We start from the raw sequence: 103,090 nt of genomic DNA on the forward strand, positions 1-103,090 counted from the left end.
CTTTTTGCCTGCGCGGTCCTGATCCATCATCCAGAAAATCACATCATCCACAGCGCCGTCGGGATAGGCATCCCCCATAGCGGCGCAGGCGGCCTTGGCGATTTTGACGCCCAGTTCGATCGATACCTCATCGGCCAGTTGCAGGGGGCCCAGCGGCATTCCCAGCATTTTGGCTGCATTTTCAATCAGGGCAGGGTTTACACCTTCGGCCACCATCCTGATCCCTTCGTTGATATAGGGGATGATGCAGCGGTTGGCGTAGAAGAACCGCGCATCGTTGACCACGATCGGGGTTTTGCGGATCTGGCGCACATAATCCAGCGCCTTGGCAACCGCGCGGTCACCCGTTTCGCGGCCTTTGATGATCTCGACCAACATCATTTTTTCAACGGGGGAGAAGAAGTGGATACCTATGTATTGATCGGGGCGTTGAGATGCCTTTGCCAGATCAGAGATTGGCAAGGTAGAGGTGTTGGTGGCAAAGATGCATTCGTCTGCGACCACGGCTTCGACCTTTGCGGTGACTTCTGCCTTCACCTTCGGGTCCTCGAACACGGCTTCGATGATCAGGTCACAGTCTTTGAGGGCGTTGTAATCGGTGGTGGCCGTGATACGGGACAGCAGCTCTGTCTTGGTTTCTTCGGTCGCTTTTTTGCGTTTGATGCCCTTGTCCATATAGGTCTCTGAATAGGCCTTGCCACGGTCGGCAGCCTCTTGGCTGGCATCAATCAGCACGACCTCCATCCCAGCCTTGGCGGACACCAGCGCAATGCCCGCGCCCATCATGCCTGCACCCATGACGCCGACCTTTTGCACCTTTTGGTCCGATACGTCAGGGCGATTGGCGCCTTTTTCCAGCGCCTCCTTGTTGATAAACAGACTGCGGATCATGGCGGATGACGACGGGTTCATCAGGATGTTGGTGAACCAGCGGGCCTCTATCTTCAGCGCGGTGTCAAAGGGCACCATCGCGCCCTCATAGACAGCAGACAGCAACGCCTTGGCGGCGGGATAGACGCCCTTGGTCTTGCCATTGACCATGGCAGAGGCGCCGACAAATGTCATGAAACCCATTGGGTGATAAGGGGCGCCGCCGGGTATTTTATAGCCCTTCTCGTCCCAGGGTTTGACGATCTTGGGGCTCGACAGGATCCAATCCTTGGCGGCAGACAAGAGCTCTTCCGCGGGGACAACATCATCGATCAAGCCAGCCATTTTCGCCTTTTTCGGGTCGCTGAGTTTTCCTTCCAGCAAAAACGGCGCGGCGGCCATGGCACCCAGTTTACGGGTCAGGCGGGTGGTGCCGCCTGCACCGGGAAACAGGCCCACCATGATCTCTGGCAGACCGATCTTGGCCTTGGGATTGTCGGCCGCAATGATCCGGTGGCAGGCCAGCGGCAGTTCAAATCCAATGCCCAGTGCCGTGCCGGGCAGGGCCGCGACAATGGGTTTGCCGCCCTTGTTCTTGTCATCCATACCGCCGCGTTCGACCTTTCGCAGCAGCCCATGTGCTTGCATGATCCAGTCAAAGATCGCTTGCGCTGGCTTCTCCCCTGCATTGGAACGCAGATCGCCCAGAATTTTCAGGTCCATGCCACCGGCGAAAGTATCCTTGGCGCTGGTGATGATCACGCCCTTGATCGCATCGTCCCCCAAAGCGGTATCGATCATTTCGCCCAATAGGTGGTAGGCCTCATTGCTCATCACATTCATGGATTTGCCGACCGTGTCCCATGTGATCGTGGCAACGCCGTCGGCATCTACTGCATAGTGAAAATCGGTCATTCGATCTCTCCCAGATGGGGGGTGCCGTCCTTGTGAGTAAAGTGCGCGCCATCAGCATCTATGCGCACCTTCATATCCAGATCGGAATAGTGGGCGTATTCAACCTTTGTATGCGTACCGATCACCAGAAAAGCGGCCGGGGCATTGGACTTGTTCACCATGTGATGGCCGTTAGCATCGCCTGCGGGCCATGTGGCGCAATCGCCGGGGCGCATCAGATGTTCGCCATCATCATCGATCAGGGTGATCTCTCCCTCTGTCACAATGGCAAATTCGTCCTGATTTTCGTGCCAGTGGCGCAGAGAAGACAGGGCGCCAGGTTCCAGCCGCACGAGATTTGCGCCAAACTGGGTCAGGCCCGACAGCCGCCCAACCGCCTGCTGTGAACGGCCTTGCATCATATCGGCCAGCTTGCCGGGATAGCCTGATCCGGTTGTAACGGAAATTTGGGATAAATCGACCTTTGGCATGGTTACACCCTTTCCAATATCGTTGCCGCGCCCATCCCGGCGGCGACACAAAGGGTGGCAAGGCCGATTTCCTTATCTGCGCGCTCCATCTCGTCCAGCAATGTGCCGAGGATGATTGACCCTGTTGCGCCCAAGGGGTGACCCAGCGCAATCGCGCCACCATTGACGTTCAGCTTGGCATGATCGACGTCAAAGGCCTGCATGAACCGTAGTACGACGGCGGAAAACGCCTCGTTCACCTCAAACAGATCAATATCGCTGATCGCCATGCCAGAGTTTTTCAGGATCTTTTCGGTTACCGGAACCGGACCGGTCAGGTTGATGGTGGGATCATCGCCAACCTTGGCCATGGCACGGATGCGGGCGCGGGGCTTCAGGCCGTTGCGTTCGCCAAATTCCTTCGTTCCGATCAGGACAGCGGCCGCGCCATCGACGATGCCGGAAGAATTGCCCGCGTGATGAACGTGATTGATCCGTTCCAGATGTGGGTAGCGCAATTGAGCGACGGCATCAAAACCGGGCATGACCTCGCCTTGATCCTTGAAGGCCGGTTTCAGCGCGCCCAGCGCCTGCATATCCGTACCCGGGCGCAGGTATTCGTCACGGTCCAAAATGGTCAAACCGTTGATATCGGTCACCGGGACGATGGAGTTGTCAAAACGCCCCGCCCGCTGTGCCTCTGCCGCGCGGCGCTGTGATTCTACGGCGAATTCATCCACATCATCGCGGGAAAATCCGTATTCCGTGGCGATGATATCTGCGGAAATCCCTTGCGGGACGAAATACTGACCCATGGCAATTGTCGGATCGACGGCCATGGCGGCCCCGTCTGATCCCATCGGCACGCGGCTCATCATCTCGACCCCGCCCGCAACATAGGCGTCGCCCTGCCCGGCCTGCACTTGCGCGGTGGCCAGATTGACGGCCTCCAACCCCGACGCGCAGAACCGATTGATCGACACACCCGGCACGTGTTGGCCATAGTCAGAGGCCAGCACGGCGGCGCGGGCCAGACAACCGCCCTGTTCCATCACTTGTGTGACATTACCCCAGATCACATCCTCGACCTGGGTTGTGTCCAGATCATTGCGATCCTTCAGCGCATTCAGCACATGGGCCGACAGGCGCAAGGCGGTGACCTCATGCAGGCTGCCATCCTTGCGGCCCTTGCCGCGCGGGGAGCGAATCGCGTCGTAAATAAAAGCGTCCTGAGTCACGTTTGTTCCTTCCGTCGCCGGGGGCAGCCGCACAAACGGCGCCGGGATGACTGTGGTCTCTATCTTAAATCTATGCACCCAGTTTGCGTTTAACGAGAGGCGATTTCCACCATCGGGTCATAACGTTACGTCGAAATCCATGTGATTGATCATGAGGACATGCAACCGAGAGCTTCATCTGGAATAAAATATTTTGTTGGACAATAATTTTTTTACTGCTTAGGGTCGCGCCCAGGGGGCCACTTGACACAGTCAATTACTGCATCTGCCGGACAGCCGCGCATCGGGGCGTTGATCCGAAACCGCCGCAAGCAATTGTCGATGACGTTGCAGGAGTTGGGTCGTACCTCTGGCGTGTCGGTAGGATATCTTAGCCAGTTGGAGCGCGACAATGCCACGCCAACCCTGGGAACATTGGCGCAAATCGCTGATGGGCTGTCCGTGAGTGTTGACTACTTTATCTCTAAGCCACACGCCGCCAGCGCAATCACCATTGCCGGGGAGCGGCCTGAATTTTCGGTTGGCGGATCATCGATCGTCTACGAACAGCTGAACACGGAATTTCCGGGGCGCGAGATGTCGTCGTTCATCCTAAACGTCCCAGACGGATATAAGTCTGAAAGCATGAGCCATGCCGGGGAAGAGATGATCTATATTCTGGAGGGCTGCATCGTGCAGCATCTGGATGGTCAGGAATTTCGGATGACGGCGGGTGACAGCCTGCACTATCGCGGCAACCGAACCCATGGCTGGTACAATGACAGCGGTGCCCCAGCCAAGATTTTGTGGGTCGGGACGCTGGAGCTGTTTCGCGGAAAATTACCAAAGGCAGAACGCTCTATCAAAAGCGTCATGCAGGAAGAGGAAACATAATCCTCTGCCAATGAATCGAGCAAACCAAATCTAAGCCCAAGAATTTTGGGTACATCAAAGGGAGAAAACGATGAAAATCTCAAAACTGCTAACCACCGGGGTCGCCTCGCTGGCACTGATGGCAGGAGCGGCGTCGGCCAAGACGCTCGTTTACTGTTCAGAAGGATCACCGGAGGGCTTTGACACAGCGCTATATACGTCCGGGACCACTTTTGATGCGTCCTCCAAGACGCTTTACAGCCGTCTGGTCGAGTTTGAACTGGGCACCACCAATGTTGTTCCGGGTTTGGCCGAAAGCTGGGAAGCATCCGACGACGGGTTGGAATATACATTCAAGCTGCGCCCGGGTGTGAAGTTTCATTCCAACGATAGCTTCAGCCCAAGCCGTGAATTCAACGCTGATGACGTGCTGTTCAGCTTTGAACGTCAGCGCCTGGAAGACCACCCTTACAACGGTGTGTCCGGCGGTACCTGGGAATATTTCCAGGGCATGGGCATGGGTGACTTGATCGCCTCGATCGAAAAAGTCGATGACATGACGGTGAAGTTCACGCTGAACCAGCCAGAGGCCCCGTTTGTGGCCAATATGGCAATGGACTTTGCGTCGATCCTGTCGGCTGAATATGGTGATGCAATGATGGCGGCTGGTACGCCTGAACAGCTAAACCAAGATCCGATCGGAACTGGGCCATTCTCCTTTGTTGCTTACCAAAAAGATGCCGTGATTCGTTATGCTGGCAACCCGGATTTCTATCTTGGCGCCCCGGCAATCGAGAATCTGGTCTTTGCGATCACACCTGACAATTCTGTCCGTTATCAAAAGATGCAGGCGGGCGAATGCCATGTGATGCCTTATCCGAACCCGGCTGATATCGACGCGATCCGCGCCGATGGAAACATCACCATGCTGGAGCAGGAAGGCCTGAATGTGGGCTATCTGGCCTATAACACCACAGTGGCACCGTTTGATAATCCAAACGTTCGCCGTGCGTTGAACATGGCCATTGATAAACAGGCCATCATCGACGTGGTTTTCCAGGGTGCTGGCCAAATCGCCAAAAACCCGATCCCGCCAACCATGTGGTCCTATGACAATGACACGGTAGATGACAGCTATGATCCAGAGGCCGCCAAGGCCGCGTTGGAAGCAGAAGGTGTTTCCGGGTTGGAGATGAAGATCTGGGCGATGCCAGTGCAGCGGCCCTATAACCCGAACGCCCGCCGCATGGCCGAACTGATGCAGGAAGACTTTGCAAAGGTCGGCGTCAACGTTGAAATCGTGTCTTATGAATGGGGTGAATACCTGTCCCGTTCGCGCGAGCTCAACCGTGATGGTGCGGTCCTGCTGGGTTGGACCGGTGACAATGGTGACCCGGACAACTTCCTGGCCGTTCTGTTGGGTTGTCAGGGTGTCGAAGCCTCCAACCGTGCACAATGGTGCCACCAGCCGTTTGAAGATGCGATTCAGGCAGCCAAAGTCACCACCGATGTGGCAGAGCGTACGCGTCTCTATAAAGAAGCGCAGGGCATCTTTAAGGATCAGGCGCCTTGGGCCACGATTGCACACTCCGTCGTCTTTATGCCGATGCTGAACAGCGTCAGTGGTTACGTGATCGATCCGCTGGGCGGTCACCACTTCTATGGTGTTGATATCGCTGAATAAGTGATCATTGTCCGGGGCCATAACTTTGGCCCCGGACATTTACTGGAGCTTTCCTTAAATGTCTGATCGTTACGCAGATATCCGGCAGGTTGCCCGCGATCTGAATGTCGATGCCGTGGCTCTGGTGCCAGGGCCAAACTTCACACGTGTCATAGGGCAGGCCTTTATGAGCCACGAACGCCCCTTTGTCGTGGTCATCCCGGCCGAGGGCGATCCCGCCGCGATCGTGCCCAATCTTGAACTGGGATCATGGGAACAGGTCGGGTTCGAGGGCCGGGTCTTTGACTGGCGCGATCAGGATGGCTATCAGGCGGCCTTTGACAGTCTGATGCAACATTTGCATCTGCGCACCCTGGCGGTTGAGGGGCAGGTGATGCGGGTTTTTGTGCATCATGCGCTGCGCCAAGCCATGCCGCAGATCGACATTGTGGATGCAGAGAAGGCCATTTCCGGCTTGCGCATCTGCAAAACCGAAGACGAGATTGCCGCGCTGCAGGCGGCCATTGATATTTCCGAACGCGCGCTCGCCACTGTGCTGAGAACCGTTCGTGTGGGACAGACCGAAAAAGAGATCGAATCGCGCCTAATTCAAGCATTGTTTGCCGAAGGGGCAGACGAGATGTCTTTCCCGCCCATCGTGACGGCCGGGGCTGAATCGGCGCGACCGCACGGCCATGCACGGGCTGACTATCATGTTCAGGCGGGCGATGCGCTGCTCTTTGACTTTGGCGCCCGCAAGGATGGCCTCGCCGCTGATATCACACGGACGGTTTTCGTGGGCCATGCCTCGGATGAGGCGCAGATAGTTTACGATACTGTTCTGGCCGCCAATGAGGTCGGTCACATGATCGCAAAGCCGGGGGTGACAGCCCATCAGATCGATGATGCCGTGATTTCAGTGTTGGAGGCGTCGCCCTTCGCAACCAGGATCCGCACCAAAACCGGGCATGGATTGGGGCGCGAGGTTCACGAGGCCCCCTATATCATGCGCGGTAATCATGAGGTCATGAAACCTGGTATGGTTTTTACCAATGAGCCGGGGCTGTATGAATTAGGCAATTTCGGGGTTAGGATCGAAGATGATGTTCTGATCACCGAGGATGGCTGCCGGTCGTTGACCACATTCCCGAAAGAGCTGACAATTGTGGGGACTGATTGATGCTGAAATACCTTTTATCGCGTCTGGGTACCTTCCTGCCCACCTTCATCGGGGTGACGCTAATCTCTTTTGCTTTCATCCGGGTGCTGCCGGGCGACCCGATCATCGTGATGGCTGGCGAACGCGGAATGACAGATGAACGCTATGCCGAACTGATTGAACAATACGGGTTCAACAAGCCGATCCTGCAGCAATACTGGGAATATCTGATCGGTGTCATGCAGGGTGATCTCGGCGAAAGTTTCGTGACCAAACGGCCTGTTTGGGATGAGTTTTTCTCGCTCTTCCCCGCCACGCTGGAACTGTCGATCTGCGCAATGATCTTTGCCGTGGCGCTGGGCCTGCCGGCAGGTGTCATTGCCGCCGTGAACCGAGGCAAGTTTTTCGACCGGGCGCTGATGACATCGGCGCTGGTGGGTTATTCGATGCCGATCTTTTGGTGGGCGTTGCTGTTGATCATCGTCTTTAGTGGCAATCTGGGCTGGACGCCGGTTTCTGGACGTCTGAGTTTGATGTTCTATTTCGACACGCCGACCGGGTTTATGCTGATCGACAGTTTGCTATCGGGTCAAAAAGGGGCGTTCAGCTCTGCCGTGCAACATCTGATCCTGCCGACAATTGTTTTGGGAACCATCCCATTGGCAGTGATTGCGCGCCAAACCCGATCCGCGATGCTGGAAGTGCTGAGCGAGGATTATATTCGCACCGCCAAGGCAAAGGGGTTGGCACCCCTGCGCGTCAATGGCCTGCATGCCCTGCGCAACGCACTGATCCCGGTGATCACAGTGATTGGTCTGTCGGTCGGGACGCTTCTGGCAGGGGCCATTCTGACCGAAACGATTTTCAGCTGGCCCGGCATCGGCAAATGGATGGTCGATAGCATCTTCCGCCGTGATTACCCGGTGGTACAGGGTGGTCTGCTGCTGATCGCCGTTATGGTGATGATCGTGAACCTGACCGTGGATGTGCTCTATGGTTTTATCAACCCAAAAATCAGGAAGCGCTGAGATGGCTGAGACAACAACACACACCGCCACAACAGCCAGCCCGGCACGCCCTGGACGCCTGAAAGAGTTTTGGTTCTATTTTCGCGAAAATCGTGGGGCGGTGATCGGGCTGTGGTTTTTCATGGTCTTTCTGATCGTTGCGGCTTTTGCCCCGCTTCTGGCCCCGTATGACCCAACCGAACAGTTCCGAGAGTTCACTCTGGTCCCGCCGGTCTGGCAGGAGGGCGGCAACAGCGCCTATCTGCTGGGCACGGATCCCCTGGGTCGCGATATGCTGTCGCGCCTGCTGCACGGGGCGCGCTATTCCTTCTTTGTCGGTATTGTGGTGGTGTCGGTTGCCGCATCGGGTGGCATTTTGGTCGGACTTTTGGCCGGGTTTGCGCCGCGCTGGGTTGATACAATCATCATGCGGGTGATGGATATCATTCTGGCCTTCCCATCACTTCTACTCGCACTGGTTCTGGTGGCTATTCTGGGACCGTCGCTGACCAATGCGATGATTGCCATCGCCATCGTTCTGCAACCCCATTATGTGCGCCTGACCCGCGCCTCTGTCCTGGGGGAGCGGAACAAGGATTACGTGACCTCTGCCCGCGTTGCAGGTGCCGGGCGCTGGCGGCTGATGTTCATCACCGTACTGCCAAACTGTCTAGCCCCGATCATCGTGCAGGCGGCGCTGTCCTTTTCGACCGCTATTCTGGATGCTGCGGCACTGGGCTTTCTGGGCATGGGGGCACAGCCGCCCACACCGGAATGGGGCACCATGTTGGCCGAGGCGCGTGAATTTATCCTGCGCGCCTGGTGGGTCGTCACCTTTCCCGGCATTGCCATTCTGGTCACGGTTCTGGCCATCAACCTGATGGGTGACGGGTTGCGTGACGCACTCGACCCGAAACTGAAGCGGAGTTAACAACATGGCGCTTCTGGATATTCGAAATCTAACCGTCGAATTTACCACCTCTTCCGGCCAGTTTCGCGCCGTGGACGGTGTGGATATCAGCGTCGATGGCGGTGACATCCTTGCCATCGTCGGCGAAAGCGGCTCTGGCAAATCCGTGTCGATGCTGGCGATGATGGGGCTCTTGCCCTGGACCGCCAATATCACCGCCGATGTGATGGAGTTTGACGGCCACGACCTGCGCAAAGTGTCGGCCAAGATGCGTCGCAGCCTGATCGGCAAGGACATGGCGATGATCTTTCAGGAACCCATGTCATCGCTGAATCCCTGTTTTACCGTGGGCTTCCAGATCAAGGAGGCGCTTCGCAAACATCTGGGGCTGGACCGCAAAGCCTGCCAGGCGCGCGCGGTTGAGCTGTTGGATCAGGTTGGCATCCCATCGCCTGAGGAACGGCTGAAAGTCTTTCCCCACCAACTGTCGGGCGGGATGAACCAGCGGGTGATGATTGCCATGGCGATTGCCTGCAAGCCGCGACTGCTGATCGCGGATGAGCCGACAACCGCACTGGATGTGACCATTCAGGCGCAGATTCTGGACCTGTTGACCGGGCTGCAGCGCGAAACTGGCATGGGGCTGATCCTGATCACCCATGACATGGGTGTGGTGGCGGAAACCGCCCAGCGCGTCAGCGTGCAATATGCGGGCCAAAAGGTCGAGGAACAGTCGGTCAAGGACCTGTTTGCCACGCCGCATCACCCGTACACGGCGGCGTTGTTGGCGGCCTTGCCGGAACGCGCGACAGAAAAGCACCTGCCCACCATTCCCGGCGTGGTGCCGGGGCAGTTTGACCGGCCCGCAGGATGCCTGTTTTCACCGCGCTGTGCCATCGCGACGGACCTATGCCGAAACACGCCCGCACCGGTACAACCCACAGCGATGGGCCGCGCCCGGTGTCATTTTCCCATAGAATCCAAAGCGGAGGCTAACGCATGAACCAGCCAGTCGTCACCGCACGCGCCCTATCGCGCCATTACGAAGTTGGCGGCGGATTGTTTTCCGAGTCCAACACCGTGCGCGCCCTGTCAGAGGCGAGTTTTGAACTTTATCCCGGCAAAACACTGGCCGTTGTTGGGGAATCCGGTTGTGGAAAATCCACACTCGCCCGATTGATCACTTTGATTGAGCCGCCGACTGGTGGCGAATTGGAAATCGGTGGGACATCGGCGATCCCGGACAATTGGGCCAGCCTGCGTTCCTCTGTCCAGATTGTGTTCCAAGATCCTTACGGGTCGCTGAACCCGCGTCAACGAATCGGCACGATCCTAGAGGAACCACTGGTCATCAACCGTCCGGATATGCCTACTGCTGAACGCACGAGGAAAGCGCGCGAGATGTTGGCCTTGGTCGGTCTGCGCGAAGAGCATTTCGACCGCTACCCGCATATGTTTTCCGGCGGGCAGCGCCAGCGGATCGCGGTCGCCCGCGCCCTGATGCTGGAACCAAAGGTGTTGGTGTTGGATGAGCCGGTATCGGCGCTGGACCTGTCGATCCAAAGCCAGATCCTAAACCTGTTGGTGGATCTACAGGATAAGCTCGATTTGGCCTATTTGTTCATCAGCCATGACCTGTCGGTGGTCAAACACATGGCCGATGATGTGATCGTCATGTATCTGGGCCGCCCGGTGGAGTTTGGCGCGAAAGAAGACATCTTTACCAACCCGCGCCACCCCTACACACGGGCGCTGTTGTCCGCGACGCCCGTGGCCGACCCGACTGCGGCTAAAAAACGGATCAAGCTGGAGGGCGAGTTGCCCTCGCCGCTGCATGTGCCCGCAGGATGCGCTTTTGCACCCCGCTGTTGGAAGGCGCAGGACCGGTGCCGGGCCGAACGACCCGAATTGAAAGGGCGCCCCAATCCGGCGGCCTGTTTCTTTGCCGATGACGGTGTGCCTGATCCAGTGGGCAGCTGATCCGAAAATACCCCTGAAATCACCAACGGGCGCATTTGATCTGCGCCCGTTTTTGTACTTTATGACTGGCTCTTAGCTCTGCTTCATTGGATCAAAAGACGCGCCGGGCTTCATCCTCTGCTGAATGAAACTCTGGCTCAACTTCCACATCATCCGGGCGCGGGGGTTCTGTGACCGTGTCGGCGCTTGTCTCCGGGATAGTCTCTTCGACCTCTACGACCAGCTCTGGCTCTGGCTTATCCTCGACAATTTCCTTTGGGCGACCCACCAAAAGCGGCAGCATTTCAACACCGCCGGGCAGGGATGCCTCGCTTTGTGGCGGCTCTTTCCAACTGAGCGTGTCGAAGCTGTCGCAATGGGTGCAGGCTGGGTGCCAATCGCGATGGATGGACTGGCAATTATCACAAACCCATTGCGGACCACGCGGCGCTGTCAGGGCGCGGGTCAGCCAGCCGCGCACAACGGCATCATCGGCCCCCTGCCCCCGCTCGATCGCCGCCATCAACGTCAATGTGCGCGTTGTGGGGTTGGTTTCGGCCAAACTTCCCAATGCCTTGCGCGCGCCCGGAAAATCCTCTGCTGCGATCAACAATTCCGCTTGCAGCATATATGTTTCCGAATGATTGGGGTGTGCCTTGAACAGCGGTGCAAAGCGTTTCATCCGCGCCTGCGGTGTTTCATCCGGGACAAGGGCGGCAAAGGCCGCGGCCAGATCCGGGTGCGGCGCGGCATTCCAGGCCTTGCGGATCACCCCAGTGGCATAGCGGGTCTTGCCATCCTTGGCATAAACCTCTGACGCCATCACGACCGCAGGGATCAGATCGGGGGACAGGCGGTTGGCCTCGATCGCGGCATCATGGGCCATGCCATCCTCGCCCTCCAGCAGGTGATCGCGCGCCTCGGACAAGGCCAGAACCGCGTCGCGACGTTTATGCACGTCGCGCGGCATGTGCCCGTGTTTCAGTTTTGCCTGCAAGGTTTTGCGGGCACCGGACCAATCTTCCTGGCCCGCCTGCAATTGCAACAGCGTGTCCTGCATTTCGCCATGGGCGGGTTTCATGATGAACGCTTTTTCGGCCAGCTTCAGGGCGGTTTCGGTGTCCCCATCGTCCAGTTTTTGTTTCACCAGACCGCGAATGCCGACAAAGCGGGTCTTGTCATCCGACAAAAGTGCCTTGTAGGTGGCTTCTGCCTTTTTCCGGTCGCCGGCCAGTTCCGCCGCCTGCGCCGTTATCAAATTGGTCAATTCAGGCCGACGAAGATAGCGTTCAGCCCGCCCGGCCTTGACCATCGCCAGGCGCCCCTCACCCGAGGCTAGGGCCAACATTCCCTCAGCCAATGCCTTATACCCTTTGCGTTCGCGATTGCGGTCAAAGTAGCGCGACACGGCGGTTTCATCCCCGTTGAAAAACCGCAGGATTGCCACCAGCAAACCGGTAACTTTCAGCAACAGCCACACCGCCAGCAACAGCACCACAGCCGCGATCACGGATTGTAGCGGGCCAAGGGTAAATTCCAGACCGGCAACCGTCAGCGTCAGACCTGTATCGGTTTCCATCACTATGCCAGCACCAAACGCCAATGCCGCGACAAGGGTGATGAAGATCAGAATTTTAATCAGGGACCAAAGCATTCAATACGTCCTTAGTTGCTGTTCAGCGCGTCAGTCAGGTCAGTAATCCCGGCAAGGGCGGCAAGCCGGTTTTCGGCAAGTGCGATCCAATCCTGCATGGCCGGGGCGGCAGAGGACGGAAGGTTTTCCAGTTCTGCCAGGCTGGCGGGCAGATCGCCGCGGTCCAGCGCATCCTCGGCCCGGGACAGGATCGCATCTGCATCATCGCCCTCGCGCGGGCTGAGAGAGCGCATGCCCAATTGCTGCTGCAAAAACCCTGAAACGCGCGATAACTCCCCGCTTGCGATCCGGGCTTCTGTTTCCGCAGCGATGGCGTCGCGGGCAGCAGGGGCAAACCCCTGCCGAAGCTCCGCCTCTGTCGCGACGCCGGTTGAGGCCAGATCAGACAGGGTGTCAGGTGGGGTCATATCACTGTTGTCGGTAAATTCTCGCAGCGCCTCGACAAAGCCCTCGCCGCTGTCAATCGCAGTAGCGATCCGGGTGGTCGCTGCGCGCAGCAAGGCCTGTCTGGCTGAATCAAGCTGGGTCGCGCCGGAACTGGCAAGCTCAGACATCTGCGCCCGAAGCTGCGCCACCTCTGCCTGCAAGGCTGTTGTCAGCTCGGACGGCGCGCCGCCCTCATCCACACTGCGTTGTTCCAGATCTGTCAGCCGGGTGGAAAGATCCGCAACCTGCAACCGAAACTCAGCAATCTGATCTTCCAACCCATCGGCGGCAGGGGTCGGGGCGGGTTCGATCGCCCCAAGTTCTGCACGTAGGCCGTCGATGTCCCGATCCTGCTGTTCCAATTGTTCCTGCAGTGCCGCAATCTCTGCCGATCCACCAATGCCGGGCAGTACCTGCGCGGCGGCGTAACCTATGATCGCGGCAATCACCCCGCCCAAGATAAGTGGCAGCGCAGATGCGCGGTGCGTGTCCGAAGGGGCGCTGGCAGAAGTATCTTCAGCCGTTATTGGGGCGGCACTGTCTTCGGCCTCGCCTACAGGGTCAGGTTCGGGTGTGGGTTCGATGATATCGCCGTCCGCAACTGTTTCTGCGGACTCTGTAGATGCATCGTCGTCACTGGCCTCAGAGGCTTCAGGGTCTGTTTTGTCCTTAGCCGCGTCTGGTTTTGGATCAATCACTTCCTGTTCGGGTTTCTGGTCTTCTGGCGAAACCGTCTGTTCTTCTTCGGCAATCACATCCGCGGTCTGGGATTTGCCTTTTACAGATTTGGTTGATTTGGTCGTTTTGGCCACGTGCCCCACCCTTGTTAAAGCAGCCTCTCTATAATGTGCGCCCCTTTGGGATTTGACCAGCCCGGATCGACCTTTGGATTCGATCAGGCGACCATCCATCGCGAAATTTCTGCAATCATTCCATCTGCATCAGGTGTTTTGGCGGTGGAAATGCTTTTGGCCTGATCAGAACAGGTTGCCGCCACGCCCGGGCTGATCGCCACCACATGCACCGATTCTGTCAACTCGCCGACCTGACCAAGCACCAATTGGGCGCTTCTGGTCGAAAACAGTGGCAGGATCACCTGGTCTCTGCCGCGCAGCAGATTGACGGCCCCTTGTGTCAGGGCCTGTTCGTGCTGTTCATAAACAACGTGGCCCTCTGCCGCCATTCCCACCTTGCACAAATCACCGACAAGATCACCGGTTTGGTGCGCCCCACGTAGATGCAAAAGCGTCCCCTGGGGACGGGCTTGCCTGATCATGGCAAAAAGCTGTGCCGCGGTTCCGCCCGCTGCCCGCGCGACAAATCCTGCCTGCGCCGCTGCGGCGGCTGTCCGGGCACCCACGCAATAGGCCGGCACAGCACGCGCCCTATCCGCAACCGCCAAAACCCCGTTTTCAGAGGTAAAGATCACACCCGATGCCTGATCCAGATCAGGGGCCGGCAAGGTTTCGATCCGCAGCACCGGGGACAAGGTGATATCAAACTTAGCCTCCAAAGCCCCCCGACACTGTGCGGCAAAGCGTTGCGCCTGCGCCTTTGGTCGTGTGATCAGCACTGTTGGAGCGGTGGTCATGGTGCCTCGGGATTGTAAGCAGACGTTCACAGTGTTACCTGCGGGAAAGGATCACGGCAACCGGCGAGACGATGACCGACACCTTGACCGTTTTGGGACTGGAAAGCAGCTGTGATGACACCGCTGCCGCCGTCGTGCGCCATAGATCGGGATCAGCGCCTGAAATTCTGGCCAATATTGTGATGGGCCAAACAGATCTGCATGCCGATTTCGGTGGGGTTGTCCCCGAAATTGCCGCCCGCGCCCATGCAGAACGGTTGGATTTATGCGTAGAGCAGGCTCTAACACAGGCGAAAATGGCGTTGCCAGACGTCGATGCCATTGCCGTTACTGCCGGGCCAGGATTGATCGGTGGTGTCATGTCCGGTGTGATGTGCGCCAAAGGATTGGCCATAGGATCGGGCTTGCCCCTTGTTGGGGTCAATCATCTGGCCGGGCACGCCCTGACCCCGCGACTGACAGATCAGATCAGCTTTCCCTATTTGATGCTGCTGGTGTCTGGCGGGCATTGTCAGTTTCTGATCGTGCGCGGCCCGGATGATTTCCGCCGCCTGGGGGGTACAATCGATGATGCCCCGGGCGAAGCCTTTGACAAAACCGCGAAACTGTTGGGATTGGGGCAACCCGGTGGGCCGATTGTCGAAGCCCGTGCGAAGGCGGGGGATGAGACTCGGTTCCGCTTTCCCCGGCCGCTTTTGGATCGACCGGGGTGCGATATGTCCTTTTCCGGCTTGAAAACCGCGCTCTTGCGGGCCCGCGATGCGCTGATTGCGGAACAAGACGGGTTGCGCGAACGGGATCGCGATGACCTAAGTGTTGGATTTCAAGTGGCCGTGCGCGATGTTTTGGTGGAAAAATCCCGCCGCGCCATCACCGAATATTTGTCTGAAAAGCCCTCAAACCCCTGCCTGGCAGTGGCAGGGGGTGTGGCTGCAAATCAGGCGATTCGGGCTGGATTAGAGTCTATATGTGCTGAACAAGGTGTCGCGTTTCTGGCGCCCCCGTTGGCGCTGTGCACAGATAATGCCGCAATGATCGCCTGGGTGGGCATAGAGCGGTATCGGATCGGGCAAGTGGATGACATGGCCCTGTCCGCACGACCACGTTGGCCGCTTGACACAACCGCCCCGGCCCTGCTGGGATCAGGTAAGAAAGGGGCCAAGGCATGAGCGTATCAGTGATCGGAGCAGGGGCATTTGGAACCGCGCTGGCCATATCCATAGCGCGGGATGGGCAGCCTGTGACCCTATGGGCGCGGGATGCAGAAGCAGCACGATCTATGGCAGAGACGCGTGAAAATCAAGCACGGCTGCCCGGGATCACTTTGCCAGATTCTCTACGACCGACGAGCTCACTGATCGAGGCGGCAGAGGTCGATACCTTACTGATGGCCGTACCGATGCAAAGCCTTTCGGCCCTTTTGGGCCAGAATAGAGCCGTTTTTTCGGGAAAACGGCTGGTTGCCTGTTGCAAGGGGATCGATCTGAACACCCTGACCGGGCCCAGCGCCGTGATTGCCGCGATCGTCCCGAACGCCACCGCCGCGATCCTAACCGGCCCGAGCTTTGCCGCGGATATCGCCCGCGGCCTGCCCACGGCCCTGACTTTGGCTTGCGAGGATGAGGCGATCTGCGGGGAATTGCAGCACGATCTGTCGACCAGCAATCTGCGGCTGTATCGCACCACGGACGTGGCCGGGGCCGAGCTGGGCGGGGCGTTGAAAAACGTGGTCGCCATTGCCTGCGGGATCGCCATAGGCGCGGGCCTCGGCGAAAGTGCGCGCGCCGCGATCATGACCCGGGGCTATGCAGAGATGACCCGGCTGGCGGGTGAGCTGGGCGCCCTTCCGGAAACGTTGTCGGGTCTGTCAGGCTTTGGCGATCTGGCGCTGACCTGCACATCAGACCAATCCCGAAACTATCGCTTTGGTCTGGCGCTGGGAGCGGGGAGCGCGTTCGACGCGAAGATCACGGTCGAGGGTGCCGCAACCGCAAAAGCAGTCTCTAACCTTGCTAAAAACCGCAATATAGACATGCCCATCTCCACCGTCATCAGCGCGGTGGTCGGCCAACATATCACCGTGGCAGAGGCGATATCGTCACTGCTGTCGCGCCCCCTACGAAAGGAATAATCATGCGCTTTGCCCTCATCACCAAAGATAAGGCAGGTCATCTGCAAACCCGGTTGGATAACAGAGAGGCACATTTATCCTATATCCGCGAAACCGGCGTCGTCGAACAGGCCGGGCCATTTCTGGATGAGGCCGGACAGATGTGCGGATCAATGATCATTATGGATGTGGCGGATCGCGCGGCGGCACAGAATTGGGCCGATAATGATCCCTATGCCAAGGCCGGGCTCTTTGATAGCGTCACCCTGATTGAATGGAAAAAGGTGATCTGACATGGCCTATTGGCTGTTTAAATCCGAACCCAACACCTGGAGCTGGGATGATCAGGTGGCCAAAGGCGACGCTGGTGAAGAGTGGGACGGGGTGCGCAATTATCAGGCGCGCAACAACATGCGCGCCATGCAGATCGGTGACCTGGGCTTTTTCTATCATTCGCTGAAGGAAAAGGCGGTTGTCGGTGTGGTCGAGGTCTGTGCCCTGGCCCATCCCGACAGCACCACGGATGACCCGCGTTGGGAATGCGTGGATATCAAGGCGGTGAAGCCAGTGAACACACCAGTGACCCTGCAAATGTGCAAAGAAGACCCGCGCCTGACCGACATGGTTCTGGTCAACAACACCCGTCTGTCGGTTCAGCCCGTCAGTGATACCGAATGGGTGATTGTGTGTGAAATGGCCGGGATCGAACCTTGAACTGTTCAGGGGTAATGGTCCTCTTTCCCGAAATGTTTAACCAATAGATAATAAATCACGGCGCGGTGTTTTTGCGGGACCGTGCCGCCATATATTTCAAACATCGCGTCGATCGCGGCATCCAGAACCGGCGTGTCGGGCATTCCGAGTTTGCGGATCAGAAAGTTGTTTTTGATCTGGGCGCGATCGGCCAAATTTTCCGCGGAAACGAAGGCTGTATTGTCGTGATAGATCAGCGGTCCACAGCCTATGGCAACCTTCTCCAAAAGCAGCCTGTTCGGAGTGAGCCCGCATTTATCACGAAGGTCCGTTGCATATTGCTCGATCAGATTTTCGCGCCTGCCCATCGTGTAGTGATCATCCTTTACAAAAAACCCTAGCAACCTTGCACCATATGTTTCGTGCTGTTGAGAAGTTACTTTCTTTAGCCGCAATATTTTTGCGCCTAGCACGGAAGTACTCCTGAGTATTTTGTAATTGATCCATCACGCGCGCCATATATGTCACCTAAAATTTCATCTGTGAATTTCCCGATCTGATTTCTAATTACGATTTGCCGCAGTTGACCCGCCGAAATTTCTGGCGGTGGTACTATCGCCAGAACTTCAAATGATTCGTGATACTCCCTGCAGCCCGGCTCAACTCCCGCCTCCGGAATGAGGCTTATCTTGGCTGACAAGAGATAATTTGGCCTTGTGGCGCCCCGATAGGGATTAAAGTCGCCTTTTAGGTCAACAATTTGGTCAAACGTAATTTCGAGATGCAAAGCAGGTTTTGTTCTGCATTGTCTGCGATCGTTTGCCTGTTGAACACAGGTCCCGTGCTTTTCGGCCGCGCCTGATAACGACTCCAAAAACCGCTAATTAATCGCTCGCCGCGCTTCTGGACTGTACATAGCCGCCATCAAGCGCGTGCTCATGCGCTTATTATCCTCATTCTGCGCAACTATGGCCTGCCACCCCTCTTCGCTTGGGGTTCGAACGCTTCCAGCGACAGAGCCTACCGCTGCGCCTCCAATTGCTAAAACTGGGATAAGTAAAACTTCCAATGGATTTCCTGAACTACCCCCATCCAAGATGAAGTTCATCCCCTCAGCGGCACCACGATTTGCATTGCCGTCAACGGATGGTTTTATGTTTGGTGGGGTTTCAATCGTCACAAGTGGTTTGTGCAAGATCGAGACTTCAATGCTTTGCGCTTCTGCCAACAGTCTGGATTGCTCTGTTAACGGATGAGAACAGGCAGCAAGCGAAGCCACAAAAAGTATGCACAGGAAATATGCTTTAGAATTTTTTAAATAACTTAGTGCCCAATGAGTTGGCATGGCTTGCTTTCCACTGCCCCATATCGAGTTCTCACAAGCTATCATGAATTCTATAATCGATCAATTTACAGCCAAATTGAGGCGGCGCTCAAATCGAACACCCTGCATATTGCTGGGTTTTTGCGACTGATGGTAGTTGGATCAATACCGGTAATGTTCCGGCTTAAATGGGCCCTCAGGAGTCACACCAATATAGGCGGCCTGGTCCTTGTCCAGTTTGGTCAGCTTGGCGCCAATCCGTCCCAAATGCAGGCGGGCGACTTTTTCGTCTAGATGCTTGGGCAGGATATAGACCTTGTTTTCGTACTCATCGCCCTTGGTCCACAGTTCGATCTGCGCCAGAACCTGATTGGTAAACGAGGCCGACATCACGAACGAAGGATGCCCGGTCGCATTGCCAAGGTTCAAAAGCCGGCCCTCTGACAGCAGGATCAGACGATTGCCGTTTGGCATCTCGATCATGTCGACCTGATCCTTGATGTTTGTCCATTTGTGGTTTTTCAGGTTCGCGACCTGAATTTCATTGTCGAAATGGCCGATATTACCGACGATGGCCATATCCTTCATCTCGCGCAAATGCTCGATGCGAATCACGTCTTTGTTGCCCGTGGTGGTGATGAAGATATCGGCGCTGTCGATCTCGTCTTCCAGCAATGTCACCTCGAACCCGTCCATTGCCGCCTGCAGGGCGCAGATCGGATCAACCTCGGTGACTTTCACACGGGCGCCAGCACCGCGCAGGGATGCAGCAGAGCCTTTGCCCACGTCACCATAGCCACAGACAACAGCGACCTTGCCCGCCATCATCGTATCGGTGGCGCGGCGGATGCCGTCAACCAGCGATTCCCGGCAGCCGTATTTATTATCGAATTTCGACTTCGTGACAGAGTCATTCACGTTGATCGCCGGGAAGGGCAGTTGGCCTTCCTTAACCAATTGATACAGGCGATTCACACCCGTGGTGGTTTCCTCTGTCACGCCCTGAATCTGGTCGCGCATTTTAGTAAACCAGCCGGGTGACGCGGCCATGCGCTTGGCGATCTGCGCCTTAATGGCGGCTTCCTCTTCCGAGGTTGGAACAGAAATAATATCTTCCCCGGCCTCTGCACGAGCACCCAGCAGGATATAAAGCGTCGCATCCCCACCATCATCCAGGATCATGTTGGGGCCATCGGCGAACAGGAAGGATTTGTCCAGATAGTCCCAGTGTTCCTCCAACGATTGGCCCTTAATGGCAAAAACCGGGATACCGCTTGCGGCAATGGCCGCCGCCGCATGATCCTGAGTGGAAAAGATGTTGCAAGAGGCCCAGCGCACATCGGCGCCCAGCGCCACAAGGGTTTCGATCAAAACCGCGGTCTGGATGGTCATGTGCAGGGAGCCGACAATCCGCGCGCCCTTCAACGGTTTGCTGTCACCGTATTCTTCGCGCAAAGCCATCAGGCCTGGCATCTCGGTTTCGGCAATGTCCAGCTCTTTCCGGCCGAACTCCGCCAGCGCAATATCCTTGACGATGTAATCCTGTGCCATGGGGGTGGCTCCTTGCGAAACGTGGGTCGCAGGGCAGATAGCATCAGGGCGCGATCAGGGCAATGTCGTATCACGGGGGTCAGCCTGCCACCCCTTCGGGTTCCATCACCGCCGCCTGCCAGTGCTGGCCAGAGGCCACGATACAGCTGACGCCATCGGCGTTGGTTACGATAACTGTAAAACTGCCCGTTTCTTCTGATCGCCAGATTTCCAGCAATTGCTGGGCATTTTGCAGCCCTCCGCCGATCATTGTTTCGCTGTATTTTTTGTTCAGCGTGTCAATCAGATCCCCGCGCGCCATACAGGGCGCGACAGGTTGTGCCTGTGCTGGCGGGGCAAGCGCGGCAGCGCCGAATATCAGCGCAGCGGTCATGGTCCGTTTGAACATCAGTCTTTCCTTTCCGTTGCCGGGACCTGATGTTCCTGCCGGGGAACATGGGCCCCATTTCTGAATATTATATGGAAATACGGGCTAATTTTTACCAATGACGCGGCAACACATTGCCGTTAATGTGCCGACAGTGTTTGTAACGTTGGATATTTTTCAGATGTTTTTCAAATGCTTGAGAGAAATAGTGCCGTAAAGAGGGTCATCTGATGCCGTCAAAAGCCCCGCGCGCCTGGCAAAGAATGCTATCAGGCCGCAGATTGGACCTGCTGGATCCAACGCCGATGGATATCGAGATCGAAGATATCGCTCATGGGCTGGCCTTTGTGGCGCGCTGGAACGGGCAAACCCATGGCGATTACCCCTATTCAGTGGCTGAACATTCATTGCTGGTGGATGAAATTTTTGCCCGCATTGCCCCCGGCGTGGCGCCAAAGTGGCATTTGGCCGCCTTGCTGCATGACGCGCCGGAATATGTAATCGGGGATATGATTTCCCCGGTTAAGGCTGCCGTTGGCCCAGGATATGGCGCCTTGGATGATCGCCTGACGGCGGCTATTCATCTGCGCTTTGGCCTGCCGGCCACAACACCTGCCACCATCAAAAAACAAATCAAACGGGCCGATTCTGTCTCTGCTTGGCTGGAGGCCACCCAAATCGCCGGATTTTCCGTGACCGAGGCCAATAAACTGTTCGGTCGCCCGCGGCCCGAACTGGTCAAAGGGCTGTTCATTCATCTGCGCCCGCCTGTTGAGGTGCGCGATGCCTATAGCGCGCGCGTTCAGGCGTTGCTGGAACAGATGATCTAGTAATCGGCGAAATCGTTGGCGCTTAGCGCGGCGTTGAACAGGCGTAGGAAGTTGCGCGGTGTGACCTCGCCATCATTGATCTCAGCCAAAACCGGAATGCCCGTCCGTTCATGCCCAACTGCCTGTATCTGGCCCGTATGGGCGTGGTATTGAAAACATCGGCCCTGATAGCAATTCCAACCATCCTGTAGGGCAATCAGAACCTCATCACCAACCTGACGGGTTGGATTATCCGCAGGCTGGGTACAGGCCGCCACGGCCAGCAAGGCGATCGGCGCAAGCGCCCTCATCTTGGGCTGCGTTTGGCAAGGATGCGCTGCAGCGTCCGGCGGTGCATGTTCAGACGTCGCGCGGTTTCCGAGACGTTTCGATCACAAAGCTCATAAACGCGCTGAATATGTTCCCACCGCACGCGGTCTGCCGACATCGGGTTTTCCGGCGGTGGTGGCAGCTCATCCGGCATGGCCAAGAGCGCAGCTGTCACGTCATTGGCATCCGCTGGTTTGGACAGATAATCCGTTGCCCCTGATTTCACCGCAGCAACGGCCGTGGCAATGGCGCCGTAACCAGTCAGCACGATAATCCGGGCATCGGGGCGGCGTTCGCGCAGGGTTTCAACAACATCCAGCCCATTGCCATCTTCCAGTCGCAGGTCGATGACGGCGTATGCCGGTGGGCGCGCCGTTGCGATGGCCTTGCCCGCCGCGACGGACTCTGCTGTTTCCGGGGAAAAGCCGCGTTTTTCCATTGCTCTGGCCAATCGACGCACAAACGCCTCATCGTCATCAACCAATAGCAAGGAATTGTCGTCGCCGATTTCCAGAAGCTCCCGCTCCGCCATGCCGTTCCCCTTTGCGTCACCTGTTCTGCTTATGTTTAGACAGTCACCACCGGGGGGTCAAACAACGCGTCATTCTATTGCGTCGACGAAGCAGGCCGTGCTTTCGGCCATAACCTCTGGTGTGACATCGCGCCCGAAATACTCAACGACGCCCAATTCGGGGAAGGCCAGATAGGTCAGCACCGAATGATCCATCAAATAGTATTCGGGGTCTCCGTCCTGTTTTTTATAGTAAACATAATAGGCGCGCGCGGCGGTCTTGATCTGGTCCGCCGATCCGGTCAACCCGATCATGCGTTCGTGTAGGTTAAAGACGTAATCTGCCATCACCTGTGGTGTGTCACGCGTGGGATCGATCGAGATCATCGCCGGCGTCACCTGATGGCCCGCCTCTGCCAACAGATCCACGGCAATCGCGTTGCGGGCCGTGTCGGCGGGGCAGACATCCGGGCAGAATGTATATCCGAAATAAATCAGGGTCGGGCCGGTAATGATATCGGCGTCGGTCACGTCCTGACCCTTATGATCAATCAGGGTAAATGGCCCGCCAATCGTATCCGTACCACCAGCCACCTGGCCGCGGCGGCATTGGGCCAGTGCATCCTCGACCCCGCCAGTGGTCATGTACCACAGACCCGCCAAAAGGCCGGTCATCGCAACAGATGCTGTAATCGCGTAGGCTTTGAGCATCAGAATAATCCTTATCAGATAGCTGTGCCGCTGTTTGCATTCCTAGGCAAGATTAGCAATGGTGCAACCTGACGCATTCACAATCCTGCGAGCAACATGACCAACCCCACCCCTGCCCTGTTTAGCAGCGACGCCCGCAGCGAATGGCTGCGATTGCGCACGCTCAGCCTTCTGCGCTGGGTTGCTATTGCCGGTCAGGCGCTGGCAGTAACGATTGCCCATCTGCAATTCGATCTACGGTTAGAGCTAGGATATGTATTCATGGTGATCGGCGCGTCGGTGATTGCCAATCTGGTTGCGCTGTTTGTTTATCCCGAAAACAAGCGGGTCACCGAGGCACAGGCCTTGGCGATGCTGCTGTTTGACATCGCGCAGCTGGTGGCGCTTTTGTATCTCACCGGGGGCTTACACAACCCCTTTGCCTTTCTGATCGTGGTGCCGGTGACAATCTCGGCCACGGCGCTGCATTTGCGATCCACATTTGTGCTGGGGGCGGTGGCGATTTTCTGCGCAACCGCCTTGACCACCTACCACCTGCCCCTACGCACGGAACAGGGGTTTGTCCTGCGCATGCCCGACATCTTTGTCTTTGGGTATTGGGTGGCCATTCTGATCGGCACATTGTTCATGGGGGTGTATGCCCGCCGCGTGACATCTGAAATCCACTCTATGTCCGAAGGATTGCTGGCCACGCAGATGGCCCTGTCACGAGAGCAGAAGCTGACGGATCTGGGGGGTGTGGTTGCCGCAGCCGCGCATGAACTGGGTACGCCGCTGGCGACGATCAAGCTTGTCAGTTCCGAACTGGTGGACGAATTGACCGATCGGCCAGAGCTAAGCGAAGACGCGCAGTTGATCCGGGATCAGGCCGACAGATGCCGGGAAATCTTGCGCTCTATGGGTCGCGCAGGCAAAGACGACACCCATCTGCGAAGCGCGCTGTTATCTGCTGTTGTTACAGAGGCCGCAGAGCCGCATCTGGACCGGGGCAAAGAGGTCATCTTTGACTATCGGGCATCTGCCGGAGGCGGCCCGGAACCCACATTGCAGCGCCAACCGGAATTGATTCATGGGCTTCGCAATCTCGTGCAGAACGCCGTTGATTTCGCCGAAAGCCGCGTATGGGTAGAGGCGCGCTGGTCCGATCAGCGTATTCGCATCAAAATCAGCGACGACGGTCCCGGCTTTGCCCCCCAGCTTTTGGGTCGGATTGGCGATCCGTTTGTGCGGCGTCGGCGCCCCCCCGCCGCCAAGCAGCGCCCGGAATATGAAGGCATGGGTCTGGGTCTGTTTATCGCCAAAACGCTTTTGGAGCGCACCCGCGCCGAGCTGAGCTTTGCCAATGGGGCCGATCCGTTTTTGGTCGAACAGGAAAAGCCAGAAAAATGCGGCGCAATTGTCGAGCTGATCTGGCCGCGCGGGGACCGTGGGCCAGAGGAGACAACCGCGCGCAAGGCTTTGGCCAAGAACCCGCCGATTACCGGCTGATCGTGCTTGCGGCTGCCACTGCCTGGGCTAAAGTTCGACCATGACTGACCCCGCCCGCACCTTGACCCTGTCCAGCCCGGAAGAAACGGCCGCTTTGGCGCGACGGATTTCTGCTTTGTTGCACCCCGGTGACTGCTTGCTGCTGGAAGGATCCGTTGGGGCCGGGAAATCCCATTTTGCCCGGGCAGTGATTCAGGATTTATTGGACGTGCCCGAAGATGTGCCATCGCCCACATTCACGCTGGTCCAGACCTATGACACCGTGTCCGGCGAGGTTTGGCATTGCGATCTGTATCGCCTGACGACCCCGGACGAGGTGTTTGAGCTGGGTTTGGAAGAGGCGCTGAGCGACGCGATTTGTCTGATCGAATGGCCCGACAGATTAGGCGGGTATATCCCAAAACAGGCTCTAACACTGGCATTTAGCATGGCTTCACAACCTCAGGTGCGACACCTTCAGGTTTACGGCGATCACGAACGATGGCGCCAAGTGCTGGAGGCCATTCGTGATTGAGCGCGGGGACAATATCGCTACCTTCCTAAAGGGGGCGGGTTGGCATGGCGCTGTGATCACGCCCATGGCAGGGGATGCGTCATCCCGCCTGTACAGTCGTCTGAAGTTCGCGGATCAGCGCGCCATCTTGATGGATCATCCACCGGATCAGGGATCGATTGTGCCCTTTCTGTCGATCGCCAAACATTTGCGGGACTGCGGTCTGAGCGCGCCAGAGGTCTTTGCGGCACACAAGGCTTTGGGATTGATCCTGATGGAGGACCTGGGCGACGCCGTTTATGGTCGCTGGCTGCATAAGCACCCGGCCGATGAGCGCGTTCTTTATGAGGCTGCCGTTGACGTCCTGTTTCACCTACACCAACGCCAGGCACCCGATGGCCTGCAACTATATGGGCCTCATATGATGGCCCAATACATTGCGCCTGCGTTTGAACTCTACGTAGGTGGTGACAGCAATGCTGAGCAATTTCATGCTATTTCGGCTGAGTTAGAGACCATTTTGCAAGAAATTGCTCCTGAAACTGACTGCGTCATTCTAAGAGACTTTCATGCCGAGAACCTGATCTGGCTGCCAGATCGCGAAGGGGTCGCCCGGGTTGGTTTGCTGGATTTTCAGGACGCTTTGCTGGGCCATCATAGCTATGATCTGGCCTCGTTGATCCAGGATGCGCGCCGAGATGTATCTGCCCAATGTGCGACGGCGATGATTGCCCGTTATGCGGATCTATCCGGCCGATCGGTCGGCGATTTAACAGCGGCCGTCGCGGCTCAGGGCGCACAGCGCAATCTGCGCATATTGGGGATCTTTGCACGCCTGTCGCGCGTGGGCGGCAAACATCACTATATTGATATGATCCCCCGGGTTTGGGCGTTGTTGATGGAAAATTTGCACCATCCTTCCTTACAGGGCCTACGCTTGGCCGTTTTGTCAGTGCTGCCAGAACCCAGTACCAAACATTTACAGGGGCTCAGAACGCAATGACGGCTGAACTCCCGACCTCCTTAATGCTGTTTGCCGCTGGGCTGGGGACTCGTATGGGTCAACTGACCAAGGACAGGCCCAAACCGTTGATCCCTGTGGGCGGCAGGCCCTTGATCGATCATGCGCTGGGGTGGGTTGAGGATGCTGGTGTCAAGACGATTGTGGTCAACACCCACTACAAGGCGGAAATGATTCACGCCCACCTTTCAGGCCAAAATATTGCATTTTCCCATGAATTAGAGACTGTTTTAGAGACCGGGGGCGGGTTGCGGCAGGCTTTGCCGCTGCTCGGGTCAGGCCCTGTTTTTACCTTCAACCCAGATGCTGTTTGGAGGGGACCAAATCCACTGTCCTTGCTTCGAACGGCGTGGCGGCCAGATCAAATGGATGCGTTGTTGATGTTGGTCCCGCCACAGCGGGCGACGGCACATGGCGGGCGTGGTGACTTTATACGTGACGACAATGGCACGCTAAAACGCGGGCCCGGGCAAGTCTATACCGGTGCACAGATTATCCGAACCGATCGGCTGAGCGGGTTTACGGAAAAGGCGTTCTCTTTAAACCTGCTGTGGGATGACCTGATGGACCGAGGTCGCGTCTACGGGATGAGCTATCCTGGGCAGTGGTGTGATGTGGGCACGCCCGAGGGAATAGGGACCGCAGAGGCAATGTTGCGTGGAAGTGATAATGTTTGATCCGTGCCCGCATCCGCGCCTGTTTGCCATGCCGCCCGGTACCGATTTTGCGCGCGCCCTTGTTCAGGGGATGAAAGATCGGATGCACGATCAGCCCGCAGAGGCAATGGCGCGGGTGGAACTGTACGTCAACACGCGGCGGATGCAGAGGCGTATTCAATTGCTGTTTGCTGAGGCAGGGTGCGGGTTTTTACCGCGGATCCGCCTGGTCGTAGATATGTTGCCAGCCGCGTGGGAAGAGGCGCACAAACCTGTTTCCAGCCTTCAACGCAAGTTGGAGCTGGCCCAGTTGGTGCGCGGCTTGATCCGGGCGCAGCCTGATCTGGCCCCGGAAAGCGCAGTATTTGATCTGGCAGACAGCTTACTCTCGCTGATGGAAGAGATGCAGGGCGAGGGTGTGTCGCCCGATATATTTCAACAGCTTGATGTAACCGATCAATCCGGCCACTGGGCGCGGACGCTGCAGTTTCTGAATTTGATAGCGCCCTATTTTGAAGAGGTATCGCAAGATGCAGAGGCCCAGCGGCGCGCGCTTGTGCGGAACCAGATCGACAAATGGCGGGCAAGCCCCCCTGATCATCCGATCATTGTTGCCGGCACAACTGGATCTCGGGGAACAACGCGATTGCTGATGCGGGCGGTTGCCAATCTTCCACAAGGGGCGCTGATCCTGCCAGGGTTTGACTTTCACCAGCCCGCTGATGTCTGGGACAAGATGCGGAAAACGGCATCATTTGAAGATCATCCTCAATACCGCTTTGCGCAATTGTTGCAGGAATTGGATGCGCCGCGTGATTGTGTGCAGGAATGGGCCCGCGGTCTTGCCCCGAGCCCGGGACGAAACACGTTGATTTCGCTGTCGCTCCGCCCCGCGCCGGTAACGGATCGCTGGATGACAGAAGGTGCAAAACTGCACGATATTGCCCCATCAACGGAACGAGTGACCCTGATAGAGGCCCCAACAACCCGGGAGGAGGCGGCCGTCATCGCGCTTCGCCTGCGCAAAGCGGCCGAGGACGGTCAAGCTGCGGCGCTGATTTCGCCAGATCGTCAACTGACGCGACAAGTTACCGCCGCATTGGACCGGTGGGATATTGCACCCGACGACAGTGCCGGGCGGCCCCTGTCTTTGTCTGCGCCTGGGCGGTTTTTACGCCATATTGCGGCGCTTATCGGCCAGCGTCTGACCGGCGAGGATCTGATGGTCCTGTTAAAGCACCCGTTGACCAACACAGGGTCCAGCGCCCGCGGAGACCACCTGCTCTGGACCCGGGAGTTAGAGCTACACTTGCGCCGAGGGGCGATAGCCTTCCCCAGCGCGGAGGACATTAAGCTTTGGGCGCTGGGCGATCCGGGGCGTGTTGACTGGGCGCTGTGGCTATCTGGCTTACTTGATGATCTTGAACTGGGGGGTGAGCGGCCCCTGTCGGACCACCTTAAAAAACATATTGAGCTCGCAGAGCGGCTTTCAGCTGGTCCCGGGGGCGCCGCTCCGGGTGAGCTGTGGCAGCAGGCCGCGGGCCGCGAGGCGCGAGCGGTGATGGATGAGCTTTGCGATGCCGCGGGTTCAAGCGGGCAAGTCCACATCGCCGATTACGTGCGGCTTTTGACCCGCCAACTTCAGGCGCGGGAGGTTCGCGTGCCGGACCAGCCCCACCCCAGCATTATGATTTGGGGCACGCTGGAGGCCCGCGTTCAGGGTGCCGATCTGGTGATCCTTGGTGGATTGAACGATGGGGCTTGGCCAGGGCAGCCCGCCCCGGACCCGTGGCTAAATCGGCAAATGCGCAAAGATGCGGGACTATTGCTGCCCGAACGTCGGATCGGCCTGTCCGCCCATGACTATCAGCAGGCTGTTGGCGCGAATGAGGTGTGGATCACCCGGGCCGTGCGCGATGCAGAGTCTGAAACCGTGCCGTCGCGCTGGTTGAACCGGCTGACAAACCTGCTTGACGGCCTGCCTGACCAAGGTGGCCCTGACGCCCTGAATGATATGCGGGCAAGGGGGCAGGATTGGTTGGATTTGGTGCGATGTGTTGAAAAACCCGTGGCAGAGGTTTCGCCCGCGTCGCGGCCCGCGCCACAACCCCCTGTATCACAGCGGCCAAGACGGCTTTCCGTGACACAGATAAAAACGCTGATCCGAGATCCCTTTGCCATTTATGCACGCAATGTTTTGAACTTACGCAAACTTGATCCCATAAACCCCAGCCCCGATGCGTCGCTTCGGGGAACGATCTTGCACAAGGTGCTGGAGCGATTTGTCCGCGAGGGGGTAGAGTCACGGGAAGGGCTGCTCCGAATCGCGAGGGAGGAGTTTGCGGCCCGCGCACCTTGGCAAACTGCACAGCAGATTTGGCTGGCAAAGTTTGAAAAAACCCTCGACTGGTTTTTAGCGGGTGAAATGGAGCGCCGCTCATCTGCAACGCCGCTTGAACCGGAGCAGCTGGGTACCGTGGATCTGACGGGGGTGGATTTTACGCTGTCGGCCAAGGCTGACCGATTTGATCGCGAAGCCGGTGGCGGCATTAGGATATATGATTACAAGACCGGAACACCGCCCAGCCCGGATGAACAAAAGCATTTCGAGAAGCAGCTTTTGTTAGAGGCCGCAATGGCCGAACGGGGTGGATTTTCCAGGGTTGGGCCATCTACCGTAACGCAGGCCAGCTACATCGGCCTTGGGACAAAGCCCAAGCTTGTGGCCGCACCGCTGGATGATCCGGGATTGGGTCGGGTCTGGTCCGAGTTTCAGGCATTGATCAGTGCCTATTTCGGCCCAAAACAGGGGTACTTGGCCCGACGCGCCGTCGCAAAGCAACGGTTTGAGGGGGATTATGACCACCTGGCGCGCTTTGGTGAGTGGGATGATGCTGACGAGCCGGTGGCAGAGGATATGCCATGATCAAACGCGACGCGGCGACAGAAGCACAGGTCAGGGCGGCAGATCCGGCAGGCTCTGTCTGGCTGTCAGCTAACGCCGGATCGGGCAAAACCCGCGTTCTGACAGATAGGGTGGCGCGACTTTTGCTAAACAAGGTCCCGCCGCAAAACATCCTGTGCCTGACCTACACAAAGGCCGCAGCGTCCGAAATGCAAAATCGCCTGTTTGGCCGGTTGGGCGAATGGGCCATGCTGGAAGAGGTGAAGCTGCGCGAGGCCCTGACACATTTGGGTGAAGGCGCGCGCATCTCTTCCGATAAAGTTGCAGAAGCGCGCAGATTGTTCGCCAGCGCCATTGAAACGCCTGGCGGGCTGAAGATTCAGACCATCCACTCTTTCTGTTCGGCACTTCTGCGTCGGTTCCCGCTGGAGGCCGGGGTCAGTCCGCAATTTGTAGAGATGGACGAACGCGCCGCAAAGGTTTTGCGCGAAGAGGTTGTTGAGGAAATCGCCGAAGGGCCGGAGGCCGAGCTTCTGGGCGAGCTGGCGCACCATATGTCCGGCGATGATCTGGCGGATTTGGCCGGAGAAGTCGTCAAACATCAGGCGTTGTTTTCAAACCCGCCGGATCGCGATCATCTGTTAAAAAGTTTACGGTTGGCGCCCGGGGTTAGTTTATCAGATTTACTGAAAAAGATTTCCATTTGCATTCAATGCACCGACTTTCAACGTCTGGTTTCGGCGCTGTCGCAGGGCTCAAGCACCGACCAGACAGCGGCAACCCGCCTGCAAAGCATTGATCCATCGGCCTTGCGCGCAGTTGATCTGGAGGTGTTAGAGCAAGTGTTCCTGTTCGGCGCAGGTTCCAAGAAAAATCCGCCCTTTAGTGCCAAGATCGGATCCTTCCCAACAAAAAGCACCCGCGCAGGTCTTGCCGACATACTGCCCAGGATAGAAAACCTGATGCAGGCCGTGGAACAGGCGCGTCCGGATCGGATTGCGCTCCTCTCTGCGGAGCGGGCGCTGGTTCTTCATCGGTTCGCGCATCAGTTTCTGAAACATTATCGGGACCGGAAAGCCCGACATGGGTGGTTGGATTTCGACGACCTGATTTTGAAGGCACGCGCGCTGTTAAGCGATCCAGCTGTGGCCCAGTGGGTCCTGTACCGGCTGGACGGCGGGATCGATCATCTTCTGGTGGATGAGGCACAAGACACAAGCCCGGTGCAATGGGATGTGATCGAACGGCTGACACAGGAATTTACCGCCGGGCAGGGCGCCCGGGATGACGTTCAGCGCACGGTCTTTGTCGTGGGCGACAAAAAGCAATCGATCTATTCGTTTCAGGGGGCAGATCCGGAGGGGTTTGACAGAATGTCGGCCCATTTTGAAAGCAGTCTACGTCAGGTTGATCAGCCCTTCGCCGCGATGGGTCTTGAGTATTCGTTTCGTTCCGCGGCACCGATTTTAAGGCTGGTTGATACAGTTTTTAACCGACCGGACGAAACTGGGTTGGGCGGCAATGTCCACCATCTGGCCTTCAAATCCCAGATGCCCGGTCGGGTGGATCTGTGGCCTGCCACTCCGCGCACAGAACACCCTGACCCCGGGAAATGGTATGACCCCGTCGACCGGGTGGCGGAAAACAAGGAAACGGTCATATTGGCAAATATGATCGCGGATCAGATTGCCGGGATGGTTGGGCGGGCCGATTTGCCGGATCAAGCCGATGGTTCTGGCAGATACCAAATGCGCAAGGTGCGGGCCGGGGATATCCTGATCCTGGTTCAACGTCGGTCAGAGCTGTTTCACGAACTTATCCGCGCCTGTAAATCCCGCAATCTGCCAATTGCCGGGGCGGATCGGTTGAAAATCGGGGCGGAACTGGCCGTGCGCGATATTTCGGCGCTGCTATCGTTTCTCGCAACACCAGAGGATGATCTGTCTCTGGCGGCAGTCTTGCGATCGCCACTTTTCGGCTGGACACAGCAGGCCCTCCATGCGTTGGCCCAACCCAGGCCAAAGGGGCAGTTTTTATGGGCCGCCCTGCGCGATCAGGCAGAGCATCATCCAGATACTTTAAATATCCTGAATGATTTGCGCCGAAATGCAGACTTTCTGCGCCCCTATGACCTGATTGAACGCGCCCTGACCCGGCACAGCGGACGCCAGAAATTACTCGCCCGGCTGGGGACAGAGGCCGAAGATGGCATTGACGCTTTGCTGGCGCAGGCGCTGGCCTATGAGCGGGCTGATATTCCCAGCCTGACCGGGTTTCTGGGCTGGCTCTCTGCGGGGGATGTGGAAATCAAGCGGCAGCTAGACAGTGCATCAGATCGAATTCGCGTGATGACCGTGCATGGCGCAAAGGGGTTGGAGGCCCCGATCGTTATCCTGCCCGACACGATTCGTGCAAAAACAGCGCTTCGCGATGAGGTGCTGCCCGGTGATGGCATTGCATATTGGAAAACGCCCGCAGCGCAACAGCCAGAGCCCGTCGCTGACATAAGCGGACGCTTGACCGCCCAGCGCGACGCCGAACAAGATCGTTTGCTTTATGTAGCAATGACCCGCGCGGAAAAATGGCTGATTGTCGCGGGCGCGGGCGATCCGGATAAGAATGACCGCAACTGGTACAATCAGATCAGCGCAGGAATGGAATCCGCCGGAGCAGAGCCTGTTGAATTTCCTGCCGGGTGCGGGCTGCGGTTATCGGGTGGTGCTTGGGAAGGGTCGGGCGAAACAGTATCTGAACCGCCGAAAGGACCCGAACAGGCCATCCCAGATTGGGCAGCGCGTGCTGCACCGGCGGCTGTGGATGGCCCGGGATTGTTGTCTCCCTCTGATCTTGGCGGGGCAAAGGCCTTGCCCGGCGCGGATGGGCTTGATGAGGACGCCGGCCTGCGGCGCGGTAGTATGATCCACCTGCTGTTGGAACATTTGCCGGATGTTATGCGCGCTGAATGGTCCAACGCAGCCGATCGTTTGTTATCCGGCCAGTTCCCGGATGCAACGAATGACGAGCGCCAGTCCTGTCTAGAGGAGGCACAACAAGTACTGCTTGATCCGGGCTGTGCAGAGATTTTTGATGATGCAGCGCTGGCAGAGGTTGAGCTGACCGCCAGTATTCCGGCGCTGGGCGGGCGGCGTATTCTTGGCACCGTGGATCGATTGCTGGTTGGGCCTGACCGCGTATTGGCGGTGGATTTCAAAACCAACGCGGTGGTGCCGGACAGGGCAGAGGACGCTCCTGATGGAATCTCGCGGCAAATGGCGGCGTATTATGCAGCGCTGGTGCAGATTTACCCTGATCAGGTGGTTGAGATCGCCATTTTGTGGACAAAAACTGCGCATGTCATGCCAATTCCCCACAAGATCGTGACTACAGCCCTTGATCATGTGGTCGTCCCTTGACGTCAGGCCAAGGCGTCCCTAGGTTCCTAACCCGAACCTATCCCGCAGGAGTATTTCATATGGCAACCGTCGCTGTCACCGATGCCACTTTTGACGCCGAAGTGCGCAATTCCGACATCCCCGTCGTCGTCGATTTCTGGGCCGAATGGTGTGGCCCATGCAAACAGATCGGCCCCGCCCTGGAAGAGCTGGCCGTCCAATATGACGGGCAGATCAAGATCGCCAAGGTGAATGTGGATGAAAACCCGAACTCCCCCGCCCAAATGGGGGTGCGTGGTATCCCGGCGCTCTTTATGTTCAAGGGCGGTGAGGTCATATCCAACAAGGTCGGCGCCGCACCAAAGGCTGCGCTGGAAAGCTGGATCAAGGAATCGATCTAAGATTCTGAACGGTTAGGGGCGCAGGGCGCCCCTTTTCATTTCCGGGGCGGGCATGGCCAAAACACGTGTTCTTGTTGAATTTGGCATGGGCAGTTCGCTCAGGCGCGGCGATTACACCGGCGCGGCCGAACGCGCCATTCGCGATGCGCTGTGGCACAATTCCATCAATATGGCAGAGCTGTTTGGTTTCCCAAAAGAGGCCATGCTGATTGACGTCGAGGTCGGCGTTCAGGATCCTGAACAAATTGACACTGATCGGCTGTCTGCAATCTTCCCTTATGGACAAGTGACGATTCATCCGAAATTCGGCGGGCTGGATGTACCCAAGGCCGATGGCGGCAAGACAGTCATTGCCAATGTGGCGCTTGCGGTGTCGTTTGATATGGAGCCCGCGAATGTCTGATCAGCGCATCATTTTGGAAATGGGTATGGGAAATGACCTTTACGGTCAGGACTATACCAAGGCCGCCTGCCGTGCGGTTGAGGACGCGCTGCGTCATTCGTCAATCACGCTTTTCGGCACATTGGGTATCGATCATATGGAAATGCGGGTTCAGGTCACCGTGGCTGTGGCAGAACCTGTTCAGGTCGATCTGGATGTGGTGCGGGCCAGGCTGCCCCGTGGTCGGGCAGTGGTAACTGCGGTCAGGGGTGGATTGGATGTCCAGGGCGACGGTCAAACTCATGTGGTCGCGCAGGCCGCGGTAGAGGCGTTTTTGCCCGCAATGTCAGATCAGTATCGCCTGTCGGCAGGGTGAATAGGTGCGCGCGCCCTTATCTTTTAGCAGAGCCTGATTTCACAACACGGCCAGCAACGCCGCGACGCGCCCTGTGCAGCAAACATGCGATGAAGACGATTGCGATCGCTCCGAAAGGGGTCTCGATGATCTGCGTGCTATTGGCCATAACTCCCCTCCCACCGGTTTGACTGCCAATTGTTTGATTGACGATGCTCTAAACAAATAGGGGGCTTCGAACAAATGCCGGTTCGGCAATCCCGGATTGCATTTGGTGCATATCTATCAAATCGGTTTGCACCTGTTGCCACAGCTCTCCCACCGGCCCATATAGGGGCAACAAGATACGGAGGCACATATGGCACAGGATCAGTTTCCCGGATGGCACGGCACCACCATTATCGGTGTGCGCAAGGGCGGGCAGGTCGTGGTCGCGGGTGACGGGCAGGTCAGTCTGGGCCAGACGGTGATAAAGGGCACGGCCCGCAAGGTGCGCCGCCTATCCCCCGGCGGCTATGACGTGGTTGCCGGGTTTGCGGGATCCACTGCCGATGCCTTTACCTTGTTGGAGCGGCTGGAGGCAAAGCTAGAGGCCACACCCGGGCAACTACAGCGCGCAAGCGTCGAGCTCGCCAAAGACTGGCGCACCGACAAATACCTGCAAAAGCTAGAGGCCATGCTGATCGTCACCGATGGGCGGGAGTTATATGTCATCACCGGGGCCGGCGATGTGTTGGAGCCCGAACACGGCATCGCCGCGATTGGGTCTGGGGGAAACTATGCGCTGGCAGCGGCGCGCGGATTGCTGGAAACCGATCTGCCCGCTGAAGACATCGCGCGCAAAGCCATGGCCATCGCCGCCGACATCTGTGTATATACGAACGGCAATCTGACGGTGGAAACCATCACCGGCGGATAAATTCGGATCCGAAACCTGAGGGAGGGCGCCGGACCCGAAGCTGGCTTAGTTCAGGGGTGCGCGCCCAAGGGGCACATCAGCAACATCGCACCAAAGCCAGATCTCGTTGTAGTTTGAAACGTCGATGTTTGCCGGGATTTCATATCTTTGGCCGCCATTGCGCGACTTCAACTCTCCCAATTTGGTAGAGGGGTCATACCCGTCTTTGCCCAGCGCTACGCGTGGATCAGGTGATTCATCGTGGGTGAAATCATCTCCGAACTCAACAAAATACGTGCCGTTTTCTTCGACAATTCGGGCCGTGCCTTCGGTGACGTGGGTTGATAGCCCTTCGAAGCTGCCCGATCTTTGTGCCCAGGCAGGCAGGGCCGACAGGCCAAGGGTCAAAGCGGCGCCGACAAGGGGCACTGATGTCATGAATGAGCGTCGGGTAATCATTGGGTGTCCTTTCGTTGCGATGGGTAATGAATATGCACCCGGTCGCGTTGAAAAAAGGGGACCAACGGTTGTGTGATGGGCTGTGAGATTTTGTTTGCCGCCTTGCGTTTCCAGATTTGGTGATTAGGTTCGCCGGATCAGACTATGAAAGCTGTTCATGTCACAATTTAGTACAGAAGATATTCGATCGGCCGTGGCCGCCGGAATTTTGGATGAGGCCCACGCTGCCGCGTTCAGTACGCATGTTCAACAGCGTCAAGGCATCCGCACCGCACTCCCTGCGGAGGATGAGCCCTTTGAATTTTTCAGCGGGTTCTCAGAACTGTTTGTCACTGTTGGGTTGATCCTGCTGGTGGCTGGCATGCTGTCCTTTACCAATGTGGTTGGAGGGGGTGTTTTGATGCCACTTGTCGGCGTCGCTCTTTGCTGGCTGATGTCAATTTACATGGTGCGACGGCGGCGCATGACCCTGCCGGGTGTGTTTTTGTGCGCCAGTCTGGGTGTGTTTATCGCCACCGCGCTGCTCGTTTTTGATTCTGACATGCATCCCGCCATCGTTTCTGTCGCCGGAATGGGTGCACTGGCGCTCTATTTTCGTCAGTTTCACCTGCCCTTTGCCATGTTTGCGTTGGGCATATTCGGATTTCTTGGAATCCTCAGCCTGTTGGCAGAAATTGATCGGTTCGGCGATTTTGGCGTGCTGTTTTGGCGCGCTGAGGCCTTTGACCTACAGTCCGGTTCCGCTCTGGCCTGGGCGTCGTTGATCACGGGGTTTTTTGCATTTCTCGGCGGTATGTATTTTGACATGCGCGATCCGATGCGCGTCAGCCGCTATTCGGTGACCGGGTTTTGGCTGCACTTGCTGGCCGCACCGGCTTTGGTCAACACAATCGCCTTTTCCCTGCTCAGCATAGAGGGAAATATGGGCTACATCTATTCTGGCCTGTCGCTGGTTGTTGTGGCCCTGATTGCCCTGATCATTGACCGTCGTTCTTTTCTGACCGCCGGGATTGGCTATCTGGCTGTGATTTTGTTATGGACCCTGCAAAACAATGTCGAAAGCGACAGTGACCTAAACATCGTGATCACCCTGCTTGTTCTTGGCGCATTCATCACCGCGCTTGGTGTCTGGTGGATCAACATTCGCGCAGTACTTATGCGCCGCCTACCCAATTTTCCGGGCAAAAACCGCCTGCCGCCGTGGCATGTGCCCGAACAAACTTCACAGATGGAGCCGGAATGACCGACCTGACCCCACGCGAGATTGTATCCGAACTGGATCGCTTTATCATCGGACAGAAGGACGCCAAGCGTGCGGTGGCTGTGGCCCTGCGCAATCGCTGGCGACGCAAGCAATTGCCCGATGATTTGCGTGATGAAGTTTATCCGAAAAACATCCTGATGATCGGGCCCACCGGGGTGGGCAAAACCGAAATTAGCCGTCGTCTGGCCAAACTGGCCAAAGCGCCCTTTATCAAGGTTGAGGCCACCAAATTCACTGAGGTCGGCTATGTAGGTCGGGACGTCGAACAAATGATCCGCGATCTGGCTGATGCAGCCATCACCATGATCCGCGAACAAATGCGCGAGGATGTGAAAGCGTCTGCGCATCAGGCGGCAGAGGAACGGGTGATAGAGGCCATCGCCGGTACAGATGCCCGTGAACAAACGCGCGAAATGTTTCGCCGCAAGCTGAAAGCAGGGGACCTCGACGATACAATGATCGAGCTGGAGCTCACTGATACCTCCAGCCCAATGCCGATGATGGATATTCCCGGCCAACCCGGCGGCCAGATGGGTATGATGAATCTGGGCGATCTCTTTGGCAAGGCCTTTGGCGGGCGCACCGTCAAGCGCAAACTGACCGTGGCTGAAAGCTATGAAATCTTGATCGGTGAAGAGGCCGACAAGCTCTTGGATGAAGAGGCGGTCAACCGCGCAGCGTTAGAGGCGACAGAACAAAACGGCATCGTTTTCATTGATGAGATCGACAAAGTCACCGCCCGGTCAGATACCCGCGGCGCCGATGTCAGTCGCGAAGGTGTACAGCGTGACCTGCTGCCCCTGATCGAGGGCACCGTCGTCTCCACCAAATACGGGCCCGTTAAAACCGATCACATCCTCTTTATCGCGTCGGGCGCGTTTCATGTGGCAAAGCCGTCTGACCTGCTGCCCGAACTTCAGGGCCGCCTGCCAATCCGGGTCGAACTTCGCGCCCTGACCGAAGAGGATTTCGTCCGCATCCTGACCGAAACCGACAATGCGCTGACCCTGCAATACACCGCCCTTATGGCCACCGAAGAGGTGACGGTGACCTTTACCGAAGATGGTATTGCGGCGCTGGCAAAAATCGCGGCAGATGTGAACCACAGCGTGGAAAACATCGGCGCGCGCCGGCTCTACACCGTGATCGAACGCGTGTTTGAGGAGCTGGGATTCACCGCCCCGGACAGGTCGGGCGAATCCATTACCGTGGATGCCGATTTTGTTGAGGCTCATTTGGGCGCGCTGTCAAAGTCTGCCGATCTCAGCCGTTACGTGTTGTAACGACCGGTCTGGTCGCATGAAAACAATCCTGATAGGCAGGTCCGTGTAATCAGTCCGGATCCCGCCATGATGTTTTTCAGGGCTTTGTTCTTACTTCTTGTGGCCTTCATCACAGCCTGCGCCCCGCGGGCCGCGATCCATGTTGACCCCGCCGCAAAAGGGATCGGGACCGAATACCCCGTTTTCATCGGAACAACACGAGGCACGCATGACGCCCTGCTTTTTGGGGCGGAGCGTGATCCGCAGTTGCGCTTGGCGCGGATGGATATCTCTGTCCCGCCAACCCATGAAACGGGCCGGATAGAGCTGACCCGAGGCGCGCCTGATCCGCAAACCGACTTCATCGCCACGGCCGTTGAGTTTCAGGATGACCCCCGCGCCTTTCAGACGGTCTTGCGACGGGAGCTGGTCAAGCGACCGCGCGGGCAACGGATCGTCATGCTCTATGTCCATGGCTACAATAATAACTTCGCCGATGGTGTCTTTCGACTAACCCAAATGGCCGCAGATTTTAATCTGCCTGATGTCGCCGTGCACTATTCCTGGCCAAGCTTAGGCAATCCCCTAGGATACGCCTATGATCGCGACAGCGCCCTTTTTGCCCGCGATGGGCTGGAAGAATTCATCCACCTGATCGATGGGGCTGGCGCAGATGGTATTTTATTGGTTGCACATTCTATTGGCGGCTTGCTGGCTGTGGAGACTTTGCGGCAGATGGAAATTGCCCGCCCCGGACATGCGGCGCGCCTGCTTAGCGGGGTGGTTCTGATATCGCCGGACATCGATATTGCCCTGTTCAAACAACAAATGACCCGCATCAAGAAGCTGCCGCAGCCATTTGCGATCTTCGCCTCTGACCGGGATCGTGCGCTTGGCCTGTCTGCCCGGTTGACGGGTCAGGGGGAAAGGTTGGGAACTGTCACTGATGCGGCTGAACTATCAGAGTTTGATATCGTATTGTTCGATGTATCAGAATTTTCTGGCGATCCCGGCGGTCATTTCAACGCCGCGTCGTCGCCTGAGCTGATACAAATCTTGCGGCTGTTGCCCGGGGTCGAGGCCGCCTTTCGCGGTGACCGTGCGGGCCGCACTGGCCTGATCCCTGGAACAGTGCTGACAGTGCGCAATGCAACGCAGGTCATCCTGTGGCCAACAGCCCAATGAGCTTTGCGTCCTTTCTTCGCGAAAACGCGCGGTTCTTGTCTGCGGGCGCGCTGCTGACCCTGATTTCCTGCTTTGGGCAGACTTTTTTCATTTCCATTTTCGGCGGCGAGATCCGGGCCGAGTTCGGCCTGAGCAATGCGCGCTGGGGCACGATTTACGGTCTCGGTACGCTTTGCTCCGCCATCCTAATGATCTGGGCCGGGGGGTTAAGCGACCGACTGCGCGTGCGCCATCTGGGGGCGCTGGTCATGGTTGGTTTGGCGGCAGCCTGCGTGGCAATGGCCGTGTCACCCTTTGTTTGGCTGTTGCCGTTTATCATATTTGCGCTGCGTTTTGCCGGTCAGGGCATGCTCAGCCATTTGGCCGTGGTTGCCATGGCGCGCTGGTTCGTGGCTGCGCGTGGGCGCGCCCTATCCATCGCCTCACTTGGATTTGCGGCGGGGGAGGCGCTTTTGCCGATCATCATGGTCTCACTCATGTCCGTTCTGTATTGGCGTATGATCTGGTTGTGCTGCGCCGTGATCGCGCTCTTGCTCATCCCGGTCTTGTCCAAGCTTTTGCGACAGGAACGAACGCCAGCTGCCGCCGCCTCTGAAACACATGCGGCGGGTATGATGGGGCGTCATTGGTCGCGACCGGACGTTTTGAAACATTGGTTGTTCTGGGCCATGGTGCCAATGGTGATGGTGCCGTCCACTTTTATCACCGCGCTCTTCTTTCAACAGGTGCATTTGGCCGAGGTGAAAGGCTGGAGCCACGCTGAATTTGTCGCCCTGATCCCTGTCTTTACTGCCGGCGCCATTGCTTTCGCGCTGGTGATTGGTTGGATCATGGATCAATTGGGGGCGTTTCGGTTGATCCCGTTTTATCAAGTGCCGCTCGCCTTTGGGTTCTATTTGCTTGGGGGTGCTGAAAGCCTGGCCGCCGGGGCACTCGCCCTGGTGTTTTTGTCGATGACCCAGGGCGGTCAGTCCACCATCGCCAATGCGTTCTGGGCAGAGATTTACGGCACCCGCCACCTTGGCGCCATCAAGGCGCTGGCGGCGGCGCTGATGGTATTGGGCTCTGCTGCCGGGCCGGCTGTGACGGGCGTTTTGATTGATTGGGGGGTCGACTTTGATCAGCAAATGACGGGCATCGCCCTATATACCTTGCTGGCATCGGGCCTGAGCGGCACGGCGGTGTTTCGCGCCCAGCGCATTGCGGCAACGCACCAAGCCTAACGATTGCGACGAAGATACACGTAATAGGCCCCGGTCCCCCCGTGCCGGCGATGGGCGGGGGCAACCTGCATCACAACACTGCGCAAAAGGCCTGTTTGCAACCAATCGGGGACGTGATGGCGTAAAACACCGCGCCGTTCCGGGATAATGCCGCCATCTTCGCGTGATTTACCCTTGCCGGTGATGACCAGAACCAAACGGTGGCCCGAACCTGCAGAACGCAGGATGAAGGCGGTCAGCGCCGAATGCGCCCGATCCAATGTCATGCCATGCAGGTCAATCCGCGCTTCGGGTTCTAATTTTCCACGTGCGAGCTTGCCAAAGACCTTCTGGTCCATCTGCACGGGTTGCCGGGACAGGTGGTCGGTGATGGACGGCGAAAGGCTGACACTGCTGCGCCCGGCGGTTTTCCGTGATCCGATTTCAAACGGCTCTATGGGGTCGGTGACAGTAGGAGTGGGGCGGTCGTTGCGCAGAGGGTGCGCCGCATCTTCCATCAGGGTTGGGCGGATTTTACCTGCCATTGGCGTGGCGCTGCCCGCCACGCGCTGCCAAAGCCGGAGCTCCTCTTCGGTTGGGGATCGGCGACGCTTGCTCATGTCACGTTCCCTTGCAACAGGCGCGCCGCGCCCGGGCAAGCGTCATTCCCCGGTTGCAACCAACTGCCAGTTGGGATCATCGCTGCCCATTTTCCGGGCAAAGGTCCAGATATCCTTCTGACGCTTAATCTCGCCTGTTTTCCCTTCGACGATTTCATCATCAGAGTTGCGCACAACCGATGTCATTTCCCCGACAAAGCGCAGCTTGACCTCTCCTATGCGGCTTTTTTCCTCAAACTCCACATCCAGCAAGGACAATTCGCGCACACCGATGAATTCGGCCTCTACTGTCAGGCCCTGATCCGCGCGGCTGTCGACGACAGAGGCAAAGGATTCGAACACATCATCCGACAGAAAGGGTTTGATCGCATTCATGTCGCCCTTTTCAAACGCCATCAGGATCATTTCATAGGCCCCGCGCGCACCGCCCAAAAACTCGCTAACACTAAAGCTCGGTTCGGCAAGCTTCATGGCGTGTAGGGCCTCTGCGGCGCGGCTGTCCTCTTCGACATGATCGGTAATATCCGGATCGGGCCCACCTTCGATCACCTCAAGGCCAGCACGTCGCTGAGCGGCCTCTGAATCGGTGCGCATGGTCGGTTTTTCAAATCCTTCTCGGGTTCCCAGAACGCTTTTCAACTTTAAAACCAGAAAAATCGCTATTCCTGCCAGAACCAGCAGCTGAATGACATTCGGACTCATCATTTTCCCTTATGGATGGTAACGGGCGTCGTTCGGACATATGTAGGGGCTGGGTGGGGCCAAGTCCACCCGGCGAAACACGGTATGAGGACCTGATATGTGGCTCTTTGCTCTCTTTTTGGCCGTTCCCTTGATAGAGATCGCTCTGTTTATCCAATTGGGCGGGCTGATTGGGTTATGGTACACCTTGTTGATCGTCATTCTGACCGCAATTCTAGGCACCTGGCTGGTGCGCGCCCAGGGCACCATGGCGATGTCCGAATTACGTGGCTCTTTCCAGAAACTGGATGACCCTTCCCAGCCTCTCGCACATGGGGCGATGATCCTGTTTGCGGGCGCGCTTTTGTTGACGCCCGGCTTTTTCACCGATGCGGTCGGGTTTTTGTTGCTGTTTCCACCCTTTCGGGTTGCGGTTTACAACTACGTCCGCGCCCGCGTGCAGGTACAAAGCTTCACCATGGGCCAACCGGCCCGGGATCAGTCCCAAAATTCGGGGCCGGACATCATCGATGGTGAATTTCAGGAACTGTCCGATGATGACGCCCCAAAGCGCGGCGGGTCCGGCTGGACCCAGCGCTAAGACTGGGCATTGAGGCCCCCCTTTGATCCTGTTAGACAGCCCCAGATTTATGCCATTTGGAGAGATTGATGGCCGACGAAGACCAAAAAGAAACAACCGAGGCACAAGCAGAAACCGCTCAGGCCCCGGCACAGCCCAAGTTTCACGTTCTGGCGCAATATGTGCGCGACCTGTCATTTGAAAACATCCTGGCCCAAAAGGGCCTGAAGGGCGAAGCCCAGCCAAATATTCAGGTTCAGGTGAATTTGGATGCCAAAAAGCGCGGCTCCGAGCATCAGTACGAAATTGCCATGATGCTAAAGATCAACGCCAAGACCAATGCCGAAGGAACCCCGTTGTTTCTGATGGAACTGGACTATGCGGGCATGTTCCACGTTGAAAACGTGCCGCAGGAACAATTACACCCGTTTTTGCTGATCGAGTGCCCGCGGATGTTGTTTCCGTTTGTGCGCCGCATCGTCAATGATGTGACTCGCGATGGCGGTTTCACCCCGCTCAACCTGGACAATATCGATTTTGTTCAGCTGTACCGGGCGGAGTTGACCAAGCGCGCGCAGGCCGAAAAAGAGGGTCAGCCGGTTTCCTGACCGAGCTTTCTCCACAACGCGTCGTCGCCCAGCTGGTCTACAAATGCAGCATGGGCGGCGCGTTCACCCTCAGTAATACGTGCAGGCAGTGGTTGGGTGCGCGGCTTGGCGCGCCATGTGTCGGCTTCACCCGCCGATCGGTGCAATTCAGAGGCCTGGGACAGTGAAAAGTCGGGCTGGCGCCCGCCGATCAACTCCAGATACACTTCTGCCAGGATTTCAGAATCAAGCAACGCCCCGTGCAGCGTCCGATTTGAGTTATCGATGCCAAACCGGCGGCACAACGCGTCTAGCGAGGCTGGAGAGCCGGGAAATTTCTTGCGCGCAATCGCCAAAGTGTCGGTGGCCTGTTCCCAAGGCAGCTCTGCCAACCCCATCCAGCGCAATTCCGCGTTCAGAAACTTCATATCAAATGACGCGTTGTGGATGACAAGCTGTCCATCGCCGACAAACTCTCGAAAGGCTTGTCCGATCTTTGCGAAAACCGGCTTGTCGCCCAGTGTTATTGCCCCCGGTGTCGGTTTTTGCGGCGGTTCCAGCAAGTCCGGTCCGATCCCATGAACACCAAATGCCTCTGCCGGCATGGATCGTTCCGGGTTGATGTATTGATGATAGGTCTTGCCGGTTGGCATGTGGTTCCACAACTCCACCGCACCAATTTCGACTATCCGGTCGCCCTGTTCGGGATCAAATCCCGTGGTTTCCGTATCCAGTACGATTTCACGCATCAGAAATCTTGCCCCTGATATCTGTCAGAATATCCTGCACGGCCTTCTGGGCCGTGTCGAGCGCTGTGGTCTCAATAACATAATCTGCCCTGTTGCGCTTCTCGACATCGGGTAGCTGTTTGGACAGGATCATATTGAAGCTATCTTCAGTCATTCCCGGACGTGCCAACACCCGCTCTTTCTGGATATCTGAGGGGGCAGAGACGACAACAACCGCATCAACACTGCGATCTGCCCCGGTTTCAAAAAGCAGTGGAATGTCCAGGACCACGATATCCGTGTGGCTAATTCCTATAAAATCCGCCCTGTCTTGGGCAACAAGCGGGTGAACGATGGCCTCGATCACCTTCAACGCCGATGTATCCGTTTTGATGATGGCCTTCAATCGCTCTCGAGAAACCGCATCCGTAACAGCACTCGGAAAAACAGCACGGATGGGCTCAACCGCAGCGCCGCCTGCGGAATAAAGGCGGTGAACCGCAGCATCCGCATCCCAAACCGGAATTCCCGCATCGGCAAACATGGCTGCCGATGTTGACTTGCCCATCCCGATAGAGCCGGTCAAACCGATCAGAAACGGGCGGCTCATGCGGACAGAACGGCGTTTCGGGTGGCGTCGTCAACCTCTGGCCTTTGTCCGAACCAGCGTTCAAATCCGGGGGCAGCTTGGTGCAACAACATGCCCAACCCATCCACAACCTGACATCCGGCCGCTCTCGCGGATTTCAAGAACGTCGTTTCCAACGGGTTATAAACCAGATCCGTCACCACCATCTCTGATGAAAGATGGTCGAGTGAAACATTCAAATCGGACATCCCGACCATGCCCAAAGAGGTCGTGTTAATCACAGTGGCGGCGCCCTCGATCATCTCGCCGGCCTTGACCCACTCTGTCACTTCTATTCGGGTTCCAAATTCGCTGCGCATCGCATCAGCACGGGCGCGGGTCCGGTTGGCAAGGCGGATTTCCGGCACGCCTGCATCCAACAGCGATGAGATCACCGCGCGGGCTGCCCCCCCCGCCCCCAACACCACGGCCGGGCCGGTGGCTGCAGACCAATTCGGTGCACCGTTGCGCAGATTTTCAATAAATCCGTATCCATCCGTATTGTCGGCATGGATGCTGCCATCCTGGGCAAAGATCAATGTATTGGCGCTGCCGATCAGGGCCGCACGATCAGAAACCTTATCCGCCAATTTCAAAACCGCCTCTTTATGCGGGATGGTGACATTCAAACCGACAAAGCCCATGCGCGGAAGCGTGCGAATGACCTGCTCAAGATCCTTGCGCGCTATATTCATGGGAATGTAGTGACCGGTAATCCCGTAGGTTTTCAGCCAATGCCCATGCAAAGCGGGCGACTTGCTGTGTTCGATCGGGGTGCCGATCACACCTGCAAGGGGTATTTTCTTGTCACTCATCTGGGCAGCTCTCCTCGCAGCGCAAGATATGACAGTATTTCCAGCAAGGGCAAACCCAGAACCGTGAAATAATCACCGTCTACCCGGGCAAAGAGCCGCGCGCCCTCTTCCTCCAGCTTATAGGCGCCAACAGAATGGCGAATGCTGTCCCAATTTCGGGCGATATAATTATCCAGATACACATCCGACACTTCATGCATCATCATGCGCACCTGCCCGACATGGCGCCAAATCGGCTTACCGGCCTGACAAATAACCGCAGCAGAAAGCAAACTATGCCGTTTCCCCCGCAATGTTTTCAGCTGAGAAATCGCATCATCAGGGGTTGCAGGTTTTGACAACAACTGCCCCCCGATATCCAGCACTTGATCACACCCGATCACCAGCGGATCTGGAAACTTTGCGCTAATTTTTCGGGCCTTCTCTGCGGCCAGACTGTCGACCACATCCCGGGGTGGCGCACCCTCTGCCAACAGGGCCGCCTTTATCGCTTCCTCATCCACTCTCGGGATTTCAATCCGACATGTGACGCCTGCATTTGACAACAACCTGCGACGTATCTCAGAGCCAGAGGCAAGAATAATTGGTTCGGACATGTAGACAGCTCTGTGGATTATTGTACCTGAATGGCCCGGACGGTTTTCGGGATAAGTGAAGCTATATCGCAGAATGTGGATAGGACCACGAGAAATCCAGAATACCCCCACTGTTTATCCACGGTTGATAAGGAAAACATTGATTGATGGGAAAATCCTCAATCTGCACAATCTGTACATATTTACTCACAGAGGCGATTGCCTTTACTTTCCCTCAAATCTTTGAATAGTAATGATTATTGTCGTTCTCTAACAATCTGCCAAATCTTATACCGGTTTTCTGCACAGCTGCCTTGGCCCGGGTAAAACCCTGTGGTTAACTTGCCAATCCCCGATATTTATCGCCCCTACAAAATCATCATCTTTTATATTTTCTTTTTTATTATTAGATGAGCAGTGCGCCCATAGCCCGGAGGCCCCGATGACAGACTTTTTACTAGATCTTTATCCATGGACCAAAGCGCTGCATATTATCTCTGTCATCGCCTGGATGGCCGGTCTGTTTTATCTGCCCCGTTTGTTTGTCTATCATGCAGAGAAGATTGAATCCGGATCAGAAACGGAGCAGCTTTTTCAAACGATGGAAGTGCGCCTTTTACGGGCAATCATGAACCCGGCAATGACCGCGACCTGGGTGTTTGGTTTGTGCCTTGCCTTCACACCTGGATTGGTCAGTTGGGCAGAGCTTTGGCCCTGGACGAAAGCAGCGGCTGTTCTGGGTATGACTTGGTTTCATCACTGGCTTGGATATCGGCGTAAGGAATTTTTAAGAGGGGAGAACACCCGCTCTGGCCGAACCTATCGGGTCATGAATGAGGTTCCGACCATTCTTCTGATCGTTATCGTGATTTCGGTGGTTGTCCGCCCGTTTTGATCGAATTGACTTCGACATGACAGGAAGGTAAGACATCGTCTGACCGACAGTCCTGTCGTGTGACTCCCCTTTGACAATGACATAGGCCGGAAATACGGCCGGGATATTATTTATGAGCCAAGATCGTTTGTCCCTTGCGGACCTGAAAGCCCGTTCCGCCAAAGATCTGCTTTCCATGGCAGAAGAGCTGGAAATTGAAAACGCATCGACGATGCGCAAGGGCGATATGATGTTCCAGATTCTGCGTGAGCGTGCAGATGAGGGATGGGAAATCTCTGGCGATGGGGTGTTGGAAGTTCTGCAGGACGGATTTGGTTTTCTGCGTTCACCAGAGGCAAACTATCTTCCGGGCCCCGATGATATCTACGTTTCACCTGAACTGATCAGAAAGTTCTCTCTCAGAACTGGTGACACGGTTGAGGGTGTCATTCAGGCCCCGCGGGAGAACGAAAATTACTTTGCTTTGGTCAAAGTCGCTGCGATTAATTTCGAGGAACCTGAAAAGACCCGCCACAAAGTCAGCTTTGACAACCTGACGCCACTTTACCCAGATGAACGCCTGAAGCTGGAAATCGAGGATCCGACCATCAAGGATCGATCTGCTCGTGTGATTGATTTGGTTGCCCCAATCGGTAAGGGACAGCGGTCGTTGATTGTGGCGCCCCCCAGAACGGGTAAGACGGTTATTCTGCAGAACATCGCTCATTCCATCGAAACCAACCATCCAGAGTGCTATTTGATCGTTCTACTGATCGATGAACGCCCCGAAGAGGTGACGGATATGCAGCGATCGGTGAAGGGGGAGGTGATATCCTCGACCTTTGACGAACCCGCCACACGGCACGTTGCGGTGTCTGAGATGGTGATCGAAAAAGCCAAGCGTCTGGTTGAACATAAACGCGATGTTGTGATTCTTCTGGATTCCATCACCCGGCTCGGCCGCGCGTTCAACACGGTTGTTCCGTCCTCGGGCAAGGTTCTGACCGGTGGTGTGGATGCGAACGCGTTGCAGCGCCCTAAACGGTTCTTTGGTGCGGCCCGAAACATCGAAGAGGGCGGATCGCTGACAATCATCTCTACCGCGCTGATCGACACTGGCAGCCGGATGGACGAGGTGATCTTTGAGGAATTCAAAGGCACCGGTAACTCTGAAATCGTTCTGGATCGGAAAATCGCAGATAAACGCGTCTTCCCGGCCATCGATATTTTGAAATCGGGCACCCGCAAAGAAGACCTGCTGGTCGATCCGAAAGACTTGCAGAAAACTTTTGTCCTGCGTCGAATCCTGAATCCGATGGGCACAACCGATGCGGTGGAGTTCTTGCTGTCGAAGCTGAAGCAAACCAAGTCGAATTCGGAATTTTTCGACTCTATGAATACCTAAACCATTGATTATAAATGGTTAAATGTGATGGATACAATTTTTGCACTGGCAAGCGCTCGGGGTAAGGCGGGTGTATCTGTGGTTCGGATTTCGGGGCCGCTTGCCTTTTCGACGGTGCAAGAATTAACCGGATCACTGCCCGCGCCACGCCACGCAGCGTTACGGCAAATCCGCGACTTGGACGGATCGCATGTCGACAGCGGGTTGGTAATATGTTTCGCGGATGGGCAAAGCTTTACCGGTGAAGAGTCTGTAGAGTTGCACCTACATGGCAGCATCGCTATTGTTGGCGCTGTCCTGCGAATCTTGTCGGGCATGACGGGGCTGCGGCAGGCTGATCCTGGTGAATTTACGCGTCGCGCCCTGGAAAATGAGCGTCTTGATCTGGCGCAGGTCGAAGGCCTCGCAGATCTGATCGATGCCGAAACCGAGATGCAACGCAAACAAGCACTTCGCGTTCTGTCGGGTGCTTTGGGGGAAAAGGCCGAACAATGGCGCGCAAGCCTGATCCGCGCTGCTGCATTGTTGGAGGCAACCATCGATTTCGCAGACGAAGAAGTCCCTGTCGATGTCTCGCCAGAGGTGCTGGATCTTTTGGATGCGGTTGCCATCTCTATGGACGCAGAGGCGAAAGGTGCCGCGATTTCCGAACGGATCCGGGATGGGTTCGAGGTGGCCATTGTCGGCCCCCCGAATATCGGCAAATCCACCCTGCTGAACGCCCTAGCGGGCCGAGAGGCAGCGATCACCTCCGAAGTCGCGGGCACCACCAGAGACGTGATAGAGGTCCGTATGGACCTGTCGGGGCTACCTGTGACATTTCTTGATACTGCAGGGCTTCGAGAAACCGAGGACTACGTCGAAGGGATCGGTATTGCGAGGGCTATAGAGCGCGCCCAACAGGCCGATTTGCGGGTTTTTCTAACAGAGGATGGATCAGATTTCGCCGGGCTGGAGGCACAGCCTGACGACATCATTGCTTTTGGAAAAGGTGATCTTTCCACCCCTGAAGGCCTTGCAATATCAGGAAAAACCGGCGAGGGCGTATCTAAACTGATCAATCAGATATCCTCTGTTCTGTCAGATCGCGTTGCCGGTGCAGGCGTTGCCATTCGAGAGCGCCACCGCAATTGCATAGAACAATCGCTTGTCGCTTTGGGAATCGCGCGGAATCATGTATTGGAGAGCTCTGATCGGACAGAGTTAGCGGCAGAAGAGCTGCGTTCAGCCGTACGATCGACAGAGGCGCTTATCGGGCGTGTGGATGTTGAAAATCTACTGGATGAAATATTTGCGAGCTTCTGCATCGGGAAATAAGGAATGTTTCACGTGAAACATTGGGATTTTGATACGATTGTCGTCGGCGGCGGACATGCCGGGGCAGAGGCTGCGTTGGCGGCTGCGCGATGTGGTGCAAAGACAGCGCTGGTCACGCTGTCACTCGATTCTGTTGGTGTGATGTCCTGCAACCCCGCAATCGGCGGGTTGGGAAAAGGCCACCTGGTTCGCGAAATTGATGCCATGGACGGTGCCATGGGCCGTGCAGCAGATGCGGCCGGAATACAGTTTCGATTGCTTAATCGGCGCAAAGGGCCAGCGGTTCAGGGCCCACGGGCACAGGCAGATCGCAAGCTTTACCGCCTTGCAATACAACATGAAATTCGAAATGCGCCCAATCTGACCGTGGTTGAGGGCGAGGCGGTGGATTTCCTGATGTCCGGAGGTTCAATCGCCGGGCTCAAGCTCGCCGATGGGTCTGAATTGTCATCGCCAACGGTGGTTCTCACCACAGGTACATTTTTGCGCGGAGTCATTCATATTGGCGATGTTTCGCGTCCTGGCGGCCGAATGGGTGACAACCCTTCGGTGCGTCTGGCAGAGCGGATGGATGAATTTGGCTTTGCGCTTGGCCGACTGAAAACTGGCACTCCACCGCGTTTGCGCGGCAGCAGCATCAATTGGGACATTCTGGATATGCAGCCGGGCGATGACGAACCCACGCTGTTTTCCTTTATGTCCAGCAAGCCGCTCGCGCGACAAATCTCTTGCGGCATCACCCACACAAACGCGACAACCCACCAAATTATCGCCGACAATCTGGATCGTTCGGCGATGTATGGGGGGCATATCGATGGTGTGGGGCCGCGCTACTGCCCGTCGATCGAGGATAAGATTGTCCGGTTCGCAGACAAGGATTCTCACCAGATATTTCTGGAACCTGAGGGTTTGGATGACGATACGGTCTATCCGAACGGGATTTCTACGTCGCTGCCAGAAGACGTGCAGCTGGATTATGTATATTCCATCAAAGGCCTTGAAAACGCAGAGATTTTGCAGCCCGGCTATGCGATTGAATACGATTATGTCGACCCGCGGGCGCTGAAACCAAGCTTGGAAACCAAGGCCGTATCCGGCCTGTATCTCGCCGGGCAAATCAACGGAACAACCGGTTATGAGGAGGCGGGCGCACAAGGGCTTGTCGCGGGCATCAACGCCGCCCGCGCCGCTCAGGATAAGGCACCGGCCGAATTTAGTCGTTCCTCTTCCTATATCGGGGTGATGATCGATGATCTTGTCACGCGCGGTGTGACAGAGCCCTATCGGATGTTCACGTCCCGGGCAGAGTTTCGCCTGTCCCTCAGGGCCGACAATGCCGACCAGCGCCTAACCCCACTGGGTCTTTCCCTTGGTTGCGTTAGCCAAACACGAGAAAACGTCTTTCAGAAGAAGATGGAAAAACTGGACGCAGCGCGGGAGATTTTGACCGGCGCAAAGTTCACACCAAAGGATTTGAACGAACAAGGCGTCAGGGTAAATCAGGACGGTGTACGCCGGTCAGCTTATACGCTGCTGTCCTTTCCCGACATCACCTTTGATACATTAATCAAAATGGATGACGGCCTGTCAAAAATTGAACCCGACATTCGCAAACAGATATCCTGTGATGCGCTATATGACCAGTATATCGAGCGACAGAAGCGCGATATAGAGGCGCTTAAGCGCGATGAAGCGCATGAAATTCCAGCAGAATTTTCATACGACGCACTGAACGGGTTGTCAAATGAACTAAAGACAAAACTGAATTCGACCCGCCCGGCGACACTGGCCCACGCCGCCAAGATTGATGGGATGACCCCAGCCGCGTTGACGCTCATCTTGGCAAAACTGCGCCAAGGCACACGACGGAGATCTGCCTGATGTCCGATGGGGGTCAGGCGAAGTTTCTGGCGAAAACGAATGTTTCACGTGAAACAATGGCGCGTTTGGAGGCTTACGGATCCCTTCTGCGGCGCTGGAACAAAAAGATAAATCTCGTATCTGGCTCGACGATTTCATCAATGTGGAGCCGCCATTTTTTAGATTCGGCGCAGCTTTTGCAGATCATGCCAAAGGCCAGTGGCCTTTGGTTGGATCTGGGGTCGGGAGGCGGTTTTCCTGGGCTCGTCGTAGCGGCGATCGCAGCAGATACGCACAAAGACCTTACCGTCGAATTGGTCGAAAGTGACATTCGCAAGGCCACATTTCTTAGAAGCGTCGCAAGGGAAATGGGGCTGGACGTTACGGTTCACACATCTCGGATAGAGCAATTGCCAGCGAAATCGGCAAATATCCTGTCGGCGCGGGCGCTCGCATCGCTGGATCAGCTGCTGGAATTCGCCCATTTGCATCTTTCGCCCTCAGGCACGGCCATATTTCCAAAAGGCGAAAAGCATAAAAGTGAAATTGCAACTGCCCAGAAGTCGTGGCACTTTGATCTGGAGCAGATTCCCAGCCTAACGGACAGTTCAGCCAGTATTTTAAAAATAACGGAGCTTTCGCGTGTCTGACCCTACCCGGCCAAATGGCCCGAAGATTATCGCCATCGCCAATCAAAAGGGCGGGGTGGGAAAAACGACAACCGCAATCAACCTAAGCGCCGCGCTGGCAGAGCAGGGAAACAGCGTGCTGTTGGTTGATCTCGATCCGCAGGGAAATGCCTCAACCGGGCTAGGGATAGATGCTGATGTCCGGCGCTATACCACATATGACCTTTTGTTGGGTGAAGAAGATGTCAGGGACATTATTCTAAAAACCCAGGTTGACCGGCTGTCGATCATTCCCTCAACAACGGATCTTAGCTCTGCGGATATTGAGCTTTATTCAAACGAAAAGCGGCTTTTCCTCCTCTACGATGCCCTTCGGCAGCCGGCGATGGATGATTTCCTGTTCGATTATATCCTGATCGACTGCCCGCCATCGCTGAACCTGTTGACGATTAATGCGATGGTGGCGTCGCATTCGGTCATGGTCCCGCTTCAAAGCGAGTTTTTTGCGCTGGAAGGCCTGTCGCAACTTATGCTGACCGTGCGGGAGGTGCGCCAGACCGCAAATCCCGGGCTGCGATTCGAAGGTGTCGTTTTGACCATGTTTGATGGGCGTAACAATCTGTCTTTACAGGTAGAAAAAGACGCGCGCGACAATCTGGGTGATCTGGTGTTTCGAACCATTGTTCCCAGAAATGTACGTCTGAGCGAGGCGCCGTCCTATGCCATGCCGGTTCTGGACTACGACCCAAATTCAAAAGGCAGCCATGCCTATCGTGCGCTGGCGTCGGAATTGCGACGCCGCCACGAACGCAGCGCCGCATAAGGAGGCCAAGATGAAACCATCCGATAAAAGAGGGCTGGGCCGCGGACTGTCTGCGCTGATGGCAGATGTGGGTGTACAGCAACCGGGCGCCGAGACACCAGCGCCGAGCCGATCTGATGCGATGTTGCCGATCGAGGCGCTTCACCCAAATCCAGACCAGCCGCGGCGCGAATTTGTGCCCGAAGACTTGGAAAGCTTGGCCTCATCGATCCGCGAAAAGGGTGTGATCCAACCGCTTATTGTTAGAAAAATTATTGGTAATTCAAACACTTACCAGATCATAGCGGGGGAGCGTCGATGGCGTGCGGCGCAAATGGCGCGTTTGCACGAGGTTCCCGTTCTGATTCGGGACTACAGCGATTCTGAGGTGCTGGAAATCGCGATAATCGAGAATATTCAGCGCGCAGATCTAAACCCGATTGAGGAGGCCGCGGGTTATCGACAGCTGATGGATCGTTTTGGCCATACCCAAGAAAAGCTGGCGCAGGCCCTTTCCAAAAGTCGCAGTCACATCGCCAACCTGATGCGGCTGCTGCAGTTGCCGGACGATGTTCAGGGCTATCTTAAATCAGGCCAATTGAGCACAGGACACGCTCGCGCCCTGATCACATCTGAAGACCCTTCAGCGCTTGCAAAGCAAGTAATTGCGAAAGGCCTATCGGTTCGGGAAACAGAGCGCCTGGCAAAGGGACCGGTTCAGAAAAAAGGCTCTATTTCAGCCCAAAAGCCGGAAAAAGACGCCGACACCCGTGCGTTGGAGGCTGATCTGAGCGCCAATATCGGTATGAAGGTCAGTGTGGATCACACGCCGGGGCAGGAAGCGGGCCAAATTACAATTAAATACAAGTCTCTGGATGAGCTGGACGATCTGTGCCGGATTCTGACGGCTATGCCTGCGGGCGGGTCCATATAAAGACCAAGACCGCGCCCAGAATTGTCGCCTGTAGCAAAAGCAGCCACAGGGCGAGGCCTAAAACCACGGAAATTGAAAAAGCGGCAATGATAGAAAGTGTTGCCAACCGCTTTGCCGTTACGGATATGGCGCCCCGTTCCCGCCAATCGGCGATAGAGGCGCCAAATACAGGGTGGTTCAGCAGCCAATCATGCATTCGCGTTGAAGAGCGTGCAAAACAGAACGCCGCCAATAGAATCAAGGGCACAGTTGGAAGGATGGGTGTGACGGCGCCAATGGCCCCAAGCGCGAGGCTGACCATGCCAAAGAAAAACCAGGCAATGCGCATCAATGCTCACCCAAAAGTTCGCGTAGCAGCGCATTCAAAATTGGCCGCCCTTTAGGCGCGGCACAAATCATGCGTTCGTCTGCCTGCAATAGACCCATATCGACCAACCGATCAATCGCAGTCGGATTGAGCGGTGATCCAGAGATATGTTCATACCGGGTGCGATCAACCCCTTCGCTCAATCTCATGCCCATAAGCAAGAATTCGGTCGCCTGATCAGAGGCCGATAACGACTCACTTGAAATACTTCCGTCGCCTCGGGTGTCTACCGCGTTCAGCCAGGCACCGGGCTGACGGTACGCCTCTGTCGAATAGCGTCGACCAGAAAGCGTCAGGCGCCCGTGCGCCCCGGGGCCAAGACCGGCGTAATCGCCATAACGCCAATAGATCAGATTGTGACGGGATTCTGATCCAGGCTTGGCGTGATTGGAAATTTCATAACCGGGAAATCCATGCGCCGAGCAAATATCTTGTGTTAAATCAAACATATCGGCGGATTGATCATCATCTGGCAACCCACGCAATTTACCGTGTTTGTACCGATCGCCAAAGGCGGTTCCGACCTCGATCGTCAATTGATACAGCGACAAGTGATCCGCAGACATTGCCAAAGCCTGCGACAGCTCATCACGCCAATCTGATAGGCTTTGATCCTGGCGCGCATAGATCAAATCAAAACTGACTCGATCAAAAACGCCACGGGCAACATCGAATGCGGCCTCGGCCTCTGCCACGGAATGAAGCCGCCCGAGTTTACGCAGATCTTCGTCATTCAGCGCCTGAATACCCATTGAGATACGATTGACACCACCATCGTGATATCCGCGAAATCGACCCGCCTCGACGGAGGAGGGGTTTGCCTCCAACGTGATTTCGATATCATTGGCGGGTGTCCAAAGAGAGATTGCAGCCTGGATAACATCGGCAACCAGATCAGGCTCCATCAGGCTGGGCGTGCCGCCCCCAAAAAATATCGAATTCAGCACGCGCCCGGGGGTCAGTGCGGCCACCCGCCCGATCTCGGTCAAATAGGCGCGCCGCCACCGCTCCTGATCAATTCTTGCAGAGACATGTGAATTGAAATCGCAATAGGGGCATTTGGATTGGCAAAACGGCCAATGAATATAGAGCCCAAAGCCCCCGTTTTTCCAGTCGTCAGTCAAAACACGTTTCGACCAGTTTGGCAAAAGCGCGGGCGCGGTGGCTCATTGCATGTTTCCGGTCTGGGTCCATCTCGCCAAAGGTTTCAACCTCTCCCTCCGGGATAAACATCGGATCATAACCAAAACCACGGGCGCCGCGCATCGGCCAGGTCAGTCGGCCGGGCGCGATCCCTTCGAACAATTCATCATGACCATCCGGCCAGGCCAGACACAGCGTGCAGTGAAACGCGGCGGTTCGGGGTTCTGGTGCGGATTTATCTTCCAGCGCGGTCCAGACTTTGGTCATAGCCATCGAAAAATCGCGACCATTTGGTGTTTCTGCCCAGTCGGCAGTGTAAACTCCCGGGGCACCATCCAGCGCATCCACCGCAATTCCGCTATCATCCGACAGCGCGGGCAGGCCACTGGCCTTGGCGGCAAAATGCGCCTTGATCCGGGCGTTTCCGGCAAAACTGGATTCGGTTTCGGCAGGCTCTTCAAGGCCCATTTCGCCTGCCGATGTGACCTCCACTCCAAAAGGCGCAAGCAGGGCAGCGATTTCGCGCAGCTTGCCCGCATTGTGGGTCGCAACCACCAGCGTCTTTTCGGCCAGCTTTCTTGTCATGAGGTCGCGGCGATTTGTGCGGCAGACAGTTGCGCTGCGCCCCGTTCGGCCAGATCCAAAAGGGCATTCATCTGATCCCGGCTATAGGTCGATCCTTCGGCAGACATCTGCACCTCGATCAACCGTGTCGACCCGGCCATGACGAAATTTCCGTCAACGCCAGCCTCGGAATCCTCAGGATAATCCAGATCCAATACCGGCTGACCCGCGTAAATCCCGCAGCTAACTGCTGACACCGGATCACCCAGGGGATCACTGATAATGGCTCGCGCCTTCAGCAATTTGTTCACGGCCAGACGCAGCGCCACCCATCCGCCGGTAATCGCCGCGCATCTAGTGCCGCCATCGGCCTGAATAACATCGCAATCGACAGTGATCTGGCGTTCGCCCAAGGCAACACGATCCACACCGGCGCGCAGGCTGCGGCCAATCAGCCGTTGAATTTCAACCGTCCGTCCACCCTGTTTGCCAGAAGCAGCCTCGCGCCGCATCCGTGTATGGGTAGAGCGGGGCAGCATCCCATATTCCGCCGTGACCCATCCCAGGCCAGAGTTTTTGATGAAGGGCGGGACGCGCTCTTCCAGGCTTGCGGTGCACAAAACATGGGTTTCCCCGATTTTAATCAGGCAAGAACCTTCGGCATGTTTGGTCACACCAACCTCAATCGAAATTGGGCGCATTTCGTCAGTTTTGCGGCCAGATGGGCGCATGACATATTCCTTTATCTGTTTTGTCCCCAGATAGCGGGGCCGGGCGGGAAAGCGCAAGTAAGATTGACGCAGAACATAATTGGATTTTATTTGTTCTGGCGCATATATCTTGATCTGAAATGAACGAACACAAACACATCCTTCAGGAAATGAACGACAGATCACGCGAAGTCTTTCGCCGGATCGTCGAGGGCTATCTGGAAAGCGGGGAGCCGATCGGGTCGCGGACGCTGACCCGCACCCTGTCTGAACAGCTAAGCGCGGCCACCGTGCGCAACGTCATGCAGGATCTGGAGGTCATGGGCCTGTTGGACAGTCCGCATATCTCCGCGGGTCGCATTCCGACACAGCTGGGGCTGCGCCTATTCGTCGATGGCGTGCTTGAAGTCGACGATCTGTCGCGCGATGATCGCGAAAAAATCGATGCCTCTACGGGGGCGAACGAGGCCGACATTGCTGCGCGCCTTGATCGGATCGGATCCGTCCTGTCTGGGCTGACCCATGGTGCGAGCCTGGTGCTGGCCCCCAAGCACGAAGCGCCCATAAAGCATGTGGAATTTGTGCATCTGGGTCAGGATCGGGCACTGGTTGTTTTGGTTTTCGCTGACGGCCATGTTGAAAACAGGGTCTTCCAGCCACCCATCGGTCAGACCCCATCCTCGTTGCGAGAGGCCGCCAATTTTCTGAATGCTCTGGCCGAAGGGCGCACCCTGTCAGAGTTGCGCACGGTCGTTGAAACAGAGATTACCCACCGACGTCAGGAAATCGATTCCCTTGCCCGCGCATTGGTCGAAAGCGGTATGGCGCTGTGGGAAAATGAGGGCGAATCATATGAACGCCTGATCGTGCGCGGGCGGGCAAATTTGCTTGACCAGGGCACAGATACCGAAGATCTGGATCGTATCAGAAGCCTCTTTGACGATCTGGAGCGCAAGCGCGATATCGCAGAATTTCTGGATCTGACCGAACAGGGCGACGGTGTGCGCATTTTTATTGGCTCAGAGAACAAACTCTTTTCACTTTCGGGTAGCTCTTTGGTGGTTTCTCCTTATATGAACGCTGATCGAAAGATTGTCGGGGCGGTCGGGGTCATTGGTCCCACGCGGCTGAACTATGGCCGGATCGTTCCGATCGTGAATTATACTGCGCAACTTGTTGGCCGTTTGATATCAAACCGCGGCTGACAGATCGGGCAAGAAGGATTGAAAGATGGCGGGTGCCAAGCAAGACGACGAATTTTTGGATGACCTCGACGCCCTAGAGGCCGCGATGGATGCCGAAGAACTGGTCGATATCACCAAAGACGAAGAAGAGCCGGAGTTTGATGAACTGGACGCGGTCAAGGCAGAGCGCGATCAGTTCAAAGACCGTTTTTTGCGGGCTTTGGCGGATGCTGAAAACATGCGCAAACGCGCTGACCGGGATCGGAAAGAGGCTGAAAACTACGGCGGCTCTAAACTGTCGCGCGATGTCCTGCCGGTTTATGACAACCTGACCCGTGCGCTGGAAACCGTGACTGACGAACAGCGCGAGGCCAACGCCGCCCTGTTGGAAGGCATCGAATTGACCCGGCGTGAATTGCTGAACGTCTTTTCCAAACACGGCATCAACCGGATCAAGCCAGAGGTCGGCGACACATTCGATCCGCAATTGCACGAGGCCATGTTTGAGGCCCCGCTGCCCGGCACGGTGGCTGGTGAAATCATTCAGGTTTCCGCCGAGGGGTTTCAGCTGCACGATCGCCTGCTGCGCCCGGCCAAAGTGGGCGTCAGCTCGACCCCGAAATCGTGATCAAAGACCATCCCGCATTGGCGGCATGACGGCTTACAAAAGACCAACATAGTGACATTTCGATCAGGGCGCTTTATCCAAAAGCGCCCTGAGTTCGTATATAAGGTCAAGTGCTTGCTTAGCGGTCAGGTTATCCGGGTCAGACTCCGCCAATCTGTCCAGCGCCGGGGAGGGGCCGGGTCTGGGCGCAGGTGTCTGTTGTGGAGGTGTTGCCGAAAACAGCGGCAAATCATCAATTAATGCCTTTTGATGGCTGCTGCCTTCACGTTCGCCTTTTTCCAACGCGTCCAGAACGACGCGCGCGCGATCAACAACACTGTGCGGAAGACCGGCGAGCTTGGCGACCTGAACACCATAAGACCTGTCTGCGGCTCCCTTGCGCACTTCGTGCAGGAAAATGACCTCGCCTTCCCACTCCTTCACCGCAACGGTGGCATTGTCGACGCCATCAAGTTTATCTGCCAGTTGGGTCATTTCATGATAGTGGGTGGCAAAAAGCGCGCGACAACGATTGGATTCGTACAAATGCTCTAATGTGGCCCAGGCAATTGATAACCCGTCATAGGTCGATGTTCCGCGCCCAATTTCATCCAAAATGACAAAGGCCCGGTCATCAGCCTGGTTCAAAATCGCGGCGGTTTCGACCATTTCGACCATAAAGGTCGATCGACCCCGCGCCAGATCGTCAGAGGCCCCAACCCGGCTAAAGAGCTGGCTGACCAACCCAATATGGGCGGCGCGCGCCGGGACAAAGCCGCCGATCTGCGCCAAAAGCGCAATGAGTGCGTTTTGCCGCAGAAACGTAGATTTGCCCGACATATTCGGCCCGGTCAGCAGCCAGATCGAGGCCCCATCATCCGGCAGAAACTGACAATCATTGGCGATAAAGCTTTCGACACCCTGCTGGCGTAGCGCCGCCTCGACCACCGGATGCCGTCCACCCTGAATATCGAATACGCGAGAGCCGTCAACCGTTGGCTTGCACCAATTATCCCGGCGCGCAATATCCGCCAATCCGGCGCAAACATCAATTTCCGCAAGCGCCCGCGTGGCCGCAAATATCTTGTCAGATTGATCCAGAACTTGCTCTTTTAGGCTGGAATAGAGACCCTTTTCAATTTCGAGGGCCCGCGCGCCTGCGTTCAGGATTCGCGTTTCCAGCGCCGACAGCTTGACGGTCGTAAATCGAACCGCGTTGGCCGTGGTTTGCCGGTGGATGAACGTTTCGGACAGCGGTTCCGACAACATGCGCTTGGCATGGGTGGCGGTCACCTCGATAAAATAACCCAGAACATTGTTGTGTTTGATTTTCAGGGACTGAATGCCGGTCTGATCGATGAATTCGTGTTGCATCCGGGCGATCACGCCGCGCCCCTCATCTCGCAAGGTGCGGGTCTGATCCAGCTCGGCATTGAAACCCGCTGCAATAAAGCCACCATCGCGCAACAAAAGCGGGGGATCTTCTACCAGCGCTTGTTTTAAATATTGAACCAGCGGTCCAAACCCCAATAAACCCTTGGCCGCGGACTCCAGAAGGCCAGGCAGGGTTTCGCCTTCCAGCCGGGCGGCAATCAGGCCCGCCTGTTCCAGCCCATCGCGAATGGCAGACAGGTCCCGTGGCCCCGCGCGATCCAGCGCCAATCGTGACAGCGCCCTGTCAATATCCGGCGTGCGGGTTAACAGGGATCGAAGGTCGGCAGAAACACCAGCACTATCAAAGAAATACGACACCGCAGACTGACTATCGATGATGGCTGTCAGATCCAGGGAGGGGCTGGAAATGCGCCGCTCCAACAATCGCGCCCCGCCTGCCGTCACCGTCCGGTCAATGGTCGACAGCAACGATCCCTGCCGCCCGCCTGATAAAACATGGGTCAGTTCCAGGTTTCGGCGCGTTGCTGCATCGATTTGCATGATGCGGCCGGTGTTTTCCTTTTGTGGCGGACGCAAAAGCGGCAAATTGCCCTTTTGCGTCAGCTCCAGGTAATCAACAATCGCCCCCATTGCGCCCAGCTCTGCCCTGTCGAACTGTCCAAACGCCTCCAGCGACCCGACTCCGAACAAAGATTTCAGGCGTATCTCGGCGGAACTGCTGTCAAAGCTTGCGCGACCAAGCGGGGTGGGAGAAACCCCTAAATCAGAGACTATTTCAGCGTAATCCGGCTCTTTTTCTTCAGAGATCAACAATTCGCGCGGGGCCAGCCGCGCCAATTCTGGTCCCAACCGAACCGGCGGGCAGTCCATGACATGAAAAGCACCTGTCGAAATATCGACCCAGGACAGCGCGGCCTGTTCCCGCACCACCGCAAAGGCCGCCAAATAGTTATGGCGACGCGCGTCCAGCAACGTATCCTCGGTCAGTGTGCCCGGCGTAACCAAACGGGTGACGCCACGTTTGACAACTGATTTTGAGCCACGCTTTTTCGCCTCTGCCGGGTCTTCCAGCTGTTCGCAAACGGCAACGCGAAACCCCTTGCGGATCAATGTCAGGAAATAGCTTTCGGCAGAATGGGCTGGCACCCCGCACATGGGGATATCCTCGCCCTGATGTTTGCCGCGTTTTGTCAGGGCGATATCCAGCGCGAAAGCAGCGGCCACGGCATCGTCAAAAAACATCTCGTAAAAATCGCCCATGCGGTAAAACAACAGCGCATCCGGATACTCTGCCTTGATCTCCAGATACTGGGCCATCATCGGGGTTACAGAGGCTGTGGCTGCTTTTGCCATATGTCAACGACCATTCCTTGATTTTCAAATCTTGGCAGAGATTGCCTCAAATTAATTCCGGGTGCACCGCAAAAATTAAGGCGTATAAACAGCACCAGATCGGCACTGTCATCCCGCGATGAACCTGATATACGATTTCCGACACTTTGATCTGAATTAGAGACCATGGCCAGCAACAACAAAATCACCCCCGAAGAAGCCCTCGCCTATCATATGGAACCGCGCCCGGGGAAGTATGACATCGCGCCCTCGACCCCGATGACAACGCAGCGCGACCTGTCGCTTGCCTACAGTCCCGGCGTGGCGGTCCCGGTTCAGGCCATCGCCGATGCCCCCGAAACTGCCTATGATTACACGACCAAGGGCAACATGGTGGCGGTGATTTCCAACGGATCGGCCATTTTGGGGATGGGAAATCTGGGCGCGTTGGCCTCTAAACCGGTGATGGAGGGTAAAGCCGTGCTGTTTAAGCGCTTTGCCGACGTTAATTCGATTGATCTGGAGCTCGACACTCAGGATGCCGATGAGTTCATCAACGCAGTCAAACTGATGGGTCCCACCTTTGGCGGCATCAACCTGGAAGACATCAAGGCGCCTGAATGTTTCATTATCGAACAGCGCCTCAAGGAAGAAATGGACATCCCGGTCTTTCACGATGACCAGCACGGTACCGCTGTGATTTGTGCGGCAGGTCTGATCAACGCGCTGCGCCTGTCTGGCAAGAAGATCGAAGATGTCAAAATCGTCCTGAATGGTGCTGGCGCTGCGGGTATTGCCTGCATTGAGCTGCTGAAATCCATGGGCGCAAAGCACGACAATTGCATTGTTTGCGATACAAAAGGCGTGATTTATCAGGGCCGTACCGAAGGCATGAACCAGTGGAAATCTGCCCACGCCATCAAGACGGATCTGCGCTCGCTAGAGGATGCCATGAAAGGTGCCGACGTGTTTTTGGGCGTGTCCGCCAAGGGTGCTGTGACCCCGGAAATGGTTGCAGACATGGCCAAGGACCCGGTCATTTTCGCCATGGCCAACCCGGACCCGGAAATCACCCCCGAAGAGGCCCACGCCGTTCGCGAGGACGCGATTGCGGCGACCGGCCGGTCGGACTACCCGAACCAGGTCAATAACGTATTGGGCTTCCCGTACCTGTTCCGCGGTGCGCTGGATATCCATGCCCGCGCCATCAATGACGAGATGAAGATCGCCTGCGCCCGGGCGCTGGCCGAATTGGCACGAGAGGACGTCCCGGATGAGGTCGCCATGGCCTATGGCCGCAAGCTCAGCTTTGGGCGTGACTACATCATCCCGACCCCATTTGATCCGCGCCTGATTTATGTGATCCCGCCTGCGGTTGCTAAGGCCGGTATGGATACAGGTGCTGCGCGCCGCCCGATCATCGATATGGATGGCTACCGCGAACATCTAAAGGCGCGGATGGACCCGACCGCATCGATTCTGCGTGGCATCCATGCCAGAGCAAAGGCCGCGCAAGCCCGAATGATTTTTGCAGAAGGCGATGATCCCAAAGTTCTGCGCGCGGCTGTTGCCTATCAACGGGCTGGGCTTGGCGCGGCCATCGTGGTGGGTCGAGAGGCCGACGTCGCAGAAAAATTGACAACTGCCGGGCTTGCTGATGCGATTGATGAGATAGAGGTCGTGAACGCGGCCAATACAGAACATCTGCCTGAATATAAGGCGTTTCTTTACAAGCGCTTGCAGCGCAAGGGTTTTGACCGTGGCGACATTCACCGGCTTGCTGCCCGGGACCGGCACGTATTTTCGGCCCTGATGCTGGCCCATGGCCATGGCGATGGCCTGGTCACCGGCGCCACCCGAAAATCCGCCAACGTGCTGAACCAGATCAATCATGTGTTTGACGCAACGGCGGAAACCGGTGCCGTGGGCATTACCGCGCTGTTGCATCATGGGCGTATTGTATTGATCGGCGACACGCTGGTCCATGAATGGCCAGAGGCCGAAGATCTGGCAAATATTGCCGAACGCGGCGCCAGCGTTGCACGGGCATTGGGGCTGGAGCCTCGTGTTGCCTTTGCCAGCTTCTCCACCTTTGGCTACCCGGTATCAGAGCGGGCGGAAAAAATGCACTTAGCTCCAGAGATTCTGGAAAGACGTGGCGCTGATTTCGAATTTGAGGGCGAAATGACCGTCGATGTTGCCTTGAATATGGAGGCAATGGCGCAATACCCGTTCTCACGCCTGACCGGCCCGGCCAATGTGCTGGTGGTTCCCGCGCGTCATTCGGCCTCTATCTCGGTCAAGTTGATGCAGGAAATGGCAGAGGCAACCGTTATCGGCCCGATCCTGACCGGCGTCGACAAGCCGATTCAGATCTGCTCGACGGTATCCACCGTCAACGACATCCTGAACATGGCGATTCTGGCCTCAAACAAAGTGGGATAGTTTTAGTGGGGTTTGTCCGCAAACGGCGCATCATTCCCCCAAATCTCTTTCACGCGTCTGTCGCGACCGCACCCTTCCCGGTAGCGGGCATAGGCCTCGTATTGCCGCTTGACCCCAAACCGCGTTAGCACACGATTTTCGCCCTTATAATAATCCTGATGATAGTTTTCAGCCAGGTAAAAGGTGTCGAGGTCGAGGACAGGGGTCACGATCCGGCGGCCCAGCTCTGTGCGCGCACGGGCGATGGCTTGTTCTGCAAGTTCGCGTTCCTGATCGTTGGCGACGAATATGGCCGTGCGATAACTGTCACCGCGATCACAAAACTGACCGCCGTCATCGGTTGGATCAACCGACCGCAGAAACAGATGCAGCAATTCGGCAAAATCGACCTGCGCCGGATCATATGGAATTTCAACAGCCTCATAATGGCCGGTGCCGCCGCGGGTGACTTGTTTGTAGGTCGGATTTTCTGTGTGACCTCCGGTGTAGCCAGAAACCACATCGCCGACCCCCTCGACGCTTTCAAAATCGGCTTCCACGCACCAGAAACACCCGCCCGCGACGACGAACGTGGCCTGATCGGCGGCCTGGGTGGCCACCGGCGACACCGACAGAATACCGACGTAAAACAGCCGTCTTGCAGCAGGCCAAATTCGCTGGATCTGAAACATGGTTGCATCCCTTTCAAATTTGCGCAGAGATTGTCGCGACATCTGACATGTGACAAGGGCGGTTGCGGCATTCTCACGTCAAGGTGAACGCGGTTGAGCCGGTACCGTCCGGCATTTTCAGGGGATGATGTAATGCGAATTGCGATGTGGTCTGGCCCACGAAACCTGTCGACCGCCATGATGTATGCCTTTGGAAATCGTGCCGATTGCGCCGTGGTGGATGAGCCTTTCTACGCCGCCTATCTGCACAAAACCGGGCTGAACCACCCGATGAGCGAAGAGATTCTGGCCTCGCAAAGCCATGATTATGAGCAGGTGATAGGTGAGTTATTAGGCTCTATTCCGGGCAAAAAGCCGGTATTTTATCAAAAGCACATGACACAGCACATGATTGACGGGATCCGGCGCGATTGGATCGGAGAGGTGCGAAATGTATTTCTGATCCGCCATCCGGCGCGGGTGATTGCAAGCTATGCGGCCAAGCGCGAAAACCCGACGCTGGAAGATATCGGCTTTCGCCAGCAGGCCGAATTGTTTGATCTGGCGCGCGGTCTGGGCGAAACCCCGATTGTCATCGACAGCCACGATATTCGCGACAAACCAGAAACACAGATGCGCCGTCTGTGTGAGGCGCTGGGCATCAAATTTGACCCCGCGATGTTAAAATGGCCGTCCGGCGGACACCCACAAGACGGCATCTGGGCCCGCCACTGGTACGGCGCTGTTCATCGCAGCACCGGCTTTGCCGGCGCCGAAGGATTGTTGCCCGAGGTGCCAGATCACCTGGGCCAAGTCACAGATGGGGCTATGCCCTATTACGAACACCTGAAGGCGTATAAAATTTAGGGGCGCTGCCCCTCTGCGCCCATGGCGCATTCACCCCGAGGTATTTTGGGCGAAAGGAAAGGTCAGATTGTGCGATCCCAGCGCCAAACTGTATGTTTGACCAACAACCAAAAGCCCAGAAGGCAAACCGGAAAGCCGAGGGCAAAAAATGCCCCGCCTAGAAGCCACAGGTTTGAGGCGCCGGTCACCCGGACGTAATCATAGGATGGATTGAACATCACGGCGACTTCCACGCCCTCTGAATAGCCATAGGCAGAGGAGCCGAACTGTGTCGGCAGATCAAACACCTGCCCGCCCGGATCGGTCAGCGTAAAATCAGGCCAATAGGTGCAGCCCTCACTGTCACAGCTTTCGTTGCTGTTCAGGACGGTGGCCGAAATCTCTGCCGCATTTTGCAGGAAATTATGGGTGGTCCATAGCTGCCATCCACCAAAGACGGCAAAGCCACCCCCCATCAGGACAAACATCATCGCCCCGGTCGCTGTGGGCCAATCGACCCAATAGCGACCGTAGCGGGCCATTTAACCGACCCGTTTGTTGCGCATCGCAATAAGGCGCAGGCGCAGGGCATTGAGTTTGATGAAGCCAGCAGCGTCTTTCTGATCATAGGCGCCTGCGTCTTCTTCGAACGTTACGTGTTCTTCGGAATAAAGACTGTGATCAGACCAGCGGCCAACGCATGTGGCCGAGCCCTTGTAAAGCTTGATCCGCACGGTGCCGGTGACATGGGTTTGTGAGGCATCGATGGCGGCTTGCAGCATTTCACGCTCTGGCGAATACCAGAACCCGTTATAGATCAGCTCTGCATATTTCGGCATCAGCTCATCCTTCAGATGCATCGCACCACGATCCATGGTGATGGATTCGATGCCGCGATGGGCCTCCAGCAAGACGGTACCGCCTGGGGTTTCGTAAATGCCGCGGGATTTCATACCGACAAAGCGCCCCTCGACCAGATCAAGCCGGCCAATGCCGTGCTTGCCGCCATATTCGTTGAGCCTTGTCAGAATGGTGGCAGGGCTTAGCGCCTCTCCGTTGATGCTGACGGCATCGCCGCGCTCAAATCCGATCTCGATGAATTCAGGCTCATTTGGTGCGTCTTCGGGATGAACGGTGCGCTGATAGACATAATCCGGGGCTGCAACAGCCGGGTCTTCCAGAACCTTGCCCTCAGAAGAGGTGTGCAGAAGGTTGGCATCAACGCTAAACGGCGCCTCGCCGCGTTTGTCCTTGGCGATCGGGATCTGATTTTGTTCTGCAAAGTCCAGCAACCGGGTGCGGGAGGTCAAATCCCATTCGCGCCACGGTGCGATCACTTTGATATCGGGGTTCAGGGCATAAGCGGCCAGCTCGAACCGCACCTGATCGTTGCCCTTGCCGGTTGCGCCATGGGCCATGGCATCGGCACCGGTCTCTTCGGCGATCTCGATCAGGCGCTTGGAAATCAGCGGGCGCGCGATAGAGGTGCCCAACAGATAAAGCCCCTCATAAACCGCATTGGCGCGGAACATGGGAAAGACAAAATCGCGCACGAACTCTTCGCGGATGTCTTCGATATAGATGTTGTCAGGCGCGATCCCCAAAAGCTCTGCTTTTTTGCGGGCAGGATCCAGCTCCTCCCCCTGACCCAGATCGGCGGTAAAGGTCACGACCTCGCAGCCATACTCGGTTTGCAACCATTTCAGGATGATCGAGGTATCAAGCCCACCGGAATAGGCGAGCACAACTTTCTTGGGCGCGGACATCTGTGTTTCCTCATACGAATGACGCACGGGCAGTAGCGGGTTTTTCAGGTGGGGGCAAGACGCCAGACCCAATGCGTGTGGCCGATCTTCTCAGTATTCCGATGTATTCCTTGCACTTCGCCGGGCCTTGCGGCAATCACGCGGGCATGACCGATTTTACGACACAGGCCCGGGCGGCAGAGGCAGCTTTACGTGATCTCTTTGCGCCAACACCGTTGCAGCGCAATGATCATCTGTCCCAACGTTTTGAGGCCGACATCTGGCTCAAGCGCGAGGATCTGTCTCCGGTCAGGTCCTACAAAATTCGCGGCGCGTTTAATGCTATGCGCAAGGTGTTGTCAGAAAACCAGGATCAGCAGGTTTTTGTATGTGCCAGCGCCGGCAACCATGCCCAGGGCGTGGCCTTTGTTTGCCGGTACTTTGGGGTTCGGGGCGTGATCTTCATGCCCGTCACTACACCCCAACAGAAGATCGATAAAACCCGTATCTTTGGCAACGGATCCGTCGATATTCGCCTGATCGGGGATTATTTTGACGACACTTTGGCCTCTGCCCAAGCGTATTGCGCAGATGTTGGTGCGCATTTTCTGGCGCCTTTTGATGATGAGGATGTGATCGAGGGGCAGGCATCGGTCGCGGTTGAGATGCTTGAACAACTGGGTCAAACCCCCGATCTGGTGGTTTTGCCTGTGGGGGGCGGCGGCTTGTCCTCTGGCGTCATTTCCTTTCTACGCGCGGCAAATCTGGACACACAGGTCAAGCTGGTCGAACCTTCTGGCGGCGCGAGCCTTGCGTCTGCGCTGGAGGCAGGGCAGCTTGTGACGTTGGACCAGGTCGATAACTTCGTGGACGGGGCGGCGGTTGCAAGGATTGGCGAGACCAACTTTGGCGTCCTTCGTACATGCGACCGCGGCGATATCCTGATCGCGTCTGAGGATCGCATCTGCACCACGATGATCGAGATGTTGAATGTCGAAGGCATTGTACTGGAGCCTGCGGGCGCTATGTCAGTCGATGCGCTGACGGATATTGCTGATCAGATCAAAGGCAAAACAGTTGTCTGCGTCACCTCTGGCGGAAACTTTGATTTCGAACGCCTGCCTGAGGTTAAAGAGCGCGCTCAGCGCTACTCCGGCGTCAAAAAATACCTGATTCTGCGACTGCCGCAACGACCCGGGGCCTTGAAAGATTTCCTGAACATCCTCGGCCCGGAAGATGATATTGCCCGATTTGAGTATCTTAAGAAATCCGCCAGAAATTTTGGATCTGTGTTGATTGGGATCGAAACGGTCAGACCAGAAAACTTTGATCGCCTGTTTGGAGAGCTGGAAAAACAGGGTTTTGGGTTTCGCGACATCACAAACGACCAGACGCTGGCCGAATTTGTGATTTAAGGTTGGCACCTTAGGCCGCCGAGTCCAACGAAACCCGTTCTTGAAACGCCGCCTTTGAGGTGCGGTAGCATTCGACAACCTGGTCAAGATCGACCAATTGCGCCTGACCTTGGGCGCTCTGTTGTTCCCCTGATCTGCAAAGCTCTGCAAGGTCCTGAAAGCCCAGATTCATGGCGCTGCCCTTCAGGAAATGTAAGGTTGGTTCATAGTCATTCAGCGTCATACTGGAATTCAGGTTGGCCATCACCTCCTCTACCTCTTCCAGAAACAGGTCTAGAACTTCGGTAAAATCGTCGTCGCCCACTTCTGATCGCAACGTCTCAACCCGGCCCCAATCAATCATATCAATCCCCTATATGGTGAATGCCCACAGATCGTAGCGGCCGAAGATTAACGAGCCGTAAGCCGTGATTGCAGATCACGGGCGGGTTTTCATACAGCCTTAACACCCCGGCAATAGGACTAAGGCGTATAGTATTAGGTGTTGTGTGAATAATGAACAGTCTACCCGCCCAGTCTGAATCAGGAGGTGCTGAGGTTGATATCCAGGCGGCCCCGCCGCCGTCGATCCTTGTTGTGGATGACAGCCGATTGCAGCGTAAAATCCTGGGAAGCTCGCTTCAGAAATGGGGGTTTCGGCTTTACCTTGCTGAAAGTGCCGAAGAGGCGCTGGAAATCTGCCAATCCAGCCACATCGATATGATCATCAGCGATTGGATGATGCCAGGCATGAGTGGTCCGGAATTTTGCCGCGCCTTTCGTCAGCTTCGCCGTGATACCTATGGATATTTTATCCTGCTGACCTCTAAAAGCGCCAAGGAAGAGGTGGCCCAAGGGTTAGAGGCGGGCGCAGATGACTTTCTGACCAAACCCGTGCACCCGGATGAGCTTCGCGCCCGCATCATCGCGGGTCAGCGGATCCAAAAGATGGAGCGCGAGCTGCAGAAGAAAAACCAGATCGTGTCTGAAACCCTGTCGCAGCTTCAGATTCTTTATGACCGCATTGATCGTGATCTGATTGAGGCGCGAAAGCTTCAGCAATCATTGATCAAGGAACGTTACAGGGATTATGGCGGGGCGTCCGTTGCGCTGGCGCTTCGGACCAGCGGCCATGTCGGGGGCGATCTGGTGGGCATGTTTCCCATCAACGACCGCCAAATAGGGATCTATGGGATTGACGTGTCCGGACACGGCATTGCGTCTGCGTTGATGACTGTCCGCCTCGCCGGGCACTTCCCTGCTGAAAAGCCCGATCAGAATATTGCACTCAGCTTGGGCGACGATGGGCAGTGGCTCCCAAGACCGCCTTCTGACGTTGCGCGTGATCTGAACCGTCTGGTGTTGCAGGAAATTGATACAGAGCAGTATTTCACCTTGGTCTTGGGGCATCTGGATTTGCAAACTGGGTGTCTGGTCATGACGCAATGCGGGCACCCCCATCCAATTGTTATGCGCGCCCAAGGCCAGATTGAACATATTGGATTGGGCGGTCTGCCGGTCGGATTGATTGACGGGGCAGAGTTTGAATGTCTGGAAACCACGCTCTATCCCGGTGATAGAGCCTTGCTTGTGTCGGACGGAATCACCGAATGCACGGCGCCAAACGGAAAAATGATCGAACCGCCCGAACTGGAGCGTCTGCTGCATCGCGTATCGGGCACATCAGGAGAGGCGTTCTGCAACGCTCTGATTGAGGAGATGGCAAAGTTTTCCGGCCGGTCCGGGTTTGAGGACGATGTATCAATCGTGTCGGTCGAGTTTACCGGAGCGCGGCCAGATAACGGCGACAAAACTCTGCCATGAACATTTGATCGCCGGGATTGGCCACCATATCTGCGGCCTGTTCTATATCGACCCATATTGGCGTGTGGCCGGCTTCTGCCGGTGGGCCTATTCGCAATGCAGGACGTGCCAAATACACATGGCTGATCTTTTCTGCCCACATGTCATATTCCGGCATGAATACGAATCTGCGGAAAACACCAAATCGGCGCGCCTGTGCAATCCGATATCCGGTTTCCTCGTACACTTCGCGGTGTAGGGCGCTGATCGGTGATTCACCCGGATCAATCCCGCCGCCGGGCAGTTGAAATTCTGGCTCTGGCTCTTCTTGATGCGTCAACAGAATATCCCGCCCGCTGGCAAGAATGGAATACACACCCGGGCGCGGGACATATTTTACACCCGGAATCGGAATTTCGCCCACTCTTCTGATCATTTTGCCCTTTTCCCCGCGGTTGCCCTGCCTATATGGACGCGGTATGCCAACCTCTGACCTATAAGGAAAGCCTGATGACACTCAGCAGTCAAATCGCATGGGACGATACGATCTTGCCGTTTCAGCTGGACCGCGCCGATATCCGGGGCCGGGTTGCCAGGCTTGATGGTGTGTTGGACGGTGTTTTGTCGCAACATGACTACCCCCCTGTGATAGAGGCTTTGGTGGCTGAAACCGCCCTGTTGACCGCATTGATCGGCCAAACGATCAAGTTGCGGTGGAAACTGTCGATACAGGTGCGCGGCGACGGCCCGGCCCGCCTGATCGCAACCGATTATTATGGTCCAGAGGCAGAGGGTGAACCCGCGCGTATCCGCGCCTATGCCAGTTTTGACCGGGATCGTCTGGACCCAACGGCAGACCCGTTTTCGCAGATCGGATCCGGTTACTTTGCGATCCTGATTGATCAGGGCGAGGGCACGGTGCCCTATCAGGGCATAACCCCCATTGCAGGAGGCTCCCTTGCCGCCTGCGCCGAAACCTATTTCGCCCAGTCAGAGCAGCTGCCAACCCGATTTGAGCTGTCATTCGGCAAATCCCAGATGGCGACAGGACCAGAAAGCTGGCGTGCTGGCGGGGCCATGCTGCAAAACATGCCCAAGGCCTCCCCCCATGTGAAGGACGAGGGCGGCAGCGGCGAAGGTGGCGTATTGACCCCCGCCGATCTGCTGCACAGCGATGAAGAAGAAAACTGGAACCGCGCCAACATCCTGCTGGATTCGGTCGAAGAGATCGAGCTGATCGGCCCAACGGTTCATCCTACCGATCTTTTGGTCCGGCTGTTTCACGAAGAAAGCCCGCGCGTCTTTGAACCCCAGCCGGTCAAATTCGGCTGCACCTGTTCCGAAGAACGCGTTCGCGAAAGCCTATCAATCTATTCCGCCAAGGACATCGCCCATATGACAAAAGACGATGGGACTGTAACCGCCGATTGCCAGTTCTGTGGCGCGCATTATGTGCTAGAGCCGAAAACCCTGGGGTTTGAGGCCGAAGAGAGATCCGGTGACCGGGCCTGACATCAAACAACGCCTTCTTGATGCGCTCAATGTTTCTGGCGCAGGGTCGTCGGATTTTGATCTAGAGATCAACTCGCCCGTGCGTCCGGGCCGCCAGCTGCGCCCGGCGGCGGTTTTGGTTCCTATTTTGTTGGGTGGCGGTGACCCACAAGTTGTCCTAACCAAACGCGCCTCGGGCCTGAAACACCATCCCGGCCAGATCGCCTTTCCCGGCGGCAAAGTGGATCCAGAGGACCAGTCAGCCCGCCACGCAGCCCTGCGGGAGGCGCAGGAAGAGATCGGCCTGCCTCCCGACGCGGTCGAAATTCTGGGCGAACTGCCGGATCATGAAACCGTTACCTGTTTTTCCGTCACCCCCGTGATCGGCCTGATCCAGGAGCCGGTCGAATTTTTTGCAGAACCCGGAGAGACTGAAGAGGTTTTTGCTGTTCCACTGTCCCATCTGATGGATCGCCAGCGTTTTTCGGTGGGCTCGCGCATCTGGCGCGGGATGCCGCGATACTATTACACGGTGCCTTACGGGCCCTATTACATCTGGGGTGCAACTGCCCGCATTTTACGAGGACTGGCCGAAAGGCTGCACACATGACCCGGCTGTTCGCCCCGTGGATGGACGACCCGCGCACCAGATCAGTGATGCAAATGTTGATCGGCGCAGGGTTTCAGGCATGGTTTGTCGGCGGATGCGTGCGGGATGCACTGCTTGGCAAGCCCGTTATTGATATCGATATCACCACCGACGCCCGGCCCGAACAAGTGGTGGATCTTGCCCAATCCGCCGGGCTTAAATCCGTTCCAACCGGGATGGACCATGGCACGGTCACGGTGGTGATCGATGGCCAGCCGCACGAGATCACGACCTTTCGCCGCGATGTGGAAACCGATGGCCGTCATGCGGTTGTTGCTTATTCGACAGAAATTGCTGAGGACGCACAGCGTCGCGATCTGACAATAAATGCGATCTATGCGGATCAGGACGGGCTGATCAACGACCCCACAGGACACGGCATTGAGGACCTGCACACTGGCCGTGTTCGCTTCATCGGGGCGGCAGAGCAGCGGATCAAAGAGGACTATCTGCGCATCCTCAGGTTCTTCCGATTTTACGCGCATTATGGCGACCAGACCCAAGGTATTGATCCGGATGGTTTGGCGGCGACTTCGGCAAATTTGGCTGGATTAGAGACGCTTTCCGCGGAACGCATGGGGTCTGAGGTGCGAAAACTACTCGCGGCGCCCAATCCGGCACCCGCCCTGGCGTCCATGGCGGCGAGCGGTGTTCTGGCCACCATCCTTCCGGGGGCGGAGGCAACATCAATTGCGCCATTGGTTCATCTGGAGGCAGGATTGGCCCCCAATCCAATCCGCAGGCTCGCGGCGCTGGGTGGCGATGGCGTAGAAAATCGGTTGCGGTTAAGTCGGGCAGAGGCCAAGTATCTCAGCCTTTTGCGCGAACAGATCGGCGAACAAACCGGGCCCGCAGAACTGGCCTATCGATATGGAACTGAGGCCGCCAGAGATATCCTTTTGCTGCGTGCAGCAATGCTGGAACAGCCACTTTCCCCTGAATTAGAGACTGATTTTGCCGCAGGTGCACATGCCCGCTTTCCAATCTCTGCTACAGATCTGATGCCGGATTACACCGGCGCCGCGCTGGGCACGGCGTTGCGGGGGCTGGAGGCAGCATGGATCGCTTCGGGATTCTCTCTGGATCGGGCAGCGTTGTTGTCACAATTGAATGATCGCAAATCGCGTGACAAATCCTGAAATCTGGGCTAACCCCAGAAACTGAAAGTACCTCGGATGGAGGAATACAGATGTGCTACAGGCTCTGGTTTAGTTAACGCCAACCGCCAACCTGATTGACAGGGTGGCATTGGCACCCGTCTCTGCATTTGTGACCTTTCGCTCGTTCAGGAGCATACATCCATGTATCGTTTTTTTGAAAATCTCATTGATCCTTTTTGTGACTACCCCACCCAGAACACGCCACCCAACAGGTTGTGGCCGTTCCTAAAGGGCTATGCTCAACCCTTTCGCAAAGTATTCTGGTGGACAGGGCTGATATCCATCATCGCGGCGGTGATCGAGGTATCGATGATCTTTTATCTGGGCCGGGTCGTTGATCTACTGGCCCTCAGCACCCCACAGCAGTTTTTGGCAGATCACGGGATGGAATTGATCCTTGCCGCGCTGTTCATCCTGCTGATCTGGCCGTTGGTAGAGGCGCTGGGCACCGGCCTTTTGAACAACGCGATCCTGCCAAATTTCGGCGCCTTGATTCGCTGGCGCGCACATCGGCATGTTTTGAACCAATCCGTGGGCTGGTTTGAGAACGATTTTGCCGGTCGGATTGCCAACCGGATTATGCAAACCCCGCCCGCAGCGGGCGAGGCCGTGTTTCAGGTGTTTGACGCGGTTTCATTTTCCATTGCCTATCTTGTGGGCGCAGCGGTCCTGTTGGCGGCTGCAGATCCGCGCTTGCTGGTGCCGTTGTTGATCTGGTTTGTGTTCTACGGATTTCTTGTGCGCTGGACCTTGCGGCGCGTCGGGCCGGCGTCAAAACGGTCATCCGACGCCCGCAGCGCCGTGACCGGTTTGGTCGTGGATGCCTATTCCAACGTGCATTCAGTCAAGCTCTTTGATCACAGCGGGATCGAAATGGCCTACTCCCGACAAGCGATCGAACATTCTCGCCAGACGTTTCAACAGGAAATGCGGATCTATACCACGATGACCGTTACATTGGTGATCCTGAACGGATTGCTGATTGTTGGGGCCGTGGGGTGGGCGCTTTTACTCTGGGTACAGGGCGTGGCGTCATCTGGTGTTGTGGCGACAGCAACGGTTTTGACCTTGCGTCTGAACGCCATGACCGGCTGGATCATGTGGGCCCTGTCGAGCCTCTTTCAAAACCTAGGCGTGATTTCGGAAGGGATGGAAACCATTGCCCAGCCCATCGCGCTGGTAGATCGCCCTAATGCAAAAGCGCTGGAACTGCGCGAGGGACAGATCGATATTCAGGGACTGTCACACCATTACGGCAAAACCGCAGGTGGGCTGGATCGGATCGATCTGACCATACCCTCCGGACAAAAGGTCGGGCTGGTCGGGCGATCAGGCGCGGGAAAAACCACGCTGGTTAAGCTGATACTGCGGTTCTACGATCCCGATGGCGGACGGATCTGTATTGATAAGCAGGACATCGGCGCGGTAACACAACACAGCCTGAGACAACAGATCGGCATGGTGCAACAGGACAGTTCGCTGATGCACCGATCCGTGCGCGACAATATTTTATATGGCCGTCCGGATGCGACCGAGGAACAGATGATCGAGGCGGCCAAGCAAGCGCAGGCGCATGACTTTATCCTTGGACTGGAGGATCCGCTGGGGCGACGCGGCTATGACGTTCAGGTCGGGGAGCGTGGGGTTAAATTGTCCGGCGGCCAGCGCCAGCGGATTATCTTGGCGCGCGTCATCCTGAAGGACGCACCGATCCTCTTGCTGGACGAGGCGACAAGCGCGCTGGATTCAGAGGTTGAAGCCGCGATTCAGGAAACGCTTTATGACATGATGGAGGGCAAGACCGTCGTCGCCATCGCCCACCGCCTGTCTACCATCGCGCAGCTGGACCGCATCCTGGTACTGGATCAGGGCCGCATTGCCGAGGATGGAACCCATTCAGAGCTGTTGGCCGCAGATGGGCTTTACGCGCATTTCTGGGCGCGGCAATCTGGGGGCTTCATCGGGACAGACGAGGCCGCGGAGTGAAGCTGGCAAACCTGATCGACCCGTTTCGCGAGGCCACAACCGCCCCGCCCCAATCATTGTGGGCCTTTATGCGCTGGGCACTTGGCGGTGCTTGGCCGGTTTTGATCCTGGCATCGATCCTGTCTGCCGCCGCCGGCGCGATGGAGGCAGGATCGGCCTGGGTGCTAGGTGTGGTAATCGACTCGGCAATCGTTCAGGGCCCCGAAGGGTTCTTCGACCCAAACAATCTGATGCTAATCATCGGGGCTGCGGCGTTTTTCATGCTATTGCGCCCAGCCCTTTTTGGCATGGCGGCGGTATCGAACAACTATTTGGTGACGCCAAACATCTCGCCCCTTGTACTGGCAAAGCTGAACCGCTGGACATTGGGTCAAGCGGTCAGCTTTTTCGACAATGATTTTGCTGGCCGCATCGCGCAAAAACAGATGCAGACGGCAAACGCCCTGTCCTCTGTGGTGAGCGAGGTTATCAGCGCCGTGGTTTTTGCCATTGCGTCGCTCTTTGCGTCATTGGCGCTTTTGGGCAGCATTCATCCGCTGGCGATGGCACCTTTTTTGGTCTGGCTCATACTTTATTTCGGCCTGATAAGATGGTGTTTGCCGCGCATCCGCATACGCTCTGCGAAACGGGCCGGGGCCCGCGCGATGGTGTCCGGGCAGGTTGTGGACACGATCACCAACATCAAGACAGTCAAACTATTTGCTCTTGCCCGCCACGAGGATAACGCCGCGCGCGAAGCAATGGTTGAGCTTAGGGAGCGCGCATTGGAATTTGGCTGGCTGTCTGCTGTCTTCCGCGCGTCACTGATGTTTCTGGCAGGCATGTTGCCGGTTTTTCTGGTTGGGACGACCTTGCTTTTGTGGCGACAGGGCATGGCCACACCGGGGGATGTGGTGGCGTCGGGCGGGATCTCTATCCGCATTGCACAGATGACCGGTTGGGTCAGCTATACCTTGATGGCGATTTATTCCAATGTGGGGGAGGTCGAAAATGGGATGCGGACGCTTACGCCCGCCTACGATTTGACCGATGAGCCACACGCCGCGGAACTGTCTGTGCCCAAAGGCGAAATCCGATTTAAAAACATCAGCTTTGCCTATGGGCGTCAGATCGGCGGGATTGATGGGATTAACCTGACCATCCGTCCGGCGGAGAAAATCGGCATCGTCGGGGCCTCCGGCGCGGGGAAATCGACGTTGGTGTCGTTACTTTTGCGGCTTTATGACACCGAAAGCGGGCAAGTCCTGATCGATGGGCAAGATGTGGCCGGAGTTACACAGGAAAGTCTGCGTCGCCAGATCGGGATGGTCACGCAGGAAACGGCGATGTTTAACCGTTCCGCCCGCGACAATATTGGATATGGCAGCCCTGATGCATCAGACGAGGACATCTTTGCCGCAGCAAAACAGGCGGCGGCGCATGAGTTTGTGCTGGGGCTGGAGGATCATTCAGGCAGAAAGGGCTATGATGCCCATCTTGGTGAACGCGGCGTGCGCCTGTCCGGGGGGCAACGTCAGCGAGTCGCCCTGGCGCGCGCCATCCTGAAGAACGCGCCAATTCTGGTACTGGATGAGGCCACTTCGGCCCTGGACAGTGAGGTCGAGGCGCAGATTCAATCTGCATTGCGGGCAGCGATGGAGGGCAAGACCGTGCTGGCCATCGCCCATCGCCTGTCCACAATTGCGCATATGGATCGCATTATCGTGCTCGACCAGGGCCGAATAGCTGAACAGGGAACCCACCCGGAATTGCTGAAAAAGGGCGGGCTATACGCGCAATTCTGGGCGCGGCAGTCTGATGGGTTTATTTGTGTTGATGAGGCTGCAGAGTGACGACAGCAACAATTGAAAGAATGGGCCATCTTGGTGATGGAATTGCCCCGGGTCCCGTCTATGTGCCGGGTGCGCTACCAGGTGAGATTGTCAGTGGCGATCTTGTTGGCGACAGCTTGCACAATGTTCGAGTCGACACACCGTCACCAGACAGGGTGCGCCCCCCATGCCGCCACGCCAAATCATGTGGCGGCTGTCAGTTGCAGCATGCCTCTGACGAATTTGTCAGCAGGTGGAAGGCGGATATCGTGTTAAATGCCCTCTCTGCACAGGGCATTTCAGCTGAAATAGAGTCCATTTTCACCTCTCCGCCGGGGTCGAGACGGCGCGCGGTTTTATCTGCGCGGCGCACCAAAAAAGGGGCTTTGATCGGCTTTCACGCCAAGGCCAGCGACACCATCGTGGATGTGCCGGATTGTCGTCTGCTGACTCCGGGGCTTATGGCGGCCCTACCAGCGTTACAGGAATTGACAATGCTGGGTGGGTCGCGAAAGGGTGAATTGAGCCTGACCCTCACCGAAAGCCCGGCAGGATTGGATCTGCGGGTTGATGGCGGCAAATCCATTGATGCAACGCTTCGCATGGGGCTCGCTCAGTTGGCCGGGGCGCATGGAATCATTCGACTGACCTGGGGGGATGAGGTGATTGCGCAAGAGGCACCGCCCTGGCAGCGGTTTGGCTCGGCCCAGGTTACGCCCCCACCCGGGGCATTCTTGCAGGCCACCGAACATGGCCAGAAAACACTGATTTCGGCTGTGTTAGAGACTATTTTAAGCGCAAAGTCGGTCGTCGATCTGTTTGCGGGGTGCGGAACCTTCAGTTTGCCGACCGCAGAGAGCTCAGAGGTCCATGCCGTCGAAGGGTCCGCTGACATGATGTCGGCGCTGGATGCAGGATGGCGCCAATCGAACGGGTTGAAACGCGTCACGACCGAATCGCGAGACCTGTTTCGCAGACCTCTGATGCCCGATGAGCTGAAATCCTATGACGCGGCGATTATCGACCCACCCCGCGCCGGGGCAGAGGCGCAGGTGGCAGAGCTGGCCAAATCGAACATTCCGACCATCGCCATGGTGTCGTGCAATCCGGTCACCTTTGCCCGCGATGTGCGGATTTTGACAGAGGCAGGGTTCGCCTTGGGCAATGTCCGTGTGGTGGATCAGTTCCGCTGGTCACCGCATGTTGAAATCGTTGCGGCGCTCAGGCGGTAACCTGTCGGGATTGCGTCGGTTGAATTTCGATGCAAATGCCCCTATCACCCGCCAAACCGTTTCAGAAACAAGAGGCACCCGCGTGGCAAATTATCTGTATAAGAACGACCTGCCCGACGGGCTCCGCCTCGGACCGGTGGTGGCCATCGACTGCGAAACCATGGGCCTGAACCCGCACCGTGACAGGCTATGTGTGGTGCAAATGTCAGATGGCGATGGCAATGCCCATTTGGTGCAGGTGGAAAAGGGGCAGACCAATGCACCTAACCTATGCCGCATGTTGGCGGACCCCGAGGTGTTGAAACTGTTTCATTTTGGCCGCTTTGATATCGCCGCACTCTTGAATGCCTTTGGCGTTGTGACAGCCCCGGTTTATTGCACCAAGATCGCCTCAAAACTGGTGCGCACCTACACTGATCGGCACGGGCTGAAAAACCTGCTGCAGGAATTGCTGGACATCGACATTTCAAAGCAGCAACAGATGAGCGATTGGGGATCAGAAGACCTGACCTCCGCGCAACTGGATTATGCGGCCTCTGACGTGCTCTATCTACACCGGCTGAGGGAGAAGCTGGACGCGCGCCTTGCCCGCGAAGGTCGGACAGAACTGGCACAAAGCTGCTTTGATTTCCTGCCCACTCGCGCGCGGCTTGATCTGGCAGGCTGGCCAGAGCAGGATATTTTTGCGCACTAAACCAGCCGGGGCTTGAGAATTCGGTCATTCACCTACACATGACATCTCAGACATCGGCACTGATTGCACGGTATAATGGCCAGCTTTGACAACTCTTATTCCCGCCTTGTGTCATGGGTAAAGATCGTCTTGCCCATGATGGCGCTGGCGCTATTGTCGACGCTGTTCATGTTTTCCGGCCGCGATAACGCTGGCCAATCTATTCCATATTCTCAGGTCGAGATTGAGGATCTGGCAAATGATCCACGCATTTCCGCCCCGAACTACTCAGGCGTGGCTGGCGATGGCACGGCCGTATCATTGCAGGCTGAAACCGCGCGACCAGATGTTGCCGATAGCAGCGTGATCCTCGGGCAAAATCTGATTGCGCAGTTTGAAACCCAAGAGGGGCTGCAATTGGCGATCGTGTCGGATCAGGGGGTGTTTGAAAACGATGGTCGATACACGACCCTAACCGGGGACGTGAATGCGCGGACCTCTTCGGGGTTCGTTTTGCGATCGCAAGAATTCATCGCCGATCTGGATGGGGTGCTGCTGTCAACCCAGACGCCGGTAGAGGCACAGGCCCCTTTTGGCGCGCTGAGTGCCGGAAAAATGATGCTAACACAGACAGATGTTGAAAATGGTGGGCATCAACTGGTTTTCAACGATGGGGTGAAACTGATATACACGCCGCAAATCAACAGGGAATGAATGAGTGTCACGGTTTTTTGCTGCCATATGTTTGATGTGTTTGTTCACCGCTGCCCCCCTGTCGGCGCAGGAAACACAGGTTCCATTTGGCGGGCTGAGCTTCGACAGCGCCCTTCCTGTTGAAGTCACCGCAGATCAGCTGAGCGTGGATCAACAGGACGGGGCAGCAATTTTTACCGGCAATGTTTTGGTGGTGCAGGGGGATATGCGCCTGTCGTCCAATGCGATGCGCGTTGAATACGGGCCGGAGGGCGCGTCAGGCACGCAAATTTCCAGGCTGTTGGCCGATGGCAATGTCATTCTGGTCAACGGGCAGGAGGCCGCAGAGGCGCGCGAGGCGGTCTACACGCTGGCCGATGGCCATGTGGTTTTGATCGGTGATGTGCTGTTGACCCAAGGTGCAAGCGTTCTGTCTGCGCAGCGGATGACGATTGATCTGAACACCGGCACTGCCCGCATGGTCGGAAAAGTTCGCACCATTCTGAACACTGGGGGCAACTGATGACCACCGCGACATCGCCTGCCCTGACACTGGCCAACGGCGAGGCCGGGCTCAGCATTCGCAATCTGCGCAAAAGTTATCGCAAGCGCCCGGTGATTCGTGATGTCAGCATGGAGCTGGCGCGCGGAGAGGTCGTGGCGCTTTTGGGACCGAACGGATCGGGCAAAACCACTTGCTTTTATTCCATCGCCGGGCTTGTGACGCCAGAAGGCGGCCATGTGATGATTGACGGGCGCGAGGTGACGACCCTGCCCATGTATCGCCGCGCCAAGATGGGCATCGGCTATCTTCCGCAGGAAGTATCCATTTTTCGGGGCCTGAATGTCGAAGATAACATTCTGGCGGTTTTGGAAATTGCCGAGCCCGATCACCACAAGCGTCGCGAACGGCTAGAAGAGCTGCTGTCTGAATTTGCCATCGAACATTTGCGGCGCGCACCGGCATTGTCGCTGTCGGGTGGTGAACGTCGCCGGGTTGAAATTGCACGCTGTCTTGCCGCAAACCCGAACTATCTGCTGCTGGATGAACCCTTTGCCGGGGTTGATCCCATCGCCGTTGGCGAAATTCGCGCGCTGGTCTCTGACCTGAAAAAACGCGGTATTGGCGTTTTGATCACCGACCACAATGTCCGCGAAACACTGGAAATCGTCGATCGTGCCTATATCTTACATGACGGTAAGGTTTTGATGAGCGGCACAACCGATGAAGTTGTCCGTGATGAGAATGTGCGCAGAGTCTATTTGGGAAACAGCTTTCGCATTTCCTAAGGGTGCGTTCGGCGGCAGGTCAAATATCGCCGGTTGGTCTGATCTGCGGTTGACAAGACCGGGTATCCTGTCGCCAAATAGAAGGTGATGTATGACAAATCTTTTCATCATTCGGGCGGGGGCAGATTATTACCCCGCATCGAATGCACCCGGTTCAAACGGGGGGCATCGCTTCCGTAAAACGATAACAACTGTGCCCGTCGCCTGCCCGGTGCGGACACGCTGTTACCCCAACACCTGACAGGAGGTTTAATGCGGTACCAGATAAGCGGAAAACAAATTGATATTGGTGCGGCTCTGCAAACACATGTTCAAAATGAACTGGGATCTGTGGTGCAGAAGTACGCCGAAAGACCCACCGATGCGCAGGTCGTCTTTTCCAAAAGCGGCCATGAACATGTCTGCGAGGCGATCGTACACCTTTCTACGGGATTAAGCGCACAGGCACGGGCGAGCTCTAATGAAATCTATGCCGCTTTCGACAAATGCTGCGATAAAATGGAAACGCAGTTGCGTCGATATAAGCGTCGCCTGAAGGACCATCATCGCGATCGGACCGATCCCATTGAACTTTCCGGCGCATCCTCGTATATCCTCGCCGCGTCGGATGACGCACAGGATCAGGAACCCGAATCACTCCAGCCCATGATCATCGCCGAGACAGAGTCGAAAATTCCGACATTGTCTGCTGGCGAGGCGGTTATGCAGATGGAGCTGTCGGAAAGCCCGGTTCTGGTCTTCCGCAACGAAAAACATGGCGGGGTGAATGTTGTTTACCGCCGCGAAGATGGAAATTTTGGCTGGGTTGATCCGTCGAACTGAACCGACTGGCAGGATCGTCCTTCAAGAGTAGAGCGACATCAGATGGAACTTTCGAGCATTCTGCAGCCAGAGGCTGTAAAAGTTCTGAGCAAATCGACAAGCAAAAAGCGTCTTTTCCAGGAACTGGGAGAGATCGCTGCGCAAGTCTATGGTCTTGATGCGGCGAAAACCATTGTCGCACTGCAAGAAAGAGAAAACCTGGGCCCAACCGGCGTGGGGCATGGCATTGCGCTGCCCCATGCGCGCGTTCAGGGCCTGGATAATGTGGTCGGGGCGCTGATCCGTATGGAGGCCCCGATCGATTTTGAATCTGTCGATCGCCAACCCGTTGACCTGATATTCGCCCTGTTTGCCCCGGGCGACGCGGGTGTCGAGCATCTTAAGGCCCTGGCGCTTGTCTCGCGCACCATGCGGGATGCCGATATTTGCGCGAAACTGCGGGCCAACGCGACTCCATCGACCCTGCATGCGATTGTGACAGAGGCACGGACCAGTCAGGCTGCCTGACCAGACCACCGGCCAAATCCAAACATCATGTAATCTTTGTGATAGGCGGCCTTGGCCGCCTTTTCGATGGCCTGATCGTAGATTCTGGCCAGCATTCCGATCTCTCGGCCGGTCGATATCTGTTCAGGCGCCACCCCGATTTCAGAACAGATCCAATCCAGCCCTGATTGCAGCCGCTCTGCCCGGATAACCACATCTGGCGCCCCAAATTTTGACATATCCTGTAAAAGCTGCGCCTGACTGCTCCAATCCGGGCGCAGTTTCAGGCCAGTCTGCCCGGACATGCTGGCGCGCAAGGCATCCAGAAACATCAGGAAACACGCACGGTGGGCTTTGCGATCGCCGCTTGCGTCTGCGAGCAGATGATCCAGATGCGCACCGCCCAGATGCCGCATGATGCGGCGCATTTGACCGGCATCACCCGGGGCGGCCAGAAATTGGCAAAACGCCCAATGGCCGCGATCCACCGGGTGGCTGACGACGGTCAAACTGCGATGGCCGGGATGCTTACGTTTCCATTGGCGCAAGGATTTTTGCGTAAACCCAGCAAGAAGTTGATCAGAATCTGTGCCGTCCAATTTGCCAAGCCACTCAATCACAGGCGACCGGGCAGGCCCCCCAATCGGCTGATACAAAAGCGGCACCCGTCGCCCGGCGTAATATCCCGGCACCCCGGGGCCGCGTTCTGGCTCCTGCTCCGGATAAGAGGTCATATCCAAGACACCCGAACCCAGTAGTGCGGCCTCCATCTCAGCCAGATTTTCCACTTTTTCTGAGATCGGTGCCGGATTTTGCCGCTTGATAAGGTTTTGAACGGATGGAAGTTCTGGCGATACGCCCAGATAACGCGCAAGACCGTTCAGGATATCGACATCCTGCAACTGTGAATAATCTAGATGGAACGCGGCTTGCCCGCGCATCATCAGCGCCTTTCGCAGCCGGGTGTGGAAATCACGGCGGGCGCTTTCAAACGCTCTGTACTCTTCAGCATCAAACCGGATCGTCGCCGATTTGCGCCTATCAACCCGGGTCAATTTCCACTGCCCGGTCTTTTGGGCGATTTTCCATGACACATAACTGTCGACCGGATTGCGGGTCAGAATGACCTTTGCGCAACGCGGATCGTCCAGAACAACAGGCAAAACGCGGTGGTCGTGATCGTGGAAATAGCGAAACCCGTTAATCCCGGGCAGTCCGCGCAGGTGATCCAGCAACTGTTGTGGCCGATCGATGCGTTGGGTCAGGCTTATGCCCAGCAGTTCATTTTTGTTCGGATAGCCAATGAAGTTTGGATTAAACGCCTCGCCATGGCAGCGAAAGTCGGGCAGCGAGTTTAGATTCTGTTCCAGAAAATTCGATCCGGTGCGCATTTCTGCGAACAGAACGAAATATTCAAACCCAGACGACATTACGAACGGTTGGTGGTGAGCGTGCGTTGGCGCGATGGGTCAGGTTTGACCGATGTCGATGTGGCGGTGAAATCACCCATCAGATAGGGATGCATCCCCTGATTTTTCAGCACCTGAAGAAAGTTTCCAAATCCGTCGAGCCTTTTCATCCGGGGGGCATCTGTCAGGGCAGCGCCCCGGTGTGGATTGATGTGATCCAACACACCCACCAGGCGTTCCATCGGCGCCTCGACAAAATCCGCAAGGGTCCAGATTTTTACCGTGGCCCGGCGACAGGGTGCGCGCAGGATATCCAGATGGGCGCTTTCGATCTTTTGCAATCTGGCCATGCGCTGCCGAATATCGGCAAAATTGGTGTTTTCATGAAAGAGCGGCACCGCCCACGCACCGCTGATCACGTAAATTTGGGCATTCGGATCGGTCACCAGATCCCAGGAAATGTCTTGGTTGTCTTCTGGGCCGAACTGAAAGCTTTGGTGATCCCCGCGCTCATTCCATAACAGGTTCGTCAGAAAGGCCCGGGGGTTATAATCCCGTAGCTTGGCAGAATCACACAGGCCACCATGTTGCAACGACGCGCGATCGCTGAATTCGGCGCGCCCGGGTGCAAAAAGATGCCCATGTACCCGGCTTTGGGTTGTGCGGCTGATCCATTCCTCGAACCCGTCAAAAAGATCAGAAAACCCCTGAAAGACTGTATAGGGCGACGATGTCAGCGGATTGTCCCAGGTGCTGTCGGGAAACCGGCCTTGCATATATAGTCCGGTTCGCCCCTGAACCCGGCGTTCCATCGCCCGGGCAAAGATCCTGTCAACAATTCCGGGATTGGGTTCGGTGCGGTGTTGCAGAATCTGCGGCTGCTTCAAAAACGCAGCGTAGAGCCGATCTGCCTTGGGCCATATTTTGCGCGCAACAAAGCAATCGGATCGGCGCAAAAGCTGCAGGTGATCATCGTAAAACACGTGTGGACGCCCCTGGAAATCAAATTTCGACAGGGTCAAAGAGCGGCTTTCAATCTTGGTTGCATAGCGTCGCGCCAGCGTTTGGAAATAGCTTTCGTCGGGGATCCAAACTCTGGAAAAATAGCGATCATAGATGGCCCGGTTTGGGTCCTGCAAAATCGCAGACAGGGTTCTGCGGGTCAGGCACCACCATTGTGATCCGATATGTGGCTCTATCCCATCGGGGATCTGTCGGCGCATACCGATGCGACGCTGCAGACGAACATAGCCGTCAAACAGTTTGCGATGCCGCTTCCAGGAAAACGGAAAACGAAGGGTAAAGCGTTCCTGATCCAACCCGCCCATTGTCCAGCGCACATCTTGTATCGTGGCCGATTCAATGAAATCGGTTTGCGGCCGTGCATCCAGATACTCAATCAACTCTGCTACCGGTCGCAGTGGCAGGCAGGACCCGGATGTCAGATAGACATGGCGCACTGTCGGAAAGCGCGACAGCAACTGCGCTGCCGCAGATTGCGTTGCCGATACGATTGAAAACTTGCCCCATTCGCATTTTTGGCGGTCGCAGAGCACAACATCCGGCAAATCAGACACGGCATCGGCAAAGGCCGCGAAACCCGCCGGCTCAACTTTTTTATCGATATGAACCACAACCGGGCAACCATGGGTGGCCCAATGTCTGGCGACCTGCGCCGCCCGGTCCAGCGCCTCATGGACCAACATGACAATTCCGACGCTCATGCCCAGTTTCCTTTTGACATGAGGCCCAGAACCTCCAATTGGCGCCAATTCACGAACTTTTCCGACCAGCGGCACCATAGATTGGGCTGTTCGTCCGCTTCGCTGTAATAGGCCTTGTATTCCAGGCTCGCCGCGTAATGCTGCCGACGTTCCAGTTCCTCTGCCGCTTTTTCAGCAAAGGTATCCAGAAACTTGGCATGCAGCAGGCAGCCAGAGATTTTTTCACCGCCCGCAGCATCATAAACAAGGTTCAACCCACGCGGCAGCAACATATGGGTGGAGCTGATATAGACATATTTGCGATGCCATTTGATCAACGGCACCTTGTTTAACGCCGGGGCAAGAGCGGGCTTGTCGCGAAAGAACATGCGCGCCCGGGGTCCACCCTGAATCCACAAGTTCAGATACTTGTCATTGCGGCTGATCGTATAGTTGCCACCGTCAAACCAACCCGCGATTTCCATCGGGTTTTGGCCGGGGCTGTATTTTCGGGCATCAATGGGGCCCTTGGGATACATATCCAGCAACATCGCGCCAAAGGATCGCGCGCCGGAGGTGTCCAGCCAATCGGTCAGCGCCCCCAGGGGCCGCGTATCGCTGAACGGATAGACCAGAAATTCATCCACATCGACCACCAGCGCCCAACGTCCATGGGCATAGCGGCTCAGCAACCCGTTCAGCCAATCAGTTCCAAAATGTGCGGATTTATAGCTTTTGGGTGTGGTCCACAGCGATACATCTGGCTGATCCATCAGATACGCGCGCCCACCATCGGTGCTGTCATTGTCAACAAAGATGAAATGATTAACACCCAGCTTGCGGTAATATTCCAGAAAATAGGGCAGGCGCGGATATTCATTTCGGATGGTGGAAAAACACAAGATCGCGCCGGGTGTGATTTGTTTTGTGCGATTGACGACCGACCGCAGCTCAAGCTGCTTGCGCAATGCCCGTATCTGCCACATCCGGCGTTCTAGCCGCAGCCGATATGAACTGAATATGCCCAAACTGCCCCCTGCCCGAAATACGCGTTGTCCTGACCAGAGTGTGGCCTGAAATCCTTTTCGGATCGTTATCAATCGCCGTATTCGATAATCGCTCGTCCTGTGCGTCGAGAATACGCAGCTGTGACGTTCAAGTAAACGACTGTTGTCTGCCTTTTGTCCGGTCAGATCGTGTTGCCATCGGATTTCATCAACCCCAGATCGAGCAACTGTCGCCAACCGCGATATCGGGTTGAATTGTCCGCCCAAAGGCAAGGATTGGCCGCCAGCGCATCATAGTAATCATCATAGGCCTGGCTATTGGAAAAATGTTCCTGGCGGCATTGTTCCTGGGCAGAGCGCCCAACAACCATGGGCAGGAATTTCGTGTGAAGCAGGGCACCGGACAGGCATTCCAGATTTTCGGGATCACTGGCGCGGTTCAGGGTCGGGGGCAACAGAGAGTGGGTAGAGCTGACATAGGCATGTCGCCAATGCCACTTGACCAGCGGGAACTTGCTAAGGGTTGGGGCACGCACTGGTGCGTCCTGAAAAAATACCCGTTGTCGCACACCGCCCTGCACCATCCAGTTTTTCAGCCGGTCCTGGTAACGCCGAATGTAACCGCCCTCATCAAACCATTGCAGAATGTCCAACGGGTCTTGTCCGGGCTGATAGGTTTGATCCCCAAGCCGCCCCTGTGGGTAAAGTTCCAGCATTAGGGCCGGGCAGGCGGCCTGATCGCGCTCCTCCAAGGACCGGGTAAACTCCTGCAATGTCCGGCTGTCGTGATGCGGATAGATGAACAGCTCATCCGCATCGACCGTCAGGCACCAATGGCCGTGCCCGTAACGCATCATCAACCCGGTCAGCCAATCAATCCCGAAGCGTGCGCGTTTATAGCTGTGATCTGTGCGCCACAGGGAGACGTCAGCTTGTGATTTCAGAAAATCCGTGCTGCCGTCATCGCTGCCATTGTCAACGATCAGAAAATGCGCAACGCCCAGTCGTCGATAGTGTTCCAGAAAAAAGGGCAGGCGCTGGGCCTCATTCCGGATGGTGGCAAAACACAGGATATTATCCGGCCGAATTTCAGAAATATTCAGAGACAGCGGCAACAGTTGGCGGCGTTTGCGCAGGCCGCGCAGCAAGAACTGCCGCCGCCGCAAGCGCATGCGATAGGCCATCCATAGTGACAGCAGCCGGAGCCGTGTTGGCCTACTTGTCATAATGGCCGGATTGATGCCATCGCCAGGCATCCGCGATCATCTGCTCCAGCGTGGATCGCCCCGGGTTCCAGCCCAATTCGTGCACGGCGCGGCTGCTGCCGGACACCAAAGAGGCGCAATCCCCCGCCCGCCTTGGCCCCTCGACCATCGGTACGGGTCGGCCTGTCACCTGTTGGCAGGCATCGATGACCTGTCGCACCGAATACCCGGACCCGGTGCCCAGATTGAACACCCGGTTGCCCCGTCCCGCCTTGAGCCAGTCCAGACCCAGGATATGCGCCTCGACCAAATCCATGACATGAACATAGTCACGAATGCAGGTCCCGTCTTCGGTGTCGTAATCGACCCCATGCAGGGTCAGTGCCGGGCGCTTGCCTGCGCTTGCGTCCAGCATCAGCGGGATCAGATGCGATTCCGGGCGGTGAAATTCCCCAACTTCGGCCTCTGGATCGGCCCCGGCGACGTTGAAATATCGGAAAGAGACACAGCGCAGGCCAGCGCTGGCGTTGAAGCCGGCAGTCATGTCTTCGATCGCGCGCTTGGTAGCGGCATAGGGGCTGATCGGCGCCTGCGGGCTGTTTTCATCCAATACCACCCCATCCTGATCGCCATAAACCGCGCAGGTCGAGGAAAAGACCAGATCCAAACAGCCAGCCTCGATCGCGGCCTCAATCAGGTTTTGCGCGCCTTGCATATTGTTGCGCCAGTAACGCCCCGGCTCCTGCATTGACTCGCCAACCTGGCTGAGCGCTGCAAAATGCAGGATGGCAATAGGGGCATAGTCGCGAAAGACCTGATCCAGCGCGGCGCGGTCCAGCAAATCACCCGGCACAAAGGGGCCGAATTTCACGGCCTCTTGCCAGCCCGTGGTCAGATTGTCGAGGGTTACGGGAACGTAGCCTACCGCCGCCAACGCCTTGCACGCATGCGATCCGATATACCCGGCCCCGCCGGTGACAAGAACATGCTGCATGGGTATGATCCCTAATTACTCTGCGGCTGTTCGGACCGTCATAATCTCGTTCAGATAGGATGACAATTCATCACGCAGGTCATCTCGGCCCAGACCAAAGGCCACAGTGGCCTGCAAGAAGCCTGCTTTGGACCCACAGTCAAACCGCTGTCCGCGAAAACGCAACCCATGCACATCGCGCCCTGCAGTGATTTCCTGCGCGATCGCATCGGTCAGCTGAATCTCCCCGCCCGCACCGGTGGTGGCCTGATCTAGCGTTTTCAAAACATCCGGTGTCAAGATATACCGGCCAATAACCGCCAGATTTGAGGGTGCTGCCTCTGGTGCCGGTTTTTCCACCATACCTTTGACGGAAACCAGCGCGCCTTTATCCTCTTTCACATCCAACACACCATAAGAGGACACACGGTGATGCGGGACCTCCATCGCCGCCACCATGCTGCCGCCGGTCTGCTCATAGGCGTCAACCATCTGGCGCAGGCACGGGGTTTCGGCGGCAATCACATCATCAGGCAGGATCACGGCAAAGGGTTCATCGCCGATCAGGCGGCGGGCACACCAGACCGCGTGGCCCAGCCCCTTGGCGGTGTGCTGGCGGATATAGGCAATGGCCCCGCTTTCCATATTTGTGGAGTTCAGCACCTCTAGCAGCTCATCTTTTTCCTTTTCCAGCAAAGAGGCTTCCAGCTCTGGTGCGCGGTCAAAATAATCCTCCAGCGCGCTTTTCCCGCGCGAAGTGACAAAGATAAACTCGGTGATCCCGGCTGCACGGGCCTCGTCGATCGCATATTGAATCAATGGCCGGTCAACCAGCGTCAGGATTTCCTTGGGGATCGATTTGGTTGCCGGTAAGAACCGGGTTCCCTGACCCGCAACGGGAAATACGGCTTTGGTTACTTTTTGCGTCATCTCAAAATTCTCACACTGCCCGCGCCTGTCATATTCATAAAATATGTTTAGAGTTTGGCACGTCTTTTGGCAATTTTTGTAAGGATCAAGGCTTTACCAAATGTGAATTTCACCGGCGAAGAGTCTTTGATGTCACAAACCAGTGGGGGTTTTGCAGAGAGTTTACGGCTCACTCAATCCCCAACGCGGCCAATCCTGCCTCGACCACAGGCACGTCTTCGGGGTTGTTGATCTCCCAAAACTTCACCCCGCGTGCTTCGATCTCAACGCAGCGGATGGTGCGGCCATTTTCCAGAAACCGCAGCTGTTCCAGCCCTTCCAGCCCTTCCAGCGGGCCAGACGCCCAATCGGCATATGCGCGCAATGTGTCGGGCCGATAGGCATAGGCGCCGACATGATGAAAGACCGGTGTCGGATCGGTATCGCCATAGGCTTTGCCGGTATAGGGAATGACTTCCTTGGAGAAGTAAAGCGCATGGCCACGCCCATCAAAAACCGCCGTGGTGCCGCCAACACGCCCGGCGCGACGATCGGCCAGAAACCCGTTTAGTGCTGTGCCATCGCACCGCAAGACTGGGGTCGCCATATCGGCGTCCGGGTCGTCTGCCAGCGCGGTCACGATATCCTCGATCGCCCAGGCCGGCGTCAACGGCGCGTCGCCTTGCAAGTTGGCAATGATGTCAAACTCTTCGTCGATCACATCCAACACGGCGGCACAGCGTTCCGTGCCATTGGCGCAGGTGTCGGGGGTCATCACCACCTCGGCACCTAAAGCCTCTGCATGATCCCTGATCCGATCATCATCTGTGGCCACGACCACGCGGGTGGCGTTGGGCACTGCCATGGCCGCGCGCCAGCTACGTTCAACCAGGCTGCGAGACTGGCCGCTTGCGCCTTTCAACATCACCAGGGGCTTGCCCGGAAAACGGGTGGACGGATAGCGCGCGGGTATAACAATCAATGTTTTCATGACGCGGCCTTCAGATCTACGCCGGGCGCATAGGCAATAAAGAACGGGTTTTCGTAACCGGTCTTGCCATAGGTCAGGGGCGTGTGGTCATCAAACCGCACCACCTGCCCACCGGCACCCAGCAACACCGCATGGCCGGCGGCGGTATCCCATTCCATGGTCCGCCCGACGCGCGGGTAAAGGTCGGCCTCACCCCCGGCCACCAGGCAGAATTTCAGCGATGACCCGGCAGAGCGGGAATCCTTCACCGCATATTTGTTGATGTAATCCTCTGTCGCCTGATCACGGTGCGATTTCGACGCGACGATCAAGATGGCCGCATTGTCGGGGTCAGAGACAGACAGGGCGCGCCGCTCCCCGATCCGGTCCGTATTAAACGGGCCTGTCTCCTCGACCGTTTGACCATCGGCTTCGGTCAGGAAAAGCCGCCTCTTGGCCGGGGCATAGACAACCCCGCGCGTGGGCACACAATTTTCGACCAGCGCGATGTTTACTGTAAAATCCCCGCGCCGTTTGATGAATTCCTTGGTCCCATCCAACGGGTCAACAATAATGAAAGTGTCTGCGCGTTCGAAATGCGATGCTGCCTGTTCTTCGGTCACCAGCAGGATATCGGGAAAGGCCGCAGAAAGCCCGGCCGCGATCAGGGCATCAGCGGCCTCATCCGCCTCTGTCACCGGGCTGTCGTCTGATTTCACCTTCACATCGAAATCATCGGAATTATAGATCTCCATGATCGTCTCTCCGGCCTCGATGGCGAGGCTACGAAACACATCCATCAGCTTCTGATAGTCCAAAATTCTGCTCCTGCCGCGATGGCATTGATTGATATCGTCGCCCCTCTTATGATCGGCCGATAAGGGAACGGCAAGAACTCCCTGCCAGGATTGGCGCATAACAGCAGGGGCACGGGCAGTATGTTCGTAACAAAACGCAAAGAGACAAAGCGGGATTCCGCCTTTGCCATAGCGGAGCTTATCTATCACGCGACGGTGCGTAACCTTCGGATGGGGCACCGCAGCGCGGTGATCGGGCTGGTCTTGACGATTATTCAGTCGCTCATGTTGGTCGCGATGTTTTTTGTTCTGATGAGCATTCTGGGCCTGCGTTCGGCGGCGGTGCGCGGTGATTTTCTGCTCTACATCATGTCGGGCGTGTTCCTGTTTCGAACCCACATACAGTCGGTAAAGGCGGTTGCAGGGTCTGCCGGCCCGGCCTCGGCGATGATGCTCCATGCGCCGATGACAACCGCGATCAGCATCGCCTCTTCGGCATTGGCGACACTGTATCAGCAGTTTTTTGCAGCATGCATTATTTTGCTGGTTTATCATTCTGCGATCACACCGATCAGTATCGAGCATCCAACCGGCGCCATGGCAATGTTGTTGCTGTCATGGTTCAGCGGCTGTGCGGTCGGCATGGTTTTACTGGCGTTAAAGCCGTGGTTTCCGCGGTTTGTAACCATCGCCACGAACCTTTACCGCCGGGCAAATATGATATTTTCCGGCAAGATGTTTCTGGCCAATACCTTGCCCGCCTCCACGCTGCCAATGTTTGAATGGAATCCCCTGTTTCACGCCATTGATCAGGCGCGCGGGTTCGTTTTTTTGAACTACACCCCGCGGGTGACGTCGATCGAATACCCGGTCTACCTAAGTCTGACCTTGCTGATGATTGGCTTGATGGGAGAGTTCTATGCCCGTAAACATGCATCGGTAAGTTGGGGTGCAAGGCAGTAACACCTGCATGAGTTGAGGGTTCTATGATGCGAAATGCAATTTTGGCCGCGTTGATCGTGGTTTTGACCGGGACGATGTCGCGCGCAGAGATCGCTGATCTGCCAGCGTTATATGATGTGTCGGGCCTGGATGTAGGGGAAACGCTGAACGTGCGGTCCGCACCAGAGTTGCAGTCTGACATTCTGGGCGTATTGCCCGCCAGCACACGGCTGAAAGAGGTCGTCGCCCTGGATGATTCCGGCGACTGGGGCATGGTCAATTTCGAGGAATCCGCCGGATGGGTGTCAATGAAATTCATGCAGGATGCAGGCGGCCCGCGCTGGTGGGCGCGTGATCTGCCGCTCAGCTGCTTTGGCACCGAACCGTTTTGGTCTTCGGTGATCTTTCGAAATGATCCGGGAAGTCTGGAGTTGAAGGATCATTCGGGTGTGGAGCCGGCCAACCGAACCATACCGCTGGGCAAGTTTCAACGTGTCTGGGGTAATCCCCAATGGGATCTACCAATGAACGCGGTTATAAGTTTTTCGGATAGGTCGGCAGAGGCGCTGGCCGTGATCCGGGCCGAGGCTTGCAATGATGGTATGTCGGATAACGCGTTTGGCCTGTCGATCAATCTGTTTCTGGATGCGAGTTCAAGCCAGGTGTCGCCTTATCTGGGCGGCTGCTGCGCAATTGGCAACTAATCGACAACCCGGCAGGTGACATTGATCCGACCGCCCTTGGGCAACAGGGTGGAGGAACCAAAGCGAATGCGATCAACCCCATGATAGGCCAGCCGGGCCGTCCCACCCAGAACCAGCGCATCACCCGACCTCAGCCAAACCGATTCTGTCTCGCCGCCACGCTCAGAATTACCGATGCGAAACAGCCCCTCATCCCCTAACGAGATGGACAGGACCGGCCAGCTGAAATCGGCCTCATCGCGATCCTGATGCAATCCCATACGCGCGCCTTCGCCGTAGAAATTGATCAGGCAGCAATCAGGGGGACGTTCCGGGCTGATCAGATCGGACCACAGCGCCAAAATCTGTTTTGGAATCGGTGGCCACGGCGCATTGTTCGGATGTGTGTGCCGATACCGATAGCCCGAACGATCTGAATACCAGCCGTATTTTCCAGCCGATGTCATGCGCACCGACATCGGTTTGCCAAACCGCGTGACCGGGGCAAAGGGCGGCGCGGCCCGCGCGACATCGCGCAAAGACTCAACCAATTCAGACTGCGCGGCAGAGCCAATCAGGCCCTGATAAATTTTCGCCCCGAGCAGGGTCAGGGTGGGCACATGTTCCGTCATACCCCGTGATAGCCGAATTTCCTGAAAATGAATCGAAATTTCCTGCCCAATCAGGCCCTGCAAATGCTTGCAGGGCTCGGCGCTCATCCTTATATACCCTGCGAAGCCTGATCAGGGCCCCAACCCTGATCAATACTGGGATCGGTGCCGGAATGCCTGATACGGGTTCCGGGACCTCAACATCGCCTAAGAAAGGGTATTTGAAAAATGGCTAAAGTCATTGGTATTGACCTTGGGACAACAAACTCCTGCGTCGCCATCATGGACGGCTCGCAACCGCGTGTTGTTGAGAACGCCGAAGGCGCGCGCACAACACCGTCGATCGTCGCCTTCACCGAGGGGGAGCGTCTGGTCGGACAGGCCGCGAAACGTCAGGCCGTCACCAACTCTGACAACACAATCTTTGCTGTGAAACGTCTGATTGGCCGTCGCGTCACCGACGCCGAAGTCGAGAAGGACAGAAAACTGGTTCCCTACGATATCGTGGATTCCGGCAATGGTGATGCATGGGTTGAGGCCCGTGGCGAAAAATACAGCCCCTCGCAAATCTCTGCCTTCATTCTGGGCAAAATGAAAGAAACCGCTGAAAGCTATCTGGGCGAGGACGTCACCCAAGCCGTGATCACCGTTCCGGCCTATTTCAACGACGCTCAGCGTCAGGCCACCAAAGACGCCGGTAAAATCGCAGGCCTTGAGGTTCTGCGGATCATCAACGAACCGACCGCCGCCGCGCTGGCCTATGGCCTGGACAAGAAAGAAACCAAAACTATTGCGGTCTATGACCTTGGTGGCGGGACTTTCGACGTGACCATTCTGGAAATCGACGATGGCCTGTTTGAGGTGAAATCCACCAACGGCGACACCTTCCTAGGCGGCGAAGATTTCGACATGCGCATTGTTCAGTATCTTGCTGACGAGTTTAAGAAAGAAAACGGCGTCGACCTGGCCAAAGACAAGATGGCGCTCCAGCGTCTGAAAGAAGCCGCTGAAAAAGCCAAGATCGAACTCAGCTCCTCCAGCCAGACAGAGATTAACCAACCGTTTATCTCTATGGATCCAAACGGTGGCCAGCCGCTGCACATGGTCATGAAACTGACCCGCGCGAAACTGGAATCACTGGTTGGTGATCTGATCAAGAAATCGATAAAACCCTGCCAAGCCGCGCTGAAAGATGCTGGCCTGTCCACGTCAGACATTGATGAGGTCGTTCTTGTCGGTGGTATGACCCGCATGCCGCGCGTCAAGGAAGAGGTCACCAAATTCTTTGGCAAGGAACCGCATCAGGGTGTGAACCCGGATGAGGTTGTGGCCATGGGTGCCGCTATTCAGGCGGGCGTTCTGCAAGGCGACGTCAAGGACGTGGTTCTCTTGGACGTGACCCCCTTGTCCCTGGGCATCGAAACTTTGGGTGGCGTCTTCACCCGTCTGATCGACCGCAACACCACGATCCCAACCAAGAAATCGCAGATCTTCTCGACCGCCGAAGACAACCAGAACGCTGTGACATTGCGTGTGTTCCAAGGCGAACGTGAAATGGCTGCCGACAACAAGATGCTGGGCCAGTTCAATCTGGAAGACATCCCGCCAGCCCCGCGCGGTATTCCGCAGATCGAGGTCACCTTTGACATCGATGCCAACGGCATTGTTGAGGTCGGCGCCAAGGACAAAGGCACCGGCAAAGAGCAAAAGATCACCATTCAGGCCTCTGGCGGTCTGTCCGATGATGACATCGAACAAATGGTCAAGGACGCCGAGGCAAATGCCGAGGCCGACAAAGAGCGCCGTGAACTGGTCGAGGCCAAAAACCAGGCCGAAAGCCTGATCCACTCCACCGAAAAGTCGCTGGAAGAGTACAATGACAAGGTCGACCCGACCACGGTCGAAGCCATCGAACTGGCCATTGCTGCGCTGAAGGACGATCTGGAAAAAGACGGCACCTCTGCCGACAAGATCAAATCCGGCATCCAGAACGTCACCGAATCTGCGATGAAACTGGGCGAGGCGATCTACAAGGCTCAGCAGGAAGCCTCTGGCGACGCTGACCCGGATGATGTGGACCAGACCAGCTCTGTCGACGAAGACATCGTAGATGCCGATTTCGAAGATCTCGGCGGTGATGACAAACGCGCATAAGGGACGTTAACTCGCCCCTGGGGCCGGCCTGAGCCCGCTTAGGCCGGCCTTTGCGTTCCAAAAGGAACTGACAATGGCAAAGCGCGACTTCTACGATGTTCTGGGCGTCCAAAAGGGCGCGTCGGGCGATGAGATCAAAAAGGCCTATCGCAAAAAGGCCAAAGAACTGCATCCTGACCGCAACAAGGACAACCCAGAGGCCGAATCCCAGTTCAAGGAAGCGGGAGAAGCCTATGAAGTTCTGAAAGACGCCGAGAAAAAAGCCGCCTATGATCGCTTTGGCCATGCCGCCTTTGAGGGCGGAATGGGTGGCGGCGGTGGCCGAGGTGGGTTCCACCCCGGTGGTCAAGAAGGCTTTGCCAGCGCGTTTTCCGATATTTTCGAGGATCTGTTCGGCGGTGGCGGTGGTGGTTTTGGCGGCGCTGGCGGCCGCCAACGCGCAACGCGCGGATCAGACCTGCGCTATAACCTGCGCGTCGCGTTGGAAGAGGCCCATCAAGGCCTGAAGAAGACCATCACCGTTCCAACTTCGGTCGCATGTGATTCCTGCAACGGAACCGGCGCCGAAAGCGGTGCCGAACCCACCATTTGCCCGACCTGTTCAGGCATGGGCAAAGTGCGCGCGCAGCAGGGTTTTTTCACCGTTGAACGGACCTGCCCGACCTGTCAGGGCGCGGGCCAGACGATCAAAAATCCGTGCCAGTCCTGTCACGGTGCCGGTCGCACCGAGGAGGAGCGCACCCTGTCTGTCAACATCCCGGCAGGCGTTGAAACCGGAACTCGTATCCGCCTGTCTGGTGAGGGCGAGGCCGGGTTGCGTGGCGGACCGTCCGGCGATCTCTACATTTTTATCGAGGTGGGCGATCATGGAATCTTTGAACGCGAAGGCATCAACCTCTTTTGCAAGGTCCCTGTCTCGATGGCCTCTGCCGCCTTGGGTGGGGATATCGAAGTGCCAACCATCGATGGCGGCCGCAGCCGGGTAAAAATTCCATCTGGCAGCCAATCTGGCCGTCAGATGCGGCTAAAGGGCAAAGGCATGCCAGCGCTTCGCGGTGCCGGACATGGCGACATGTATATTGAACTGGCGGTGGAAACCCCGGTCAACCTGACCACCCGGCAAAAAGAAATCCTGCGGGAATTCGACGAGATCGCCGCCGATAACAATCCGCAGACCTCTAGCTTTTTTGGCAAGGTCAAAACCTTTTGGGATGGGATGAAGGGCTAGGTCGCTATCTGGCCCGGCCTTTCAACGGTTCGCGGGTTCATTCCCCCCACAGCACCGTTTCAGGATGAAACTGCGACCAGGAAAACCAAAAGGCCTGGTGGCTTCCTAAATCAGACCCATCCGCATCGACCGCTTTGATGCCCCCGGCCTCCAGCACCAGGTGTATATTTTCGAACGCGATGTCGTCGCCCTGGATCAGAGCAACCATTGCAGCGCTGCGTTGGAATGCGACCGGGATACCTGATGTCGTGACGACGCCAATGATATCTTTATGTACAGGCAGGCGTGGATCCACGTCGCCCACGGGGAAAATCGGGCCATTGGCATCGCGACCATTGCGAAAATCCGGGTCGCGGCCCAGCGCGTATTTTTCCAGCAGAACGGTTGTTTCTGGATGCGTGCGTTTCCAAGTGCCCCAATCGGTGGTTACCACGCTGGCCTGCTCCAGCTTCACCCCTTTTTCTGCCAGCGGTCCGGTGACCGCATGGCCCAGAAACGTATCGAACACGGAATAGGTGTTCAGGTCATACATCACCTTGTTGGATCGGCTTAACAATCCCGATGTCCGCAGGATCGGACGCTCGACACCTGCAGGCAACCGGTCGGTGAAATAGGCCTGCGCCGCGCCGCACAGGGTACAATAGGGTATCCCCAGATCGCGCCCGCCCAATGTGTCATTGACCATTTCGCGTACTTCCATGATGCGTCGCGGATAGGCGCGGTATTCACCGTTGACCTCGACACCGAAGACAATGTCATCCTCCTCCAGCCATGTGGCCTCTGCGGCGCTGCTGACTTCGGGGTTGTCGGCGGCGGGGATGCAATTGCAGGGCTCATCCGTTGTGTCATAAGGCCGGTCATCAATCAAAACGCCGCCCCATGACACCAACCGCCAGTCAATATCGCCCTCAACAAATATCTGCTCCCACCCCGGGACAATCCCGGTAAAGATCGCGCGCTTGGTTTTCAAATAGTCTGGCGGGGCCGGAATGTCCCAGGCGATCAGATGGTCGGTCACGACACCCCAGCCATGATCGACCTGTAAATCCTTGCTCAAAAGATCAGAGGCCGCATTCGTCAAAGTGGTATTCAGATGACGAGTCGAAACAAATCGCAGCAAGTCACTAATGAACCAGGCCAGTCGCGGGTCGTCAGAGGCTGCAATCTCTTGTAATGCAAGGGCATGTTCCTCGTTCCAACGCTTTTGTTCAATCGTGTCGACAAAGGCCACCTGAATCGCGGTCCGAAGGTCCGGGGAAAGCGGACCGTCCGGAATAACCGGGGGATGACCGAACGCCTCGATCACATGGTCCGGCAATGGTTTTGGCGCCTGCGCGAAAGATGTGTTTGCAAATACAAATGATACCGCCAGAGCCAAAAGAGCGGGATGAAAGATACGATCACGTGTTTGCGTCATGAATGCGCCCTCTTGAAACCCAGATGTCATCCGTCATCAACCTGCCCTGAACTTGCGTAACGATCTAATCACGTTTGCATCAGTACAGATGAGCGCGGTGTGTTGGCTCTGGCGCAGCGATATGTCGACGTTAACCACCTGAATTCACCACCGCCGCAATACCGACAAAATACAGACGTGTTGCAGCATGCGTTTTTTGCCCGCTAACCCTTGAAGCGACCCCTCTCTTGCCCCATCTTTTTGTGGAAGGTCCAAAGACGGGTATGCTGCCTTGCGGGTGCCCGATAAACCGGACGCTTAATAAAGGAGAGTACCCGATGAACATGGAAAAGTTCACGGAACGGTCGCGCGGTTTTTTGCAGGCGGCCCAGACGATGGCGACACGTGAAGATCATCAGCGCCTAGGTCCTGAACACCTTCTCAAAGCCCTCATGGATGACGAACAAGGGTTGGCCTCCAACCTGATCAAACGCGCCGGTGGTGCACCGCAGCGGGTGGTGGAATCCGTCGATGCTGCCTTGGCGAAGATGCCTAAAATCTCTGGCGATTCTGGACAGGTCTATCTGGATGGGCAGACCGCCAAAGTGCTGGATGAGGCAGAGAAAATCGCCAAAAAGGCAGGCGATAGCTTTGTCGCGGTCGAACGTATTCTTACCGCTCTTGCGGTGGTGAAGTCCAAGGCGCGGGAGGCGTTAGAGGCAGGTGCCGTATCCGCCCAAAACCTGAACGCTGCCATCAATGATCTGCGCAAGGGCCGCACCGCCGATACCGCCTCCGCCGAGGAGGGTTATGACGCGCTGAAGAAATACGCCCGCGATCTGACGGATGCCGCACGCGAAGGAAAAATTGACCCGATCATTGGTCGGGATGAGGAAATTCGCCGTGCCATGCAGGTTCTTTCGCGCCGAACCAAAAACAACCCCGTCCTGATCGGGGATCCCGGTGTTGGTAAAACCGCGATTGCTGAGGGATTGGCGCTGCGCATTGTCAATGGCGACGTGCCGGAAAGCCTTAGAAACAAGCGCTTGATGGCACTGGATATGGGCGCACTGATTGCAGGCGCAAAATATCGCGGCGAGTTTGAGGAGCGTTTGAAAGCGGTCCTGAATGAGGTCACCGATGCCGCTGGCGAGGTCATCTTATTCATCGATGAAATGCATACGCTCGTCGGTGCCGGTAAAACCGATGGCGCCATGGATGCAGCCAACCTGATCAAGCCTGCCTTGGCGCGGGGGGAGCTGCATTGCGTTGGTGCAACCACGCTCGACGAATACAGAAAACACGTAGAAAAGGACGCGGCCCTTGCCCGTCGCTTCCAGCCCTTGGTGGTGGATGAACCCACAGTAGAGGATACGGTGTCGATCCTGCGCGGCATTAAGGAGAAGTATGAGCTTCACCATGGTGTGCGGATCAGCGACTCAGCCCTGGTTGCGGCGGCCACCCTGTCGCACCGCTATATCACCGACCGGTTCCTGCCGGACAAAGCGATCGACCTGATGGACGAGGCCGCCAGCCGTCTGCGGATGGAAGTTGACAGCAAACCCGAAGAGCTGGACGCGTTGGACCGTGAGATCCTGCAAAAGCAAATCGAGGCAGAAGCCCTGAAAAAAGAGGACGATGCAGCCTCCAAGGACCGGCTGGAGAAGTTGGAGAAAGAGCTGTCGAACCTGCAACAGAAATCTTCCGAGATGACCGCGCAATGGCAGGGTGAACGTGATAAACTGGCCTCAGCCCGTGATTTGAAAGAGCAGCTGGATCGCGCCCGCGCAGAACTGGATATCGCCAAGCGCGAGGGCAATCTGGCCAAGGCCGGGGAGCTGTCTTATGGCGTTATCCCGGGGCTGGAAAAACAACTGTCTGAGGCCGAAGAAGCCGAAGACAGTCCCATGGTCGAAGAGGCAGTGCGCCCCGAACAGATCGCACAAGTGGTTGAACGTTGGACGGGTATTCCGACCTCTAAAATGCTGGAGGGCGAGCGTGAGAAACTCTTGCGGATGGAAGAAGAGCTGGCCAAACGCGTGGTCGGACAACGCAGCGCGGTCAAGGCGGTGTCGAATGCCGTGCGCCGCGCCCGCGCTGGCCTGAACGATGAAAACCGCCCGTTGGGATCGTTCCTGTTCCTGGGACCAACCGGTGTCGGGAAGACCGAATTGACCAAGGCTGTAGCCGAATATCTGTTTGACGATGACAGCGCTATGGTCCGCATCGATATGTCAGAGTTTATGGAAAAACACGCCGTCGCCCGCCTGATCGGCGCGCCCCCGGGCTATGTTGGTTATGACGAGGGTGGCGTGTTGACCGAAGCGGTCCGCCGCAGACCCTATCAGGTTGTGCTGTTTGATGAAGTTGAAAAGGCGCACCCAGATGTCTTCAACGTCTTGCTGCAGGTGCTGGATGATGGTGTTCTGACCGACGGTCAGGGCCATCATGTGGATTTCAAGCAAACGCTGATTGTGCTGACTTCTAACCTTGGATCACAAGCACTGAGCCAGCTGCCTGACGGGGCTGACAGTGCCCAAGCCCGCCGCGATGTGATGGATGCGGTTCGCGTGCATTTCCGGCCAGAGTTTTTGAACCGTCTGGACGAAACCATCATCTTTGATCGCCTGACCCGCGATGACATGGACGGCATTGTCGACATTCAGATGCGCCGTCTGATCAAGCGCCTGGCCGCCCGCAATATCACGCTGGAGATGGACGCAGACGCGCGAAAGTGGCTGGCGGATGAGGGTTATGACCCCGTCTTTGGTGCCCGCCCATTGAAGCGCGTCATTCAGCGAAGCCTTCAGGATTCGCTGGCAGAGATGTTGCTGGCCGGGGACATCAAGGACGGCGATGTGATCCCAGTCAGCGCGACAGGTGAGGGGCTGATGATCGGTGATCGGGTGTCGACAAGCGATCGCAACGCACCTGACGATGCGGTCTTGCACTGATTGTACAAAGTGATCTGGGGCCGCCTTAGGGCGGTTCCGGCCAAACTTGACGCGAAATGCCATACAAAATCGGCACATCATTAAGTCGGCGTTTGCCGATTTACGTCCACGGCAAGCAAAAATATTGTCAAGGTCAAGAAAAGGAATTATTCTGCGCGTTGAAACACGTCATTAAATAATAACGGCGCCACAGGGGCGCCGTAACTTAAATAAAATACACTATTCGGTAGCCACCACTCACTCACAATATGCTACCGGACAGTAACAGAGATTAAGGGAATTTGATATTGTGTCAATATGAGACTTTCTTAATTTCTGTTGCTATTTCACCAAGCCCGTGTTCCAATTGTCTGACATTATAGAAGAAATGGTATTGCCATGAATGACATTTCCAAACTCGCCGAACTTCGCAAACTTCTCTTGGGGATGGAGATGACGTTGGGGCTTGAGGATTTGTCGTCAGTCGAGCGGGACATTTACTATGCCGCCAGTGATATTTCTGAAACGCATGACGGATGCCGAACAATTGGCCTGCTTGAACACGCATTGGTTCAAGGGATATCCCGGCCGACATTTTTCAGAGCACTGAAATCGCTTGTGCGCAAAGGTTATCTTTCTCCGAGCGATTCCGTTTCGCGTGGGAAGTACATTGTAAACGCCCCACGCACCAAAGTTTAATCCTCATATGGGGGCCCGTGTGGCGACATATCTGCGAGAGATCGTCACCACGTCTGGTCTTTTCATTATTTCCTTCTTGTTGTCCGTATTGGCCTGGGAGCCGATCCAGGACTATTTTTTCGGGCACTTCTTTCACCATGCCAGCCTTTTGTATCTTCCTCACGGTGTGTTGGTTCTTGCCGCCTGGTTGATGGGATGGCGTGCGGCGTTGGCATTGGTCCCCGGCGTTATGTTTGTGTTCTGGTGGTATGGCGGCATGAATATCATTCTGCCCAGCCGTATTCTGGCGATCTTCTTTTCCGTCACCGTCGCGCCGTTTACATTTGAACTGTTGGCGCGTTTGAACTGGGACATTCGCCCAAAGGACAATGTCGATCCGTGCTGGCCCTGTGTTATGGCTGCGGGTGCCCTAATATCGGTAATCAAATCGGCCCTGACCAACATCACACTTGGCAGCACGCCCACAGAATATGTGGCCTATGTGATCGGTGACGTTGCCGGGCTGTTTTTCCTCATGTTGATCCTGATGCATTTATTCCGCACCCTGCGTTCCAAACAGCTCTGATATCTGTGGGTTTTGATCCGCATTGTCACATTTCCAACGGGAACGTGAAACAAGTTGGTTTGGCAATCTGATAGATTGATACTAGCTCGCTTGTCGTAGGGACGACTGAAAAGATGCGGAGAGACGAATGAAATTCAAACCTGATTTGACCTGGTCTGATGTGACACCAAAATCAGATTTCCTAAGCCGGCGCCAATTGATGAAAGGTGCCTTGGGCTTGGCCACTGGGGCCATTGCGGGACCCGCGATGGCAATGGGGCCGTGGAACGACAGCTCGGCCGACGGGTTGGAGCCAAATAGTTTCGAAGACATCTCCACCTACAACAACTTTTATGAATTCGGCACCGGCAAGGATGATCCGGCCTATTATGCCCAAGCTTTGACGACAGACCCCTGGACAGTCACGATCGACGGCTTGGTGGATCTGCCCGGAGAGTATGACCTGAACGACATTCTATCTGCGGTCACGATCGAAGAGCGCATCTATAGATTCCGATGTGTCGAGGCATGGTCCTTGGTGGTTCCTTGGAACGGATTTGAGCTGCGCCATCTGTTGGAACGGGTCGGTGTTCAATCAGGCGCAAAATATGTGGCCTTTGAAACCCTGGTGCGGCCAGAGGAAATGGTCGGCCAACGACGCAACATATTGAACTGGCCGTATCGCGAAGGCCTGCGCCTGGATGAGGCGATGAACCCGCTGACACTGATGGCCACCGGTATATACGGTGAAACCATTCCAAAGCAGAATGGCGCGCCGATGCGTTTGGTTGTGCCGTGGAAATACGGGTTCAAATCAATCAAGTCGATTGTCCGCATTACACTGACAGATAAAGAGCCGCCGACCAGCTGGAATATGCAAAACGCACGCGAGTATGGGTTCTATAGTAATGTGAACCCGGGTGTGGACCATCCGCGTTGGTCGCAGGCGACA

Annotated in this window: 101 protein-coding genes (2 of these 101 running past the window's edge); 61 read left to right on the forward strand and 40 right to left on the reverse strand. The window is 56.5% G+C overall.

What is annotated here, in order from left to right:
• The 3 genes in view from AC2D8P_RS05550 to AC2D8P_RS05560 are tightly spaced (at most 2 nt apart) and all read right to left on the reverse strand, a layout consistent with a single transcriptional unit that may run on beyond the window.
• Positions 1–1,785: the 5' portion of a 3-hydroxyacyl-CoA dehydrogenase NAD-binding domain-containing protein gene (locus tag AC2D8P_RS05550; RefSeq protein WP_484701229.1), read on the reverse strand. 402 nt of this gene lie to the left of the window's left edge; only the first 1,785 of its 2,187 coding nucleotides appear in the window; its start codon is at positions 1,783–1,785; its stop codon lies beyond the left edge, outside the window.
• Positions 1,782–2,255: a cupin domain-containing protein gene (locus AC2D8P_RS05555; RefSeq protein ID WP_484701231.1), complete on the reverse strand. Its 474-nt coding sequence runs from the start codon at positions 2,253–2,255 to the stop codon at positions 1,782–1,784. The genes AC2D8P_RS05550 and AC2D8P_RS05555 overlap by 4 nt, the downstream gene beginning before the upstream one ends.
• Positions 2,256–2,257: 2 nt before the next feature.
• Positions 2,258–3,472, reverse strand: coding sequence for an acetyl-CoA C-acetyltransferase (locus AC2D8P_RS05560; RefSeq protein ID WP_484701233.1), 1,215 nt, complete (start codon positions 3,470–3,472; stop codon positions 2,258–2,260).
• A 243-nt stretch (positions 3,473–3,715) separates the two neighbouring features.
• On the opposite strand from AC2D8P_RS05560, the gene AC2D8P_RS05565 reads away from it, so the two are divergent.
• The 7 genes from AC2D8P_RS05565 to AC2D8P_RS05595 all read left to right on the forward strand — a co-directional run bounded on the left by AC2D8P_RS05565 (position 3,716) and on the right by AC2D8P_RS05595 (position 11,043).
• On the forward strand, positions 3,716–4,345 hold the full coding sequence (locus AC2D8P_RS05565; protein ID WP_484701235.1) for a helix-turn-helix domain-containing protein: 630 nt from the start codon (positions 3,716–3,718) through the stop codon (positions 4,343–4,345).
• 70 nt (positions 4,346–4,415) lie between these two features.
• Positions 4,416–6,008: an ABC transporter substrate-binding protein gene (locus AC2D8P_RS05570; RefSeq protein ID WP_484701237.1), complete on the forward strand. Its 1,593-nt coding sequence runs from the start codon at positions 4,416–4,418 to the stop codon at positions 6,006–6,008.
• 58 nt (positions 6,009–6,066) lie between these two features.
• Positions 6,067–7,167 carry a M24 family metallopeptidase gene (locus tag AC2D8P_RS05575; protein WP_484701238.1) on the forward strand — a complete coding sequence of 367 codons (1,101 nt, stop codon included), beginning with the start codon at positions 6,067–6,069 and terminating at the stop codon, positions 7,165–7,167.
• A complete protein-coding gene (locus AC2D8P_RS05580; protein WP_484701240.1) occupies positions 7,167–8,174 on the forward strand; it encodes an ABC transporter permease subunit in 1,008 nt (335 codons plus the stop codon). Before AC2D8P_RS05575 ends, AC2D8P_RS05580 begins: the two co-directional genes overlap by 1 nt.
• A 1-nt stretch (position 8,175) precedes the next feature.
• Positions 8,176–9,084, forward strand: a complete 909-nt coding sequence (locus AC2D8P_RS05585) for an ABC transporter permease subunit (protein ID WP_484701242.1) — start codon at positions 8,176–8,178, stop codon at positions 9,082–9,084.
• Positions 9,085–9,088: 4 nt separating this feature from the next.
• The gene (locus AC2D8P_RS05590; RefSeq protein ID WP_484701244.1) at positions 9,089–10,066 is read left to right on the forward strand and encodes an ABC transporter ATP-binding protein; all 978 of its coding nucleotides are present in this window, start codon (positions 9,089–9,091) and stop codon (positions 10,064–10,066) included.
• Positions 10,063–11,043, forward strand: a complete 981-nt coding sequence (locus AC2D8P_RS05595) for an ABC transporter ATP-binding protein (protein ID WP_484701246.1) — start codon at positions 10,063–10,065, stop codon at positions 11,041–11,043. The genes AC2D8P_RS05590 and AC2D8P_RS05595 overlap by 4 nt, the downstream gene beginning before the upstream one ends.
• Before the next feature lie 91 nt (positions 11,044–11,134).
• On the opposite strand, the gene AC2D8P_RS05600 is transcribed toward AC2D8P_RS05595, so the two are convergent.
• The 3 genes from AC2D8P_RS05600 to AC2D8P_RS05610 all read right to left on the reverse strand — a co-directional run bounded on the left by AC2D8P_RS05600 (position 11,135) and on the right by AC2D8P_RS05610 (position 14,693).
• Positions 11,135–12,676, reverse strand: coding sequence for a heme biosynthesis HemY N-terminal domain-containing protein (locus AC2D8P_RS05600; protein WP_484701247.1), 1,542 nt, complete (start codon positions 12,674–12,676; stop codon positions 11,135–11,137).
• A gap of 11 nt (positions 12,677–12,687) precedes the next feature.
• A complete protein-coding gene (locus AC2D8P_RS05605; protein ID WP_484701249.1) occupies positions 12,688–13,914 on the reverse strand; it encodes a COG4223 family protein in 1,227 nt (408 codons plus the stop codon).
• 83 nt (positions 13,915–13,997) lie between these two features.
• A complete protein-coding gene (locus AC2D8P_RS05610) occupies positions 13,998–14,693 on the reverse strand; it encodes a uroporphyrinogen-III synthase (protein ID WP_484701251.1) in 696 nt (231 codons plus the stop codon).
• 71 nt (positions 14,694–14,764) lie between these two features.
• On the opposite strand from AC2D8P_RS05610, the gene tsaD reads away from it, so the two are divergent.
• Genes tsaD through AC2D8P_RS05630 form a run of 4 tightly spaced genes read left to right on the forward strand, consistent with a single transcriptional unit; the run spans position 14,765 to position 17,517 of the window.
• Positions 14,765–15,862, forward strand: coding sequence for a tRNA (adenosine(37)-N6)-threonylcarbamoyltransferase complex transferase subunit TsaD (gene tsaD / locus AC2D8P_RS05615; protein WP_484701253.1), 1,098 nt, complete (start codon positions 14,765–14,767; stop codon positions 15,860–15,862).
• Positions 15,859–16,824 carry an NAD(P)H-dependent glycerol-3-phosphate dehydrogenase gene (locus tag AC2D8P_RS05620; protein WP_484701254.1) on the forward strand — a complete coding sequence of 322 codons (966 nt, stop codon included), beginning with the start codon at positions 15,859–15,861 and terminating at the stop codon, positions 16,822–16,824. Before tsaD ends, AC2D8P_RS05620 begins: the two co-directional genes overlap by 4 nt.
• Before the next feature lie 2 nt (positions 16,825–16,826).
• Entirely contained in the window at positions 16,827–17,096 is a 270-nt protein-coding gene (locus AC2D8P_RS05625; protein WP_484701256.1) for a YciI family protein, read from the forward strand.
• Position 17,097: 1 nt separating this feature from the next.
• The gene (locus tag AC2D8P_RS05630) at positions 17,098–17,517 is read left to right on the forward strand and encodes an EVE domain-containing protein (protein WP_484701257.1); all 420 of its coding nucleotides are present in this window, start codon (positions 17,098–17,100) and stop codon (positions 17,515–17,517) included.
• A 5-nt stretch (positions 17,518–17,522) separates the two neighbouring features.
• On the opposite strand, the gene AC2D8P_RS05635 is transcribed toward AC2D8P_RS05630, so the two are convergent.
• The 4 genes from AC2D8P_RS05635 to AC2D8P_RS05650 all read right to left on the reverse strand — a co-directional run bounded on the left by AC2D8P_RS05635 (position 17,523) and on the right by AC2D8P_RS05650 (position 20,759).
• Positions 17,523–17,969, reverse strand: a complete 447-nt coding sequence (locus tag AC2D8P_RS05635) for a DUF2853 family protein (protein WP_484701259.1) — start codon at positions 17,967–17,969, stop codon at positions 17,523–17,525.
• Between the two features lie 407 nt (positions 17,970–18,376).
• Positions 18,377–18,841 carry a hypothetical protein gene (locus AC2D8P_RS05640; RefSeq protein ID WP_484701260.1) on the reverse strand — a complete coding sequence of 155 codons (465 nt, stop codon included), beginning with the start codon at positions 18,839–18,841 and terminating at the stop codon, positions 18,377–18,379.
• Positions 18,842–18,982: 141 nt separating this feature from the next.
• A complete protein-coding gene (gene ahcY, locus AC2D8P_RS05645; RefSeq protein ID WP_484701262.1) occupies positions 18,983–20,371 on the reverse strand; it encodes an adenosylhomocysteinase in 1,389 nt (462 codons plus the stop codon).
• 79 nt (positions 20,372–20,450) lie between these two features.
• Positions 20,451–20,759 (reverse strand): hypothetical protein, encoded by a 309-nt coding sequence (locus AC2D8P_RS05650; protein ID WP_484701263.1) that lies wholly within the window; start codon positions 20,757–20,759, stop codon positions 20,451–20,453.
• A gap of 209 nt (positions 20,760–20,968) precedes the next feature.
• Between AC2D8P_RS05650 and AC2D8P_RS05655 the strand changes: the two genes are divergently transcribed.
• Complete coding sequence (locus AC2D8P_RS05655; RefSeq protein ID WP_484701265.1) at positions 20,969–21,568, forward strand: HD domain-containing protein; 600 nt, start codon at positions 20,969–20,971, stop codon at positions 21,566–21,568.
• Here AC2D8P_RS05655 and AC2D8P_RS05660 read toward each other — a convergent pair.
• The 3 genes from AC2D8P_RS05660 to AC2D8P_RS05670 all read right to left on the reverse strand — a co-directional run bounded on the left by AC2D8P_RS05660 (position 21,565) and on the right by AC2D8P_RS05670 (position 23,099).
• Entirely contained in the window at positions 21,565–21,858 is a 294-nt protein-coding gene (locus AC2D8P_RS05660; RefSeq protein ID WP_484701266.1) for a hypothetical protein, read from the reverse strand. The genes AC2D8P_RS05655 and AC2D8P_RS05660 overlap by 4 nt on opposite strands.
• A complete protein-coding gene (locus AC2D8P_RS05665) occupies positions 21,855–22,409 on the reverse strand; it encodes an ActR/PrrA/RegA family redox response regulator transcription factor (protein ID WP_484701268.1) in 555 nt (184 codons plus the stop codon). The genes AC2D8P_RS05660 and AC2D8P_RS05665 overlap by 4 nt, the downstream gene beginning before the upstream one ends.
• Positions 22,410–22,478: 69 nt before the next feature.
• Positions 22,479–23,099, reverse strand: a complete 621-nt coding sequence (locus AC2D8P_RS05670; protein ID WP_484701269.1) for an SCO family protein — start codon at positions 23,097–23,099, stop codon at positions 22,479–22,481.
• A gap of 96 nt (positions 23,100–23,195) precedes the next feature.
• Here AC2D8P_RS05670 and regB point away from each other — a divergent pair, with 96 nt between their 5' ends.
• The 10 genes from regB (at position 23,196) to hslV (ending at position 35,111) form a co-directional block, all read left to right on the forward strand.
• Positions 23,196–24,587 carry a sensor histidine kinase RegB gene (regB, locus tag AC2D8P_RS05675; protein WP_484701271.1) on the forward strand — a complete coding sequence of 464 codons (1,392 nt, stop codon included), beginning with the start codon at positions 23,196–23,198 and terminating at the stop codon, positions 24,585–24,587.
• A gap of 40 nt (positions 24,588–24,627) precedes the next feature.
• A complete protein-coding gene (gene tsaE / locus AC2D8P_RS05680) occupies positions 24,628–25,101 on the forward strand; it encodes a tRNA (adenosine(37)-N6)-threonylcarbamoyltransferase complex ATPase subunit type 1 TsaE (RefSeq protein WP_484701272.1) in 474 nt (157 codons plus the stop codon).
• The gene (locus tag AC2D8P_RS05685) at positions 25,094–26,083 is read left to right on the forward strand and encodes an aminoglycoside phosphotransferase family protein (RefSeq protein ID WP_484701274.1); all 990 of its coding nucleotides are present in this window, start codon (positions 25,094–25,096) and stop codon (positions 26,081–26,083) included. The genes tsaE and AC2D8P_RS05685 overlap by 8 nt, the downstream gene beginning before the upstream one ends.
• Complete coding sequence (locus AC2D8P_RS05690) at positions 26,080–26,778, forward strand: nucleotidyltransferase family protein (protein ID WP_484701276.1); 699 nt, start codon at positions 26,080–26,082, stop codon at positions 26,776–26,778. The genes AC2D8P_RS05685 and AC2D8P_RS05690 overlap by 4 nt, the downstream gene beginning before the upstream one ends.
• On the forward strand, positions 26,771–29,683 hold the full coding sequence (gene addB, locus AC2D8P_RS05695) for a double-strand break repair protein AddB (protein ID WP_484701278.1): 2,913 nt from the start codon (positions 26,771–26,773) through the stop codon (positions 29,681–29,683). Before AC2D8P_RS05690 ends, addB begins: the two co-directional genes overlap by 8 nt.
• Entirely contained in the window at positions 29,680–33,075 is a 3,396-nt protein-coding gene (addA, locus tag AC2D8P_RS05700) for a double-strand break repair helicase AddA (protein ID WP_484701280.1), read from the forward strand. Before addB ends, addA begins: the two co-directional genes overlap by 4 nt.
• 59 nt (positions 33,076–33,134) lie before the next feature.
• A complete protein-coding gene (gene trxA / locus AC2D8P_RS05705) occupies positions 33,135–33,455 on the forward strand; it encodes a thioredoxin (RefSeq protein WP_484701282.1) in 321 nt (106 codons plus the stop codon).
• Between the two features lie 52 nt (positions 33,456–33,507).
• Positions 33,508–33,858, forward strand: a complete 351-nt coding sequence (locus tag AC2D8P_RS05710; protein WP_484701284.1) for a Lin0512 family protein — start codon at positions 33,508–33,510, stop codon at positions 33,856–33,858.
• The gene (locus AC2D8P_RS05715; RefSeq protein WP_484701286.1) at positions 33,851–34,213 is read left to right on the forward strand and encodes a Lin0512 family protein; all 363 of its coding nucleotides are present in this window, start codon (positions 33,851–33,853) and stop codon (positions 34,211–34,213) included. Before AC2D8P_RS05710 ends, AC2D8P_RS05715 begins: the two co-directional genes overlap by 8 nt.
• A 337-nt stretch (positions 34,214–34,550) precedes the next feature.
• Complete coding sequence (gene hslV / locus AC2D8P_RS05720) at positions 34,551–35,111, forward strand: ATP-dependent protease subunit HslV (RefSeq protein ID WP_484701288.1); 561 nt, start codon at positions 34,551–34,553, stop codon at positions 35,109–35,111.
• A gap of 45 nt (positions 35,112–35,156) precedes the next feature.
• Here the strand turns inward: hslV and AC2D8P_RS05725 are convergent, their stop codons facing one another.
• Positions 35,157–35,549 (reverse strand): DM13 domain-containing protein, encoded by a 393-nt coding sequence (locus AC2D8P_RS05725; RefSeq protein WP_484701290.1) that lies wholly within the window; start codon positions 35,547–35,549, stop codon positions 35,157–35,159.
• Positions 35,550–35,706: 157 nt separating this feature from the next.
• Here AC2D8P_RS05725 and AC2D8P_RS05730 point away from each other — a divergent pair, with 157 nt between their 5' ends.
• From AC2D8P_RS05730 to AC2D8P_RS05745, 4 genes are all read left to right on the forward strand, one after another.
• Positions 35,707–36,792, forward strand: coding sequence for a hypothetical protein (locus tag AC2D8P_RS05730; protein WP_484701292.1), 1,086 nt, complete (start codon positions 35,707–35,709; stop codon positions 36,790–36,792).
• Positions 36,789–38,096 carry an ATP-dependent protease ATPase subunit HslU gene (gene hslU, locus AC2D8P_RS05735; protein ID WP_484701294.1) on the forward strand — a complete coding sequence of 436 codons (1,308 nt, stop codon included), beginning with the start codon at positions 36,789–36,791 and terminating at the stop codon, positions 38,094–38,096. Before AC2D8P_RS05730 ends, hslU begins: the two co-directional genes overlap by 4 nt.
• Before the next feature lie 66 nt (positions 38,097–38,162).
• A complete protein-coding gene (locus AC2D8P_RS05740) occupies positions 38,163–39,260 on the forward strand; it encodes an alpha/beta hydrolase (RefSeq protein WP_484701295.1) in 1,098 nt (365 codons plus the stop codon).
• The gene (locus AC2D8P_RS05745; RefSeq protein ID WP_484701297.1) at positions 39,242–40,483 is read left to right on the forward strand and encodes an MFS transporter; all 1,242 of its coding nucleotides are present in this window, start codon (positions 39,242–39,244) and stop codon (positions 40,481–40,483) included. Before AC2D8P_RS05740 ends, AC2D8P_RS05745 begins: the two co-directional genes overlap by 19 nt.
• Here AC2D8P_RS05745 and AC2D8P_RS05750 read toward each other — a convergent pair.
• Complete coding sequence (locus tag AC2D8P_RS05750; protein ID WP_484701299.1) at positions 40,480–41,082, reverse strand: Smr/MutS family protein; 603 nt, start codon at positions 41,080–41,082, stop codon at positions 40,480–40,482. The two genes, AC2D8P_RS05745 and AC2D8P_RS05750, sit on opposite strands and share 4 nt — an antisense overlap.
• Positions 41,083–41,124: 42 nt before the next feature.
• Positions 41,125–41,784, reverse strand: coding sequence for a Tim44/TimA family putative adaptor protein (locus AC2D8P_RS05755; protein WP_484701301.1), 660 nt, complete (start codon positions 41,782–41,784; stop codon positions 41,125–41,127).
• A gap of 97 nt (positions 41,785–41,881) precedes the next feature.
• Between AC2D8P_RS05755 and AC2D8P_RS05760 the strand changes: the two genes are divergently transcribed.
• Together AC2D8P_RS05760 and secB are read left to right on the forward strand one after the other, a co-directional pair.
• Positions 41,882–42,364, forward strand: a complete 483-nt coding sequence (locus AC2D8P_RS05760; RefSeq protein WP_484701303.1) for an FxsA family protein — start codon at positions 41,882–41,884, stop codon at positions 42,362–42,364.
• Between the two features lie 68 nt (positions 42,365–42,432).
• Positions 42,433–42,951 carry a protein-export chaperone SecB gene (secB, locus tag AC2D8P_RS05765; RefSeq protein ID WP_484701305.1) on the forward strand — a complete coding sequence of 173 codons (519 nt, stop codon included), beginning with the start codon at positions 42,433–42,435 and terminating at the stop codon, positions 42,949–42,951.
• Here secB and dnaQ read toward each other — a convergent pair.
• From dnaQ to AC2D8P_RS05785, 4 genes are read right to left on the reverse strand one after another with little or no spacing between them, the layout of a single operon-like run.
• Positions 42,936–43,679, reverse strand: coding sequence for a DNA polymerase III subunit epsilon (gene dnaQ / locus AC2D8P_RS05770; protein WP_484701307.1), 744 nt, complete (start codon positions 43,677–43,679; stop codon positions 42,936–42,938). The two genes, secB and dnaQ, sit on opposite strands and share 16 nt — an antisense overlap.
• On the reverse strand, positions 43,672–44,268 hold the full coding sequence (gene coaE, locus AC2D8P_RS05775) for a dephospho-CoA kinase (RefSeq protein ID WP_484701309.1): 597 nt from the start codon (positions 44,266–44,268) through the stop codon (positions 43,672–43,674). The genes dnaQ and coaE overlap by 8 nt, the downstream gene beginning before the upstream one ends.
• Positions 44,265–45,101: a shikimate dehydrogenase gene (locus AC2D8P_RS05780; protein WP_484701311.1), complete on the reverse strand. Its 837-nt coding sequence runs from the start codon at positions 45,099–45,101 to the stop codon at positions 44,265–44,267. The genes coaE and AC2D8P_RS05780 overlap by 4 nt, the downstream gene beginning before the upstream one ends.
• The gene (locus AC2D8P_RS05785) at positions 45,098–45,697 is read right to left on the reverse strand and encodes a Maf family protein (RefSeq protein WP_484701313.1); all 600 of its coding nucleotides are present in this window, start codon (positions 45,695–45,697) and stop codon (positions 45,098–45,100) included. The genes AC2D8P_RS05780 and AC2D8P_RS05785 overlap by 4 nt, the downstream gene beginning before the upstream one ends.
• A 421-nt stretch (positions 45,698–46,118) precedes the next feature.
• Between AC2D8P_RS05785 and hemJ the strand changes: the two genes are divergently transcribed.
• The 7 genes from hemJ to AC2D8P_RS05820 all read left to right on the forward strand — a co-directional run bounded on the left by hemJ (position 46,119) and on the right by AC2D8P_RS05820 (position 53,497).
• Positions 46,119–46,571 carry a protoporphyrinogen oxidase HemJ gene (gene hemJ, locus AC2D8P_RS05790; RefSeq protein ID WP_484701315.1) on the forward strand — a complete coding sequence of 151 codons (453 nt, stop codon included), beginning with the start codon at positions 46,119–46,121 and terminating at the stop codon, positions 46,569–46,571.
• A 112-nt stretch (positions 46,572–46,683) separates the two neighbouring features.
• On the forward strand, positions 46,684–47,955 hold the full coding sequence (rho, locus tag AC2D8P_RS05795) for a transcription termination factor Rho (protein ID WP_484701317.1): 1,272 nt from the start codon (positions 46,684–46,686) through the stop codon (positions 47,953–47,955).
• A 27-nt stretch (positions 47,956–47,982) separates the two neighbouring features.
• Positions 47,983–49,272 carry a tRNA uridine-5-carboxymethylaminomethyl(34) synthesis GTPase MnmE gene (gene mnmE / locus AC2D8P_RS05800; RefSeq protein ID WP_484701319.1) on the forward strand — a complete coding sequence of 430 codons (1,290 nt, stop codon included), beginning with the start codon at positions 47,983–47,985 and terminating at the stop codon, positions 49,270–49,272.
• A gap of 3 nt (positions 49,273–49,275) precedes the next feature.
• On the forward strand, positions 49,276–51,153 hold the full coding sequence (gene mnmG, locus AC2D8P_RS05805) for a tRNA uridine-5-carboxymethylaminomethyl(34) synthesis enzyme MnmG (protein ID WP_484701321.1): 1,878 nt from the start codon (positions 49,276–49,278) through the stop codon (positions 51,151–51,153).
• A gap of 56 nt (positions 51,154–51,209) precedes the next feature.
• A complete protein-coding gene (rsmG, locus tag AC2D8P_RS05810; protein ID WP_484701322.1) occupies positions 51,210–51,782 on the forward strand; it encodes a 16S rRNA (guanine(527)-N(7))-methyltransferase RsmG in 573 nt (190 codons plus the stop codon).
• Positions 51,775–52,584, forward strand: a complete 810-nt coding sequence (locus AC2D8P_RS05815) for a ParA family protein (RefSeq protein WP_484701325.1) — start codon at positions 51,775–51,777, stop codon at positions 52,582–52,584. The genes rsmG and AC2D8P_RS05815 overlap by 8 nt, the downstream gene beginning before the upstream one ends.
• A gap of 10 nt (positions 52,585–52,594) precedes the next feature.
• A complete protein-coding gene (locus AC2D8P_RS05820; RefSeq protein ID WP_484701327.1) occupies positions 52,595–53,497 on the forward strand; it encodes a ParB/RepB/Spo0J family partition protein in 903 nt (300 codons plus the stop codon).
• Here AC2D8P_RS05820 and AC2D8P_RS05825 read toward each other — a convergent pair.
• Genes AC2D8P_RS05825 through rph form a run of 4 tightly spaced genes read right to left on the reverse strand, consistent with a single transcriptional unit; the run spans position 53,472 to position 56,302 of the window.
• Positions 53,472–53,825, reverse strand: coding sequence for a YbaN family protein (locus AC2D8P_RS05825; protein ID WP_484701329.1), 354 nt, complete (start codon positions 53,823–53,825; stop codon positions 53,472–53,474). The genes AC2D8P_RS05820 and AC2D8P_RS05825 overlap by 26 nt on opposite strands.
• Positions 53,825–54,988 carry a radical SAM family heme chaperone HemW gene (gene hemW / locus AC2D8P_RS05830; RefSeq protein WP_484701330.1) on the reverse strand — a complete coding sequence of 388 codons (1,164 nt, stop codon included), beginning with the start codon at positions 54,986–54,988 and terminating at the stop codon, positions 53,825–53,827. Before hemW ends, AC2D8P_RS05825 begins: the two co-directional genes overlap by 1 nt.
• The gene (rdgB, locus tag AC2D8P_RS05835) at positions 54,981–55,592 is read right to left on the reverse strand and encodes an RdgB/HAM1 family non-canonical purine NTP pyrophosphatase (protein ID WP_484701332.1); all 612 of its coding nucleotides are present in this window, start codon (positions 55,590–55,592) and stop codon (positions 54,981–54,983) included. The genes hemW and rdgB overlap by 8 nt, the downstream gene beginning before the upstream one ends.
• Complete coding sequence (gene rph / locus AC2D8P_RS05840; protein ID WP_484701334.1) at positions 55,589–56,302, reverse strand: ribonuclease PH; 714 nt, start codon at positions 56,300–56,302, stop codon at positions 55,589–55,591. Before rph ends, rdgB begins: the two co-directional genes overlap by 4 nt.
• Positions 56,303–56,421: 119 nt before the next feature.
• Here rph and hrcA point away from each other — a divergent pair, with 119 nt between their 5' ends.
• Positions 56,422–57,486 carry a heat-inducible transcriptional repressor HrcA gene (hrcA, locus tag AC2D8P_RS05845; RefSeq protein WP_484701336.1) on the forward strand — a complete coding sequence of 355 codons (1,065 nt, stop codon included), beginning with the start codon at positions 56,422–56,424 and terminating at the stop codon, positions 57,484–57,486.
• Positions 57,487–57,511: 25 nt separating this feature from the next.
• Positions 57,512–58,093, forward strand: a complete 582-nt coding sequence (locus AC2D8P_RS05850) for a nucleotide exchange factor GrpE (RefSeq protein ID WP_484701338.1) — start codon at positions 57,512–57,514, stop codon at positions 58,091–58,093.
• Positions 58,094–58,156: 63 nt separating this feature from the next.
• Here the strand turns inward: AC2D8P_RS05850 and mutS are convergent, their stop codons facing one another.
• Positions 58,157–60,820, reverse strand: a complete 2,664-nt coding sequence (gene mutS, locus AC2D8P_RS05855; protein ID WP_484701339.1) for a DNA mismatch repair protein MutS — start codon at positions 60,818–60,820, stop codon at positions 58,157–58,159.
• 165 nt (positions 60,821–60,985) lie between these two features.
• Between mutS and AC2D8P_RS05860 the strand changes: the two genes are divergently transcribed.
• Entirely contained in the window at positions 60,986–63,244 is a 2,259-nt protein-coding gene (locus AC2D8P_RS05860) for an NADP-dependent malic enzyme (protein ID WP_484701340.1), read from the forward strand.
• A 2-nt stretch (positions 63,245–63,246) separates the two neighbouring features.
• On the opposite strand, the gene msrA is transcribed toward AC2D8P_RS05860, so the two are convergent.
• Positions 63,247–63,915 carry a peptide-methionine (S)-S-oxide reductase MsrA gene (gene msrA / locus AC2D8P_RS05865; RefSeq protein WP_484701341.1) on the reverse strand — a complete coding sequence of 223 codons (669 nt, stop codon included), beginning with the start codon at positions 63,913–63,915 and terminating at the stop codon, positions 63,247–63,249.
• A gap of 132 nt (positions 63,916–64,047) precedes the next feature.
• On the opposite strand from msrA, the gene AC2D8P_RS05870 reads away from it, so the two are divergent.
• The gene (locus AC2D8P_RS05870; RefSeq protein ID WP_484701342.1) at positions 64,048–64,761 is read left to right on the forward strand and encodes a sulfotransferase-like domain-containing protein; all 714 of its coding nucleotides are present in this window, start codon (positions 64,048–64,050) and stop codon (positions 64,759–64,761) included.
• Positions 64,762–64,823: 62 nt separating this feature from the next.
• Here the strand turns inward: AC2D8P_RS05870 and AC2D8P_RS05875 are convergent, their stop codons facing one another.
• A complete protein-coding gene (locus tag AC2D8P_RS05875; protein ID WP_484701343.1) occupies positions 64,824–65,282 on the reverse strand; it encodes a DUF3592 domain-containing protein in 459 nt (152 codons plus the stop codon).
• A complete protein-coding gene (locus tag AC2D8P_RS05880; RefSeq protein ID WP_484701344.1) occupies positions 65,283–66,506 on the reverse strand; it encodes an argininosuccinate synthase in 1,224 nt (407 codons plus the stop codon).
• 146 nt (positions 66,507–66,652) lie between these two features.
• Here AC2D8P_RS05880 and ilvA point away from each other — a divergent pair, with 146 nt between their 5' ends.
• Positions 66,653–67,900, forward strand: a complete 1,248-nt coding sequence (ilvA, locus tag AC2D8P_RS05885; RefSeq protein ID WP_484701345.1) for a threonine ammonia-lyase IlvA — start codon at positions 66,653–66,655, stop codon at positions 67,898–67,900.
• Between the two features lie 10 nt (positions 67,901–67,910).
• On the opposite strand, the gene AC2D8P_RS05890 is transcribed toward ilvA, so the two are convergent.
• Positions 67,911–68,243 carry an Hpt domain-containing protein gene (locus AC2D8P_RS05890; RefSeq protein WP_484701346.1) on the reverse strand — a complete coding sequence of 111 codons (333 nt, stop codon included), beginning with the start codon at positions 68,241–68,243 and terminating at the stop codon, positions 67,911–67,913.
• Positions 68,244–68,395: 152 nt separating this feature from the next.
• Between AC2D8P_RS05890 and AC2D8P_RS05895 the strand changes: the two genes are divergently transcribed.
• A complete protein-coding gene (locus tag AC2D8P_RS05895; protein WP_484701347.1) occupies positions 68,396–69,703 on the forward strand; it encodes a PP2C family protein-serine/threonine phosphatase in 1,308 nt (435 codons plus the stop codon).
• Here the strand turns inward: AC2D8P_RS05895 and AC2D8P_RS05900 are convergent.
• Positions 69,660–70,118 (reverse strand): NUDIX domain-containing protein, encoded by a 459-nt coding sequence (locus AC2D8P_RS05900; protein ID WP_484701348.1) that lies wholly within the window; start codon positions 70,116–70,118, stop codon positions 69,660–69,662. The two genes, AC2D8P_RS05895 and AC2D8P_RS05900, sit on opposite strands and share 44 nt — an antisense overlap.
• Before the next feature lie 74 nt (positions 70,119–70,192).
• Here AC2D8P_RS05900 and hslO point away from each other — a divergent pair, with 74 nt between their 5' ends.
• The 12 genes from hslO to AC2D8P_RS05960 all read left to right on the forward strand — a co-directional run bounded on the left by hslO (position 70,193) and on the right by AC2D8P_RS05960 (position 81,996).
• On the forward strand, positions 70,193–71,194 hold the full coding sequence (hslO, locus tag AC2D8P_RS05905; RefSeq protein WP_484701349.1) for an Hsp33 family molecular chaperone HslO: 1,002 nt from the start codon (positions 70,193–70,195) through the stop codon (positions 71,192–71,194).
• The gene (locus AC2D8P_RS05910) at positions 71,181–71,783 is read left to right on the forward strand and encodes a CoA pyrophosphatase (protein ID WP_484701350.1); all 603 of its coding nucleotides are present in this window, start codon (positions 71,181–71,183) and stop codon (positions 71,781–71,783) included. Before hslO ends, AC2D8P_RS05910 begins: the two co-directional genes overlap by 14 nt.
• Positions 71,780–72,961 carry a CCA tRNA nucleotidyltransferase gene (locus AC2D8P_RS05915; RefSeq protein ID WP_484701351.1) on the forward strand — a complete coding sequence of 394 codons (1,182 nt, stop codon included), beginning with the start codon at positions 71,780–71,782 and terminating at the stop codon, positions 72,959–72,961. Before AC2D8P_RS05910 ends, AC2D8P_RS05915 begins: the two co-directional genes overlap by 4 nt.
• Before the next feature lie 162 nt (positions 72,962–73,123).
• A complete protein-coding gene (locus tag AC2D8P_RS05920) occupies positions 73,124–74,968 on the forward strand; it encodes an ABC transporter ATP-binding protein (protein WP_484701352.1) in 1,845 nt (614 codons plus the stop codon).
• A complete protein-coding gene (locus AC2D8P_RS05925; protein ID WP_484701353.1) occupies positions 74,965–76,800 on the forward strand; it encodes an ABC transporter ATP-binding protein in 1,836 nt (611 codons plus the stop codon). Before AC2D8P_RS05920 ends, AC2D8P_RS05925 begins: the two co-directional genes overlap by 4 nt.
• A gap of 20 nt (positions 76,801–76,820) precedes the next feature.
• Positions 76,821–78,011 carry a class I SAM-dependent RNA methyltransferase gene (locus tag AC2D8P_RS05930; RefSeq protein WP_484701385.1) on the forward strand — a complete coding sequence of 397 codons (1,191 nt, stop codon included), beginning with the start codon at positions 76,821–76,823 and terminating at the stop codon, positions 78,009–78,011.
• An 82-nt stretch (positions 78,012–78,093) separates the two neighbouring features.
• Positions 78,094–78,705 carry a ribonuclease D gene (locus AC2D8P_RS05935; RefSeq protein ID WP_484701354.1) on the forward strand — a complete coding sequence of 204 codons (612 nt, stop codon included), beginning with the start codon at positions 78,094–78,096 and terminating at the stop codon, positions 78,703–78,705.
• A gap of 75 nt (positions 78,706–78,780) precedes the next feature.
• Positions 78,781–79,398, forward strand: coding sequence for an LPS export ABC transporter periplasmic protein LptC (gene lptC / locus AC2D8P_RS05940; RefSeq protein WP_484701355.1), 618 nt, complete (start codon positions 78,781–78,783; stop codon positions 79,396–79,398).
• A 4-nt stretch (positions 79,399–79,402) separates the two neighbouring features.
• Positions 79,403–79,900, forward strand: coding sequence for an LptA/OstA family protein (locus tag AC2D8P_RS05945; RefSeq protein WP_484701356.1), 498 nt, complete (start codon positions 79,403–79,405; stop codon positions 79,898–79,900).
• Positions 79,900–80,667, forward strand: coding sequence for an LPS export ABC transporter ATP-binding protein (gene lptB, locus AC2D8P_RS05950; protein ID WP_484701357.1), 768 nt, complete (start codon positions 79,900–79,902; stop codon positions 80,665–80,667). Before AC2D8P_RS05945 ends, lptB begins: the two co-directional genes overlap by 1 nt.
• Positions 80,668–80,919: 252 nt before the next feature.
• Positions 80,920–81,489 carry a ribosome hibernation-promoting factor, HPF/YfiA family gene (gene hpf / locus AC2D8P_RS05955; RefSeq protein WP_484701358.1) on the forward strand — a complete coding sequence of 190 codons (570 nt, stop codon included), beginning with the start codon at positions 80,920–80,922 and terminating at the stop codon, positions 81,487–81,489.
• A 42-nt stretch (positions 81,490–81,531) separates the two neighbouring features.
• Complete coding sequence (locus AC2D8P_RS05960) at positions 81,532–81,996, forward strand: PTS sugar transporter subunit IIA (protein WP_484701359.1); 465 nt, start codon at positions 81,532–81,534, stop codon at positions 81,994–81,996.
• On the opposite strand, the gene AC2D8P_RS05965 is transcribed toward AC2D8P_RS05960, so the two are convergent.
• The 8 genes from AC2D8P_RS05965 to cysQ form a co-directional block, all read right to left on the reverse strand.
• A complete protein-coding gene (locus tag AC2D8P_RS05965) occupies positions 81,984–83,405 on the reverse strand; it encodes a nodulation protein NodH (protein WP_484701360.1) in 1,422 nt (473 codons plus the stop codon). The two genes, AC2D8P_RS05960 and AC2D8P_RS05965, sit on opposite strands and share 13 nt — an antisense overlap.
• Positions 83,405–85,108 (reverse strand): DUF5927 domain-containing protein, encoded by a 1,704-nt coding sequence (locus AC2D8P_RS05970; RefSeq protein WP_484701361.1) that lies wholly within the window; start codon positions 85,106–85,108, stop codon positions 83,405–83,407. Before AC2D8P_RS05970 ends, AC2D8P_RS05965 begins: the two co-directional genes overlap by 1 nt.
• Entirely contained in the window at positions 85,105–86,073 is a 969-nt protein-coding gene (locus AC2D8P_RS05975; protein ID WP_484701362.1) for a glycosyltransferase family 2 protein, read from the reverse strand. The genes AC2D8P_RS05970 and AC2D8P_RS05975 overlap by 4 nt, the downstream gene beginning before the upstream one ends.
• 203 nt (positions 86,074–86,276) lie before the next feature.
• Complete coding sequence (locus AC2D8P_RS05980; RefSeq protein WP_484701363.1) at positions 86,277–87,350, reverse strand: glycosyltransferase family 2 protein; 1,074 nt, start codon at positions 87,348–87,350, stop codon at positions 86,277–86,279.
• A complete protein-coding gene (galE, locus tag AC2D8P_RS05985) occupies positions 87,310–88,293 on the reverse strand; it encodes a UDP-glucose 4-epimerase GalE (RefSeq protein ID WP_484701364.1) in 984 nt (327 codons plus the stop codon). Before galE ends, AC2D8P_RS05980 begins: the two co-directional genes overlap by 41 nt.
• 15 nt (positions 88,294–88,308) lie before the next feature.
• A complete protein-coding gene (gene galU / locus AC2D8P_RS05990; protein WP_484701365.1) occupies positions 88,309–89,202 on the reverse strand; it encodes a UTP--glucose-1-phosphate uridylyltransferase GalU in 894 nt (297 codons plus the stop codon).
• A 169-nt stretch (positions 89,203–89,371) separates the two neighbouring features.
• On the reverse strand, positions 89,372–90,172 hold the full coding sequence (locus AC2D8P_RS05995) for a 3-deoxy-manno-octulosonate cytidylyltransferase (protein WP_484701366.1): 801 nt from the start codon (positions 90,170–90,172) through the stop codon (positions 89,372–89,374).
• On the reverse strand, positions 90,169–90,951 hold the full coding sequence (cysQ, locus tag AC2D8P_RS06000) for a 3'(2'),5'-bisphosphate nucleotidase CysQ (RefSeq protein WP_484701386.1): 783 nt from the start codon (positions 90,949–90,951) through the stop codon (positions 90,169–90,171). The genes AC2D8P_RS05995 and cysQ overlap by 4 nt, the downstream gene beginning before the upstream one ends.
• 138 nt (positions 90,952–91,089) lie before the next feature.
• Between cysQ and AC2D8P_RS06005 the strand changes: the two genes are divergently transcribed.
• Both AC2D8P_RS06005 and AC2D8P_RS06010 read left to right on the forward strand, forming a co-directional pair.
• Positions 91,090–91,911 (forward strand): ABC transporter permease, encoded by an 822-nt coding sequence (locus AC2D8P_RS06005; protein ID WP_484701367.1) that lies wholly within the window; start codon positions 91,090–91,092, stop codon positions 91,909–91,911.
• 26 nt (positions 91,912–91,937) lie between these two features.
• A complete protein-coding gene (locus AC2D8P_RS06010) occupies positions 91,938–92,594 on the forward strand; it encodes an SH3 domain-containing protein (protein WP_484701368.1) in 657 nt (218 codons plus the stop codon).
• Here the strand turns inward: AC2D8P_RS06010 and AC2D8P_RS06015 are convergent.
• Positions 92,591–93,205: an alpha-ketoglutarate-dependent dioxygenase AlkB family protein gene (locus AC2D8P_RS06015; protein ID WP_484701387.1), complete on the reverse strand. Its 615-nt coding sequence runs from the start codon at positions 93,203–93,205 to the stop codon at positions 92,591–92,593. The genes AC2D8P_RS06010 and AC2D8P_RS06015 overlap by 4 nt on opposite strands.
• Before the next feature lie 207 nt (positions 93,206–93,412).
• On the opposite strand from AC2D8P_RS06015, the gene dnaK reads away from it, so the two are divergent.
• Together dnaK and dnaJ are read left to right on the forward strand one after the other, a co-directional pair.
• Positions 93,413–95,338 (forward strand): molecular chaperone DnaK, encoded by a 1,926-nt coding sequence (gene dnaK / locus AC2D8P_RS06020; RefSeq protein WP_484701369.1) that lies wholly within the window; start codon positions 93,413–93,415, stop codon positions 95,336–95,338.
• 73 nt (positions 95,339–95,411) lie between these two features.
• Positions 95,412–96,566 carry a molecular chaperone DnaJ gene (gene dnaJ, locus AC2D8P_RS06025; protein ID WP_484701370.1) on the forward strand — a complete coding sequence of 385 codons (1,155 nt, stop codon included), beginning with the start codon at positions 95,412–95,414 and terminating at the stop codon, positions 96,564–96,566.
• Between the two features lie 37 nt (positions 96,567–96,603).
• Here dnaJ and AC2D8P_RS06030 read toward each other — a convergent pair whose 3' ends face one another.
• On the reverse strand, positions 96,604–97,983 hold the full coding sequence (locus tag AC2D8P_RS06030; RefSeq protein ID WP_484701371.1) for a DUF3179 domain-containing (seleno)protein: 1,380 nt from the start codon (positions 97,981–97,983) through the stop codon (positions 96,604–96,606).
• Between the two features lie 317 nt (positions 97,984–98,300).
• Here AC2D8P_RS06030 and clpB point away from each other — a divergent pair, with 317 nt between their 5' ends.
• From clpB to msrP, 4 genes are all read left to right on the forward strand, one after another.
• Positions 98,301–100,916: an ATP-dependent chaperone ClpB gene (clpB, locus tag AC2D8P_RS06035; RefSeq protein ID WP_484701372.1), complete on the forward strand. Its 2,616-nt coding sequence runs from the start codon at positions 98,301–98,303 to the stop codon at positions 100,914–100,916.
• A gap of 378 nt (positions 100,917–101,294) precedes the next feature.
• The gene (locus tag AC2D8P_RS06040) at positions 101,295–101,594 is read left to right on the forward strand and encodes a hypothetical protein (RefSeq protein ID WP_484701373.1); all 300 of its coding nucleotides are present in this window, start codon (positions 101,295–101,297) and stop codon (positions 101,592–101,594) included.
• Between the two features lie 19 nt (positions 101,595–101,613).
• Positions 101,614–102,159 (forward strand): hypothetical protein, encoded by a 546-nt coding sequence (locus AC2D8P_RS06045; protein WP_484701374.1) that lies wholly within the window; start codon positions 101,614–101,616, stop codon positions 102,157–102,159.
• Positions 102,160–102,286: 127 nt separating this feature from the next.
• A protein-coding gene (gene msrP, locus AC2D8P_RS06050; RefSeq protein WP_484701375.1) for a protein-methionine-sulfoxide reductase catalytic subunit MsrP crosses the window boundary here: on the forward strand, positions 102,287–103,090 show its 5' portion. The gene runs 117 nt beyond the window's last position; 804 of the gene's 921 nt are visible here — the first part of the coding sequence; the start codon lies at positions 102,287–102,289; the stop codon falls past the right edge of the window.

The organism is Roseovarius sp. YIN77 (assembly GCF_057219155.1).

Coding starts and splice junctions, on each gene's coding strand:
- AC2D8P_RS05555 (WP_484701231.1), bottom strand. CDS start 2,255: ATGCCAAAGGTCGATTTATCCCAAATTTCCGTTACAACCGGATCAGGC.
- AC2D8P_RS05570 (WP_484701237.1), top strand. CDS start 4,416: ATGAAAATCTCAAAACTGCTAACCACCGGGGTCGCCTCGCTGGCACTG.
- AC2D8P_RS05575 (WP_484701238.1), top strand. CDS start 6,067: ATGTCTGATCGTTACGCAGATATCCGGCAGGTTGCCCGCGATCTGAAT.
- AC2D8P_RS05580 (WP_484701240.1), top strand. CDS start 7,167: ATGCTGAAATACCTTTTATCGCGTCTGGGTACCTTCCTGCCCACCTTC.
- AC2D8P_RS05585 (WP_484701242.1), top strand. CDS start 8,176: ATGGCTGAGACAACAACACACACCGCCACAACAGCCAGCCCGGCACGC.
- AC2D8P_RS05590 (WP_484701244.1), top strand. CDS start 9,089: ATGGCGCTTCTGGATATTCGAAATCTAACCGTCGAATTTACCACCTCT.
- AC2D8P_RS05595 (WP_484701246.1), top strand. CDS start 10,063: ATGAACCAGCCAGTCGTCACCGCACGCGCCCTATCGCGCCATTACGAA.
- AC2D8P_RS05600 (WP_484701247.1), bottom strand. CDS start 12,676: ATGCTTTGGTCCCTGATTAAAATTCTGATCTTCATCACCCTTGTCGCG.
- AC2D8P_RS05610 (WP_484701251.1), bottom strand. CDS start 14,693: ATGACCACCGCTCCAACAGTGCTGATCACACGACCAAAGGCGCAGGCG.
- tsaD (WP_484701253.1), top strand. CDS start 14,765: ATGACCGACACCTTGACCGTTTTGGGACTGGAAAGCAGCTGTGATGAC.
- AC2D8P_RS05620 (WP_484701254.1), top strand. CDS start 15,859: ATGAGCGTATCAGTGATCGGAGCAGGGGCATTTGGAACCGCGCTGGCC.
- AC2D8P_RS05625 (WP_484701256.1), top strand. CDS start 16,827: ATGCGCTTTGCCCTCATCACCAAAGATAAGGCAGGTCATCTGCAAACC.
- AC2D8P_RS05630 (WP_484701257.1), top strand. CDS start 17,098: ATGGCCTATTGGCTGTTTAAATCCGAACCCAACACCTGGAGCTGGGAT.
- AC2D8P_RS05640 (WP_484701260.1), bottom strand. CDS start 18,841: ATGCCAACTCATTGGGCACTAAGTTATTTAAAAAATTCTAAAGCATAT.
- ahcY (WP_484701262.1), bottom strand. CDS start 20,371: ATGGCACAGGATTACATCGTCAAGGATATTGCGCTGGCGGAGTTCGGC.
- AC2D8P_RS05650 (WP_484701263.1), bottom strand. CDS start 20,759: ATGTTCAAACGGACCATGACCGCTGCGCTGATATTCGGCGCTGCCGCG.
- AC2D8P_RS05655 (WP_484701265.1), top strand. CDS start 20,969: ATGCCGTCAAAAGCCCCGCGCGCCTGGCAAAGAATGCTATCAGGCCGC.
- AC2D8P_RS05660 (WP_484701266.1), bottom strand. CDS start 21,858: ATGAGGGCGCTTGCGCCGATCGCCTTGCTGGCCGTGGCGGCCTGTACC.
- AC2D8P_RS05665 (WP_484701268.1), bottom strand. CDS start 22,409: ATGGCGGAGCGGGAGCTTCTGGAAATCGGCGACGACAATTCCTTGCTA.
- AC2D8P_RS05670 (WP_484701269.1), bottom strand. CDS start 23,099: ATGCTCAAAGCCTACGCGATTACAGCATCTGTTGCGATGACCGGCCTT.
- regB (WP_484701271.1), top strand. CDS start 23,196: ATGACCAACCCCACCCCTGCCCTGTTTAGCAGCGACGCCCGCAGCGAA.
- tsaE (WP_484701272.1), top strand. CDS start 24,628: ATGACTGACCCCGCCCGCACCTTGACCCTGTCCAGCCCGGAAGAAACG.
- AC2D8P_RS05690 (WP_484701276.1), top strand. CDS start 26,080: ATGACGGCTGAACTCCCGACCTCCTTAATGCTGTTTGCCGCTGGGCTG.
- addB (WP_484701278.1), top strand. CDS start 26,771: ATGTTTGATCCGTGCCCGCATCCGCGCCTGTTTGCCATGCCGCCCGGT.
- addA (WP_484701280.1), top strand. CDS start 29,680: ATGATCAAACGCGACGCGGCGACAGAAGCACAGGTCAGGGCGGCAGAT.
- trxA (WP_484701282.1), top strand. CDS start 33,135: ATGGCAACCGTCGCTGTCACCGATGCCACTTTTGACGCCGAAGTGCGC.
- AC2D8P_RS05710 (WP_484701284.1), top strand. CDS start 33,508: ATGGCCAAAACACGTGTTCTTGTTGAATTTGGCATGGGCAGTTCGCTC.
- AC2D8P_RS05715 (WP_484701286.1), top strand. CDS start 33,851: ATGTCTGATCAGCGCATCATTTTGGAAATGGGTATGGGAAATGACCTT.
- hslV (WP_484701288.1), top strand. CDS start 34,551: ATGGCACAGGATCAGTTTCCCGGATGGCACGGCACCACCATTATCGGT.
- AC2D8P_RS05725 (WP_484701290.1), bottom strand. CDS start 35,549: ATGATTACCCGACGCTCATTCATGACATCAGTGCCCCTTGTCGGCGCC.
- AC2D8P_RS05730 (WP_484701292.1), top strand. CDS start 35,707: ATGTCACAATTTAGTACAGAAGATATTCGATCGGCCGTGGCCGCCGGA.
- hslU (WP_484701294.1), top strand. CDS start 36,789: ATGACCGACCTGACCCCACGCGAGATTGTATCCGAACTGGATCGCTTT.
- AC2D8P_RS05740 (WP_484701295.1), top strand. CDS start 38,163: ATGATGTTTTTCAGGGCTTTGTTCTTACTTCTTGTGGCCTTCATCACA.
- AC2D8P_RS05750 (WP_484701299.1), bottom strand. CDS start 41,082: ATGAGCAAGCGTCGCCGATCCCCAACCGAAGAGGAGCTCCGGCTTTGG.
- AC2D8P_RS05755 (WP_484701301.1), bottom strand. CDS start 41,784: ATGAGTCCGAATGTCATTCAGCTGCTGGTTCTGGCAGGAATAGCGATT.
- AC2D8P_RS05760 (WP_484701303.1), top strand. CDS start 41,882: ATGTGGCTCTTTGCTCTCTTTTTGGCCGTTCCCTTGATAGAGATCGCT.
- secB (WP_484701305.1), top strand. CDS start 42,433: ATGGCCGACGAAGACCAAAAAGAAACAACCGAGGCACAAGCAGAAACC.
- dnaQ (WP_484701307.1), bottom strand. CDS start 43,679: ATGCGTGAAATCGTACTGGATACGGAAACCACGGGATTTGATCCCGAA.
- coaE (WP_484701309.1), bottom strand. CDS start 44,268: ATGAGCCGCCCGTTTCTGATCGGTTTGACCGGCTCTATCGGGATGGGC.
- AC2D8P_RS05780 (WP_484701311.1), bottom strand. CDS start 45,101: ATGAGTGACAAGAAAATACCCCTTGCAGGTGTGATCGGCACCCCGATC.
- AC2D8P_RS05785 (WP_484701313.1), bottom strand. CDS start 45,697: ATGTCCGAACCAATTATTCTTGCCTCTGGCTCTGAGATACGTCGCAGG.
- hemJ (WP_484701315.1), top strand. CDS start 46,119: ATGACAGACTTTTTACTAGATCTTTATCCATGGACCAAAGCGCTGCAT.
- rho (WP_484701317.1), top strand. CDS start 46,684: ATGAGCCAAGATCGTTTGTCCCTTGCGGACCTGAAAGCCCGTTCCGCC.
- mnmE (WP_484701319.1), top strand. CDS start 47,983: ATGGATACAATTTTTGCACTGGCAAGCGCTCGGGGTAAGGCGGGTGTA.
- mnmG (WP_484701321.1), top strand. CDS start 49,276: ATGTTTCACGTGAAACATTGGGATTTTGATACGATTGTCGTCGGCGGC.
- rsmG (WP_484701322.1), top strand. CDS start 51,210: ATGGCGCGTTTGGAGGCTTACGGATCCCTTCTGCGGCGCTGGAACAAA.
- AC2D8P_RS05820 (WP_484701327.1), top strand. CDS start 52,595: ATGAAACCATCCGATAAAAGAGGGCTGGGCCGCGGACTGTCTGCGCTG.
- AC2D8P_RS05825 (WP_484701329.1), bottom strand. CDS start 53,825: ATGCGCATTGCCTGGTTTTTCTTTGGCATGGTCAGCCTCGCGCTTGGG.
- rdgB (WP_484701332.1), bottom strand. CDS start 55,592: ATGACAAGAAAGCTGGCCGAAAAGACGCTGGTGGTTGCGACCCACAAT.
- rph (WP_484701334.1), bottom strand. CDS start 56,302: ATGCGCCCATCTGGCCGCAAAACTGACGAAATGCGCCCAATTTCGATT.
- hrcA (WP_484701336.1), top strand. CDS start 56,422: ATGAACGAACACAAACACATCCTTCAGGAAATGAACGACAGATCACGC.
- AC2D8P_RS05850 (WP_484701338.1), top strand. CDS start 57,512: ATGGCGGGTGCCAAGCAAGACGACGAATTTTTGGATGACCTCGACGCC.
- mutS (WP_484701339.1), bottom strand. CDS start 60,820: ATGGCAAAAGCAGCCACAGCCTCTGTAACCCCGATGATGGCCCAGTAT.
- AC2D8P_RS05860 (WP_484701340.1), top strand. CDS start 60,986: ATGGCCAGCAACAACAAAATCACCCCCGAAGAAGCCCTCGCCTATCAT.
- msrA (WP_484701341.1), bottom strand. CDS start 63,915: ATGTTTCAGATCCAGCGAATTTGGCCTGCTGCAAGACGGCTGTTTTAC.
- AC2D8P_RS05870 (WP_484701342.1), top strand. CDS start 64,048: ATGCGAATTGCGATGTGGTCTGGCCCACGAAACCTGTCGACCGCCATG.
- AC2D8P_RS05875 (WP_484701343.1), bottom strand. CDS start 65,282: ATGGCCCGCTACGGTCGCTATTGGGTCGATTGGCCCACAGCGACCGGG.
- AC2D8P_RS05880 (WP_484701344.1), bottom strand. CDS start 66,506: ATGTCCGCGCCCAAGAAAGTTGTGCTCGCCTATTCCGGTGGGCTTGAT.
- ilvA (WP_484701345.1), top strand. CDS start 66,653: ATGACCGATTTTACGACACAGGCCCGGGCGGCAGAGGCAGCTTTACGT.
- AC2D8P_RS05890 (WP_484701346.1), bottom strand. CDS start 68,243: ATGATTGATTGGGGCCGGGTTGAGACGTTGCGATCAGAAGTGGGCGAC.
- AC2D8P_RS05895 (WP_484701347.1), top strand. CDS start 68,396: ATGAACAGTCTACCCGCCCAGTCTGAATCAGGAGGTGCTGAGGTTGAT.
- AC2D8P_RS05900 (WP_484701348.1), bottom strand. CDS start 70,118: ATGATCAGAAGAGTGGGCGAAATTCCGATTCCGGGTGTAAAATATGTC.
- hslO (WP_484701349.1), top strand. CDS start 70,193: ATGACACTCAGCAGTCAAATCGCATGGGACGATACGATCTTGCCGTTT.
- AC2D8P_RS05915 (WP_484701351.1), top strand. CDS start 71,780: ATGACCCGGCTGTTCGCCCCGTGGATGGACGACCCGCGCACCAGATCA.
- AC2D8P_RS05920 (WP_484701352.1), top strand. CDS start 73,124: ATGTATCGTTTTTTTGAAAATCTCATTGATCCTTTTTGTGACTACCCC.
- AC2D8P_RS05930 (WP_484701385.1), top strand. CDS start 76,821: ATGGGCCATCTTGGTGATGGAATTGCCCCGGGTCCCGTCTATGTGCCG.
- lptC (WP_484701355.1), top strand. CDS start 78,781: ATGGCCAGCTTTGACAACTCTTATTCCCGCCTTGTGTCATGGGTAAAG.
- lptB (WP_484701357.1), top strand. CDS start 79,900: ATGACCACCGCGACATCGCCTGCCCTGACACTGGCCAACGGCGAGGCC.
- hpf (WP_484701358.1), top strand. CDS start 80,920: ATGCGGTACCAGATAAGCGGAAAACAAATTGATATTGGTGCGGCTCTG.
- AC2D8P_RS05960 (WP_484701359.1), top strand. CDS start 81,532: ATGGAACTTTCGAGCATTCTGCAGCCAGAGGCTGTAAAAGTTCTGAGC.
- AC2D8P_RS05965 (WP_484701360.1), bottom strand. CDS start 83,405: ATGTCGTCTGGGTTTGAATATTTCGTTCTGTTCGCAGAAATGCGCACC.
- AC2D8P_RS05970 (WP_484701361.1), bottom strand. CDS start 85,108: ATGAGCGTCGGAATTGTCATGTTGGTCCATGAGGCGCTGGACCGGGCG.
- AC2D8P_RS05975 (WP_484701362.1), bottom strand. CDS start 86,073: ATGTGGCAGATACGGGCATTGCGCAAGCAGCTTGAGCTGCGGTCGGTC.
- AC2D8P_RS05980 (WP_484701363.1), bottom strand. CDS start 87,350: ATGCCTGGCGATGGCATCAATCCGGCCATTATGACAAGTAGGCCAACA.
- galE (WP_484701364.1), bottom strand. CDS start 88,293: ATGCAGCATGTTCTTGTCACCGGCGGGGCCGGGTATATCGGATCGCAT.
- galU (WP_484701365.1), bottom strand. CDS start 89,202: ATGACGCAAAAAGTAACCAAAGCCGTATTTCCCGTTGCGGGTCAGGGA.
- AC2D8P_RS05995 (WP_484701366.1), bottom strand. CDS start 90,172: ATGAAAACATTGATTGTTATACCCGCGCGCTATCCGTCCACCCGTTTT.
- cysQ (WP_484701386.1), bottom strand. CDS start 90,951: ATGGATGTGTTTCGTAGCCTCGCCATCGAGGCCGGAGAGACGATCATG.
- AC2D8P_RS06005 (WP_484701367.1), top strand. CDS start 91,090: ATGTTCGTAACAAAACGCAAAGAGACAAAGCGGGATTCCGCCTTTGCC.
- AC2D8P_RS06010 (WP_484701368.1), top strand. CDS start 91,938: ATGCGAAATGCAATTTTGGCCGCGTTGATCGTGGTTTTGACCGGGACG.
- AC2D8P_RS06015 (WP_484701387.1), bottom strand. CDS start 93,205: ATGACGGAACATGTGCCCACCCTGACCCTGCTCGGGGCGAAAATTTAT.
- dnaK (WP_484701369.1), top strand. CDS start 93,413: ATGGCTAAAGTCATTGGTATTGACCTTGGGACAACAAACTCCTGCGTC.
- dnaJ (WP_484701370.1), top strand. CDS start 95,412: ATGGCAAAGCGCGACTTCTACGATGTTCTGGGCGTCCAAAAGGGCGCG.
- AC2D8P_RS06030 (WP_484701371.1), bottom strand. CDS start 97,983: ATGACGCAAACACGTGATCGTATCTTTCATCCCGCTCTTTTGGCTCTG.
- clpB (WP_484701372.1), top strand. CDS start 98,301: ATGAACATGGAAAAGTTCACGGAACGGTCGCGCGGTTTTTTGCAGGCG.
- AC2D8P_RS06040 (WP_484701373.1), top strand. CDS start 101,295: ATGAATGACATTTCCAAACTCGCCGAACTTCGCAAACTTCTCTTGGGG.